This window comes from Sphingomonas sp. BL-S-05 (assembly GCF_055521695.1).
The window spans coordinates 1,984,824-2,098,451 of the sequence record NZ_CM145499.1 but is presented as its reverse complement, the minus strand read 5'-3'; the positions used below and the strand labels follow the sequence as shown (position 1 = coordinate 2,098,451).

General features: G+C 66.4%; 99 protein-coding genes, 1 tRNA gene and 1 pseudogene (2 of these 101 running past the window's edge). 43 read left to right on the top strand and 58 right to left on the bottom strand.

The genetic code is table 11. The features are described from left to right. Window positions 1-427: the end of a hypothetical protein gene (locus tag ACZ1JS_RS09780; protein WP_465165911.1), read on the top strand. The gene continues 572 nt to the left of window position 1, outside the view; 427 of the gene's 999 nt are visible here — the last part of the coding sequence; the start codon falls outside the window, past its left edge; the stop codon is at window positions 425-427. Between the two features lie 3 nt (window positions 428-430). On the opposite strand, the gene ACZ1JS_RS09775 is transcribed toward ACZ1JS_RS09780, so the two are convergent. Then, a complete protein-coding gene (locus tag ACZ1JS_RS09775) occupies window positions 431-886 on the bottom strand; it encodes a hypothetical protein (RefSeq protein WP_465165910.1) in 456 nt (151 codons plus the stop codon). A gap of 77 nt (window positions 887-963) precedes the next feature. Beyond that, window positions 964-1,119, bottom strand: coding sequence for a hypothetical protein (locus ACZ1JS_RS09770; RefSeq protein WP_465165909.1), 156 nt, complete (start codon window positions 1,117-1,119; stop codon window positions 964-966). 181 nt (window positions 1,120-1,300) lie between these two features. Between ACZ1JS_RS09770 and ACZ1JS_RS09765 the strand changes: the two genes are divergently transcribed. Then, a complete protein-coding gene (locus tag ACZ1JS_RS09765) occupies window positions 1,301-4,156 on the top strand; it encodes a M16 family metallopeptidase (RefSeq protein ID WP_465165908.1) in 2,856 nt (951 codons plus the stop codon). An 11-nt stretch (window positions 4,157-4,167) separates the two neighbouring features. Then, on the top strand, window positions 4,168-4,470 hold the full coding sequence (locus ACZ1JS_RS09760; RefSeq protein ID WP_465165907.1) for a hypothetical protein: 303 nt from the start codon (window positions 4,168-4,170) through the stop codon (window positions 4,468-4,470). Window positions 4,471-4,752: 282 nt separating this feature from the next. On the opposite strand, the gene ACZ1JS_RS09755 is transcribed toward ACZ1JS_RS09760, so the two are convergent. Continuing rightward, on the bottom strand, window positions 4,753-6,063 hold the full coding sequence (locus ACZ1JS_RS09755; RefSeq protein WP_465165906.1) for an NAD(P)/FAD-dependent oxidoreductase: 1,311 nt from the start codon (window positions 6,061-6,063) through the stop codon (window positions 4,753-4,755). A gap of 317 nt (window positions 6,064-6,380) precedes the next feature. Between ACZ1JS_RS09755 and ACZ1JS_RS09750 the strand changes: the two genes are divergently transcribed. Continuing rightward, window positions 6,381-7,013, top strand: coding sequence for an outer membrane protein (locus ACZ1JS_RS09750; RefSeq protein WP_465165905.1), 633 nt, complete (start codon window positions 6,381-6,383; stop codon window positions 7,011-7,013). A 196-nt stretch (window positions 7,014-7,209) separates the two neighbouring features. Here the strand turns inward: ACZ1JS_RS09750 and ACZ1JS_RS09745 are convergent, their stop codons facing one another. Next, window positions 7,210-7,518: a hypothetical protein gene (locus ACZ1JS_RS09745; RefSeq protein ID WP_465165904.1), complete on the bottom strand. Its 309-nt coding sequence runs from the start codon at window positions 7,516-7,518 to the stop codon at window positions 7,210-7,212. 169 nt (window positions 7,519-7,687) lie between these two features. Between ACZ1JS_RS09745 and ACZ1JS_RS09740 the strand changes: the two genes are divergently transcribed. Continuing rightward, window positions 7,688-8,023, top strand: a complete 336-nt coding sequence (locus tag ACZ1JS_RS09740) for an HNH endonuclease family protein (RefSeq protein ID WP_465165903.1) — start codon at window positions 7,688-7,690, stop codon at window positions 8,021-8,023. Window positions 8,024-8,302: 279 nt separating this feature from the next. On the opposite strand, the gene ACZ1JS_RS09735 is transcribed toward ACZ1JS_RS09740, so the two are convergent. Genes ACZ1JS_RS09735 through ACZ1JS_RS09725 form a run of 3 tightly spaced genes read right to left on the bottom strand, consistent with a single transcriptional unit; the run spans window position 8,303 to window position 9,835 of the window. Beyond that, window positions 8,303-9,352, bottom strand: a complete 1,050-nt coding sequence (locus ACZ1JS_RS09735) for a ribonucleotide-diphosphate reductase subunit beta (protein ID WP_440488088.1) — start codon at window positions 9,350-9,352, stop codon at window positions 8,303-8,305. Between the two features lie 19 nt (window positions 9,353-9,371). Next, a complete protein-coding gene (locus ACZ1JS_RS09730; protein ID WP_465165902.1) occupies window positions 9,372-9,638 on the bottom strand; it encodes a hypothetical protein in 267 nt (88 codons plus the stop codon). Continuing rightward, on the bottom strand, window positions 9,635-9,835 hold the full coding sequence (locus ACZ1JS_RS09725; RefSeq protein ID WP_465165901.1) for a hypothetical protein: 201 nt from the start codon (window positions 9,833-9,835) through the stop codon (window positions 9,635-9,637). The genes ACZ1JS_RS09730 and ACZ1JS_RS09725 overlap by 4 nt, the downstream gene beginning before the upstream one ends. A gap of 53 nt (window positions 9,836-9,888) precedes the next feature. Here ACZ1JS_RS09725 and ACZ1JS_RS09720 point away from each other — a divergent pair, with 53 nt between their 5' ends. Beyond that, window positions 9,889-10,167 carry a DUF2171 domain-containing protein gene (locus tag ACZ1JS_RS09720; protein ID WP_465165900.1) on the top strand — a complete coding sequence of 93 codons (279 nt, stop codon included), beginning with the start codon at window positions 9,889-9,891 and terminating at the stop codon, window positions 10,165-10,167. 148 nt (window positions 10,168-10,315) lie between these two features. Here ACZ1JS_RS09720 and ACZ1JS_RS09715 read toward each other — a convergent pair whose 3' ends face one another. The 3 genes from ACZ1JS_RS09715 to ACZ1JS_RS09705 form a co-directional block, all read right to left on the bottom strand. Beyond that, the gene (locus ACZ1JS_RS09715; RefSeq protein WP_465165899.1) at window positions 10,316-12,214 is read right to left on the bottom strand and encodes a ribonucleoside-diphosphate reductase subunit alpha; all 1,899 of its coding nucleotides are present in this window, start codon (window positions 12,212-12,214) and stop codon (window positions 10,316-10,318) included. A gap of 339 nt (window positions 12,215-12,553) precedes the next feature. After that, entirely contained in the window at window positions 12,554-12,961 is a 408-nt protein-coding gene (locus tag ACZ1JS_RS09710; RefSeq protein ID WP_465165898.1) for a DUF4345 domain-containing protein, read from the bottom strand. Beyond that, the gene (locus ACZ1JS_RS09705; RefSeq protein WP_242116737.1) at window positions 12,958-13,419 is read right to left on the bottom strand and encodes a DUF2721 domain-containing protein; all 462 of its coding nucleotides are present in this window, start codon (window positions 13,417-13,419) and stop codon (window positions 12,958-12,960) included. Before ACZ1JS_RS09705 ends, ACZ1JS_RS09710 begins: the two co-directional genes overlap by 4 nt. Before the next feature lie 90 nt (window positions 13,420-13,509). Between ACZ1JS_RS09705 and ACZ1JS_RS09700 the strand changes: the two genes are divergently transcribed. Further along, the gene (locus ACZ1JS_RS09700) at window positions 13,510-14,613 is read left to right on the top strand and encodes a GNAT family N-acetyltransferase (RefSeq protein ID WP_465165897.1); all 1,104 of its coding nucleotides are present in this window, start codon (window positions 13,510-13,512) and stop codon (window positions 14,611-14,613) included. Window positions 14,614-14,691: 78 nt separating this feature from the next. After that, window positions 14,692-17,934 carry an ATP-binding protein gene (locus tag ACZ1JS_RS09695; RefSeq protein WP_465165896.1) on the top strand — a complete coding sequence of 1,081 codons (3,243 nt, stop codon included), beginning with the start codon at window positions 14,692-14,694 and terminating at the stop codon, window positions 17,932-17,934. Between the two features lie 38 nt (window positions 17,935-17,972). Here the strand turns inward: ACZ1JS_RS09695 and ACZ1JS_RS09690 are convergent, their stop codons facing one another. After that, the gene (locus ACZ1JS_RS09690; protein WP_465165895.1) at window positions 17,973-18,596 is read right to left on the bottom strand and encodes a response regulator transcription factor; all 624 of its coding nucleotides are present in this window, start codon (window positions 18,594-18,596) and stop codon (window positions 17,973-17,975) included. Between the two features lie 108 nt (window positions 18,597-18,704). Further along, window positions 18,705-19,289, bottom strand: a complete 585-nt coding sequence (locus ACZ1JS_RS09685; protein ID WP_465165894.1) for a cysteine hydrolase family protein — start codon at window positions 19,287-19,289, stop codon at window positions 18,705-18,707. Between the two features lie 201 nt (window positions 19,290-19,490). Here ACZ1JS_RS09685 and pncB point away from each other — a divergent pair, with 201 nt between their 5' ends. Continuing rightward, window positions 19,491-20,795, top strand: coding sequence for a nicotinate phosphoribosyltransferase (pncB, locus tag ACZ1JS_RS09680; protein WP_465165893.1), 1,305 nt, complete (start codon window positions 19,491-19,493; stop codon window positions 20,793-20,795). Here pncB and trmB read toward each other — a convergent pair. Next, window positions 20,792-21,472: a tRNA (guanosine(46)-N7)-methyltransferase TrmB gene (gene trmB, locus ACZ1JS_RS09675; RefSeq protein ID WP_465165892.1), complete on the bottom strand. Its 681-nt coding sequence runs from the start codon at window positions 21,470-21,472 to the stop codon at window positions 20,792-20,794. The genes pncB and trmB overlap by 4 nt on opposite strands. Before the next feature lie 72 nt (window positions 21,473-21,544). Here trmB and ACZ1JS_RS09670 point away from each other — a divergent pair, with 72 nt between their 5' ends. After that, entirely contained in the window at window positions 21,545-22,132 is a 588-nt protein-coding gene (locus tag ACZ1JS_RS09670; protein WP_465165891.1) for a phosphatase PAP2 family protein, read from the top strand. 294 nt (window positions 22,133-22,426) lie between these two features. Here the strand turns inward: ACZ1JS_RS09670 and ACZ1JS_RS09665 are convergent, their stop codons facing one another. From ACZ1JS_RS09665 to lnt, 3 genes are all read right to left on the bottom strand, one after another. Then, window positions 22,427-23,533 (bottom strand): hypothetical protein, encoded by a 1,107-nt coding sequence (locus ACZ1JS_RS09665; RefSeq protein ID WP_465165890.1) that lies wholly within the window; start codon window positions 23,531-23,533, stop codon window positions 22,427-22,429. Between the two features lie 98 nt (window positions 23,534-23,631). Continuing rightward, window positions 23,632-24,843: a methionine adenosyltransferase gene (gene metK / locus ACZ1JS_RS09660; RefSeq protein WP_345878077.1), complete on the bottom strand. Its 1,212-nt coding sequence runs from the start codon at window positions 24,841-24,843 to the stop codon at window positions 23,632-23,634. Window positions 24,844-24,917: 74 nt separating this feature from the next. Beyond that, the gene (gene lnt, locus ACZ1JS_RS09655; protein WP_465165889.1) at window positions 24,918-26,441 is read right to left on the bottom strand and encodes an apolipoprotein N-acyltransferase; all 1,524 of its coding nucleotides are present in this window, start codon (window positions 26,439-26,441) and stop codon (window positions 24,918-24,920) included. Between the two features lie 382 nt (window positions 26,442-26,823). Between lnt and ACZ1JS_RS09650 the strand changes: the two genes are divergently transcribed. Both ACZ1JS_RS09650 and ACZ1JS_RS09645 read left to right on the top strand, forming a co-directional pair. After that, window positions 26,824-27,156: an SMR family transporter gene (locus ACZ1JS_RS09650; protein WP_465165888.1), complete on the top strand. Its 333-nt coding sequence runs from the start codon at window positions 26,824-26,826 to the stop codon at window positions 27,154-27,156. 23 nt (window positions 27,157-27,179) lie between these two features. Then, window positions 27,180-27,482 carry a polyhydroxyalkanoic acid system family protein gene (locus ACZ1JS_RS09645; RefSeq protein WP_465165887.1) on the top strand — a complete coding sequence of 101 codons (303 nt, stop codon included), beginning with the start codon at window positions 27,180-27,182 and terminating at the stop codon, window positions 27,480-27,482. 124 nt (window positions 27,483-27,606) lie between these two features. On the opposite strand, the gene ACZ1JS_RS09640 is transcribed toward ACZ1JS_RS09645, so the two are convergent. The 15 genes from ACZ1JS_RS09640 to ACZ1JS_RS09570 form a co-directional block, all read right to left on the bottom strand. After that, a complete protein-coding gene (locus ACZ1JS_RS09640; RefSeq protein ID WP_465165886.1) occupies window positions 27,607-28,947 on the bottom strand; it encodes a PQQ-dependent sugar dehydrogenase in 1,341 nt (446 codons plus the stop codon). Window positions 28,948-29,229: 282 nt separating this feature from the next. Continuing rightward, entirely contained in the window at window positions 29,230-30,138 is a 909-nt protein-coding gene (locus tag ACZ1JS_RS09635) for a hemolysin family protein (RefSeq protein ID WP_345878085.1), read from the bottom strand. A gap of 10 nt (window positions 30,139-30,148) precedes the next feature. After that, complete coding sequence (ybeY, locus tag ACZ1JS_RS09630; protein WP_465165885.1) at window positions 30,149-30,661, bottom strand: rRNA maturation RNase YbeY; 513 nt, start codon at window positions 30,659-30,661, stop codon at window positions 30,149-30,151. Further along, on the bottom strand, window positions 30,658-31,053 hold the full coding sequence (locus ACZ1JS_RS09625; RefSeq protein ID WP_465165884.1) for a type II toxin-antitoxin system VapC family toxin: 396 nt from the start codon (window positions 31,051-31,053) through the stop codon (window positions 30,658-30,660). Before ACZ1JS_RS09625 ends, ybeY begins: the two co-directional genes overlap by 4 nt. Next, complete coding sequence (locus ACZ1JS_RS09620) at window positions 31,050-31,292, bottom strand: type II toxin-antitoxin system VapB family antitoxin (RefSeq protein WP_465165883.1); 243 nt, start codon at window positions 31,290-31,292, stop codon at window positions 31,050-31,052. Before ACZ1JS_RS09620 ends, ACZ1JS_RS09625 begins: the two co-directional genes overlap by 4 nt. Window positions 31,293-31,343: 51 nt before the next feature. Further along, the gene (locus ACZ1JS_RS09615) at window positions 31,344-32,345 is read right to left on the bottom strand and encodes a PhoH family protein (protein WP_110151408.1); all 1,002 of its coding nucleotides are present in this window, start codon (window positions 32,343-32,345) and stop codon (window positions 31,344-31,346) included. 343 nt (window positions 32,346-32,688) lie between these two features. Beyond that, a complete protein-coding gene (locus ACZ1JS_RS09610; protein ID WP_465165882.1) occupies window positions 32,689-33,747 on the bottom strand; it encodes an NAD(P)-dependent alcohol dehydrogenase in 1,059 nt (352 codons plus the stop codon). Between the two features lie 88 nt (window positions 33,748-33,835). Next, window positions 33,836-34,399, bottom strand: coding sequence for a hemerythrin domain-containing protein (locus ACZ1JS_RS09605; protein ID WP_465165881.1), 564 nt, complete (start codon window positions 34,397-34,399; stop codon window positions 33,836-33,838). After that, entirely contained in the window at window positions 34,396-35,703 is a 1,308-nt protein-coding gene (gene miaB / locus ACZ1JS_RS09600; protein WP_465165880.1) for a tRNA (N6-isopentenyl adenosine(37)-C2)-methylthiotransferase MiaB, read from the bottom strand. The genes ACZ1JS_RS09605 and miaB overlap by 4 nt, the downstream gene beginning before the upstream one ends. Before the next feature lie 264 nt (window positions 35,704-35,967). Then, window positions 35,968-37,662 (bottom strand): long-chain-fatty-acid--CoA ligase, encoded by a 1,695-nt coding sequence (locus ACZ1JS_RS09595; RefSeq protein ID WP_465165879.1) that lies wholly within the window; start codon window positions 37,660-37,662, stop codon window positions 35,968-35,970. Window positions 37,663-37,735: 73 nt separating this feature from the next. Continuing rightward, entirely contained in the window at window positions 37,736-39,400 is a 1,665-nt protein-coding gene (locus tag ACZ1JS_RS09590) for a sensor domain-containing diguanylate cyclase (protein ID WP_465165878.1), read from the bottom strand. Between the two features lie 91 nt (window positions 39,401-39,491). Beyond that, window positions 39,492-39,788, bottom strand: a complete 297-nt coding sequence (locus tag ACZ1JS_RS09585; RefSeq protein WP_465165877.1) for a hypothetical protein — start codon at window positions 39,786-39,788, stop codon at window positions 39,492-39,494. A gap of 94 nt (window positions 39,789-39,882) precedes the next feature. Then, a complete protein-coding gene (locus ACZ1JS_RS09580) occupies window positions 39,883-40,725 on the bottom strand; it encodes a S1/P1 nuclease (protein WP_465165876.1) in 843 nt (280 codons plus the stop codon). A gap of 43 nt (window positions 40,726-40,768) precedes the next feature. Beyond that, window positions 40,769-41,707 (bottom strand): isoaspartyl peptidase/L-asparaginase family protein, encoded by a 939-nt coding sequence (locus ACZ1JS_RS09575; protein ID WP_465165875.1) that lies wholly within the window; start codon window positions 41,705-41,707, stop codon window positions 40,769-40,771. Window positions 41,708-41,741: 34 nt separating this feature from the next. After that, complete coding sequence (locus tag ACZ1JS_RS09570; protein WP_465165874.1) at window positions 41,742-42,908, bottom strand: acyltransferase family protein; 1,167 nt, start codon at window positions 42,906-42,908, stop codon at window positions 41,742-41,744. 102 nt (window positions 42,909-43,010) lie between these two features. On the opposite strand from ACZ1JS_RS09570, the gene ispG reads away from it, so the two are divergent. Continuing rightward, window positions 43,011-44,135, top strand: a complete 1,125-nt coding sequence (gene ispG, locus ACZ1JS_RS09565) for a flavodoxin-dependent (E)-4-hydroxy-3-methylbut-2-enyl-diphosphate synthase (RefSeq protein WP_465165873.1) — start codon at window positions 43,011-43,013, stop codon at window positions 44,133-44,135. Between the two features lie 28 nt (window positions 44,136-44,163). Here the strand turns inward: ispG and ACZ1JS_RS09560 are convergent, their stop codons facing one another. Beyond that, complete coding sequence (locus tag ACZ1JS_RS09560) at window positions 44,164-44,802, bottom strand: DUF1345 domain-containing protein (protein WP_465165872.1); 639 nt, start codon at window positions 44,800-44,802, stop codon at window positions 44,164-44,166. A gap of 121 nt (window positions 44,803-44,923) precedes the next feature. Here ACZ1JS_RS09560 and ACZ1JS_RS09555 point away from each other — a divergent pair. Next, window positions 44,924-45,807, top strand: a pseudogene (locus tag ACZ1JS_RS09555) (DMT family transporter). A 63-nt stretch (window positions 45,808-45,870) separates the two neighbouring features. Here the strand turns inward: ACZ1JS_RS09555 and ACZ1JS_RS09550 are convergent. The 3 genes from ACZ1JS_RS09550 to ACZ1JS_RS09540 all read right to left on the bottom strand — a co-directional run bounded on the left by ACZ1JS_RS09550 (window position 45,871) and on the right by ACZ1JS_RS09540 (window position 49,236). Continuing rightward, complete coding sequence (locus ACZ1JS_RS09550) at window positions 45,871-46,563, bottom strand: TIGR02466 family protein (RefSeq protein ID WP_465165871.1); 693 nt, start codon at window positions 46,561-46,563, stop codon at window positions 45,871-45,873. A 27-nt stretch (window positions 46,564-46,590) separates the two neighbouring features. Then, entirely contained in the window at window positions 46,591-47,166 is a 576-nt protein-coding gene (gene ppa, locus ACZ1JS_RS09545) for an inorganic diphosphatase (RefSeq protein WP_242116706.1), read from the bottom strand. 138 nt (window positions 47,167-47,304) lie between these two features. Next, complete coding sequence (locus ACZ1JS_RS09540; protein ID WP_465165870.1) at window positions 47,305-49,236, bottom strand: M61 family metallopeptidase; 1,932 nt, start codon at window positions 49,234-49,236, stop codon at window positions 47,305-47,307. A gap of 48 nt (window positions 49,237-49,284) precedes the next feature. On the opposite strand from ACZ1JS_RS09540, the gene ACZ1JS_RS09535 reads away from it, so the two are divergent. Next, entirely contained in the window at window positions 49,285-50,601 is a 1,317-nt protein-coding gene (locus tag ACZ1JS_RS09535; protein WP_465165869.1) for a methyltransferase family protein, read from the top strand. Between the two features lie 18 nt (window positions 50,602-50,619). Here the strand turns inward: ACZ1JS_RS09535 and ACZ1JS_RS09530 are convergent, their stop codons facing one another. The 5 genes from ACZ1JS_RS09530 to ACZ1JS_RS09510 form a co-directional block, all read right to left on the bottom strand. Continuing rightward, window positions 50,620-53,022 (bottom strand): TonB-dependent receptor, encoded by a 2,403-nt coding sequence (locus ACZ1JS_RS09530; RefSeq protein WP_465165868.1) that lies wholly within the window; start codon window positions 53,020-53,022, stop codon window positions 50,620-50,622. Between the two features lie 123 nt (window positions 53,023-53,145). Continuing rightward, window positions 53,146-54,519: a glutamate--cysteine ligase gene (locus ACZ1JS_RS09525; protein WP_465165867.1), complete on the bottom strand. Its 1,374-nt coding sequence runs from the start codon at window positions 54,517-54,519 to the stop codon at window positions 53,146-53,148. A 67-nt stretch (window positions 54,520-54,586) separates the two neighbouring features. After that, window positions 54,587-55,330 (bottom strand): 16S rRNA (uracil(1498)-N(3))-methyltransferase, encoded by a 744-nt coding sequence (locus ACZ1JS_RS09520; protein ID WP_465165866.1) that lies wholly within the window; start codon window positions 55,328-55,330, stop codon window positions 54,587-54,589. 10 nt (window positions 55,331-55,340) lie between these two features. Further along, window positions 55,341-55,655, bottom strand: a complete 315-nt coding sequence (locus tag ACZ1JS_RS09515) for a DMT family transporter (RefSeq protein WP_465165865.1) — start codon at window positions 55,653-55,655, stop codon at window positions 55,341-55,343. Further along, complete coding sequence (locus ACZ1JS_RS09510; RefSeq protein WP_465165864.1) at window positions 55,655-55,930, bottom strand: hypothetical protein; 276 nt, start codon at window positions 55,928-55,930, stop codon at window positions 55,655-55,657. Before ACZ1JS_RS09510 ends, ACZ1JS_RS09515 begins: the two co-directional genes overlap by 1 nt. Window positions 55,931-56,064: 134 nt before the next feature. Between ACZ1JS_RS09510 and ACZ1JS_RS09505 the strand changes: the two genes are divergently transcribed. Next, a complete protein-coding gene (locus ACZ1JS_RS09505; protein WP_465165863.1) occupies window positions 56,065-56,262 on the top strand; it encodes a hypothetical protein in 198 nt (65 codons plus the stop codon). Window positions 56,263-56,309: 47 nt separating this feature from the next. Here the strand turns inward: ACZ1JS_RS09505 and ACZ1JS_RS09500 are convergent, their stop codons facing one another. Next, window positions 56,310-57,164 (bottom strand): manganese catalase family protein, encoded by an 855-nt coding sequence (locus tag ACZ1JS_RS09500; protein WP_345878125.1) that lies wholly within the window; start codon window positions 57,162-57,164, stop codon window positions 56,310-56,312. Between the two features lie 180 nt (window positions 57,165-57,344). Between ACZ1JS_RS09500 and ubiA the strand changes: the two genes are divergently transcribed. From ubiA to ACZ1JS_RS09470, 6 genes are all read left to right on the top strand, one after another. Beyond that, window positions 57,345-58,274 carry a 4-hydroxybenzoate octaprenyltransferase gene (ubiA, locus tag ACZ1JS_RS09495; RefSeq protein ID WP_465165862.1) on the top strand — a complete coding sequence of 310 codons (930 nt, stop codon included), beginning with the start codon at window positions 57,345-57,347 and terminating at the stop codon, window positions 58,272-58,274. Between the two features lie 38 nt (window positions 58,275-58,312). Further along, on the top strand, window positions 58,313-59,659 hold the full coding sequence (locus ACZ1JS_RS09490; RefSeq protein WP_465168668.1) for a TldD/PmbA family protein: 1,347 nt from the start codon (window positions 58,313-58,315) through the stop codon (window positions 59,657-59,659). Then, window positions 59,652-60,437 carry a 3'(2'),5'-bisphosphate nucleotidase CysQ gene (locus ACZ1JS_RS09485; RefSeq protein ID WP_465165861.1) on the top strand — a complete coding sequence of 262 codons (786 nt, stop codon included), beginning with the start codon at window positions 59,652-59,654 and terminating at the stop codon, window positions 60,435-60,437. The genes ACZ1JS_RS09490 and ACZ1JS_RS09485 overlap by 8 nt, the downstream gene beginning before the upstream one ends. After that, window positions 60,438-60,977 (top strand): SMI1/KNR4 family protein, encoded by a 540-nt coding sequence (locus ACZ1JS_RS09480; RefSeq protein WP_465165860.1) that lies wholly within the window; start codon window positions 60,438-60,440, stop codon window positions 60,975-60,977. Window positions 60,978-61,023: 46 nt separating this feature from the next. Beyond that, the gene (locus tag ACZ1JS_RS09475) at window positions 61,024-61,758 is read left to right on the top strand and encodes an energy transducer TonB (RefSeq protein WP_465165859.1); all 735 of its coding nucleotides are present in this window, start codon (window positions 61,024-61,026) and stop codon (window positions 61,756-61,758) included. Window positions 61,759-62,342: 584 nt separating this feature from the next. Next, window positions 62,343-62,654, top strand: coding sequence for a hypothetical protein (locus tag ACZ1JS_RS09470; protein ID WP_465165858.1), 312 nt, complete (start codon window positions 62,343-62,345; stop codon window positions 62,652-62,654). A 14-nt stretch (window positions 62,655-62,668) separates the two neighbouring features. Here the strand turns inward: ACZ1JS_RS09470 and ACZ1JS_RS09465 are convergent, their stop codons facing one another. Together ACZ1JS_RS09465 and ACZ1JS_RS09460 are read right to left on the bottom strand one after the other, a co-directional pair. Then, complete coding sequence (locus ACZ1JS_RS09465) at window positions 62,669-63,367, bottom strand: hypothetical protein (protein WP_465165857.1); 699 nt, start codon at window positions 63,365-63,367, stop codon at window positions 62,669-62,671. A gap of 4 nt (window positions 63,368-63,371) precedes the next feature. Beyond that, window positions 63,372-64,568 carry a toxic anion resistance protein gene (locus ACZ1JS_RS09460; RefSeq protein WP_465165856.1) on the bottom strand — a complete coding sequence of 399 codons (1,197 nt, stop codon included), beginning with the start codon at window positions 64,566-64,568 and terminating at the stop codon, window positions 63,372-63,374. A gap of 385 nt (window positions 64,569-64,953) precedes the next feature. Between ACZ1JS_RS09460 and typA the strand changes: the two genes are divergently transcribed. Beyond that, window positions 64,954-66,795 (top strand): translational GTPase TypA, encoded by a 1,842-nt coding sequence (typA, locus tag ACZ1JS_RS09455; RefSeq protein ID WP_465165855.1) that lies wholly within the window; start codon window positions 64,954-64,956, stop codon window positions 66,793-66,795. Between the two features lie 125 nt (window positions 66,796-66,920). Here typA and ACZ1JS_RS09450 read toward each other — a convergent pair whose 3' ends face one another. From ACZ1JS_RS09450 to ACZ1JS_RS09440, 3 genes are all read right to left on the bottom strand, one after another. After that, on the bottom strand, window positions 66,921-67,613 hold the full coding sequence (locus ACZ1JS_RS09450) for a hypothetical protein (RefSeq protein ID WP_465165854.1): 693 nt from the start codon (window positions 67,611-67,613) through the stop codon (window positions 66,921-66,923). Window positions 67,614-67,893: 280 nt separating this feature from the next. Then, window positions 67,894-69,075, bottom strand: a complete 1,182-nt coding sequence (gene chrA, locus ACZ1JS_RS09445; protein ID WP_465165853.1) for a chromate efflux transporter — start codon at window positions 69,073-69,075, stop codon at window positions 67,894-67,896. 126 nt (window positions 69,076-69,201) lie between these two features. Then, window positions 69,202-70,431, bottom strand: coding sequence for an endo-1,4-beta-xylanase (locus ACZ1JS_RS09440; protein WP_465165852.1), 1,230 nt, complete (start codon window positions 70,429-70,431; stop codon window positions 69,202-69,204). A 145-nt stretch (window positions 70,432-70,576) separates the two neighbouring features. On the opposite strand from ACZ1JS_RS09440, the gene polA reads away from it, so the two are divergent. The 3 genes from polA to ACZ1JS_RS09425 all read left to right on the top strand — a co-directional run bounded on the left by polA (window position 70,577) and on the right by ACZ1JS_RS09425 (window position 75,636). Next, the gene (gene polA / locus ACZ1JS_RS09435; protein WP_465165851.1) at window positions 70,577-73,336 is read left to right on the top strand and encodes a DNA polymerase I; all 2,760 of its coding nucleotides are present in this window, start codon (window positions 70,577-70,579) and stop codon (window positions 73,334-73,336) included. Between the two features lie 290 nt (window positions 73,337-73,626). Next, a complete protein-coding gene (locus tag ACZ1JS_RS09430) occupies window positions 73,627-73,986 on the top strand; it encodes a hypothetical protein (protein ID WP_465165850.1) in 360 nt (119 codons plus the stop codon). A 123-nt stretch (window positions 73,987-74,109) separates the two neighbouring features. Beyond that, window positions 74,110-75,636: a lipopolysaccharide biosynthesis protein gene (locus ACZ1JS_RS09425; protein WP_465165849.1), complete on the top strand. Its 1,527-nt coding sequence runs from the start codon at window positions 74,110-74,112 to the stop codon at window positions 75,634-75,636. Between the two features lie 222 nt (window positions 75,637-75,858). Here the strand turns inward: ACZ1JS_RS09425 and ACZ1JS_RS09420 are convergent, their stop codons facing one another. From ACZ1JS_RS09420 to ACZ1JS_RS09410, 3 genes are all read right to left on the bottom strand, one after another. Then, a complete protein-coding gene (locus ACZ1JS_RS09420) occupies window positions 75,859-77,310 on the bottom strand; it encodes an AMP nucleosidase (protein ID WP_465165848.1) in 1,452 nt (483 codons plus the stop codon). Window positions 77,311-77,382: 72 nt separating this feature from the next. Beyond that, window positions 77,383-77,739 (bottom strand): hypothetical protein, encoded by a 357-nt coding sequence (locus ACZ1JS_RS09415; protein ID WP_465165847.1) that lies wholly within the window; start codon window positions 77,737-77,739, stop codon window positions 77,383-77,385. 100 nt (window positions 77,740-77,839) lie between these two features. Then, window positions 77,840-78,322, bottom strand: a complete 483-nt coding sequence (locus tag ACZ1JS_RS09410) for a redoxin family protein (RefSeq protein WP_465168667.1) — start codon at window positions 78,320-78,322, stop codon at window positions 77,840-77,842. 117 nt (window positions 78,323-78,439) lie between these two features. Between ACZ1JS_RS09410 and ACZ1JS_RS09405 the strand changes: the two genes are divergently transcribed. The 12 genes from ACZ1JS_RS09405 (at window position 78,440) to ACZ1JS_RS09350 (ending at window position 96,447) form a co-directional block, all read left to right on the top strand. Then, complete coding sequence (locus tag ACZ1JS_RS09405) at window positions 78,440-79,000, top strand: YqgE/AlgH family protein (RefSeq protein ID WP_465165846.1); 561 nt, start codon at window positions 78,440-78,442, stop codon at window positions 78,998-79,000. A gap of 39 nt (window positions 79,001-79,039) precedes the next feature. Next, window positions 79,040-79,867: a sterol desaturase family protein gene (locus ACZ1JS_RS09400; RefSeq protein ID WP_465165845.1), complete on the top strand. Its 828-nt coding sequence runs from the start codon at window positions 79,040-79,042 to the stop codon at window positions 79,865-79,867. Between the two features lie 99 nt (window positions 79,868-79,966). Then, a complete protein-coding gene (gene ahcY / locus ACZ1JS_RS09395; protein WP_465165844.1) occupies window positions 79,967-81,376 on the top strand; it encodes an adenosylhomocysteinase in 1,410 nt (469 codons plus the stop codon). Window positions 81,377-81,583: 207 nt separating this feature from the next. Then, a complete protein-coding gene (locus ACZ1JS_RS09390; RefSeq protein WP_465165843.1) occupies window positions 81,584-84,583 on the top strand; it encodes a TonB-dependent receptor domain-containing protein in 3,000 nt (999 codons plus the stop codon). A 156-nt stretch (window positions 84,584-84,739) separates the two neighbouring features. Then, window positions 84,740-87,073: a sensor histidine kinase gene (locus tag ACZ1JS_RS09385; RefSeq protein ID WP_465165842.1), complete on the top strand. Its 2,334-nt coding sequence runs from the start codon at window positions 84,740-84,742 to the stop codon at window positions 87,071-87,073. Beyond that, on the top strand, window positions 87,073-87,516 hold the full coding sequence (tsaE, locus tag ACZ1JS_RS09380) for a tRNA (adenosine(37)-N6)-threonylcarbamoyltransferase complex ATPase subunit type 1 TsaE (protein WP_465165841.1): 444 nt from the start codon (window positions 87,073-87,075) through the stop codon (window positions 87,514-87,516). The genes ACZ1JS_RS09385 and tsaE overlap by 1 nt, the downstream gene beginning before the upstream one ends. Then, entirely contained in the window at window positions 87,501-88,472 is a 972-nt protein-coding gene (locus ACZ1JS_RS09375; protein WP_465165840.1) for an aminoglycoside phosphotransferase family protein, read from the top strand. The genes tsaE and ACZ1JS_RS09375 overlap by 16 nt, the downstream gene beginning before the upstream one ends. Beyond that, window positions 88,469-89,224, top strand: a complete 756-nt coding sequence (locus ACZ1JS_RS09370) for a nucleotidyltransferase family protein (protein WP_465165839.1) — start codon at window positions 88,469-88,471, stop codon at window positions 89,222-89,224. Before ACZ1JS_RS09375 ends, ACZ1JS_RS09370 begins: the two co-directional genes overlap by 4 nt. Continuing rightward, window positions 89,217-92,186: a double-strand break repair protein AddB gene (gene addB / locus ACZ1JS_RS09365; RefSeq protein WP_465165838.1), complete on the top strand. Its 2,970-nt coding sequence runs from the start codon at window positions 89,217-89,219 to the stop codon at window positions 92,184-92,186. Before ACZ1JS_RS09370 ends, addB begins: the two co-directional genes overlap by 8 nt. Then, window positions 92,173-95,598, top strand: coding sequence for a double-strand break repair helicase AddA (addA, locus tag ACZ1JS_RS09360; RefSeq protein WP_465165837.1), 3,426 nt, complete (start codon window positions 92,173-92,175; stop codon window positions 95,596-95,598). The genes addB and addA overlap by 14 nt, the downstream gene beginning before the upstream one ends. A 46-nt stretch (window positions 95,599-95,644) precedes the next feature. After that, window positions 95,645-95,968 (top strand): thioredoxin, encoded by a 324-nt coding sequence (gene trxA / locus ACZ1JS_RS09355; RefSeq protein WP_055760313.1) that lies wholly within the window; start codon window positions 95,645-95,647, stop codon window positions 95,966-95,968. Then, a complete protein-coding gene (locus tag ACZ1JS_RS09350; RefSeq protein ID WP_465165836.1) occupies window positions 95,968-96,447 on the top strand; it encodes a hypothetical protein in 480 nt (159 codons plus the stop codon). Before trxA ends, ACZ1JS_RS09350 begins: the two co-directional genes overlap by 1 nt. Before the next feature lie 22 nt (window positions 96,448-96,469). Here the strand turns inward: ACZ1JS_RS09350 and argJ are convergent, their stop codons facing one another. Then, window positions 96,470-97,696 (bottom strand): bifunctional glutamate N-acetyltransferase/amino-acid acetyltransferase ArgJ, encoded by a 1,227-nt coding sequence (argJ, locus tag ACZ1JS_RS09345; protein ID WP_465165835.1) that lies wholly within the window; start codon window positions 97,694-97,696, stop codon window positions 96,470-96,472. 209 nt (window positions 97,697-97,905) lie between these two features. Between argJ and ACZ1JS_RS09340 the strand changes: the two genes are divergently transcribed. Further along, entirely contained in the window at window positions 97,906-98,160 is a 255-nt protein-coding gene (locus tag ACZ1JS_RS09340; RefSeq protein ID WP_465165834.1) for a hypothetical protein, read from the top strand. A gap of 85 nt (window positions 98,161-98,245) precedes the next feature. Next, a complete protein-coding gene (gene secA, locus ACZ1JS_RS09335; RefSeq protein WP_465165833.1) occupies window positions 98,246-100,993 on the top strand; it encodes a preprotein translocase subunit SecA in 2,748 nt (915 codons plus the stop codon). 168 nt (window positions 100,994-101,161) lie between these two features. Here secA and ACZ1JS_RS09330 read toward each other — a convergent pair whose 3' ends face one another. The 4 genes from ACZ1JS_RS09330 to moaA all read right to left on the bottom strand — a co-directional run bounded on the left by ACZ1JS_RS09330 (window position 101,162) and on the right by moaA (window position 104,251). Then, a complete protein-coding gene (locus ACZ1JS_RS09330; protein WP_465165832.1) occupies window positions 101,162-101,827 on the bottom strand; it encodes a CC0125/CC1285 family lipoprotein in 666 nt (221 codons plus the stop codon). Between the two features lie 221 nt (window positions 101,828-102,048). Further along, window positions 102,049-102,123 (bottom strand) — tRNA-Asn (locus tag ACZ1JS_RS09325). Between the two features lie 365 nt (window positions 102,124-102,488). Continuing rightward, the gene (locus tag ACZ1JS_RS09320; protein ID WP_345878175.1) at window positions 102,489-103,256 is read right to left on the bottom strand and encodes an NAD kinase; all 768 of its coding nucleotides are present in this window, start codon (window positions 103,254-103,256) and stop codon (window positions 102,489-102,491) included. Continuing rightward, window positions 103,253-104,251 carry a GTP 3',8-cyclase MoaA gene (moaA, locus tag ACZ1JS_RS09315; protein ID WP_465165831.1) on the bottom strand — a complete coding sequence of 333 codons (999 nt, stop codon included), beginning with the start codon at window positions 104,249-104,251 and terminating at the stop codon, window positions 103,253-103,255. The genes ACZ1JS_RS09320 and moaA overlap by 4 nt, the downstream gene beginning before the upstream one ends. Before the next feature lie 294 nt (window positions 104,252-104,545). On the opposite strand from moaA, the gene ACZ1JS_RS09310 reads away from it, so the two are divergent. After that, window positions 104,546-106,528: an EAL domain-containing protein gene (locus tag ACZ1JS_RS09310; RefSeq protein WP_465165830.1), complete on the top strand. Its 1,983-nt coding sequence runs from the start codon at window positions 104,546-104,548 to the stop codon at window positions 106,526-106,528. Between the two features lie 130 nt (window positions 106,529-106,658). Here ACZ1JS_RS09310 and ACZ1JS_RS09305 read toward each other — a convergent pair whose 3' ends face one another. Both ACZ1JS_RS09305 and alr read right to left on the bottom strand, forming a co-directional pair. Continuing rightward, window positions 106,659-107,909 (bottom strand): D-amino acid dehydrogenase, encoded by a 1,251-nt coding sequence (locus tag ACZ1JS_RS09305; RefSeq protein WP_465165829.1) that lies wholly within the window; start codon window positions 107,907-107,909, stop codon window positions 106,659-106,661. After that, window positions 107,897-109,006: an alanine racemase gene (gene alr, locus ACZ1JS_RS09300; protein WP_465165828.1), complete on the bottom strand. Its 1,110-nt coding sequence runs from the start codon at window positions 109,004-109,006 to the stop codon at window positions 107,897-107,899. The genes ACZ1JS_RS09305 and alr overlap by 13 nt, the downstream gene beginning before the upstream one ends. 122 nt (window positions 109,007-109,128) lie before the next feature. Here alr and ACZ1JS_RS09295 point away from each other — a divergent pair, with 122 nt between their 5' ends. After that, the gene (locus ACZ1JS_RS09295) at window positions 109,129-109,584 is read left to right on the top strand and encodes an Lrp/AsnC family transcriptional regulator (RefSeq protein ID WP_242116662.1); all 456 of its coding nucleotides are present in this window, start codon (window positions 109,129-109,131) and stop codon (window positions 109,582-109,584) included. An 808-nt stretch (window positions 109,585-110,392) separates the two neighbouring features. Here the strand turns inward: ACZ1JS_RS09295 and ACZ1JS_RS09290 are convergent. Together ACZ1JS_RS09290 and ACZ1JS_RS09285 are read right to left on the bottom strand one after the other, a co-directional pair. Continuing rightward, a complete protein-coding gene (locus tag ACZ1JS_RS09290; protein WP_465165827.1) occupies window positions 110,393-110,923 on the bottom strand; it encodes an alpha/beta hydrolase in 531 nt (176 codons plus the stop codon). Between the two features lie 139 nt (window positions 110,924-111,062). Continuing rightward, window positions 111,063-111,515, bottom strand: a complete 453-nt coding sequence (locus ACZ1JS_RS09285; protein ID WP_465165826.1) for an Lrp/AsnC ligand binding domain-containing protein — start codon at window positions 111,513-111,515, stop codon at window positions 111,063-111,065. A 353-nt stretch (window positions 111,516-111,868) separates the two neighbouring features. On the opposite strand from ACZ1JS_RS09285, the gene putA reads away from it, so the two are divergent. Next, window positions 111,869-113,628, top strand: partial view of a bifunctional proline dehydrogenase/L-glutamate gamma-semialdehyde dehydrogenase PutA gene (putA, locus tag ACZ1JS_RS09280; protein ID WP_465165825.1) — the 5' portion only. The gene runs 1,336 nt beyond the window's last position; only the first 1,760 of its 3,096 coding nucleotides appear in the window; it begins with the start codon at window positions 111,869-111,871; its stop codon lies off the right edge, out of view.

Here is a 113,628-nt window from a genome sequence, read left to right as displayed (position 1 = left end):
GCGCAACCAGATCCTGTCGGTACCGTGGCGCGTCGCCGCCACCGTGCTGGCAATTCACGTCGCCCGCATCCTGGTCGTCGTCCTGCTACAGGCGACGCAATGGGCGGTGGTGCTGCCGGGGCAGGCATGGACGGTGTGGGTCACGTTCCTGACCGTGCAAATGGTCATCAGCCGCCTGCCGATCGTGCCCAATCGCGACCTGCTGTTCCTGTCGGCCGCGCTGGAGATGAGTCATATCATCGATGGCCCGCGCGCGGCGATGGCGGGACTGCTGCTGGCGGGCGGAGCGCTGACCCAGGGCAGCAACCTGCTGTTCTTCCTGCTCACCAGCTTCGAACGCCGGCGCGGTGCCTTGCCCGAGGCAGTTCCCGATCCGGCGTTCGAGGCGGAAGTCGCCACGCCGGCGGTGCCGCCGGCGGGCGAATAGCGGTTACGCTTCCGCGCGCTGGCAGATGAACCGCGACAGTTCCTGCCGCAGCGGCAGGCCCGCGGTCGACCGGAGCGGCCCGTCATGCGCGACATTGGTTTCGACATGCGCGCGGGTGTCGGCGACCCCGACGACATGGAACAGGTCGCGTTCGCAATCGAGTTCGGTGCGGGCATAGACGAAGCGGTCGCCACGTTGCTGGCGCAGGATCGCGATCGTCGTGCCAGCAGCGGTCTTGCGCTGGCGGAGCAATTCGTAACGCGACTGATCATCCGAAGGCGTCGGAATTACCGTACCTTCCAATGGATAGCGTTCGATCCCGTTGCCGGCCACGTCGGTTTCGACCAGATGACGCAGGTCGACGCGCTCCGCCGCATTCCCGGCCGGCACGGTATTGGCCGACGTTCCGCACGCAGCCAACATCGCTCCGGCCAACAGGGCCGACATCGATCGGATCATGAAACTCTTACCTTTCTTCCGGGACCAACACATGTCCGGGGAAATGTTGCGACACGGCAATAATTGCCGTGCGGGGGTCAGCGCGAACGCAGTGCCCCGATCGCCGTCAGGAAGACGATGCCTCCCACGGCCAGGACGACCCCGCCAATATCCTCCCACCCGATCGCCAGAAGGCGGTCGAACTGTTCGGCCATCGGCAGCATCGTGCGAAGCGTTTCGAATGGAATAGTCATGGCGCGTCGCAACATAATCACCGTTTGCGCGATGAAAACCGCCTAAACGGCCGTTCGCTCCGAAGACATTATAAGTTACATACGCGTAAGAATGGGGAGGGCGATCGGCAACGTCATCGTGCTTGCGTGTTACAATGCCAGCCCATACACCGTCATTCCGTTTATCGATAATGGGGGTTCCATGTTTCGTACCGTCGCGTCCGTCCTGCTCGCGTCCACGGCACTCGTCGGGGCCGGTGCGTCCGCCCAGTCCACGGCGACTGCGCCCGCGCCGATCAAGGCCGCGCCGCTGTCGGCGCTGGTCGCGCCGGTGAACATCCCGTACGAGAAATTCACCCTGCCCAACGGCCTGACCGTCATCACCCACACCGATCGCAAGGCGCCGATTGTTGCTGTGTCCGTATGGTACGATGTCGGGTCGAAGCATGAGCCCGAGGGGAAGACGGGGTTCGCGCATCTGTTCGAGCATCTGATGTTCAACGGGTCGGAGAATGCGCCGGGCGATTTCTTCGATCCGCTGCGCTCGATCGGCGCGACCGACCTGAACGGCACCACCAGCTACGACCGCACCAATTATTTCGAGACGGTGCCGAAGGCGGCGCTGGACCGCGCGCTGTTCCTCGAATCCGATCGCATGGGCTATCTGCTCGGCGCGGTGACGCAGGGCGTGCTCGATGAACAACGCGGCGTCGTGCAGAACGAGAAGCGGCAGGGCGACAACCAGCCCTATGGCCTCGTCCGCTACAAGATGACCGAGGGCGTCTTTCCCGTCGGCCACCCCTATCGCCATTCGGTGATCGGTTCGATGGCCGATCTCGACGCCGCCAGCCTCGAGGACGTCAAGAACTGGTTCCGCAGCCATTATGGCCCGAACAATGCGGTGCTGGTGCTGGCCGGTGACATCGACGCCAAGGAAGCGCGTCCGCTGGTCGAGAAATATTTCGGCAAGATCGCCAAGGGGCCGGAATCGGTCCTGCCCAAGATCGCGGTGCCGACCCTTGCCGCCCCGGTGCGCGAGGTGATGAAGGACAACGTCGCCGCGACGATGATCATGAAGGTCTGGCCGGTGCCGGGTCTGAACGATCCCGACGCGCCGGCACTGGACGTCGCGATGAGCGCGTTCGGCGGGCTTGCCTCGTCACGGCTCGACAATGAACTGGTCAAGAAGGACAAGCTCGCCGTGCAGGTATCGGCCGGCGTCCAGTCGCTGGCGCAGGCCGGCATGCTGATCGTCCGCGCGATCGTGCGGCCGGGCGTCGATGAAAAGCTCGTCGAGGCGAAGCTGGACCAGATGATCGCCGATTATCTCCGCACCGGTCCCACCGCCGACGAAGTCGCGCGCGTCGCCACGACGCAGGTTTCGAGCACCATCGGCGGGCTGGAGTCGGTCGGCGGCTTCGGCGGCAAGGCGGTGACGCTGGCGTCGGGCGAGCTGTATTCGAACGATCCGGGCTTCTACAAGAAGGAGCTGAACGCGCTGGCGACGATGACGCCCGAGCGTGCCCGTGCCGCCGCGCAGAAGTGGATGTCGCGCCCCGCCTATACGCTGATCGTCGAGAAGGGCGAGCGCGAGGGCTATGAGGAGGCCAAGGCGGTCGCCGCCACCCCGGCCGCGCCCGCCGCCCCCGAAACCGCGTTCAAGGGAACGCGCGGCGCGATGCCGGGCGTCGCCGACTCGGGCGGTACGTTGCAATTCCCGAAGGTCGTGCGCAGTCGCCTGTCGAACGGCATGGAACTGGTCTATGCCCAGCGTACCGCCGTGCCGGTGACGCAGGTCGACATGGTGTTCGATGCGGGCACCGCCGCCGATGTGGCGGGCAAGCTCGGCACCGCCGGCATGACGCTGTCGCTGATCGACGAAGGCACCACCACCCGCAATTCGATCGCATTGGCCGAGGCCAAGGAAAAGCTCGGCATGCAGATGGGCGGCGGCAATGCCGCCGATCAGACGACGATCGGTTTCGTCGCGCCCAGCGCCAATCTGAACAGCGCGACGATGCTGTTCGCCGACGTGCTGCGCAACCCGGCGTTCGACGCGAACGAACTGGAGCGCGTGCGCGGGCAGGTGATGGCGCAGATCGGGCAGCAGCGCACCAACCCGCAGGGGCTGGCCGACATGACGCTGCCGCCGCTCCTCTATGGCGCCGACAGCCCCTATGCCAAGCTGGCGGCGGGGGTCGGCGATCCGGTGGCGGTCGCGTCGCTGAAGCGCGACGACCTGATCGCGTGGCGAAATGCCTGGCTGCGCCCGGACAAGGCGAAGGTCTTCGTCGTGTCCGACCGTCCGCTGGCAGAGGTGCAGGCGGCGCTCAACGCCTCGCTCGGCAACTGGCAGGCGACCGGTGCGGCGGGCACCAAGAGCTTCCCGGCACAGCGCGCGACCACCACGCCGAAGATCGTGCTGGTCGACCGGCCGAATTCGCCGCAGTCGCTGATCGTTGCCGGACAGATGACGCCGGTGCAGGCGAAGTCGGACACGCTGGCCGCGACCACCGCCAACACCGTGCTCGGCTCGGGCTTCCTCAGCCGGATCAACATGGACCTGCGGGAGGCCAAGCACTGGTCGTACGGCGCGGGTGGCGGTTACCGCCTGATGCAGAATGCGGTGCCCTACGTCATCAACGCACCGGTGCAGGCGGACAAGACCGGCCCGGCCATCGCGTCGCTGCGCGAACAGATTAACGGCTTCCTCGGGACCAACGGGGTGACCCCGGTCGAATTCCGCCGGTCGATCGATGGCGAGACGCGGCAGCTGGCCGGGACCTACGAAACGTCGGGTGCGGTGTTGAGCGCGATGCGGTCCAACGACTTCCTCGGCCGCCCGGACGACTATCAGGCGACGCTGCCGCAAAAATATCGTGCGCTGACTCCGGCCCAGCTTGACGCTGCGGCACGCGCGGCGCTCGACCCCAATCGCTTCGTCTATGTGGTGGTCGGCGATGCCAAGGTCGTTCGCCCACAGCTTGACGCGCTGGGCCTGCCGGTGGAGGTGGTGTCGGCAACGCCGCCGTCCGCCCCGGCCGCCGCGGCGAAGTAAGGAGAGCGAAGATGGCGAATGTCGATGGCAGCTGGAACACGATCACCAAGTCGCCGATGGGCGACCAGCAGGCGACGTTGAACGTCAAGAGCGACGGCAGCACCTTCACCGGCACCTATACCGGCGCGATGGGATCGACCGAGATCACCGACGGCAAGGTCGATGGCGACAAGCTGTCGTGGAAGGTCGCGATCGTCGTGCCGATGCCGATGACGCTCGACTGCGAAGCGACCGTCGATGGTGACACCATCTCCGGCACGGTCGGCGCGGGTGCGTTCGGCAGCTTCCCGATGGCGGGCAACCGCGTCGGCTGAACGGTCCCGACGTAAGAGAAACGGCCCGTCCGCAGGCAATGCGGGCGGGCCGTTTGCGTTTGGTGGTGCTGTTGCCGCAAACCTTATCTTCGCAGGTAAGATGTCTACGACAACCAGCCGAACCGTGTCCCCGCGGAGGCGGGGACCCAAGGCCGAAAGCGCAAACCTTTGTTTTACTTGGCTCTGGACCCCCGCCTCCGCGGGGGTACGGCAGATTCGGGGAGCGGTAGAGGACCGTCGCGAAGCTCTTGCCTTCGCAAGAGGAGAAACGGTTCCGAGCCGCTACTCCGCCGCCCGCACTTCCGCCTCGATCTCCGGCAACACCGCCGCGCGCGGCGTCTCTCCCGGATCGGGCGCATAGCCGGTCAGCAACCGCGCGCCCCGGCCATAGGTGAACCACGACCACGCCCAATGGACATAGACCGACATGCGGCTGCGGAAATCGACCAGCAGCATCAGATGGACCAGCGACCATGCCAGCCATGCGATGAAGCCCTTGAGCTTCAAGCCCGCAATCTCCGCCACCGCACGCGACCGGCCAATGACCGCCATCGTTCCGTAATCGCGATAGTGGAACCGGTCGTCGGGGTTACGCCCGGCCACCTTCGCCGCGAGCAGCCTGCCGACGAAATGCCCCTGTTGCTTGGCGACCGGGGCCAGGCCGGGCAGGGGGCCGTCGTCTGCGTCGAAACTGGCAACGTCGCCGATCGCGAAGATATTGGGGTGCCCCGGCACCGAACAGTCGGGGCGTACCTTCACCGCGCCATTTTTTGCGGCATCGGCCGACAGCCACGCCGCTGCCGGTCGCGCTTCGGTTCCCGCTGCCCATAGCACTGCCGCCGCGTCGATCCGCTGATCGCCGACCGTCAGTCCGCGTTCGTCGATCGCCTGTACCTTTTCGCCGGTCCGCACCTCTACGCCCAGCGACTCCAGCATCTCCCGCGCCGCCTGCGACAGCTTCGGGTCGAACGCGTTGAGGATATGGTCGCCCATCTCGCACAATACGACCCGCGTCGCGCGCGGATCGACCCGGCTGAAATCGCGCGCCAGCGTCGTGCGCGCCAGTTCGGCGATGGTACCGGCCAGTTCGACACCGGTCGGCCCGCCGCCGACCACGGCGAAGGTCAGCAACCGTCGCAACTCGGCCGGATCGTCGCATTGCTCCGCCCGTTCGAACGCACCGAGCAGCGCCGCGCGGATCGCCAGCGCGTCGTCGATCGATTTCAGCACGAACGCATGGTCGCGCCAGCCATCATTGCCGAAGAAGCTATATCCGGCGCCGGTCGCCACGATCAGGTAATCGAAGCGCAACCGCCGCCCATCGGCGAGGCACAGTTCGTTCGCAGCCGCGTCGATCCCGCTCGCCTCCGCCATCAATATGCGCGTGTTTTTATTGCGACGCAGCAGGGCGCGATTGGCGGTCGCAATGTCCGCGGGCGACAGGGCGGCACCGGCCACTTGGTAGAGTAGTGGCTGGAACAGATGGTGGTTGGTCCGGTCGATCAGCGTCACATCGGCATCGGCTTTCCGTAGCGCCTGCGCCGCGGCGATCCCGCCAAAGCCGGCACCGAGGATGATGATATGGGGTCGCATATGGCCTCCATCCCTCCTTTTCGCGGGTCCGGCCGCATGGTGCGACCGGATCACCAACAATTCGGCGCGTCCTTCGTTGCGCCGCGTTGCCGCCATGCCGCACCACCGCTGCCTTATTACCACCTTGTTCCGGGCAGCTTCGCCACGGTTCGTTCATCCGGCTGCAAGATACCGTTGCCGTTATAACACAGTATCCGGTTTCGTGACGTTCCTGTTGCGATGCAATGCAACCGCCGCCGCGGTTCGGGGTTCAGAGGGGCCACGGACAAACCGGCGCAGCTTCGACGCCGGGACCGTAAACGCTGATGAGGTTTTGTATGCGTAAGCTTTTCACTGTCGCTGCCGCTGCCGCCGCTTTCGTCGCCGCTCCCGCCTTTGCGCAGGACATGTCGACCACGACGCAGGACACGACGACCACCACCGAACCGGCCCCTGCCGTGACCGCACCCGACGGCACCAGCGGCATCGGTTTCGAACCGTATATCGCGGTCATGGGCGGTTGGGAGCAGTTCGACTCCGAAGCCACCAAGGCCGGCATTCCGCAGGTCGCCCGTAACGACAAACTCAACGGCGCGCTGGTCGAAGGGATTGTCGGCTTCAACGTTCCGCTGGGTCCGGTGTTCGTCGGTGCCGAGGGCAGCGTCTCGAAGGGCGTGTCGGGCGATATCGATTGGGATTACGGCGCGGCCGGCCGTTTCGGCTTCCGTGCGGGTGATTCGGGCCTGATCTACGGCAAGGTCGGCTATCGCTGGGTCAATTTCGACCGGTTCGGCACCGCCAGCCGCGACTATCACGAAATGACCTACGGCGCCGGTTTCGAAGTCGGTCCGAAGGACATCGGTCTGGGCGGCATCACCGGCAACTCGGGCGTCCGCCTGCGCGGTGAAGTGTCGACCTTCGGTTCGGCGCACAGCTTCCGTCCGATGCTGGGTCTGACCACCCACTTCTAAGCATCGGCCCGGTTCGGGCGGGTCCGGCGTATCGGGATCCGCCCCGGTAACTGCGTAGAGACAGAGGCTCCGGGCATCGGCTCGGGGCCTTTTTCTTTTTCGCACGACCCGCTCGGGCGGGGCGCTATATCGTTCGCAAAGAAAAAGCCGCCGGGCGCGAACCCGGCGGCTGATTCCCGTAGGACGACGGGAAGGCTTATTCTTCGACGGTCACCCGACCGCGGCGGACGATCATGCCGCGCTCGGCCATTTCCTTGCGGAAATCATGTTCGGCATCGGCGACTTCGCGGCGATATTCGTGCCACGCATCCTCGCGCGACGACGCATCCTTGGCGCGTCGCAAATCCTTGCGCAGCTCGCGCTTCGCTTCGGAGATGTCGGTCTTATAATCGAGATAATAGGGGTTATAGTCCGAATAGACCGGGACCGACCGGTCCTTGGCCAGCGACGGCGTCGCGATGCAGGCAGTTGCAGCTGCGGCGATCAGTAATGGAAGGCGGTTCATGCGGGTTCTCCCTGGATCAGAACTTGCCGGGGAAGAACCCATATGGCTTGATCGCGGTTCCTTCATCTGCCGTTCATCTATCTACGGACGAATGGTGACTTGCCATATTCGACGGTCTTGCCGGATCGATCGTGCATGCCGATCTTGGGCCAATGAACGGGAGCAGGCAATGGCCGGACGCGTGAAGCGCAAGGCAGGACTGGCGGCGGCCGAAGCGCTCGCCGCACGCGTGGTCGAGCCGCTGACCTGCGCGCTCTGCCGCCGCCCGATCGGCGTCCAGGTCGAATGGCATCACCGCGTGCCCAAGAGCGAGGGCGGCCGCGAGACCGTTCCCGTCCACCCGATCTGCCACCGCACCATCCATGCCAGCGCGACCAACGCCGACCTTGCCGGTCCGCTTGCCGACCTCGACACACTGCGCGAGGTTCCGGCGGTTGCGAAGTTCGTCAAATGGGTCGCCGACAAGCCTGCCGACTTCCGGGTGCCGGTGCGGCGGGGGCGTTGAGCGCATTCGCTGCCGCCCCTCGCGTCGTTCCCGCGCAGGCAGAGCGACATTCGCACTGTCCTACACGATGGACGGTCGCCATCATGCTGCCGGGTCGTCGCGACCCTCGCTCTTTGACAAGTCGGAACGCAGTGCGCGCAAACCGCGTGCAAGTGTGAACTTCGTGAACTTTGGGCGGCCGGCGCGGGCAAAGCCCCTGCCGTCGATCGGCGCTTGGGGCGCCGCCGGCCGATCGCGTCTCGAGGCTCGCGGCAGCTTACGCTGCCGCTTGCCCGGCGCTCATTCCGCCGCCACGCCGCCGAACATGTCGCCCATCCCGCTGGCTTCCTCGTTCGCCGGTGCCACGACCTTCGCCTTCTGGCGTTTGTCGAAGCCTTCCCAGACCTCGTTCCAATTGCCGCGCGTTGCCGCCTTCGAATATTCGGTCGCACGCTGTTCGAAGAAGTTCGCATGCTCGACGCCGTTCAGCAGCGGCGCCAGCCACGGCAGCGGATGCTCGTCGATCAGGTAGATCGGCTTCATGCCCAGCTGCCCCAGCCGCCAATCGGCGATGTAGCGGATATATTTTTTGATTTCCTTGGCGGTCATGCCGTGGACCGGCCCCATTTCGAACGCCAGGTCGATGAAATTGTCCTCCAGCCGCACCGTCGTCTGGCACATGTCGGCAATGTCGTCGCGTACCGAGCGGGTCAGGCAGTCGCGTTCCTTGCAGAAGGCGTGGAACAGCTTGATGATGCCTTCGCAGTGCAGGCTCTCGTCGCGGACCGACCACGACACGATCTGCCCCATGCCCTTCATCTTGTTGAAGCGCGGGAAGTTCATCAGCATCGCGAACGACGCGAACAGCTGCAGCCCTTCGGTGAAGCCGCCGAACATCGCCAGCGTCTTGGCAATATCCTCGTCGGTGTCGACCCCGAAATTCTGCAGATAGTCGTGCTTGTCCTTCATCTCGCTATATTCGAGGAAGGCGCCATATTCGCTCTCGGGCATGCCGATCGTGTCGAGCAGGTGGCTGTACGCCGCGATATGCACCGTCTCCATGTTGGAGAAGGCGGCGAGCATCATCTTGATCTCGGTCGGCTTGAAGATGCGGCCGTACTTTTCGTGATAGCAGTCCTGCACCTCGACATCCGCCTGGGTGAAGAAGCGGAAGATCTGCGTCAGCAAATTGCGCTCATGCGGGGTCAGCTTCTGCGCCCAGTCGCGGCAATCCTCGCCCAGCGGCACCTCTTCGGGCATCCAGTGGATCTGTTGCTGACGCTTCCAGAAATCGAACGCCCAGGGGTATTCGAACGGCTTGTACTGCTTGCGGGCTTCGGTGAGCGACATGAGGTTACTCCGGGGAAACTTAGAATTGAATGGGATGAATGCCTTCAGCGGGTAGCATTCCGAAAGATAAAGCGGCTGCGAACAGCCAGAAAATCGGCGCAGCAATCATCTGCGCCAGACCAAACCGTTTGATCTGGACCATCGACCAATCGCTACCCGATATGGGTTGCCCGACGACGGTGCGATCAGCCCACGGGTTGTTTCGCATCCGCATGAACCGCAACCCGTTCAGAAATGAACCGATGCAGACGAAAGTGACCACCGTCAGAAATAGCGTACCGCTCATGTGCCACTACTCCACGACCATTGCGCGATCCCGAAGATCGCCAGGATGATCCCGAGCGCCAGCGCCATCATCCCGACCATGCCATGCGCATAGCGGCTCTGCTGCGTCGCCCGCGACCGCAGGCGCAGCAGCAGCCAAAGGCCGACCACGACCGCGATCAGCGCAACGGCCAACATGATGAGTACGTTCTGCGTCATGCGACCAACTGCCGGGACATGCGTTTGACCGCCGCCCCCAACGGAGAATGAACATGGCCGATCTCAGCAACATCCAGGAACATGCCGAAGTCATCGGCGCCGACGGCGTCCATGTCGGCACCGTCGACCGCGTCGAAGGCGACCGCATCAAGCTGACCAAGAAGGACAGCGGCGCGGAAGTCGAAGGTGCAGAAGGCGGTTCGCATGCAGGGCATCACCATTATATCGATGGCGGCCTCGTAGCCGAGGTCGAGGGCAATACCGTCCGCCTGTCCGCCAACGCCGACGTCGCGGTGACGTTCGAAACCGAAGAGGATGGCAGCGCCATCTGATCGATCGCTCGATTTGCGACGGGGAAGGGGGCTTTCGGCCCCCTTTTTCGTGACCTGTTCCGCCACGCCGTCAGAAGGGTTCGCTGCGCGACCCCGCTGCCCGCCGTGGCGAGTCATCGATTTGCTCACGCAAATCGATGCCGCCCGCTCACTGACAGGCCAAGCACTCATCATAGTCGGTGCTTTCGCCCAGATCGAACTTGGCCAGTTCGGACGTGTTGTCCGCCTCGACCCCGCCGGCGAACCCGGCGCGCTGCACCGACTTCGACCGCAGATAATAGAGCGATTTAATGCCCAGCTCCCATGCGCGATAATGGAGCATCAGCAGGTCCCACTTCTCGACATCGGCCGGGATGAACAGGTTCAGCGACTGCGCCTGGTCGATGAACGGCGCACGGTCCCCGGCCAGTTCGAGCAGCCAGCGCTGGTCGATCTCGAAGCTGGTCTTGAACGTGTCCTTCTCTTCCTGGCTGAGGAAATCGAGATGCTGGACCGATCCGCCGCGCTCGAGGATCGTGTTCCACACCGCATCGCTGTTTTTCGACTTCGCGATCAGCAGCTTTTCGAGATACGGGTTCTTGACCGACCACGATCCGCTCAGCGTCTTGTGGGTATAGATGTTCGCCGGGATCGGTTCGATGCAGGCGCTGGTGCCGCCGCAGATGATGCTGATCGACGCGGTCGGCGCGATCGCCATCTTGCAGCTGAACCGCTCCATCACGCCCATATCGGCCGCGTCGGGGCAGGGGCCGCGCTCGTTGGCGAGGTGCATCGACGCCTCGTTCACCTGCGCGTTGACGTGGCGGAAGATCTTCAGGTTCCACGCCTTCGCCATCGCCCCCTCGAACGGCAGGCTGCGCGCCTGCAGGAACGAGTGGAAGCCCATGACGCCAAGGCCGACCGACCGCTCGCGGCTCGCCGAATAGCGCGCGCGGGCCATCTCGTCGGGCGCACGCTCGATATAGTCGGTCAGCACATTGTCGAGGAAGCGCATCACGTCCTCGATGAAGCGCTTGTCGCCGTTCCATTCGTCCCAGGTTTCGAGGTTCAGCGACGACAGGCAGCACACGGCGGTGCGGTCGTTGCCGAGGTGATCCTTGCCGGTCGGCAACGTGATCTCGCTGCACAGGTTCGAGGTCGAAACCTTGAGGCCCAGATCGCGGTGATGCTTGGGCATCGTGTTGTTCACATGGTCGCTGAACACGATGTACGGCTCACCGGTGGCGAGACGGGTCTCGACCAGCTTCTGGAACAGCGACCGCGCATCGACCTTGCCGCGGACCGATCCGTCCTTGGGGCTCTTCAGCTCCCATTCGGCGCCGTCGCGCACCGCCTCCATGAAGGCGTCGGGGATCAGCACGCCGTGATGCAGGTTCAGCGCCTTGCGGTTGAAGTCGCCGCTGGGCTTGCGGATTTCGAGGAACTCCTCGATCTCCGGATGGCTGATGTCGAGATAGCAGGCGGCCGAACCGCGCCGCAGCGACCCCTGCGAAATGGCGAGGGTCAGCGAATCCATCACGCGGACGAACGGGATGATGCCGCTGGTCTTGCCGTTCAGCCCGACCGGCTCGCCGATGCCGCGCACGCTCCCCCAATAGGTGCCGATGCCGCCGCCGCGCGACGCCAGCCACACATTCTCGTTCCACGTCTCGACAATGCCCTCCAGGCTGTCGGGGACCGAGTTGAGATAGCAGCTGATCGGCAGGCCGCGTCCGGTGCCGCCGTTCGACAGGACCGGCGTGGCAGGCATGAACCACAGCTTCGAGATATAGTCGTACAGCCGCTGCGCATGGGCGGCGTCATCGGCATAGGCCGACGCCACGCGCACGAACAAATCCTGATATGATTCGCCGGGCAGGAGATAGCGATCCTTCAGCGTGTCCTTGCCGAAATCGGTCAGCAGCGCGTCGCGCGAATGATCGACCTCGACCGCGTGCAGCAGCGCGTCGACCGTGCGGCTGGTACGTTCCGGGGCCGGGGCGGCGGGGGCCGGATCGGCGAATTGCAACTCGTTCATCTGGGCATCCTGACTATCCTGGAAGGTCATCGTCCCGTTCCTTTTGTGTTCTAGCACGGGGCGCTAACCCCTGTCGATTTCTGCGGAACGTCCGCGCACGCCATCCCTGTTGACAAGCGTTGGCGGCACTGGAGGTTCCAGCGGGTTACACACTATCGGTAGCGCCTCCCCCGCGTTCGCCACCACTAATTGTAGGAAAGCGGGCGGTGCGCAAGACGGCAAATTTTTCATTCACGCCGGGCATTGGCGGCATTCGGGCGGGCGGAGATACGCGACGCACGGCGATCCGCCGGGTTCGTGAAATGCAAGCGAACTTTTCGTGAACGCAGAAAAATATGATCGCCTGGAATCGGGTTTCCGTGCGGAACTTTATGTGGCGGCGGCCAAGCGGTATCGCCGCGCGACGCGCATCTGCCACAGCAGCAGCAGCGGCACGACGATCAGCTCGATACACAGGCCCAGCAAATGTCCCGGCGATGGCACGCCGACGCCAGCGAGCGACACCAGCCGCGCCAGTCCACCACCCACGACCATCGCGCCAAGTAATCGAAACCGCGCGGTCTTCGATTCGATCGCGGGGATACAGGTAAGAAAGGCGAGGCCCATCACCAGAAAGATGCCGGAGAGATAGCGGAAGTGACTGTCGAGATCGGTCGCCGGGGCCGGTTGCAACCATGCCGCGCCGCGCACGATGCCGAGCGTGGAAACCATCAGCGGTACGGCGCAGACGATCGCGACCGCCGTCTGCAACAGCGTCCGTTCGCCGCGCGCGGTCACTTGCGTTCGCGTTCCAGCAATTCGGCACGCACCCGGATCGCGTGGACCGACATCCGCACCTCGAACAGGAACCAGACCAGCCCGCCGATCAACAGCACCATCGACAGGACGAAGGCGATCGCCACCGCCTTGCCCAGCCCGAGGTCGAGCAACTCGGCGATGAACAGCATCGCGACGACGGTACAGTTGGCGACCGCCGACAATACGACCAGGAACACGGCATTGTTGATGACCCGGATGCGCCGGTCGAGCAGCCGCAATTCGAATACGTGGCGTTCATGCTCCGGCCCGGTCGAGGACGGATGCAGCTTCTCGAGGTCACGAGCCCGGTCGACGATCCGCGCCAGCCGCCCGACCATGACGTTCAGGATCGCGCCGATCCCGGCCAGCAGGAAGACCGGCGCGATAGCGGTCTGGATCGTCTTGGCGACGGTCGACAGGACAGGTGCGAATTCCACGCGCCTGCTATGCCGTGGGCGGAAGGGGCGGGCAAGGTTGCGCAGGGATTGCGACGCCGGATCGCTACCCAATCGTAACGGGTTGTCGGCATGATGATGCCCATGTTGCTGCGTACTTCCCCACCGGTCGCCCGAACGACCGACGAATTGCCCGACGCGATCGACAAGGTCGCGGCATCGGCGGTCCAGACGCATCGTTTCCTGCGGCGCCAATGGTATGTGGCGGCGCTCGATACCTATGGCGGCACGGCGCGGACGTTGCTGGTCGAACGCGGTGGGCAGCCGATGCTGGCGTTGCCGTTGATCGGGCTCGGGCCGGCCCCGTTGGGCATGGCGCAACTGCCCGGCTGCTACTGGCCGTTCCGCAGCGGACCCGTCGCGCAGGACGCCGGCCCCGACGACTTCGCGGCGCTGCTGGGCGAGGCGGGGCGGCGGGTGCGCGGGTTCCGGCTGGGTCCGGTCTATGACGATGATCCGATGCTGCAGGGGCTGCTGGACGCCGCCTGGGCGAGCGGCTGGCGGGCCATGCCGCGCTTCATCGCCGACAGCTATCTGCTCGACATCACCGCGCGCCAGGCGGAGGGCGCCTGGCCGCGCCTGTCGACGCTGCGCAAGAATCGCTTCAACGAAAAGCATCTGGCGGCGCTCGGCGAACCCGACTGGTCGTTCGCCAGCGGTGCCGACTGGACGCCGGCGCTGTTCGACGACCTCGCCGCCGTCGAACGGGCAAGCTGGTTGAACAGTCGGACCGATGGCAGCGACGCCAAATTCACCCTGGAGGGGCATGGCCGGTTCTGGCGATCGGTCGTCGGCGATCCGGTGCTGGCCGACATGCTGTGGGTCGCGCTGCTGCGGATGGACGGCAAGCCCGCCGCCTTCTCGTTCGACATCAACGCCGGCACCCATAAATTCGCGATCGCCAACAGCTATGACGTCGCCTTCCGCCAGCGGTCGCCGGGAAAGCTGCTCTATTACCGCAATCTTGTCCGCGCCGTCGCCGACGGCATCACCCGGGTCGATTGGGGTGCGGGCGATAGCGGGTATAAGCGGCTGATCGGCGCTGAACCGGGGCCGGCGATCCGCGACTGGCTGTTCCTGCGGCCCGGCCTGCCCGCGCTGGCAGGGCGTCTGCTGGCGAAGCGCTGGGCGATGCAGGGTCAGGCATCGAACCCGCCCGTCGCGGATGGGGATTAGGCGAATCATCCCCGACGTTGCCGACCGGTCGCGTATCGGCCAAGATCGCCGCTTTACAGCCACCGGCGACGATCGAACATGACTGGCCCATCGCTATCCGCCCTGCGCGCGCACGTCCATCGTCAACGGGTTTCGCTTGCCAAGGCCGGCTGGTGGCAATCTCCGCTCGTGCGGCAATTTGCGGGCCTGGCTGGCTATGCGATCCTGTTGATCGCCGTATCCGTCGTTGCGATGTCGCTGTCGCCGTTACCGCAGGGACCGGTGCTTGTCTGGCCGGCCACGTCGGTCGCCGTAGCGAAATTGACCCGTACGCCGCTATCGCGATGGCCATTGATATCGGGCGTCACTGCGGCCAGCCTGTTCCTGTTCGGCATGCTGAACGATGTGCCGTTGTCGCTGGCCGTTTGTTACGTCCTGATCGATATCGTCGTCATGGTGCAGGTCGCCGGCTGCTTGTGCAGGATCGACCCCGATCCCCGCACGCTGCGCGGCTATGCCGGGGTCATCCTCATCTCGTTATTGGGGGCCGGGAGCAGTACGCTGCTGGCGGCGCCGGCCAACGCCCTGCTGGCCGGCAACGACGTGCTCTATTCGAGTGCAAACTGGTTCGCGTCGATCGCGATGGGATTGATCGTGCTGCTGCCGGCGCTCAAGGCGACGCGCCGCGCCCTGTCGGAGGAGTTGCGGCTATTCTCTCCGGTGCTGTTGCTGCCGGTAGCGGTATCGATGCTGGTCGCCTTGATCGTCTTCGGCACGGGCACCAATCCGTCACTCTTCTTCCTGCTGCCCTGCTCGGTGTTTGCGGCGCTACTCTATCGCTTCATTGGTGCAGCGGCATCGACGCTGACGATTGCCGGCATCGCGATCGTCTATACGATGACCGGCAGCGGGCCGATCGCCGATGCCTTTCCACTGATCGCGGATCGGGTGTTGTTCCTGCAGATCTTCATCGCCATCGTCACGCTGACCGCGTTCCCGGTCGCGGCGCTGCTGTACGAACAATCGCGCGCGCTCGACGAGATTTCCGACAAGGAACGCGAATTGCGATTGCTGACCGATCATTCGAGTGATCTGATCGTGCGGCTCGGCCTCGACGGGGTACGGCGCTATGCGTCGTCCGCCTCGGAACGGGTGCTCGGTTACCGGCCGGAGGAAATGATCGGCTCCAGTCCCTGCGGACAGGTGCATCCCGACGACCGCGATCGGGTCGAACGCATGATGACCGCGCTGGTCCCCGGCGGCGACAGCACCGTGTTCCATTATCGGATGTTGAACAAGTCCGGCCGATATGTGTGGCTGGAGGGCGCGTTCCGGCTGGTCGGCGACAGTCAAGGTAATGCCGAAGTCGTGGGATCGATCCGGGATATCGGGCAACGTCGCGAGGCAGAAAGCAAGGCCGTCGAAGCGGCAAGTCAGGTCGAGGAGCGCCAACGACTGCTGGCAATGGCGGAAAATGCGGCAAGGCTCGGGCATTGGCGGTTGAACATCCTCGACCGGCGCGTGATGTGGTCGCCCGAAATTTTCCGCATTCATGGCGTGCCGTTAGGCGAGGAGCTGGATCTGGACGCGGCGATCGACTTCTATCATCCCCAGGATCGGCCAAAGGTTCGCGAAGCGATCGATCGGGCCATCGCCACCGGTGGGTCCTTCGCCTTCGACGCGCGGTTGATCCAGCGCGACGGGACGATGCGCTGGGTCGCTTCGCGCGGGCAGGCGGAACGGGCGCTGGACAGGGTCGTCGGCGTGTTCGGTGTGATGCAAGACACGACCGAGCAGGTAAAGGCGATGGCCGAGTTGCGCGAGGCGCGCGAAGCGGCCGAGCGGGCCCTTGCTGCAAAGGCGACCTTTACCGCCACGATCAGCCACGAAATCCGCACGCCGCTGACCTCGATCCTCGCTGCCGTACAATTGCTGCGCGACACGCCCGATCGCGGCGAACGGATGCGGCATCTCGATGCGCTGGAGCACGCCGGTCGGACCCTGTCCGACATCGTCGACGACGTGCTGACCTTCTCGAAACTGGAAGGGGGGCATAACGATTCGGAAGCGATCGTGTTCGAACCGCGCGAATTGCTGGCGACGGTCACGGGCATGTTCGCGGCCCAGGCGAGACGCCATGACCTGTCGCTCGATTTCGAGGTGCCCGAGGGGCGGGTGGTCGGCGACCCGGCTCGCCTGCAACGTGTGCTGACCAATCTGGTCGGCAACGCCGTCAAATTCACCCGCGCCGGATCGATCCGCATCACCGCGACGCGCAACGGTGCCGATTACTGGCGGTTCGAGGTTGCCGATACCGGGGTCGGTATCCGCGAGGACCGGCTCGATGCGATCTTCGAACCGTTCGTTCAGGCCGATGCCTCCACGACCCGCAGCTATGGCGGCACCGGGCTTGGCCTGAGCATCAGCCGGATGCTGGTTGCATCGATGGGTGGCAGCATCGGCGTCGTCAGTCGCCAAGGGGCGGGATCGCGTTTCTGGTTCCATTTGCCGTTGCCGTTCGCCGGATGCACAGCCCTGTCTGGGATGGCATCCGCCCTCGGACCCGATACGATAGGATCGGGCGAACGCACGGGCGCGAGCAGTGTCCTGGTCGCCGAGGATAACGACACCAACCGCTATCTGATTGCCGAGATCGTGCGGCGGCTGGGGCATGAGGTCGTCACGGTGGAAAATGGCGCGCGAGCGGTCGAATATGTCACCGCGGCGGCCGGCAATCCGGTCGATCTGGTGCTGATGGACGTGCAGATGCCGGTGATGGACGGCATCGCCGCGACCCGCGCGATCCGGGCGTGGAGCGGCGCGGGGGCGGGCGTGCCCATCTATGCGTTGACCGCCGATCTGTCCGCCGAACGCCGCGCCGAAGTGATCGGGGCGGGAATGAACGGCATCCTGACCAAGCCGGTCGACGTACCGCAACTGCGCGCCGTACTCGACCAGACGGCGATGCCGGCCAGCCGTCCATCGGCACCCAGAACGGTGAGCGAGGCCATCGATCCCAACCGTGTCCAGTCGCTGACCGACGCGCTCGGTCCGGCGCAGCGCGATACGTTGCTCGCGCTGCTGATCGAGGATGCGGAGCGGATACCGCCCCGTCTGCGCACGCTGGTCGCCCATGACCGGCTTCATCTTGCCCGGCGCGAAGCCCATGCATTGCGGGGTGCTGCGGCCAGCATGGGCGCGATCGAACTGATCGCGGCATTGCAGGTGATCGAGGACGCGCCGGACGCGATGCCGATCGATCCGGCTGCGCTGGACGAGATCGATCGTTGCGCCACGGCGGTCATCGACGCGGCCCAACGGGCGATGGCCGAACCGGCGTGACCGGCAGCGATGGCGCTTAAGCGCCCGTGGACGCGTCGCTAAGCGTCGAACGCCTGTAACGCCAGTACCGCTTGCGTCCGGTTGTTGACGCCCAGTTTGCGGAAGATCGCCGACAGGTGCGATTTGACGGTCGGTTCGGCCAGTTGCAGGTCATAGGCGATCTGCTTGTTCTGATGTCCGTTGGCGATGGCCCGCAGGACGCGCAGTTGCGCGATCGACAGTGTCCCCATGCGTTCGGCCAGGTCGATGCGCGGATCGGCCTGCGGCACGTCTTCCGCGCCCGCCGGAACCCAGCAATTGCCCGCGAGCAGATTGCGGATCGCGTCTATCATCTCTTCGATCGACGACGATTTCGGGATGAAACCCTGTGCGCCCAGCGCCCGGGCCTGCGCGACCACCGCCGGTTCCTCGCGGCCCGACACGATCGCGATCGTCGTCGACGGCCGTACCGCGCGCAGCAGCGCCAGCCCCGCGAACCCCTGTACATCGGGAAGCATCAGGTCGAGCAGAACAAGGTCATATGCGTGTTGCCGAACAAGACTTTCGGCCTCGGCCAGCGTCGTCACACTGTCCTTGGTCACGGTCGGATCGACGGCGCGCGCCGCCATGCCGAGCGCAGTAGCGCACATCGGATGGTCGTCAGCGACAAGAATATGCGTCATCAATCAACCCTTGTTCCCACCGTCGTTCGATAGCGGAGCGCATTTGGTATATCATGCGGTATGGCCCGTTACCAAGTAGTTGAACATGCTCGACTTGGGATTGCGTAATTAAATTACTGCCGCTAGACCATGGAAATCGTCCGCGACGACCTGTTCGATCGAGCGCGTGATGCCGCGGGTCAGGGCCGCCGGTATGCCAACCGCGAAGCCGCGCGCGATCAGTCCCTCGACGGCCCAGCGCACGCAATAATCGGCGGCGACGCCGACCACGATCGCCCGCTCGACACCGCTTTCACGCAATTTGGCGAAGTACGTATCGCGATCGATCGGCGGTGCGACGCCATGGGGATCGTGCAGGACCAGTCCGTCTTCGGCCCACATGTCGAATACGCCTTTCTCCAATGTCCGGCACGGGATGGAGGGGGGCATCGCCAGGGGGTCGATCAGATTGTCCCAGCCGGCGGTTCCCTTGACACAATGGATCGGAAACAGTTCGGCCTCGGCGCTTGCCGGGTAGGTTTCGACGAAATGGGTGTCGAAGGTGAAGACGATCGCCGCCGTATCGTCGGCGGTGCGCGCGCGCAGCCACTCGGCCAGCGGTCCGACGATCTCCTCCGCACCCGCGACGGGCAGCGCACCGTCCGCCCGGATGAAATCCGCCTGCGTATCCACCACGACGATCACTTCGGCCATGTCGCACCTCCTGTTGCCGGCTGATTGCACATTCCGGACGGATATCGGTAGAGGATATCGAATGTGCGTTGCTCTCCTCCAGCCTGTGATGCGACCGGCCATGACGAGCCGCGCCGTCTACGTTTGCGGGGGCGCGGGCCGGCTGCTCGGCCGCCTGCCGAAGCGTCCGAACGCCATCCCCATATTCCGAAAGGCTGATCGATGGTGGTGACCGATATCGCGACCCGTGTGTGGAACCATGGCTGGCGACTGGATCCGGTGGTGCGCAGCCTGCTCGACACCGATTTCTACAAGCTGCTGATGGTGCAGATGATCCGCGCGGTGCATCCGGACGTCCGCGCGACCTTCGCCGTCATCAACCGCAGTAAATCGGTGCGGCTGGCGGAGGTCATCGACGAAGCCGAGTTGCGCGCCCAACTCGACCATGCGCGGACGGTCGGGTTCAGCAAGCAGGAACTGATCTGGCTGGCGGGCAACAGCTTCTATGGCGTGCAGCGCATGTTCTCGCCCGACTTCATCGACTGGCTCAGCCGGTTCCGCCTGCCCGACTACGACCTGTCGGTGCGCGATGGTCAGTATGTCCTGCATTTCGACGGACCATGGGCCGAAACCTCGCTGTGGGAAATTCCGGCGCTGACCATCGTCAACGAACTCCGGGCGCGCGCGGCGCTGCGCGATCACGGGCGGTTCGCGCTCGACGTGACCTATGCGCGGGCGAAGGCGCGGCTGTGGGACAAGGTCGAGCGGCTGCGGGCGCTGCCGGATCTTGTGCTGTCCGACTTCGGCACGCGGCGGCGGCATGGTTTCCTGTGGCAGCGCTGGTGCGTCGAGGCATTGCAGGAGGGGCTGGGCGATCGGTTCGTCGGGACGTCCAATGTGCTGCTGGCGATGCAGGCGGGGGTCGAGGCGATCGGCACCAACGCGCACGAGCTACCGATGGTCGAGGCGGCGCTGGCCGAGGACGATGCCGGGATCGCCGCCGCGCCATACCGCGTGCTGGAGGAGTGGCGACGGCATTATGGCGGCAACCTGCTGATCGCGTTGCCCGATGCCTATGGCACGACCGCGTTTCTGCGCAATGCTCCCGACTGGCTGGCGGACTGGACCGGCTTCCGTCCCGACAGCATGCCGCCGATCGAGGGTGGCGAGCAGATTTTGCGCTGGTGGCAGGAACGCGACGTCGATCCACGCTCGAAGCTGCTCATCTTCTCCGACGGGATGGACGTCGACAGCATCTTGGCGACCTACCGCCATTTCCATGGCCGGGTCCGCATGAGCTTTGGCTGGGGGACGAACCTGACCAACGATTTTCGCGGTTGCGACCCGCTGGGCGGCGCGGGGCTGGAGCCGATCTCGCTGGTGTGCAAGGTCGTCAGCGCCAATGGCCGCCCGGCGGTCAAGCTATCCGATAATCCGGCCAAGGCGACCGGCGACCCCGCCGATATCGCGCGCTATCTGCGCATCTTCGGCGAGAGCGGCCGGGTGGCTAGTCCGGTCGCGGTCTAGAGGCGGATGTAGCGGAAATACCAGACCTCATGGCCCTGTCGCCGGGCCTTGCGTTCGTAGCGGGTTTCGGGCCAGTCGGCGGGGCGGGTCAGGAAGTCGGTGGCGGTCCGTGCCTGCCATTCGAAATCGCGGCGCTGGTCCATGATCATCATCGCCCAGCGGCAATAGGTCGGGTCGTCGGTGCCGAGCCGGAACTCGCCGCCGGGACGCAGCTTCGCCGCGATCAGGTCCATCGGACCGTGGTTCATCATCCGCCGCTTGGCGTGGCGGGCTTTCGGCCAGGGATCGGGGTGGAGCAGATAGACGCGCTCGAGCGAAGCGTCGGGGAAGCGTTCGATCACTTCCAACGCGTCACCCATGTGCAGGCGGACATTGGACAGATCGTCGTCGCGGATATGGTTGAGCGCGCCGACGACGCCGTTGAGGAACGGTTCGCAGCCGATGAAGCCGTGGTGCGGACGGGCGTTCGCCTGCCCGGCCAGATGCTCGCCCGCGCCGAAGCCGATCTCGACCTCCACCGGACGGTCGTCGCCGAACAGGGCGTGTGAATCGAGCGGGCCGGTTTCGGGGACCGAGACGCGCGGCAGCAGTTCCTCGACCAGTGCGGCCTGCCCCTGGCGCAGCTTGTGGCCCTGTCGACGGCCATAGAGGCGGCGGATGGTAGTGGGATCGTTCATCGCCGCGCTCCCTACCCGGCGGGGCGGTGATCCGACAAGGGAGCTTCCGTCTTCGCCGGTGGTTCGGATGCCATGAGCAAGAAACGCAAGGCGAAAGAACAGGCGAAGCGGCTGGTCGATGCCGATATCGATGCCGGGCGGGGCGTCGCCAGCGAACTGCACGACCATCCGGTCGTCAAAGTCGCCGGGTGGTTGAGCGAGGTGGCGGACCAGCCACCGATGGTCGCGATCAACCTGACCACGATCGCCGCCGGGTTGTGGCGCGGTGATGCGCGACTGATGCGGACCGGGGTGCGGATGCTCGCCGCGCACGGGCTGGCGACGCTGGCAAAGTCGGTCATCAAGGCCAATGTCGACCGGGCGCGACCGCATCTGTTCAGCGACCGTGAGGATCATCGCCCAAAGCCCGGCGATACCGACGAAGGGCCGCAAAACTCGTTTCCGTCGGGCCATACCGCCGGCGCGCTGGCGGTGGCGCGGGCGGTGGCGCGCGAATATCCGGCGGCGGCAGGCCCGGCCTATGCCGGGGCGGCGGCGGTGGCGGCGATCCAGGTGCCGCGGGGGACGCATTTCCCGATCGACGTCGCGGTGGGCGCGGTCATCGGACTGGTAGCGGAGGCGGTTGTCGCAAAGGTGTTGCCGGTGCCGGACGGAAGTTGACGAAGGTTGTGCGAATCTTCGTTTGGTCGACGGTTTAGTACAAGTATTTGAGATGTTTAGGTGGGCCGAGGGTGCCGGAAGTTGACACTTGCGTGCCGGGAGGTTGTCCAGGGAAGGGCCGGTGGGGTTCGGGTCGGTAAAAAAGCCGGCTACCGCAGTAGGTTAGCAACCTGTTCGGCAAGCCGGGCGGTTGTCACCTTCGATCGGAACGCTGCACGGGGCGAAGCGCGGCCGTCCAGCGACGACAGCGGATGCGCTATCACGTAGCGCACCGTGTAGGAAAGCGACCGGCCCTCAGCGCTTCTCGCCCAGCGCGTTCGGATTGATCGTGATGCGGTTCGTGTCGTTCCCCCAGTTGGGGACGTGCGCCATCGCGGGGCGTCGCAGCGCGTCCATCACCTGCCGGGGGCGGGGCAGCGCCGTGAAGGGCGGATAGACCAGCACGTTACCGACATCGATCAGGTTCACCGACCAGCCGGGCAGATTGGTCTTGGCGATGCGGCCGGTGGCCGGGTCGGGCTGGACGAGCGCGGCACGACCCGAATCGCTGAACGCCAGCAGATAGGAGTCGGCCGACGCATCCTCGCGATAGACGCCGCCGGCCGGCCCGGTCGCGGGATCACGGCACCAGATAACCTGTTTTGCGGGGACGGCGGCAACACCCGGTTTCGGTTTGTCCTTGAGCGCGCGGCCTACCGCCAGCAATCCGCCGGTAAAGGCGGCGACCGACAGCATCTTCGGATCGCGCTGCACCTTCGCCGTGGTCGGGAATGCCAGCGGCGTCGGGCAATCGGCGACGGGTTTCGCCGGGACGGGGGCGGCGAATTCGGTCGGCCACGTAAGTGCCGCCAGTACCGCCGGCATCCGTGCCGCGATGCCCGCACCGTCGAGCGTCGTGCTACTATAGCGGACCTTCACCAGCCATTCGCCGAGCGGGATCATGGCGAGGACGGTGCCGCGATAGGGTGGACGCGAGACCGACCAGCCCGCCATCAAGCCGCTGGCAACGCCCTGTCCCGGCGGGGTGAACGCGGTCGGGGGAAGGATAGGCGTAATCGTGCCGTAGACGTCGCGACGGGATTCAAGAATGGCGCGAGCGCGATCGAACCAGACCGGTGCAGCACCGCTGGCCATCCGAAAGACATAGATAGTGACCGCTTCGGAACCGCGCTGGTAGTTGGCGAAGACGTCGAGTTCCGAACCGCCAATCTGTTCGATCGCCACGCGCCGCATGCCGTCGAGCGAGGCCGGGATGGTGAGGCCGCTATGCCGGAAGCGATAGGGCTGATCGGCGGGTGCCGCGATCACGCTCTTGGTGAACTGGGCGGCCGCGGGGAGCGCGGCGACCAGCGCCAGCGACGATAATCCCATCGCGAACAATCGTCCGGCAAGGTCGTGCATATATCCCCCGATAGGCGGACATGAAAACGGGAGGTCCGCCCCTTCGGCGAACCTCCCGCAATTTCAATGGCTTGTATAGACAATACACCCGTAATGGATCAGGCTGCCAGCGCGGCCTTCAGATCGTCGACCAGGTCGGTCTTTTCCCACGGGAACAGATCGCCCTCTGGCTTGCGGCCGAAATGGCCATAGGCGGCGGTCGGCTGGTAGATCGGCTTGTTGAGGCCGAGATGCGTGCGGATGCCGCGCGGGGTCAGGCCGCCGAGCTTGGCGATGCCGGCGATCGCATTCTCGATCGCATCGTCGCCGACGGTGCCGGTGCCGTGGGTGTCGACATAGAGCGACAGCGGCTTCGACACGCCGATCGCATAGGCGAGCTGGATCGTGCAGCGCTTGGCGAGGCCGGCGGCGACGATGTTCTTCGCCAGATAGCGGGTGATGTACGCCGCCGAGCGGTCGACCTTGGTCGGATCCTTGCCGCTGAACGCGCCGCCGCCGTGCGGGGCAGCACCGCCATAGGTGTCGACGATGATCTTGCGGCCGGTCAGGCCGGCGTCGCCGTCCGGGCCGCCGATTTCGAAGCTGCCGGTCGGGTTGATGTGATATTCGGTCGCGTCCGACAGCAGGTCGGCGGGCAGGATTTCGGCGACGACCGACTTCACATAATTGTGCAGCTCGGCTTCCTTGTCGCCATTGTCATAGCCCGGCGCATGCTGGGTCGAGACGACGATCGCGGTCGCGGCGACCGGCTTGCCGTTTTCGAAGCGCAGCGTGACCTGGCTCTTGGCATCGGGTTCGAGGAACGGCGCGGCGCCCGAATGGCGGTCGGCGGCCATCTTCGCGAGGATCTTGTGGCTATAGTCGAGCGTCGCCGGCATCAGGTCCGGCGTTTCGTCGCAGGCGAAGCCGAACATGATGCCCTGATCGCCGGCACCTTCGTCCTTGTTGCCCGACGCGTCGACGCCCTGCGCGATATGCGCCGACTGCGCATGCAGGTTGTTTTCGAAGCGGAAGCTTTCCCAGTGGAAGCCCGACTGTTCATAGCCGATCTTCTTCACGGTTTCGCGCACGGTACGCTCGATCTCGGCCTGTGCCCCTTCGGCCCATTCACCGTTTTCGAACACGCCCTTGCAGCGGATTTCACCGGCGAGGACGACCAGCTGGGTGGTGGTCAGCGTTTCGCAGGCGATGCGCGCTTCGGGGTCCTTCGACAGGAACAGGTCGACGATCGAATCGGAGATCTGGTCCGCGACCTTGTCGGGATGGCCTTCGGAAACCGATTCCGAGGTGAAGAGATAATTGGAACGCATGGACTTCCTCTGGTTAGAGGGAAAGCGCGCGGCCGTTGCCATGCCGCATATAAAGCTTTCCTTATATGACCGCCCTAGCGCGTGCGGCGGCGGATGGCAATCGCGAGGCCGAACAGCAAAACTATCGCCAGCAGCGCCATCCAGTTGCCGACCCGCGCGAACAGGGTGGGGGCGTTGGGCGCAGGGATCGGCACCTCGATCGCGCCGGCCTGATCCGGCGGGATCGATGCGACGAGGCCGCCGGTGGCGTCGATCACCGCCGAGATGCCGGTGGGGGTCGAACGCAGGATCGGCAGGCCCTCTTCGGCAGCGCGCAGCCGGGCTTGCGCAAGATGCTGCGGCGGGCCCCAGCGGCCGAACCATGCGTCGTTCGACGGGTTGAACAACAGCGCCGGACGGTGCGCGCGATCGACGACCTGACCCGAGAAGATGATCTCGTAACAAATCTGCATGCCGACCGGGCCGAAGCCGGGCAGCGCGAGCGTCGCCGGACCGGGGCCGGGGCGAAAGTCGATATCGCCCATCACGAGGCGCGACAGGCCGAGCGGTTGGAGGATCGAACGCATCGGCAGATATTCCCCGCCGGGGACCAGATGCGCCTTGTCATAGCGGCCGACGATGCGGGTGTCGGGGGTGATGGCGAAGACCGAATTGCCGGCGTCGCTGACCTGTCCGTCGGCGCCGAAGAACAGCGCGGTGCCGCCGACCAGTGCCGCATCGCCCGGCCCCAATGTGCTGGCGATGCGGGCGCGCAGCAGGGCGGGCGATTGCTGGTACCACTCGGCCGGATAGCCGTCCTCGAGGTAGAAATTGACGGTGCCTTCGGGCCAGACGATCAGACGCGGGGCGCGGCCGGGGGTGCCGGAGAGTTCGATCTGCTTGTCGAGCAGGCGCTGGTCATAGCCTTCGCTGCGGACGACTTCCTGCGGGAAATTGGGCTGGATGACGCGGACGCGGGGCGTGGTGTCGGTCGGGGGCGGCGTGGGGGCCGTCTGGCCGGGGACCAGCATCAGCAGCGCGAGCGCGACGATGACGCCGGCACGAATCTTCGGCCGGGGCAGGAGCAGCAGCGCGCTGGCGACGACGGTCAGGCCGGACAGCGCATAGGTGCCGGTATAGGCGGCGAGGGCACGCAAGGGAGTCGGCACCCAGATCACCGCGATCGGGTTCCACGCATAGCCGGTGAAGACGATCGCGCGGAGATATTCGGTACCGATCCACGCGGCACCGGCGACCAGGACGAAGCTCAAATCGGGGCGGTCGCTGTGTCGGCCGAGCTTCCACGCGATGGCGCCCGCGAGCATCGGATAGATGGCGAGGTAGAGCGCGAGGCCGACGACCGCGACATAGCCGAGCGCGGGCGGCATCCGGTCCTGAAAGTCGAAGGCGTGCTGGATCCAGTTGTTGCCGATGGTGAAATGGGCGACGCCGAACAGCCATGACCGCCACACCGCCGCCTTCAGCGTCGGGGCGCGGTGGACCAGCCACAGCCACAGCGCGAACGCGGCGAGCGTGACCGGCCACCATTGCAGCGGTGCGAAGCCGAGGGCCGAGGTCAGGCCGGCGAACAAGGCGAGAAGAGCGGGCACGGCGCGCATATCCGCTGTGCGCGGCGTGGGTGCAAGGGGGTGCGCTTCGCCTATGCGATGCGTTTGCGGGGGACAATGCGTCACCCCTGACTTAATCCGGGGCCATGTAGTCTTGGAGGTATCTGCGCGATCAACGGAAGAAGCGGGATCCTCGATCAAGTCGAGACCGCTGCGAACGTCCGCTTCACCGTATTCCCGCGAAGGCGGGGATCCAGAGCCGCGTTCGCAAAGCTCTGTTTTGCTTGGCCCTGGACCCCCGCCTGCGCGGGGGTACGGAAGAGTTTCAGGATAGGTGAAGGTGTTTCGCCGAGGTCTCGATCAAGTCCGGGGTGACGAGGTTGCAAAGGCGGCTACGCTTTCAAGTCAATTGTGGCGTCCCTATTTCCAACCCATGAACCCGTATGTCTGGCTCGCCATGGCGATCGTCGCTGAAGTGATCGCGACCTCGACGATGCGCGCGACGCAAGGGTTCACGCGGATCGGCCCGTCGCTGGTGACGGTCATGGGCTATGCGGTCGCCTTCTACTGCCTGTCGCGGACGCTGGAGCAGGTGCCAACGGGCATCGCCTATGCGATCTGGTCGGGGGTCGGGATCGTGCTGGTCGCGGGCATCGCCTGGGTCTGGCACGGACAGCGGCTGGATGTGCCGGCGATGGTCGGCATGGGCCTGATCATCGCGGGCGTGATCGTGATGAACCTGTTTTCGAACAGCGTCGCACACTAAGTCGCGGGCGAAGGAGTTTCCCAATGAACCAACCGGTGACCGTCGATATTCCCCATCAACTCGGCCGCGCGGGCGTGCGGCAGCGGATCGACAGCAGGATCGACAAGTTGGCGGGCATGATCCCCGGCGGCACGCTGCACGACAAACGCTGGGACGGCGACACGCTGCACTTCACGGTCAGCGGCATGGGGCAGACGGTGCAGGCGCGCTGCGAAATGCACGACGCGCATGTCCATGCGGTGCTCGACCTGCCGCCGATGCTCGCGATGTTCGCGAACAAGATCAAGGAGAAGCTGGGCCGCGACGGGCCGGCACTGTTGAAGTAGCGCCTTGGTTGAAGGCGGTTCCGGCCCGCTCCGCCACCCACATCGTACAATGCGTGGGTGGCGGGATGGGGGAGCGGGCCGGAACCCCGAAACGTGCCGGCGGCACGTTTCCAGACGGCGCGGCTCAGCGCGCCGCGAGCGGCTGGCTGACCCGCCAGATGGTGTTGCCGACATCGTCGGCGACCAGCATCGCGCCGGTGCGGTCGGCGATCACCGCGACCGGGCGGCCATGCACGTCCTTGCCATCGGCGGTCAGGAAGCCGGTGAGCAGGTCCACCGGCTTGGCATTGGCGACGGGGAAGCCATTGGCGGCGAAGGGGATGTAGACGACCTTGTAGCCCGAGGGCGGCACGCGGTTCCACGACCCGTGCAGGCCGATCACCGCGCCATTGTCGAACCGCTGGCCCAGCCGCATGTCGGCGGTGAAGGCGAGGCCGAGCGGCGCGACGTGGGCGCCGAGCGCATAGTCGGGGCGGGCGACATACTGGCGGAGATCGGGGCGCTGGGGCTGGACGCGGTCGTCGATATATCCGCCCCAATAATGCCATGGCCAGCCATAGTTGCCGCCGAATTCGACCTTGGTCAGATAGTCGGGCGGCATGTCCGACCCCAGCATGTCGCGTTCGTTGACGACGGTCCACAAATCCTTGCTGCGGGGTTCGAACGCCATGCCGTTGGCGTTGCGCAGGCCGGTGGCATAGATGCGGAACGTCTTCTTCGCCGGATCGACCTGCCAGATCGCCGCGCGGTTCTTTTCGATATCGAGGCCGTTCTCGGCGATGTTCGAGGCCGAGCCGACGCTGACATAGAGCGACTTGCCATCGGGATCGGCGACGACGTTGCGCGCCCAGTGATTGCCGCCGCCGGGCAGGTCGACGATCTTTTCGGGCTGGGCGGTGATGCGGGTCTGGCCGAGGCGGAAGGGATAGCGGAGCAGCGCGTCGGTGTTGGCGACGTAGAGCGAGTCGCCGACCACCACTATGCCCGATGGCGAGTTCAGCCCGGTCAGGAACACCGACCGCGCCTCCGCCACGCCATCGCCATTGGCGTCGCGCAGCAGGGTGATGCGGTTGGCGGAAGCGCCGCCGGCGCCGGCCTTGTCCATGAACAGCCGCATGAACCAGCCGGTGATGCCGCCGCCCTCGCGCGGGGGGCTGTTGCTTTCCGCCACCAGCACGTCGCCATTGGCGAGGCGGTAGAGCCAGCGCGGGTGGTCGAGGCCCTTGGCGAAGGGCTGCACCTGCAATCCGGCGGGGGCGGTCGGGGTCTGGCCATCCTGCCAGCCGATCGGGTCGGCGACGCGGACGGTCGGGAACCACTGGTCGCGGACCTGGGTCAATTGCGGGGTACGTCCCGCCACCGCATTCTCGCTCAACTGCGCCCGGTCGGGTCGGGAGAGGTAAAAGACCAGCCCGGCGATCAGGACCAGCAGGACAAGGCCGAAGCGGAGGACGTGTTTGCGCATGCCCCGTGAATAGGGCGGCGCGGGCGACGGGGGAAGGGGGTGCGGACCGAGCGCCAAAAGGGCCGCCGGTCACAAGGGAGAAAGCACCGGCGGCCCGTCGGACCGATTCGAAGGGGGCTTGCAAACCGGCCCGCGCCACTGTCGCTAATGGAGGCGAGTTGTTTTGTGAAACCGATTAAATCGTTGTCGGTGATCGGTTTTGGCTGTCGTCGCGCGGCGTTGGTGGCGATGCCCCTCCACCATGCCGCATATGGTCCCAGTCCCCCACATGCGGGGAGGGATTCATTCTTCGATTTGCGGGTGCGGGGGATGGAGACGCAGGCGCAGGACGCGGCGGGTATCGGCGGCGACGATCTCGATGCGCCAGCCCGAGGGATGGTCGAGGCACGCGCCCTGTTTCGGGACTTCGCCCGCCAGCACGAAGGCGAGGCCGCCCAGCGTTTCGACATCCTCCTCGACTTCGCCGAGGCGCGGATCGATCAGTTCGGCGGCATCCTCCAGCTCGGCGCGGGCATCGGCTTCCCACGCGCCGCCCTCCAGCGGCACGAACAGGTCGGTCGGCGCCTCGTCATGCTCGTCCTCGATCTCGCCGACGATCTCCTCGACCAGATCCTCGATAGTGATCAGGCCGTCGGTGCCCGAATATTCGTCGAGCACGATGGCGAGATGGGTGCGGCTCGCCTGCATTTGCGCAAGCAGGTCGAGCGTGCCCATCGATTGCGGGACGTAGAGCGGCTGGCGCAACAGGCCGATCGCGGTCGGGGGATGCTCCTCGCCCTTGGCAAGAATCGCGAACACGTCCTTCACATGGACCATGCCGACGATGGTATCGAGCTTCTCGCGATAGACGGGCAGGCGGCTATGGCCGGCTTCGGCGAACAGCTTCACCACATCGGCGAAGGGCGTATTCTCTTCCAGCGCGACGATGTCGGCGCGCGGCACGCCCATGTCGCCGGCATCGCGCTCGCCGAAATGCAGGATGTTCCGCAACATCTTGCGCTCGATCGGCGACAGGTCGCCGGCGACCGGTGCGTCGTTTTCGTCCTCATGCGCTGCGATCACTTCCTCGATCCGTTCGCGCAGCGTCTCGCTGGCGTCCTCCCCGAAGATCAGCGAGCGCAGCCCCCGCCATATGCCCCCTTCGGAGCTGCTACTGTCGCCGGGCGTGGTGCTGGTCGAAACGTCGGCCATGATGGTCGTGTCAGTCCTCTGTAACCGGATAGGGATCGTGCAGGCCGAGTTCGGCGAGCGTCGAACGCTCGATCGCCTCCATGGCTTCCGCCTCGGCATCATTTTGGTGGTCATGGCCTAGCAAATGCAGGCAGCCATGGACAATCAGGTGCGTGGCATGATCGGCGACCGAAATGCCGCGTTCCGCCGCCTCGATGGTACAGACGCCGTGGGCGAGGACGATGTCGCCGAGCAGGACTTCGCCATCGTCGCTGTTCTGGGTGACGGTATCGAGCAGGTCGGGCTGGATCATGGGGAAGGACAGGACGTTGGTCGGCTTGTCCTTTTGCCGATACTGGCGGTTGAGCGTCTGCACCTCGTCATCCGACGTCAGGCGTATGGCGATCTCGATCAGCGCCGGGTCGGTCAGCCACGCGCCCTGCGGCGTACGGCCGATCGCGGCGGTGGCGGCGCGGGTGGCGAGCGCCTCCCAATCCTGGTCGTGCGGCCAGTCGGCCTCTGCCTGTACGGCGATATCGATCATCCGAGGTCGGTCCTTGCGAAGTCGTCGCCCTTGTAGAGCAAAGTGGCGTTGTTGGTACGGGCGCAGGCATAGGCGAAGCAATCGCCCATGTTGAGTTTGGCTTCGTGGCGACCCTTGCCGTAGCGGCGATGCGCTTCCCCAGCGATATGCGCCTCAGCCTCGCCAATCGGCACCATGACGAAGCGATTCTCGCCGGCAAAGGCGTCGGCAATTTCAGCGGAGAAGGCGTCGCCATATTTCGTCGCGCGCGCGACCCCGCTGATCGTCTCCCACCGCGCGATCGGCGACCAAAGCGGCGTGTCGAACGACAGGAGGCGATCATTCTGTTCAAGATAGTCCGCTTCGCGGGCCAGTATCGCAACCAGCACCGATGCATCGACGAACGCGGTCACAGGTTACCCGACAGGTCGTCATAGAATGCCTTGTCTGCAGCAAGGCCGCTTGGTTCGGGAAGCGGGTAGCGCTTGTAGAAATTCTCCAGCCGTTCGCGAGGCGTCGCGACGCTGCGGTTGCGTTCGAGTTCGGCTTCGACCGCGCGACGGACTGCCTCGGTCTTGCTGGTACCGCGAAGGCGCGCCAGTTCCTCGACCAATGCGTTGGTTCGCTCGTCCTTGATATACAGCGAGGCCATTACCGGTCTCCAAAGGGATATCCCGCAAGGTAATGCGGGATATCCCGCTACTCAAGCGTCCTTGCCCTCATAGGCCTCGACGATGCGCCCGACGATCGGGTGGCGGACGACGTCGCCGGCACCGAAGCGGGCGAAGGCGATGCCCTCGATCCCCTCCAGCCGGCGGGTGGCGTCGGCGAGCCCCGATGCCTGCACGCCGCCTGGCAAGTCGGTCTGGTTCGGATCGCCGCACACCACCATGCGGCTGTTCTGGCCGAAACGGGTCAGGAACATCTTCATCTGCGCGGGCGTGGTGTTCTGCGCTTCGTCGAGGATGACGAAGGCGTCGGCCAGCGTCCGGCCGCGCATGAAGGCGATCGGCGCGATCTCGATCTCACCCGACAGGATGCGGCGTTCGACCTGTTCGGCCGGCAGGCAGTCGTTGAGCGCGTCGTAGAGCGGGCGGAGATAGGGATCGACCTTCTCCTTCATATCGCCGGGCAGGAAGCCGAGCTTTTCACCGGCCTCGACCGCGGGGCGCGACAGGATCAGGCGCTGGACGCTGCCGGTGATGAGTTGCGCCACCGCCTGCGCGACGGCGATATAGGTCTTGCCGGTACCTGCCGGCCCGAGGGCGAAGATGATGTCGTTGGACAGCAGCTGGTGCATGTAGCTGGCCTGGGCGACGGTGCGCGGGACGATCGTCTTCTTCCGCGTGCGGATCATGATGGACGGGGCGCCCTGACCGCTTTCGGCGCGGAAGATGCCGTCGAGCGCGGGTTGCGACGACATGGCGATGACCGCGTCGATCAGCCCCGGATCGACCTCCTCGCCGCGCAGGATGCGGCGGTGGAGTTCGGTCAGCACCTCGCGCGCATGGGCCACGGCCTCGGCCGATCCCTCGATCCCGACCCGGTCGCCGCGGGCGGTGATGTAGACGCCCAGCCGTTCCTCCAGCGCCAGCAGATTGGCGTCGAATTCGCCGAACAGGCGGGAGAGGAGTTGCGGCTTGTCGAAGCTGAGTTCGGCGCGGGCGCGCTGGCCGGCTACGGCGGGGACGGGCTTGCGGCTCATGCGATCCTTTCGGTCGGAGGGCGATGGCGCGCAGGTCCGGGTATCACCTTGAGTCGGACGGGGTGGCGCGGCAGCATCATAAGCGAGACTGGCAGATGGCTTTGCGGGGGGGAAGCGAAACTTGGTTCACGCTACGGCGCGGAGCGATTCAGGGTTCGCGCAAAGGCGCAAAGGACGCAAAGGCGGTGCCCATATGGTACCGACAGCTTGTCCGGCGAAGCCGGTACATGGGCCGCGCCGGGTTCGAAAAGTCGATGGCACGGATGACACGACCTCTTTGCGTCCTTTGCGCCTTTGCGCGAAACAACCCTTTTTCTCCGCGCCTTCGCGCGAACCAGAATCCTTACTTCAGCGTCGCCATGTCGATGACGAAGCGGTACTTCACGTCGCTTTTCTGCATCCGGTCATAGCCGGTCTCGATCTGGTCCATCGCGATCGTCTCGATATCGGCGGTCAGGCCGTGCTGGTGGCAGAAATCGAGCATTTCCTGCGTCTCGGCGATGCCGCCGATCAGCGAGCCGGCGAGCGAACGGCGGCCGAAGACGAGGGCGCCGACCGACGGCGAGGGGTGCGGCGTTTCGGGTACGCCGACCAGCGTCATCGTGCCGTCGCGCTTGAGCAGGCCGAGGAACTGGTCGAGGTCATGCGACGCCGCGACGGTGTTTAGGATGAAGTCGAAGCTGCCGGTGTGCCCGCCCATCGCATCGGCGTCCTTCGACACGATCAGGTCTTTTGCGCCCAGCCGGATGGCGTCGTCGCGCTTGTTGGGCGAGGTCGAGAAGACATAGACTTCCGCACCCATCGCCGCGGCGATCTTGACGCCCATATGGCCGAGGCCGCCGAGGCCGACGATGCCGACCTTCTGTCCTGGTCCGACCTTCCAATGCTTGAGCGGCGAGTAGGTGGTGATGCCGGCGCACAGCAGCGGCGCGACGGCGGCGAGATCGGCATCGTCATGCTTGATGGCGAGCACGAAGTCCTGATCGACGACGATATGGTCGGAATAGCCGCCAAAGGTGTGGCCGCCGAGCACGGGGTCGGGACCGTTATAGGTGCCGACGAAGCCGGTGCCGGTGCAATATTGCTCCTCGCCCTCATGACAGGACGGGCATTCGCCGCAGCTGTCGACCATACAGCCCACGCCGACCGTGTCGCCGACCTTGAACTTCGTCACGTCGCTGCCGACGGCGGTGACGGTGCCGACGATCTCGTGTCCGGGAACGCAGGGGTAGAGGGTGCCGGGCCATTCGCCGCGTGCGGTGTGCAGGTCGCTGTGGCAGACGCCGCAATAGCGGATGTCGATGGCGACGTCGTTCGCCTGCGGATCGCGGCGTTCGAACGAGAAGGGGGCGAGCTTGCTGTCGGCCGATTGTGCGGCATAGCCCTGAGCGGGGGTCGTCATGCTGGGGTTCCGTTGATGAAGGGGGTCGCCAGCATAATGCGACGCCGCCGCATTCGTTGCCGATACAAAGTATCAAGCGTTTGATTTTTCAGGTTACGCGGCGTTCGCCATGTTCGAGCATCGCCGGGATCACCAGATCCTCCTCATCGGCGAGATGGCGGTTCAGCATGGCCAGCAACGCCTGCGACCGCTGCGCATAGTCGGCGGCGGCGCGATCGACCGCGCCCGATCCGGCAAGTGCGGCGAGCAGGGTCCGCGCGCCTGCGACATTGTGCTCGAGCGCGTCGTGGATCGCGTGATGATCGGCGTCGAGCAGATCGAACCCACGGGCCATGCGCGGATCCAGCGCGCGGAATTTGGGGAAATAGGCATGGTCCTCGATCTGATGATGGCCGTTCAGATGCTGGAGGAAGCGGTTGAGATCGGGGACGAAGCGGCGCTGGAACGCCTGCGCGTCGAGACGGCCCGCGCGAAAGGCGGTCAGCGACGTTTCGACCGCCGCCGCCTCGGCGCGAAGCGCGGCGTGGATGTGCAGCCAGAAATCGGCGAGCTGGCCGAAATTGGCATGGGTGCGCCAGTCAGGCTGGGGATAGGCAGCGCGGAGATAGGCGAGGTCGTCGCCGATGCCGCCGCGCGTCGCGAGATCACTCACGCCGCCGCCCGCACCCGCTCCACGCCCGACAGCGAGACCGCACCGGTCGCGACGATCTCCACCTCGACCATGTCGCCGATCCTGGCATCGGTCAGGAAATGGACCGATTGCAGCCAGGGCGACTTCCCGAGCATCTGCCCGGGGTGACGGCCCTGCCGTTCGACCAGCACCTGACAGGTCCGGCCGATCGTCGCGTCGTTGAACGCCTTCTGATCGCGCAGCAGCGCCGCCTGCAGCCGTTGTAGTCGTTCGTCCATCACGGCAAGAGGGACTTCGCCGGTCATGTCGGCGGCGGGCGTGCCGGGGCGGGGCGAATATTTGAAGCTGAACGCCTGCGCATAGCCGACCGCGTCGACGAGGCGCAGCGTATCCTCGAACTCGGCATCGGTCTCGCCGGGAAAGCCGACGATGAAGTCGCCCGACAGCGCGATATCGGGGCGGGCGGCGCGGACGCGGTCGAGCAGGCGCAGATAGCTGTCGGCGGTATGGCTGCGGTTCATCGCCTTGAGCACGCGGTCGTTGCCGGCCTGTACCGGCAAATGCAGGAACGGCATCAGTTTCTCGACATCGCGGTGCGCGTCGATCAATCCCTGCGTCATGTCGTTCGGGTGGCTGGTGGTATAGCGGATGCGCTCCAGCGCCGGGATGCGATCGAGTTCGCGGATCAGCGCGTCGAGGCCGCGACCATCGCCGTCGACCCATGCGTTGACGTTCTGGCCGAGCAGCGTGATCTCGCGCGCGCCGCCATCGACCAGCGCCTTCGCCTCGTCGACGATGCGGGCGAAGGGGCGGCTGATCTCGGCACCGCGGGTATAGGGCACGACGCAATAGGTGCAGAATTTGTCGCATCCCTCCTGCACCGTCAGGAACGCGCTCGGGCCGCTGCGGCGGCGGGTGGGAAGGTGGCCGAACTTGGATTCAGGCGGCATGTCGGTGTCGAGCGCGGGCTTGCCCGCCGCCGCATCGGCGACCAGCTTTGGCAGGTTGTGATAGGCTTGCGGGCCGACCACGACGTCGACCTTCGCCCGGCGGACGATCTCTTCCCCCTCGGCCTGCGCGACGCAGCCGGCGATGGCGATCATGGGATCGGCGCCGTGTTTGCGCAGGCGGCCAATGTCCGAATAGACCTTTTCGGTTGCCTTTTCGCGGATATGGCAGGTGTTGAGCACGACCAGATCGGCGGCATTGGCATCGTCGGTCGCGGTCATGCCCTGCGCCGCCATCAGTTCGGCCATGCGCTCGCCGTCATAGACGTTCATCTGGCAGCCGAACGATTTGACGTGGAAGGTTTTCGGGGTGGTCATCGGCCGGCCCTTACCGGATTTCCGCCTTGGTAGGAAGGATTCGGGTTCACGTGGAGGCGGGGAGAGAAGAAGGGTTTCGTCTCGCGCGAAGGCGCGAAGGACGCAAAGGGGTTGCGGGACGGGTGGGCGAAGCCCTCTCCTCAAACGAGTATATCTTCGGAGCCGCCGTCGCGGCGGACGGTCGATCTTTGCGCCTTTGCGCCTTTGCGCATTTGCGCGAACCGACCTCTTCTTCGTGGCTTCGCGCCGTCGCGTGAACTTGATCTATGATTGCCTCTCCGCCATGACCTCGGCGATCAGGTCCTTGCGGCTCAGTTTGCCGATCATCGTCTTTGGCAGGGTCAGGCGGACGACGACCTCGTCGACGCGTTCGTGCTTGCCCAGTTGCGGGTTGAGCCACGCCTTCAGCGCATCGCCGTCGATATCGGCATCCTCGGCGAGCGTCACATAGGCGTGGGGGCTTTCGCCGCGATAGTCGTTGGGCAGGCCGACGACCAATGCCTCGCGAACGGCGGGGTGGTGGTAGAGGACGCGTTCGATCTCGCTGGGGAACACCTTGAACCCGCCGACCGCGATCATGTCCTTCAGCCGGTCGACGATGCGGATGAACCCGTCCTCGTCGATCGTGCCGACATCGCCGGTACGCAGCCAATGGGTGCCGTCGGTATCGACGCAGAAGGTCGTATCGGCAGTGTCGGGCCGTCGCCAATAGCCGCCCATGATCTGCGGCCCGGCGACGACGATCTCGCCCGGCTGGTCGAGCGGGGCGGGGAGGTTCGGATCCTCCTTGTCGACCAGCCGGACGCGGGTGCCGGCGATCGGCTGGCCGATGCTGCCGGCCTGTTGCGGACCGGCATAGGGGTTGCACGAGACGACACCCGAGCTTTCGGAGAGGCCATATCCCTCGACCAGCGTCGCGCCGGTCGCCGCCTCGAACCGTTCCTTCAGTTCGGGCGGCATCGGCGCACCGCCCGAGATGCAGTAGCGCAGCGACGAGAAGTTGGTCTGCTTCAGGCGCGGATGGTCGAGCAGCGCACGGTACATGGTCGGTACGCCGGGCAGTGCCGTCGCCTTGGTCCGGTCGAGTGCCGCCAGCACCTGCCCGGCATCGAACCGGGGCAGCAGCACGATTTCGCCGCCGGTCACCACCGTGCGGTTGAGGACGCAGGTATTGGCGAAGACATGGAACATCGGCAGCACGCCGAGGATGCGGTCGAGTTTGGTATTGCCATCCGGGTCGAGCCACGCGACCTGTCGGGCATTGGCCGAAAGATTGGCGTGACTGAGCATCGCGCCCTTGGGACTGCCGGTCGTGCCGCCGGTATATTGGATAAGCGCGAGATCGCGCGTCGGATCGATCTGCGGCGTCCCGCAGCCGCCGTCATTGGCGATGAGGGCGGAGAAGGCGGACACGCGCGGATCGTCGGGACGCGGCGTCACCTCCTGCGATCGGAACCAGCGGTAGAAGAGCGACTTGGCGGCGGGCAGGGCACCCGCCACCGACCCGACGACCAGCCGTTCGAGCGAACTGCGCTCCAGCACGTCCAGCGCGGTCGGCAGCAGCGCCGAGGCGGACAGGGTGAAGAGCAGCTTCGTCCCCGAATCCTCGACCTGCGCCGCCAGTTCCTGCGCGGTGTAGAGCGGCGAGAAATTGACGACCGTCGCGCCGAGTTTGAGGATGCCGTAATAGGCGGCGATGTAATGCGGCACGTTCGGCAGGAACAGGCCGATGCGGTCGCCGGGACCATAGCCCAGTTTCGCGAGGCCGCAGGCGACCCGGTCCGCGCCGTTCTTCGTTTCGGCATAGCTGTAATGCCGGCCAAGGAAATCGATCAGCGGGGCGGTGCCGCGCCGGGCGGCCGATTCCTCGAACAACGTCACCATCGACATCGGCGGTATCGGTTCGTCCCAGCGAACCGGATGGGCGTAGCGGTCGAGGATCGGTGCGGCGCTGCTCATTTACAAAGGTGTAAGCAAGCGTTGCGCTTCATGCAAGCCGGGTTGCGCCACCCGTAATCGCAGGCGGCAGGGGTCAGGCGGCGAGGGGGAGCGGCGGTGCCCGGCCGGCCCGGTCGCGGCCGGCGGCTTTCGCTTCGAACAGCGCCTTGTCAGCCAAGCGGTAGAGGCGTTTCCAGTCACTTTCGTCGGTGAGCGGTCCGTGGCAGATTCCGATGCTGCTGGTGACGCGCAGGTCGTAGGGCAGGCGTTGCGCACGGACGTTGGCGAGCAGCACGTCGGGATCGGGCATCGCCGCTTCCGGTCCCAGCAGCGCGAATTCCTCGCCGCCCATCCGCGCGACCAGCACGCCGGGCGGGGCATGGAAGCGCAGCGTGCGCGCGAACTGGCGCAACACCTCGTCGCCGCCGTCATGGCCGATCGTATCGTTGACCAGTTTGAAATGGTCGATGTCGAACAGCATCAGCGTACGCGGTCCTTGCGCGGCGATCGCCCGCGACAGGAAGGCGCGGCGGTTGAGGAGGCCGGTCAACGGATCGGTATCGGCGAGCTCACGCGAGATCGCCTCCTGCCGCACGGCTTCGTCGCGTTCGCGACTGAGCACACGGATGCGATAGGCGATGGCGATGCTGGCCATCAGTGTCTCTATGCTCATCGCCAACAGCGTCGAATTGTCGATCCAGAAACTCCAATCCAGCAGATTGAGGTTGTAGAGCGAACGGAAGACCAGCATCACCATCGGCGATGCCCAACTGAGCGCGAACAGCCACAGGAAGTCGCTGCGCCGTCGCCATGCGTGCCACACGACCAGCGCGACCGACACCGGCGCGACGAACATCGTCAGCGAGAAGATGCGGTCGAGCAGGGCGATAGCGAACGGACCGACCGCGATCATCAGTACGCCGAGCGTGCCGAAGACGGCGATCACGCCGTAGATGAGCTTCAGCGGCCAGCCATCGAGGATGCGGCGTTCGAAAAAGGTGGCGCAAAAGGCGAGTGCCGAGGCCATGCCCCACGATAGCACCACATAGCTGGTGAGGATGCGCCGGTTGTTGTCGAGGTCGGGAAGCAGCCATGCCACGAACCCGGACGAGGAGCCGGCGTAGATGATCAGGCAGGCGAGCACTCCGCAATAGGCGATCTGGAAATCGTGGTGCAGCACACGCCACAGCGCGAAGTTATAGAAAAGCAGCCCTGCGCACAGGCCGATGAACCCGGCATAGAGCGCGGCGAGCAACACGTTCGACCGCTGGCTCTGGGCATCGCTGGCGACCCGAGCCCCGACTAAAATGCCACGAAGATTGCTGGCGCCGCCGACCCGCCACAAAATCCGTTCGATCGGCGCGCCATTCGGCGTGAAGCGATGTTCGATCATCGCTCCCAGTTGGATATGCCGGGAAATGCCGACGCTGTCGCTGAGCGAACCGGTGATACGACCATTGGCGGCGATGGCATAGACGGCAAGCGAATCCTGCCACAAACTGACCTGCCGCACGCGAATTGGCGCGGCCGGATCGGCGGGGCGGGGCAGGCGACCCGACAGGACCCAGTAATCGCCTGGCCCGAAATCGGTCTGGCGAGAAGTGCAATCGAACCGGCCGGGCCGTGCCAGTACCGCACGGACCGTATCGCCGGGCTGGACGCGGCTGATGCAGGTCGTGATCGGTGTGCCGACGATCCCGGCCTGCGCACGTGCGGGCACGGCGCCGAGTGCACCGCACGCCAGGAACAGCGCGATCACCAGGGTTCGACAGGCCGATAGCATACGGCCGGCATGCCATCCGACGCGCCAAGATTCGGTTAACGCGGCGTTTGGTTTTTCGGGCCGGGTGTCAGTTGGCGGCGACGACCGCGGCGGTCAGGCCGGCCATCGTCGCCTGCTGCGCAAGCTGGCGCAGCGTGTCCGCACTGGTGCCGGCCGGGGTCATCACCCGCGCGCTCGACCGGCCGGGGCCGACCGATTGCGGAAAGGTCGTCGCGCGGCTCGGCTTATGCGCACCCTGTTGCCGGACGAAGGCGGCGACGGCCTCGCTCGGGCCGCTCACCACCAGTTCGGGACCGTCCTGTGCCGGGCTCAGGCCGCATCCGGCCAGCAGCGTCGCCGCCGCGATCGTCACGTAAATCCGCATCCTCACCCCTATCGCTCGCCGCTTGGTCGCGGTCGTTGGCTGGGGCCAAGCTGACATGCGCGGACGCGACGCGCAATGGGGTTGGATGGAGGGTTTAACCCAAGGCCTCATCGAGCAGGCGGGCGAGGCGCAAACCGCCTTTCTTTACCTGTCCCTGCGCCACCGGCACCAGCCGGGCGATGGTCGCGTCGTCGAGCTTGACCCGCCCGGCGGGCTTGGGGCCGCAGCCATCGCCGCCGAGCGCGGGGGCATAGGCATAGTCGCGGCTGATCTGCCAACTGTCGCGGCTCCAGTCCTCGACGCTGCCGGCCTGGATGGGGGCGCGTTCGGCGGGGGTGTAGGCGCGCAGGATTGAGGGTGGGGTGGTGATCGCGCGTTCGGCGAGCGGACCGTCCCAGATCGAATGCAGGTTGAAGCGATCGGGATGATAGATGCCGTAATCACCCTTCACGCGGTTGCCGCCCAGATCGCCGCGATCGCCGGCATGGAGCGGCATGTGCAGGTCGCCGACGAAATGGACGAGAAAGACGAGCGCCATTACCTTCTCGCGCATCGGGACCTTCGGGTCTTTCAGCAGCTTCACGTCGCGCTCGATCTGCGCGGAGACACAGTTGCCGTCCTTGCACGCGGCCTTCAGGTCGAACGGCTTGCACACGTCGACATTCTGGTAATGCCATGAATAGGCGTAGCTGAAGCGTTCGCCGAGCGGCTTGACGCAATCGGCCCACACGCTCGCTTCCTCGATGGTGCGCGCCGGGCAGGTGGGCGTTTCGAGCAGCGCCTGATGCCGCAGGATGCGGTCGATCGCGGCGCGGGTTTCGGGGCGGACGTTCAGCCGCGCGATGGTGGCGACGCTTTGATGCCCATATTCCCAATAGGCGTAAGCGGGGGAGGTCGCGAACAAACAGGCGACCGCAAGCAACAGGCGGCGAATCATAATGCCGGCTTTAATGCCTGTCGTACGGCATGGAAACCGGGCGCTATCCTTCGTCACCATAGATGGCGGTGCGGCGGGTGCCGTCGCTTCCGGCGCGACCACGATACATGCCCGGCGTGGTGAAGCTCCATGCGACGTCGCCGTTGGGGCCAGCGACGATGACTCCGCCGGTGCCGCCGAGCGCTCTGGTCTCGGCAAGGACATGGTCGGCGGCGGTCTGCAGATCCTCGCCGGTGAAGCGGATGCGCGCCGAAATCTCGTGCGCGACGCCGATGCGGATGAAGAATTCGCCCGCGCCGGTCGCCGAGACGGCGCAGGCGCGATCGTCGGCATGGGTGCCGGCACCGATCAGCGGCGAGTCGCCGACCCGGCCCCAGCGCTTGCCGGTCACCCCGCCCGTCGAAGTGGCGGCGGCGACATGGCCGGCGGCATCGACCGCGACCGCGCCGACCGTGCCATATTTCATGTCGACGTCGAACCAGCCATCGGGATTGGCCTTCATCGCATCGAGCTGCGCGCGGCGTTCTGGGGTGACGAACCAGTCGGGATCGACCTGTTCGACATTCTGTTCGGTGGCGAAGATGTCGGCCCCCTTGCCGGCGAGCAGGACGTGCGGGCTGTGGTCCATGACGGCGCGGGCGAGGCTGACCGGATGACGGGTCCGGGTGACGCCGGCGACGGCACCGGCCGCACGGGTGGCGCCGTCCATGATCGCGGCGTCGAGCTCGATCGCGCCGTCGAAGGTGAAGACCGCGCCACGCCCGGAATTGAAGGTCGGATCGTCCTCCAGCACCTGTACCGCCGCCTCGACCGCATCGAGCGCGCTGCCCCCGGACGCGAGGACAGTTTCGCCGGCGGCAAGCGCCGCGTCGAGACCGGCGCGGGCGGCGGCGTCGGTCTGTGCGCTGACGGTGTCGCGGGTCAGGATGCCGGCGCCGCCATGCACCAACAGGGTCCAGCGGGGGGCGGGGGCACTCGACATGGTTTCATCCTGCTACGGTTATGTGCCGGGCCTGCTAGCAGATCGCGGGGGCGGTGCCACCCCGTCGCACGGGGCGGGCGGCGACCCCGACCAGGATGCCGAACACAGGCACCAGCCGGGCGAGCGCGACGGTCGCGCCGCAGGCGGCGATCGTCGCGGTCAGGATCACCGCCGCCTGTATCCCCGGTGCCATTGCCAGCGGAAGGGTAGACCAGGTCGCCAGAACGATCGCGGGGTGGTGGACGATATAGGCGGGGAACACCGCCTGCCCGAGCGTCCGGCGCCAGCGATGGTCACGATTGGCATGGGCATCGGCCAGGTGGAACAGGGTGACGACCATTCCCCATGCCATGACCGACCGTCCCGCGCGGCTGGCGACCATCAGCGCGTGCGGCGGCACGGCGGTTCCCGGATAAGCGACCTCTACCCCGATCGCCACGCCGCCGCCCAGCAGCGCCAGCAGGGCGGCGGGGGGCCAGCAGCGATGCAGCGCTCGCCACAGCGGCGGATGGCGCGCGATCAGGAAACCGAGAAGGAACAGCGTCAGGAATTGCGAATGCCCGGCCCAGTCGCGCAACAACCCCTGCCGTTCAGGGACGAGGAACAGCAGCGCCAGCCGCAGCGCGACGATCGTCGCTATCGGCGCCCATAGCAGCCGTCTGCCGATCGCCAGCCACATCGCCGTCCGGTCGAGCGCGGCCAGCGCCCGACGCGACGCGGTTACCCCCGCGACGACCATGGTGTAGGTCCAGAGATAGACGAGGAACCAGAGATGTTCCCAACTGGGAAATTCGACGCCCCAATGCGTGCCGCTGGTCCAGGCGTCGAACAGCCAGAAATGCAGATAGTCGCTGGCATAGCCGGTCTCGCGCACCCGCACCCACATTTCGAGCGGGACGATCGCGACCATGCCGAACATCAGCGGGACCAGCAGCCGCCGCGACCGGTCGAAGGCGAAATCCGCCGCCCCCTGGGCACGACCGAACAACATTGCGCTGGCATAGCCCGATACTGCGAACAACAGCCCCAGCCGCCACGGCGTCAGCGCCGCCATCGGCGCAACCAGCGCCGGATAGACATGGCCCGACGACACGATCCAGTGCCACGGGCTGAACGCCAGCGCGACGTGATAGGGGATCAGCATGGCGAACGCGACGATGCGCAGCCAGTCCAGCCCGTAATGGCGGCCCGCCGATGTCATGCGCTCCCTGTCATTCCCCGCTGCACGGCCATGCGACTTTCGCCTGACGCAATGCCGCCCTATACTGGGCAGAGATAACCGAAGCGTTAGCGAGAATTTACCATGTCGATCCGCCCTTGGCGCGATATCCACCGCCGGCAGAGCCGCCAGATCATGGTCGGCAACGTCCCCGTCGGCGGCGACGCGCCGGTCACGGTGCAGACGATGACCAATACCGAAACCTCCGACGCGGTGGCGACGATCGACCAGATCCGCCGCTGCGAAGAGGCGGGGGCCGATATCATCCGCGTATCGTGCCCCGACGTGGCGAGCACCGCGGCGCTGCGGCAGATCACCCGCGCCGCGCGGGTGCCGATCGTCGCCGACATCCATTTCCACTACAAGCGCGCGCTCGAAGCTGCGGACGCAGGGGCGGCCTGCCTGCGGATCAATCCGGGCAATATCGGATCGAACGAGCGCGTTGCCGAGGTCGTCCGCGCGGCCAAGGCCAATGGCTGTGCGATCCGCATCGGCGTGAACGGCGGCTCCCTCGAAAAGCATCTGCTCGAAAAATATGGCGAGCCATGCCCCGACGCGCTGGTCGAGTCGGCGATGGACCATATCAAGCTGTTGCAGGACCACGACTTCCACGAGTTCAAGGTCGCGGTGAAGGCGTCCGACCTGTTCCTCGCGGTCGCGGCCTATCAGCAGCTGGCCGAGATGGTCGACTGCCCGCTGCATCTGGGCATCACCGAGGCGGGCGGGTTCGTCGGCGGGACGGTCAAGTCGTCGATCGGCATCGGATCGCTGCTGTGGTTCGGGATCGGCGACACGATCCGCGTGTCGCTGTCGGCCGAGCCGGAAGAGGAAGTGCGCGTCGGCTTCGAGATCCTGAAGGCGCTGGGCATCCGCAATCGCGGTGTGCGCGTCGTGTCGTGCCCGTCCTGCGCGCGGCAGGGTTTCGACGTGATCCGCACCGTGCAGGCGCTGGAGGAACGGTTGCAGCATATCCGCACGCCGATGTCACTGTCGGTGCTGGGCTGCGTAGTCAACGGCCCCGGCGAGGCGCGCGAGACCGATATCGGCATCACCGGCGGCGGCAATGGCCGGCACATGGTCTATCTGTCGGGGGTCACCGACCACCATGTCCAGGACGCCGACATGATCGACCATATCGTCAAGCTGGTCGAGGCCAAGGCGGCGGAGATCGAGGCGGCGAATGCGGGGATGCCGCAGGCGGCGGAGTGATCGATGGGTTCGGGCGTAGGCTTTCGGCTTACGACCCGCCCAGCACGTTCACGCTGAACGCGACCACCCCCAGATTGAACACGAACGCGATCAGGCAGTGGCCGGTCACGGTGCGGCGCATGGTGCGCGAGGTGATCGACACGTCCGACGTCTGGAACGTCATGCCCAGCGTGAAGGCGAAATAGACGAAGTCCCAGTAATCGGGTTCGTCGGTGCCGGGCATGTCGATGCCGCCGCTATCCCCGCCCGCGCCGTCGGCGGTGTAGAACAGATGCGCATAATGCAGCGCGTAGATGGTGTTGGCGAACGCCCAGGCGAGCAGCAGCGTCGCGACGACCAGCACCACCACCTGCGGTTCGGGGGTGCCGCGCTGCGCCAGTTCGATCGCGATCGCTGTCAGCAGCACCAAGGCGATCGCTGCCGACAGAATCAGCAGCAGCGGACGATTGGCGTCGTTGCGCCGCGCCGCCTGCCGCATCCGGTCGGCCGAGGCGCCGAGCAGCGGCACGCAGGACAGCAGGAACACGACCGCCGCGATGTCAAAGGCGAGCGGTACGCCGATCCGCCAGCCAAAGGCGGGCAGCGCCCAGCAACCTGCGGCGATGGCGACCGCGGCAAAGGCGACGAAACGTGCGGGCGCAAGGCGCTGGCCAAGGTTCAGGGGCATAGGTGCGGGTGTATCGTGGCAGTAACGACGGGACAATTCCTCCCCGTACCGGGGAGGAGCTTGCGTTGCGTTGCTTCACAGACGACAGCGGGGACACCGCTCTCCACCGAAGGATCCGCTCATGTCCGCAACCTTGCGCGCCTTCCTCGTCGCGGCGTCGGGGATCGCGGTCTATACGGTGATGGATGCGCTGATGAAGCAGCTGTCGATCGATAGCGGTGCGTATAACGCGGTGCTGTGGCGGTCGGTCGGTGGGGCGGCGTTGTGCGGTGTCCTGTTCGTCGCGCTCGGGCGGCGCTGGCCGGCGTGGCCGACGCTTAAGCTGCACCTCGGGCGGGGGCTCGCCGCCGGGTCGTCAGTTGTCCTGTTTTTCTGGGGACTTGCGCGGGTGCCGATGGCGCAGGGCGTGGCGTTGACCTTTCTGGCGCCGTTGATCGCGCTGTATCTGGCGGCATTGTTCCTCGGCGAGACGATCCGCCGCGCGGCGATCATCGGGTCGGTGATCGCATCGGCGGGCGTGCTGGTCATCGCGGCGGGGGAGGTGCAGGCCGATGCGTCGACGCAGGCGGTGCTCGGCAGCCTCGCCTGCGTCGCCGCGTCGGTGCTCTATGCCGGCAGCCTGATCCTGTTGCGGCGGCAGGCGCAAGTCGCCGATCCGGTCGAGGTCGCGTTGTTCGCCAATCTGGTGATTGGGGGAATGCTGCTGCCGGCGGCGCCATGGCTGGGCACGGTGCCCGCGCCGGCGCAGCTGGTCCGCTGCTGGGGGCGATCCTGCTCAACATCGCGTCGGTCATGGCGCTCGCCTGGGCCTATGCGCGGGCCGAGGCGCAGGTGCTGGCCCCGGTCGAATACAGCGCGTTCGTGTGGGCGGCGCTGGCGGGATGGGTGGCGTTCGGCGAGACGGTGTCGCTCTATACGCTGATCGGGGCGCTGCTGATCGTCGCGGGCTGCGTGGTGGCGGTGCGGCGGCGGGTGCCGACGGTGCAGAGCGAGGCGGGGGCATGATCGCGGACGCGCGCCTGCCGGGATGGGTCGCGTGACCTGGCGGCGGATGAAGGGCGGGGCGTCCTAACCCTTGACGTCGATGTTCATCGCGATCGAGATGCGGTCGCGGGTGCCGTTGTGCGGGCGGACACCATGCCGCAACCAGGACGGAAACAGCACAAGGTCGCCGGCGCGCGTGGGCAGGCGGCGTTCGTTCGACTGCGGCTGGCCATCGGTGCCGACCATGCGAAAGCCGGGCAGGCGCATCATGGTCACCGGAAAGCGGGGGTCCTCGAAATAGAGTTCGCCGCCGGCATCGCGGTCGGCCGGATCGGCACCCATGTCGACATAATAGACCGCGGCCCACAGGACGCCGGGGTGGGCGTGGCTTGTGTTCAGTGCACCGGGTGGGGAAATATTCGCCCACATCCGTACGCTCCATTCGACGAGGGCGGGATCGCGCCCTTCGAAGTGCGAGGCGCGACGCGCCATGCGGATGGCGAGGTCGGCGAGGCGTTCGGCGGCGTTGCCGCCCCAACGCAGCATTTCGGTGTCGCTGTGCCAGCCGCCGACGTTCGACCGGTTCAGTCCATCGGCATCGCCCGCGGCACGCGACAGGATCGCGCGGCGCAGATCGGCGTCGATCGCACCGGCATCCTGCACCTGTGCGTGCAGGATCGGCGTTTCGAACAGCCCGAGCTGGGCCGCGCGGACCCGCAGCGCATCGGGGGGCAGGCCGGTTGCGGTTGTGCCGCGATCCGACATCGGCTGCGCCATGTCCTGCCCCCGGGGTCCGTTATCGGATCAGCGACCCGGTACTTCGTAGTCGTGCGGCTCTTCGCCCTGCGCCTTGGCTTCGTTGTAGCGTTCGATCGCCTCGAGCGTGATGCGCTTGGCTTCCTCGGCGCCGCCCCACGTGCCGATGCGGACCCACTTCTTCTTTTCGAGGTCCTTATAGTGGGTGAAGAAATGTTCGATCTGTTCGAACACGATCTCGGGCAGGTCGGTCTTTTCGCCGACGTTGCTGTAGTAGGGGAAGGTCGAGTCGACCGGCACGCACACCAGCTTTTCGTCGCCGCCGGCTTCGTCCTCGAGGTTCAGCACCGCGATCGGCCGGGCGCGGACGACGCAGCCGGGGATGAAGGGCGAGCGCGACACGACCAGCGCGTCGAGCGGATCGCCGTCGGGCGACAGGGTGTGCGGCACGAAGCCGTAATTCGCCGGATAGCGCATCGGCGTGTGCAGGATGCGGTCGACGAACAGCGCGCCCGAAGCCTTGTCGAATTCATACTTTACCGGTTCGCCGCCGGTCGGAACTTCGATGATGACGTTCAGGCTGCTCGGCGGATTGTCGCCGACCGGCACCATGTCGATGCGCATTGATAGTCTCCCTTTTCTCGCACGGACGCGTGAGTATCGCGCCCTTTACCCGGAATTATCGGCCGTTGAAGCACGTTTTGTTTGGAATCGTCGCATGGTCAACCGGGTGGTCCCGCAACGGGACCGCCCGGTCGACGATCATTTCGCGGCAAGCAGCCGGTCGAGCCCGCCATCGCCCTGACCGACCTTTTCCAGACGGGGATAGCGATGCCCGTCATGATAGGGGACCGCGATCTCGCGCACCGCTTCGTTCATGTTGACGGTCAGCAGGATCGGCTCCTTCGTACCCTTCGCCGCGCCCACCGCATCGCGCAGCCGGTCGGGGGTGTAGGCGCTGCCGTTGACCGCGACGATGGTCGTGCCGATCTCGAACCCGGCCTTGAACGCGGGGCTGCCCCAGATCACGCTGGTCACCTTGCCATCCTTGTTCGCGCCGAGACCCAGCGAATAGGGTAGCGACACGCCGCCCGTGCTCTTCTCGCGTCCCTTCAGATAGGAGGTCGGGGTGTCGGTGTAGATCAGGCGATAGCCATTGGCGGCGAAGCCGTCGATCGGCGCGCGATCGGTGCGGGCGTTCAGCCGCTTGTCGAGGAAGCCGGCCCAGTCATAGGGCTGGATGCCGTTCAGCGTCTTGACCACATCGCCCAGCGTATAGGGCAACACGCCCCAGTCGCCGTCGCGCACCCCGAAAAAGGCGCGGGCGAAATCGTCCATCGACCGGGTGCCGCCCGACTGTTTGCGGAGCATCGAGTCGACCTCCATCCACACCAGCAGCCCTTCGTTGTAATAATCCTCCGACCGCTGCCAGCTGACCCAGCCCTTGGGGCGGCGGGCGGTGATGACCGGATCGTTGGTGGTGTCGATCAGCGGGCGCCACTGCCGCCCCTCGCGCGCGTCCAGTGCGGCGGCGATATCGGCATAGGCGTCGAGCGTATCCTGCTTCGACACCAGCCCCGAGCGCGCCTGCAGCACATAGCCCCAGAATTGCGTCTGCCCTTCATAGACCCAGAGCAGCGAGTTGCGCATCGGGGTGCGGAAGTCGGGGGTGAACAGGTCGGCGCCGCGACGGTATTTCCCGTCCCAGCTATGGGTGAATTCGTGCGGCAGGAGGTTGCGTTCGCCCGGTCCCGAATTCCAGTCGGTGAAATAGCCGGGATCGACGCCGTTCTCCGAGCTGCGATGATGTTCGAGCCCGATCGAGCCCATCTTGTCGGTGATCGACAGCAGGAATTCATACTTGTCGTAATGCTGCGCGCCGAACAGCTTCACCGCCTGTTCGACCAGCCGGGTATGTGCCGCGATCTGATCGGGGGTGGCCGCCAGTTCGGACGGCTTGTCGGCGACGACGTTCAACCCGACGCGGTCGGTCAGCGGGAAGCGCTTGAAATATTTGCCCGCGAACACCGGCGAGTCGATCAGCGTTTCGTAGCTGGTGCGATCGTACTTATAGACACCGCCCTGCAGCTTCGACGGCAGGCCCGATGCGGCGGTCCAGCCGGCCGGATAGCGCACCGACGCCTCGATCGGGATACGACGGGTGTAATAGCCCGCCGGGTACAGGCTGACCGCTTCGAATTGCAGGTTCAGCATTTCGGGGGTGACGACGATGCGCCCCTGATCGCCCTGCTGCGCCGACAGGAACTGGAACTGCACGTCGAGATTCCGCGCACCGGCGGGTACGTCGATATGGAAGGAATACATGTCGAGGACGTCGCGGGTCCAGGGCAGCTCGCGGCCATTGGCGCGGACGACGAGGCCGGCCAGCTTCTCGATCTCGCCGCGCGGACCATGTTTGCCGGGCAGCCATTTCGGCATCATCAGCACCATGTGGCCGCTGCGGGCCACCGGGATCGTTTCCTTCACGCGGAAAATGCCCTGCACGGTATCGGTCGCATCGACGTCGAGCTTGATCGTGCCGGGATAGTCGATGTCGCGCGCCACCGGCACGGTGTCGACGATCGGGGTCGGTTGCGGCAGGGTGTTGCCCGGCGGGTTGATCTGGGCCGTGGCGGGCAGGGCGGTGGTCAGCAGCAATGCGGTCAGCGGGATACGCAGCGAATGGGTACGCAAGGGCAGGGACTTCCTTCGGACGCGGATATGCTTCACCGGATGCTTACCATGTCGGTGATAGCGGATGGCACCATGTATCACGCCAAGTCGTTGGCTACGCAAGCCGAACCCGAATCCCGGCCCGCATCGGCGGTATCGACCGGCGTGGGGCTGGCCGGGCTGGCGGGGCTGTGCTGCTGGATCGCGGTTGCGTGGCATTACGGGATGGACGGACCCTATGCGGCGCTGGTCAATGTCGCCGCCTGTGCCGTTCCGATGGTGCTGTGGTCGCTGCTGATCGACAGGGTGCATCGCAACCCGTCGACGGGCATCGACTGGAGCAACGTCCGGCCGTGGCGCGAAACGGTCGAGATCAGCCTGACCAAGCTTGCCGGGCTATGGCTGACCTGGGGCGCGATCGCGGGCGTCTATGCGACCGGGCGGTTTTACTGGGAGGGCGGGTTCGCCTTTTCGATGTGGGCGTTCGAATGGGCGGCGGTGCCGCTGTTCCTGTTGTCGATCCCGTACATGCTGTGGATCGACCGGCGGCTGGTCGATCCGAAGGACGGGTGCTGGGCGCTGGGGGCATGGGCGATGCACCTGCCCGAGCCGATCGACCGGGAAGCAATCTATAACCATCTGCGCGGCTGGGCGGTGAAGGCGTTCTTCCTCGCCTTCATGATCGCCATCGTACCGCCGGGGTTCGGCGAGTTCATCCGCACCCAGCGCGCCGACATCCTGACCGGGCCGGTGCCGCTGGCGAACTGGCTCATCACCTTCATGTTCGTGGTCGACGTGGCGTTCGCGACCGCCGGCTATATCCTCGCGATGCGGCCGCTCGACAGCCATATCCGCACCGCCACGCCCTATGCCGCCGGCTGGGCGGCGGCGCTGATCTGCTATCCGCCGTTCATCCTGATGGCCGATGGCGGGCCGCTCGATTACCATCCGGGGACGGCGGACTGGACGCACTGGTTCGCCAATCAGCCGGTGTTGCTGTGGATCACCGGCGCGGTGCTGGTGGGGCTGACCGCCATCTATGCGTGGGCGACGATGGCGTTCGGCCTGCGCTTTTCGAACCTGACGCATCGCGGCATCCTGACCCACGGACCCTATGCGTTCAGCCGGCATCCGGCCTATCTGTCGAAGAACCTGTTCTGGTGGATTTCGACGGTTCCCGTGCTGACGACGGCGGACAGCTGGACCGAGGCGGCGCGCAACACCGCGATCATGGCGGCGGTCAGCGGCGTCTATTACTGGCGGGCGAAGACCGAGGAACGGCATCTGGGTGCCGACCCGGTCTATCGCGCCTATAGCGGCTGGATGACGCGCCATGGCGCCATCCCGCGCGCCCTTGCCCGACTTGGGATCGGGCGGGGGGCGTGACGCCCCCGCCCGACCCGATCAGAACCCGCCCGACAGGGTGAAGAACGCCATGCGCGGCGGCTGCGCATAGGTGTTGAAGGTCCGCGCGGCGGCACCCACGATGATTTCGTAGACGCCCTTGCGATCGGTCAGGTTGGTGATGTTGACCGACAGGCGCGGGTTGCGCAGGCCCAGCCCGAGGGTTTCGGGCAACGTGTAGCTGGCCTGCAGGCTGACGAGATAGCGGCCCGGTACCGACTGGTCGTTGGTATAGGTCGCGAAGCGGCGGCCGACGAAATCGCCGATCGCCTGGACCTCGAACGGACCCGAGGCGGCGGTGACGACGGTCTTGTTCAGCCAGCGGGCGACGTTCGGCACGTCCTTGCCCGCCGTCGCGATGGTGGTCGTGCCGCTGACATAGTCGTCGTCATACCGCGACCGGTTGTACGACAGCGCATTGTAGATCGAGAAGCCGGGGCCGAAGCGCAACGTCGCCGCGGCATCGATGCCGTTGGTCGTGACGCCGCCGACATTCTGCAGGATCGACACGCCGCCGATGACCGAGGCGATGACCGGCGTCGCGCTGATCTGCAGCAGGCGGTTGCTGAAATCGACGTGATAGGCGCTCAACTGACCCTCGATCGCGGTGATCGGGCCGAGATCGACATTGTGGCGCGAGCGGATGCCGGCTTCGTAGGTCCATGACGATTCGGGCTGGGTGTTCGCCTTGATCTGGTCGAACGCCTGCTGGCTGCCGACGGCGAAGGGCGACAGGCCGGCGGCGACCGACGCCTGGAACTGGCGCACATTCTTCTGGATGTGGCCGAACAGCTGGTCGTTGGGCGTCACGTCCCACACCGCGCCGATCGCGGGCAGGAACCATTTGCGGGTGTCGAGCTGTCCCTCCGGGAAACCGGTCGACGATCCGGGCAGCGCGCCCGGCAGCGGCTGGACCGGAATGCGGCCTTCGGCGAATTGCAGGCTGGATTTGAAGCCGCCCTCGATCGCGAGGGCCGGGGTCACCTGCCACCGGTCCTGCACGTGCAGCTGGACCAGATCATATTCGGTGACGCTGGCATATTGGGTCAGCCGGCGTAGCGCCGGGTCGGCATATTCATAGGGCGAGGGCGGGCTGCCGACCGGGACCGCATACCAGCGGCGGAAGATGGTATTGCGATTATGTTCGTACCAGCCGCCAATGTCGAAGACATGGTCGCCGCTGGTGACGGTCACCGCCGCCATCGAACCGACGCGGCTGATGCCATATTCGGTGGTGCGCAGCGCATAGCCCGAATTGCCGAAGACCTGCTTCAGATTCTGACCCGGATAATAGATGCGGAACAGCCCCGGCAGGCCCGCGACCGAGATCGGGCCGACGATCTGCCCCTGACCATCGTCATGATGGTAATAGGGCTGGAGCTTGAAGACGATGCCGTCGCCAAGCTTCTGTTCGAGCTTCAGATAGGCGAGATAGTCGGTACGCTGCGCGTCGCCATAATAGTTGGTGTAGTTGGCCGGGTTATTCGACGGCGGGGCACCGTTCGCATCCAGATAGGCGAGCGCCCGCTGCCAGTCGGGATAGAGGACGGTGCGGTAATAGGGTTCGAAGCTGCCGGTGTTGCGCGCGACCGAATCCTGGTTCGGTTCGTCCTTCTGGCTGTACGCGAAATAGCCGGTCAGCGTGGTGGTCGGCGTCGTGTGGACGAACTTGGCGTTGGCCTGCCACCCCTTTTGCCGGGCGTCGAATTCCCAGGCGCGGGCGTTCTGGCGGACGCCCGAGATGTAGAGCGCGTTGCTGCCGCCCAGCGCGTCGAAACGGCCGGTGTCGAGGCGCAGATAGCTGCGGCTGGCGTCGTAGCTGCCGAAGGTCTGGCCGAAACGGCCACCCATTTCCGCTGCCGGATCGCCGGTATAGGTTTCCAGACCGCCGCCGAGATTGCTGGCCGATGCGGTGGCGAGGTCGGCGGCACCGGCGGTCAGGCGGACGCGCGCGACATTTTCGCTGATGACCGCGCGCTGCGGCGACAGGCTGTTGAAATTGCCGTAGGACTGGTCGCCGAGCGGCACGCCGTCGAGGGTGAAGCCCAGCTGGTTCTGGTTGAAGCCGTGGACGAACAGCGCGATATTCTGTTCGTTGTTACCCCATGGATCGGCGGTTTCGAACTGTACGCCGGGCAGCGTCTGGATCGCCTTGACCGGATTGACGCCGGGCAGGACCTTCTGGATCTCCGCAGCTTCGAGGACGACGGCCGAGCGCGTCGTGCGCTTGCCGGTCACGACGACGGTGCCGTCGGCCTGATCGTCCGTCCCGGTCGAAGCGTCGGCGGCAGGCTGCGGCGCGATCTGCTGCGCCGCCGCAGGGGCGACGAGGATCAGCGACGCAAGCGAAGAGGCAAGCGACAGGCGCGCGCGGCGGCGCGCCTGCAAGGTTACGGACAACATCAAATTCCCTCCCGGAACCGCGGAAACGCGGGCCGGGGTCGCCTATGCGTCGTCGGTGACAGTTACGCGTGAAACCGATTGCAGTTCGATGAATAAGGAAAATCGTTATCCGGAAGCCGGATATCAGAAGCTGTATTCGTCGTAGACGTTCGTCAGGTCGCCGGCCCATTCGCCGGCGAACCTGTCGAGCAGCACCTGTGCCGGGACCTTGCCCGACCGGACGACTTCGCGCAGCGGTTCGAGGAAGCCGCTTTCGTCCTCGCCCGAGGGACCGAGGCGCCGACGGGCGGAAAGGCCGCGTCCGGCGATGTCGAGCACCTCGCCAGCGACATCGCGCAGGCGACCGCCGCCGGGCAGCGGCGCGTCGAGACCGAGCGCCGGGACCGCGTCGCGCAGCGCCTGCCGGTCGTCGATCGACCAGCCCTTGACCAGATCCCATGCCGCGTCGAGCGCGCCCTGGTCGTAGAGCAGCCCCACCCAGAAGGCGGGCAGCGCGCAGATGCGCCCCCATGGACCGCCATCGGCACCGCGCATTTCGAGGAAGGTCTTCAGCCGCACTTCGGGGAAAGCGGTCGAGAGATGGTCGGCCCAGTCGTCCATCGTCGGCTTCTCGCCCGGCAGGACCGCCAGTTCGCCCTTCAGAAAGTCGCGGAACGACAGGCCGGCGGCGTCGATATAGCGGCCGTCGCGATAGACGAAGTACATCGGCACATCGAGCGCATAGTCGGCATAGCGTTCATAGCCGAAGCCGTCCTCGAACACGAAGGGCAGCATGCCGGTGCGCGCCGGATCGGTGTCGGACCAGATGTGCGAGCGATAGGAAAGCTGGCCGTTGGGCAGCCCTTCGGTAAAGGGCGAATTGGCGAACAGCGCGGTCGCGAGCGGCTGTAGCGCGAGGCCGACGCGGAATTTCCGCACCATGTCCGCCTCGCTTGAATAGTCGAGGTTCACCTGGATGGTGCAGGTACGCAGCATCATGTCGAGGCCCATGGTGCCGACGCGCGGCATATGGTTCAGCATGATGCCATAGCGGCCCTTGGGCATGATCGGCAGTTCGTCGCGGCGCTTGTCGGGCCACATGCCGAGACCGAGGAAGCCGAGGCCGAGTTCGTCGCCGACCGCCTTCACCTGATCGAGATGCCGGCCGGTTTCGGCACAGGTCTGGTGCAGGTTTTCGAGCGGTGCGCCCGACAGTTCGAACTGCCCGGCAGGTTCGAGGCTGACCGATCCGTCCTTGCCGGTCAGCGCGATGACCTTGCCGCCCTCTTCGACCGGACGCCAGCCGAAGCGTTCGAGGCCGGCGAGCAGGTCGCGGATTCCGCCCGGTTCGTCATAGGACGGCGCAGCATGATCGCGAGTGCGGTAGACGAATTTCTCGTGCTCGGTACCGATCCGCCAGCGTTCCGCCGGCTTCTCGCCCCCCGCGAAATAGGCGATCAGTTGCGAGCGGTCCTCGATGGCCGCTGCGTTGCTGTCCGAAACGGTCTTCGTGCTCATGGTCGCGCCCATAAACGGGGTGGAGGGGCGACGCTAGGGGGCTGTCGTTGATATCGGTATAGCCCGGCTACCAGTCGCCTGCCGCCGCCATCCACAAGGCGGTCGCCGCCGCCGCCGCCGTCTCCGCGCGCAGGATGCGAGGGCCGAGCGCGATGCCGACCGCCTGGGGCAAAGCGCGGACCGCGTCGCGTTCCTCGGGATCGAAGCCGCCTTCGGGGCCGATCAGGATCGCGCCGGGGCCGGGGTGGCCCCGCATCGCTTCGACCGCGGGCACGCCGCCGGTTTCGTCGGCGAAGAACAGCGTGCGGGTCTCGGGCCAGTCGCGCAGCAGCGCCGTCAGCTTGACCGGTTCGGCAAGTGCGGGAAGCGCGGTGCGGCCGCACTGCTCGGCCGCCTCGACCGCGTGCGCGCGCAGGCGGTCGAGGTTCAGGCGATCGACGACGGTACGGCGGGTCAGCACCGGTAGAATGCGGTCGACACCCAGCTCGCACGCCTTTTCGATCACCCAGTCGATGCGGCCCTTCTTGGTCGGGGCGATGCACAGCCAGAGGTCGGGTACGATCTCGCGGTCGCGCAGCTGGTCGGTCACGTCGAGGATCAGGTCGCGCTTGCGGACCTGTGTCGCGACACCGCGCCATTCGCCGGTCCGGTCGTCGAACAGGCGGACGGTGTCGCCGTCCTTCACGCGCATCACCGACAGCAGATAATGCGCCTGCGCGCCGTCGAGGCGGATTTGCGCGCCCTGGCCGAGCGGCTGATCGACGAACAGGCGGGGCGACGAATCGGGCGGCCAGGCGGGGGTAGCGGGCATGGGCGCGGGGTTAGGACGCCAGCTTCATCAGCACCAGCCCGCCGAGCAGCATCGCCGCCGCGGTCAGGCGCAGTGGCGTCACCGCTTCGCCGAGCAGGACGATGCCGACCACGAACGCGCCGAGCGCGCCGATACCGGTCCATACCATGTAGCTGGTGCCGAGCGGCAATTGCTTCATCGCGAGCGAGAGCAGCCCGAAGCTCATGAACATCGTGACGAAGGTGGCGATGGTCGGCAGCGGTTTTGAAAAGCCGTCGGACAGCTTCATATAATAGGCCCAGACGACCTCCAGCAGCCCGGCGACGGTCAGCATCACCCATGGCATCACGGCGTCTCCGCGTCGCGTTCGATCCGGTAGGCGGCATCGAGATAGCGCTCCGCCGCCGCGCGCAGCGCCGGTTGCTTCTCGAACGCTTCGGCGGGAGGCGGGGCGAAGCCCAGCGCGTCCATCAGCGTCCACAGCGCGAAGCGGCGCGACGGATCGCGTTCGACACCGAAGTCGATGCCCATGCGTTCGCGGGCGGCGGCGATCGTCGCCGGATCGGCAGTGTCGGGGTCGGTCGATCCGAAATAATGGCTGAGCAACTGGTCGAGGTCCATGCGCCGTCTGTAGCCGTGATCGGCCACGCGCGCGACCGGTTCGTGACCGCGGCATGACGAAGGTTTAACGCAACAAATCCGCCGTTTCGGGCACTGTATCCGGCATCGGAGATGGTGTCCGAAGGAGGTTCGACATGCGTGGCTTTTCGCTGATCGTCCTGCCGCTGGCGATGCTGGCGGCGCAACCGGCATTCGCCAAGGGCTGCGTACGCGGTGCCGCCGCGGGCGCGGTCGCCGGCCATTTCGTCGGCAAGGGGCATGGGCTGCTGGGCGCGGCGGCCGGCTGCGTCGCCATGCACCATCATTATGCGAAGCAGGCCAAGGCGCGCTGACAAGCGCGACCCGCCGCCCCGCGGGACGGGACGGCGGGATTGCCGGTTTAGCCGATCTGCTTGTCCTGCGCACCGCTGTCGGGGCGGGCCGGACCGAGGACGGGTTCCTCGCCCAGCGGCTTGTTCTGGAACACGGTGAACTCGCCGCGTCCGTCGACGCTGGGGCCATCGGTCCAGCGACCCTCGGGGAAGGTGCCGTCGACCGACGTTGCGTAGAAATTATAGTTGTTGGCCTGATCCTCCAGCTCCTGCGGGAAGCTGTTGGGGATCGGCAGGTTGGCGGCGGCACCACCCAGTTCCTCGACCACCGCCAGCCACTGCTGCTGGTGCATGGTGTCGCGGGCGATCATGTAATGCAGCATCCGCTTCATGCCGTCGTCGCGGGCGGCGTTGAACAGCCGTACCGCCAGCACGCGTCCGGTGCTCTCCGCCGCGACGTTGCAATACATGTCGGCCGCGACGTTGCCGCTGGCATAGATGTGGCTCATGTTGAACGGCACGCCGTCGGAATCGATCGGCATTGCCGCAAGTCCCCCCGACAGCAGGTTCTTGTGGATCAGCCCCTCGATCGACGCCTTTGCGCTATGGCCGCCCATCACCGCGCCGACGATGCCGTCGCTGGCGCCTTCTTCCTGTAGCGAGGCGGGGGCGGTTTCGAGGTTGAGCGCGACGGCGGTCGCCAGCATCTCGATATGGCCGATCTCCTCGGTCGCGGTGTGCAGCAGCATGTCGCGATATTTGGTGGTCGGCGCGCGATTGCCCCATGCCTGGAAGAAATACTGCATGCAGACGCGGATCTCGCCTTCGACACCGCCGATCGCCTGTTGCAGCATCCGCGCGAACGCCGGATCGGGCCGTTCGACGGTGACGGGGTACTGAAGCCGTTTGTCGTGATAGTACATCGGGGACACTCCGCTGGATACCAGTCCGGTTGCAACGGGTCGCCGGCGGAGAAGGTCGCGGAGAAATCGGCTTTATTTCCGTAACTTGTGTCAGTTTCCGGTGATCGTCGTGGCGGGCGGGCGGTTCGTCGCGGCGCATTCCCCCTGTCGCTTCGCGCGCAGCCGTGGCAGCAGGGTTGCATGCCGTCCCCGACCCATGCCGCCGCGTCCGAACAGGTTGCCGATACCGAACATCGCGGGCTGATCGCCGTCCTGCCACGGGCGGCGCGGCCGTTCGCGCTGCTGGCACGGTTCGACCGGCCGATCGGGTGGTGGCTGCTCTATTGGCCGGGGGCCTGGGCGATGGCGCTGTCGGGACGCGCGATCGAGCGGTGGGACATGCTGCTGTGGTTCCTGATCGGCAGCATCGCGATGCGCGGCGCGGGCTGCGTCTATAACGACATCGTCGACCGCGATCTCGACCGACAGGTGGCGCGGACCGCCAATCGGCCGCTGGCGAGCGGCGCGGTGTCGGTGAAGGCGGCATGGGCGTGGCTGGTGTTCCTCAGCCTGATCGGGCTGGTCGTGCTGCTGCAACTGAACTTCACCGCCGCGATCGTGGCGCTGGCGAGCCTCGCGCTGGTCGCCGCCTATCCGTTCATGAAGCGCATCACCTGGTGGCCGCAGGCGTGGCTGGGCATGGTGTTTTCCTGGGCGGCACCGGTCGCTTGGGCGCAGATGGGGAGCGACGACTGGCTGCCATTGGCGTTGCTCTATGCCGGGTCGATCGCGTGGGTGATCGGCTATGACACCATCTATGCCTGTCAGGATATCGAGGACGACGCGATGGTCGGGGTGCGATCCTCGGCACGGGCGATGGGCGGTAAGGTGCGGCCGGGCGTGACGTTGCTCTATGCCGTCGCCATCGCCTGTTGGGCAGGGGCGGTGTGGCGCGTGTTCCCGACGCCGCTGGCGCTGGCCGCGCTGCTGCCCGGCGCGCTGCATCTGCTGTGGCAGGTCGCGACGCTGAAGCCCGCAGAGGGTGCGAACACGCTGCGGCGGTTCCGGTCGAACCGCGATGCCGGGTTGCTGATCTTCCTCGGCCTGCTGGTGGTGGGGCAGGCGGCATGAGCGTTGCCGTCGCCGCTTCGGCTTCCCATGTGCCGACCATGCTAAGCCCGTCCCAAGCCGTCGATCGTGCCCATGCCGCCATGGACCTTGCCAAGCGGCACGGCGCGGATGCCGCCGATGCGATCCTCGTCGCCGATACCGCCTTGTCGGTGTCGGTGCGGCTGGGACAGCGGGAGGATGTCGGCCGGTCGGAGGGCAGCGAACTGGGCCTGCGGGTGTTCGTGGGCAAGCGATCGGCGAGCGTGTCGACGTCCGACCTGTCCGATGCCGGGCTGGATGCGCTGGCCGAGCGGGTGGTAGCGATGGCGCGCGCTGCGCCCGAAGATCGCTGGGCGGGCCTCGCCCCGGCCGAGCGGCTGCTGCACGGCGCGCCGCCATTGCTCGACCTCGACGACGGCGGCGACGTTCCCCCGCAGTTGCTGCGCGAGGCGGCGCTCGCGGTCGAGGATGCGGCGCGGGCGGTGCCGGGCGTCAGCAATTCGGAAGGAGGATCGGCCGGTTACAACCGCGCCGTCGTCGCCTTCGCCACCAGCCATGGCTTTGCGCAGGGCTATGCGGTGACCAGCCACGGCATCTCGGCCAGCGTGCTGGCGGGCGAGGGGGCGGGGATGCAGCGCGATCATGCGCATCATTCGGCGCGGCACCGCGCGATGCTGGAGGATCCGGAAAGCGTCGGTCGGCGCGCGGGCGAGCGCGTCGTCGCGCGGCTGAACCCGGTGGGACTGGCGGGCGGAGCGATGCCGGTGGTATTCGACCCGCGCGTCGGCGGCAGCCTGATCGGACATATCCTCGGCGCGATCTCCGGCCCGTCGATCGCGCGTGGGACCAGCTTCCTGCGCGACTGTCTGGGCCATGCGATCCTGCCGACCAACCTGTCGATCATCGACGATCCCCACCGCCCGCACGGGTTGCGCGCGCGCCCGTTCGATGGCGAGGGGTTGGCGGTATCGCCGATGGCGCTGGTCGATCATGGCGTGCTGGAGACGTGGCTGCTCGACAGCGCATCGGCGCGGCAACTGGGGCTGGAGCCGACCGGCCATGCCTCGCGGGGTCTGAGCGGACCGCCGGGGGTGACGACCGGCAACGTCCATCTGGCGGGCGGGACGGGCACGCGCGCGGCGCTGATCGCCGATATCGAACGCGGCGTGCTGATCACCGAACTGATCGGGCAGGGCGTGAATGGGGTGACCGGCGATTACAGCCGGGGCGCGTCGGGCTTCCTGATCGAACGCGGCGAGGTGACGCGGGCGGTGTCGGGCATCACCATCGCCGGCAATCTGCGCTCGATGCTGGCGTCGCTGACCGCGGCGGGCGATCTGGAGCATCGGCAGGGCGTCAACGTGCCGACGCTCAGGGTCGATGGCATGACGGTGGCGGGTGGCTGACGCCGCGCTGCTCGAACAGGTAACAGCGATCACCGCCGAGGCGGCGGCGCTGGCGCATGCGCGCTGGCATGGCGATTTCGCGACATGGGAGAAGGCGCCCGGCAATCCGGTGTGCGAGGTCGACCTGACCGTCGACCGGCTGCTGCGCGAGCGATTGAGCGCGCTGTTGCCGGAAGCGGGGTGGCTGTCCGAGGAGACGGCGGACGACGCGGTGCGGCTGGCGAAGCGGCAGGTGTGGATCGTCGACCCGATCGACGGGACGCGCGACTATATCCGCCGGCGCGACGGCTGGGCAGTGTCGGTGGCGCTGGTCGAGGATTGCCAGCCGGTGCTGGGGGTGCTCGACGCGCCGGTGCGGCAGCAGCGCTGGACGGCTTCGGCCGGTGGTGGTGCGTGGCTGAACGGGCAGCGGCTGGCGGTCAGCGACCGGATCGACTTTGCCGGCAGCCGGACGCCGGTCGATGCGCTGCCCAAGGCGGATCGCGACCTGCTGATGGTCGCCAAGCCCAATTCGATCGCGCTGCGCATGGCGATGGTCGCGGCGGGCGAGGCGGATTTCCTCGCCACGATCCGCTGGGGCAATGAGTGGGACGTGGCGGCGAGCATCCTGCTGGCGCGTGAGGCGGGGGCGACGGTGACCGACGCGATCGGCCGCAAGCTGCGCTTCAACCAGCCGCGCCCGCAGTTCTTCGGGGTGATGGCGGCGGCGCCGGGGATCCACGCGGCGGCGGTGGAACGGCTGCGCGACCGGGCGATCGTGGCGCTGGGGAAGCGGTAGATGTTTCGGCGGCTGCGCGAGATGTTCGACCGGGCTGTTGCACCTATACCGAAACCTGACCTGTCGGCTCTGGCCGGCGTGGGTAAAGGCCCCGATCGGGCTTGGCAGTTATTGAACCTGTGGTGGCAGGCGACCGGTAGCGAGGTATCGACCGGTGCTCATTCCCCAGCGGGAGTTGCTGCGCTGGCGGCGCGCTACGACGTGACATTGCCCGCCGACTTTCAAGCTTACCTGTCGCAGGGCTGCCCCGTCGCGGAAGGCGGGATGGATCGTGAGATGGGGACGTGGTGGCCGCTGGAACGTATCCGCAACCTGCCGGACGAAGAAGGCTGCGGACGCGATCCCGAACTTCCAAGCGAAGGGGCAAGATATCTGCTGTTCGCCGACTTTTTAATTTGGTCCAGTGCGTGGGCAATCTGCTGCGAACCCGGCTCATGCTACGGTCGGGTCGTGCGGGTGAGCGATACGATTAGGGTAGTGGCGGATAGCTTCACCGATTTTGTCGAACGCTATACCGACGACTGGAAGTCGATCGGCTGACCCCGGATCAGCCGTCATTCATCGGCGTTGTGCCAGCACCATGGCGATGCAGGCGGCAATCCCTGAACGGACGCGGATCGGTGCGATGGGGGTAACCATCGTGCTGCATGTGCTGCTCGGCTGGGCGTTGATCGTCGGGCTGGGCGTCGATGTGCCGCGGGCGGCGCAAAGCGCGCTGGCGACGTTCGACATCCTGCCGACCCCGCCGGATCCGCCACCTCCGCCGCCGGTGCCGCAGGTGGTGCGGCAGGGACGGCCCGAGGGGCGGGCGGCTCCGCCCAATATCCGATCGAAGGCGACCGAGATCGTCGCGACGCCGCCGGTCGTGCCGCTGCAGGTGCCGCCGCCGGTGGTGACTGCGCCGGTCGCGGGGCCGGGGAGCGATGCTTCGTCGGGCGCGACCGATCGGGTCGGACCGGGGACCGGCGCGGGCGGGGTCGGCAATGGCCTTGGCAGTGGCGGCGCGGGGGATGGCGATGGCGGCGGCGGTGGGGACACGCCGCCCGAGCAGATCGGCGGTTCGTTGCAGGGCGCACGCCTGCCGGCCGAACTGGCGGAGGACGGGTTCGTCGGGACGGTCGAGGTCGACTATGTCGTCGAACCCAATGGCCGCGCGACCGATTGCCGCATCCGCCGGTCGAGCGGCAACCGCGCGATCGACATCGCGACCTGCCGTCAGATCGAGCGGGCGTTCCGGTTCCGGCCGTCGCGGGATGCACAGGGACGGGCGGTGCCGTCGGTCATGGTGCAGCGGCATGATTGGGATGTGGAGCGCTATTGAAATTACACGGCTTTTCCGCCAAAGTTCACTAAGTTCACACTTGTGGCGTGTTCGTGCGCGTGTTGCTCGTTTGCGTTGCTGAACCGTGATTGCCGACAGTAGGAAAGAGCCGGACCGAGCATAGCGGCGATACCAGCTTGTAGGACAGCCGAAACGAGCGGCCCCATCGATCGAAGGGATACTAAGGACGGCGATGGGGCGCGATCGGACTGGCCGTGTGTCACCTCGACTCTGACCGGAGGTGGCGGTCATTACCCGTCGAAGTAGAAGCGGGACCCCGGATCAAGTCCAAACCTCTGCGAAAGTCCCGATCGCTGACCTGCTTGCGTACCCCCGCGCAGGCGGGGGTCCAGGGACCCCAGTCGCAGGCGTCTGCTCTCCTTGGCTCTGGACCCCCGCCTGCGCGGGGGGACGGCGAGTGTGCGGAGGACCGCGCAAAGTTTCGCGTAGGTCTTGATCAAGTTCGGGGCGACACTAGGATGATTCGTCCACACCATATCCCCCATCTAGTGTCGGGGATCCGCTGACAAGAGTTCTGATATTATCAGTGATTCGGTCGCGTTGCCATTGAACAGCGAGGGCTGATGAACATTCCCGATTTTATAAAGACCGCGACTCCCGATATCGCAGCCGCTGTCCGCCTGTATTCACCTGAAGAAGGAGGGCGGTCGGAACCGATCTTACCTGGCTTTCGATGCCTTTGCATGGCCTCGCAATTCCGACCCTTAGTGGGTTACGACGTCTATCCCCTGCTCATGCAGCCGTTGGCGCCAGGCGAAACCCGGCAAATAGGCTTTTCGCTGCTTTCGCCGGACGATGCGATACCGGCGTTCACTGCTGCGGGTCGTTTCTATTTGTGGGACGGCCGGTTCATTGGCGAGGCGCTGCTGCGATAGCGCTCCACCCGACCCTATTCCTCACACTGATATTTGATCTGCAGATACCGCTCCCGCGTCGCGAGACTGTCGAGGTCCCCCTGCGCCAGATGCTGGGTCATCGCCGCGATCTCCGTGTCGATGATCTTCAAGCCGTCAACCAGTTGCTGGTCGGGCGTGCGGCCGTTGCGTTCGACGCGGCGTAGCGGTTCGGGGACGCGGTTGTAGCCGCGGATGAGTTCGGGGAGTTGTTCGCCGAGCAGCTTGCGGACTTCGGACGCGGCCGGTTCGTCGTCGGGAAGGGTGGCGAGTTGCGCCGAGAGCGTGTCGAGCTTGATGCCGATGGCGTCCGCCAAGCTGACGGCAGGGGCGGGCAAAGCGGGGCGCTGCGTCGCCAGCCAGCGTTCGGTCTGCGACGGCAGCGACTTGATCGGGGCCTGTACCAGTTGTTCGATTGCGACCGGGCGGGTGACCGGCAAGGCGGCGAAGAACAGTGTCGCGGCGATCAGCAGCGTCACGACCAGCAGCGCGCCAGCGACGCCGAGCGGGACGAACCAGCCCAGCACCAGCGCCGCGATGAGGATCGCGCCATCGGCCAGCGCAATGCGGCCGAGACGCCGCAGGACCTCCGCCTCGCGCCGGCGCCGGGCGCGCGGCGCGACCTGCCCATGGCGCTCGCGCGCGCGTTCCAGCGTCAGGCTGGCGCGTTCCAGTACCTCGTCGCTGCGCGACATGGGCCTACATCGCCTCCAGCTTGAAGGTTTCGCCCTGACCCGAGGCATTTTGCGACGCGCCCTCGGCGCGGGCGATGTAACCCTTCGACTTCTCGACCTCGTTGCCGAGCGTGTTGATGGTGGTCTTCATCGAATCGAGCGCCTTGAGCTTGAACGTGTCGATCGCGTCCATCGTGTCATAGACGTTCTGGAACGCGCGTTGCAGCACTTCGACGGGGATGGTCGAGGCGGCGGCCTGTTCGTGGATCGTCGCGGTCTGCGAGCGGAGCAGCTTGCCCGTCGATTCGATGATGTTGGCGGTGGTCGTGTTGAGCGCGGTGATCTGTTCGAGGACCAGCTTCTGGTTGGTCAGCGCCTGTGCGACCGTCACCGCGGTGCGCAGCGCGCCGACGGTGGTGGTGCTGGCGCGGTCGACGCCCTTCACCAGTTCGACATTGTTCTTCTTGACCAGATCGAGCGCGAGATAGCCCTGTACCGTCACCGCCATCTGCGTCAGCAGGTCCTGGCTGCGCTGACGGACATAGAAGAGCGCGGTTTCGCGGATCGCCTTGGCCTTGGCCGGATCGGAGTGATCCAGTTCGTTGGCCTTGTCCTCCAGCTTCGCGTCCATCTCGCGCGAGAGATAGATCATCTGTTCGAGCCGGCCCATCGCGGTCCACAGGTTCGCGCGTTCGGTATCGATGGCGGCATTGTCCATCAACAACTCGTCCTTGCCCGATTGCAGGCGCTTCAGGATCGAGGCGATATGGCTCTGCGCGGATTTATAGCCGTCGAAATAGTCGCGGACCTTGCTGCCGAACGGGATCATGCCGAACAGTTTCTTGGGTTCGAGCAGATTGCCCTGCCGGCCGGGATCAAGATCCTCGATCGTGCGGCGCAGTTGGGCGAGGTCGGCACCGACGCCCGATTCCTGATCCATCGCCCGGACCGGGCGGTCGAGGAAGCGGTTCGACTGGCCGGCGGCTTCGCGGATTTCGCGGGCGCCGAGGTTGCTGATCGCATCGACGCGCTTGCCGAATTCGGGCGAGTTCACGTCCTGCGCGACCAGTTGCTCGATGAAGTCGTCGACGCGGGTCTGGAGTTCGGTCTTCTTGACGTCGTCGACCGGGACCAGCCCGGCCGCCTTTGCCGCCGGTACGGTCGGCACCGGATCGGGCGGGGTCAGCACCAGCGCGGGTTCGTCGGTCGTCTGCGTCGCCATAATTCCTCCACGTCGTCCGCCGGTTGATGCCATGCGGAGGCGGTATCGTTCAACTGTGCTATTTATGTAATACACGTTGGGGGTGCAAGTGTGGGCGTCGCGAGTAGATGAAGGTGGTTCGCGCAGAGGCGCAGAGGCGCAGAGAGGGTGTACGAGAGGCGATGGCGCGCGATCGGGAGACGTTCAGATCGGCGAAACGGGAATCAGGCCGCTGGCGCGGGTGACGTTCGCGCCGGTCGCAACGCTCCGCGCCTCTGCGCCTCTGCGCGAAAATTCCCTTTCTTCCGTCCATATGCCGCGACGCAACAAAGGGGGGACTTCCGGTTTGGCGCGAAATACGCTAAGCGCGCGGCCAATTGCACTCCCGCAGTATCCAGGAAACACCATGAGCCTTCGCAACGTGGCGATCATCGCCCACGTCGATCACGGCAAAACCACGCTCGTCGATCAGTTGTTCCGTCAGTCCGGCACGTTCCGCGACAATCAGCGCGTCGAAGAACGCGCGATGGACTCGAACGACCTCGAAAAGGAACGCGGGATCACGATTCTCGCCAAGCCGACCTCGGTCGAATGGGTGCCGCCGGCGGGTGGCGAACCGGTGCGGATCAACATCGTCGACACGCCCGGCCACGCCGATTTCGGCGGCGAGGTGGAACGCATCCTGTCGATGGTCGACGGCGTCGTGCTGCTGGTCGATTCGTCGGAAGGCGCGATGCCGCAGACGAAGTTCGTGACCGGCAAGGCGCTGGCGCTGGGCCTGAAGCCGATCGTCGTGGTCAACAAGGTCGACCGCAGCGACGCGCGTATTCAGGAAGTGCTGGACGAAGTGTTCGACCTGTTCGTGTCGCTGGACGCGAACGACGAACAGCTCGATTTCCCGGTGCTCTATGCGTCGGGCCGCAACGGCTATGCCTCGACCGACATGGACGCGCGCGAAGGCACGCTGCAGCCGATGTTCGAGACGATCGTTTCGCACGTCCCGCCGCCCGCGCTCGACGTCGATGCGCCGTTCACCTTCCTGGTGACGCTGCTCGACCGCGACAACTTCCTCGGCCGCATCCTGACCGGGCGCGTCAATTCGGGCACGGTGAAGCTGAACCAGCCGATCCACGCGCTCGACAATGACGGCAATGTGATCGAAACCGGCCGCGCGTCGAAGATCATGGCGTTCCGCGGCCTCGACCGCGTGCCGGTCGACGAAGCCAAGGCGGGCGACATCATCAGCCTTGCCGGCCTGACCGTCGCCACCGTCGCCAACACCATCGCCGACACCTCGGTCAGCGTGCCGCTCAAGGCGCAGCCGATCGATCCGCCGACGCTGTCGATGCGCTTTGCCGTGAACGATTCGCCGATGGCGGGGCGTGAGGGGACCAAGGTCACCAGCCGCATGATCCGTGACCGCCTGATGCGCGAAGCGGAGTCGAACGTGGCGGTGAAGGTCACCGAAGCCGATGACCGCGACAGCTTCGAAGTCGCGGGCCGCGGCGAATTGCAGCTGGGCGTGCTGATCGAAACGATGCGCCGCGAGGGGTTCGAGCTGGGCATTTCGCGTCCGCGCGTGCTGTTCGGCACCGACGAGCAGGGCAACAAGACCGAGCCGTATGAAACCGTCGTGATCGACGTGGACGAGGAATTCTCGGGCACGGTCGTCGACAAGATGAACCAGCGCAAGGCCGAGATGACCGACATGCGTCCGTCGGGCGGTGGCAAGACGCGCATCACCTTCTCGGCACCGTCGCGCGGCCTGATCGGCTATCACGGTGAATTCCTGTCGGACACGCGCGGCACCGGCATCATGAACCGGCTGTTCGAGAAATACGGTCCGCACAAGGGCCAGATCGAAGGCCGCAAGAACGGCGTGCTGATCTCGAACGGCGCCGGCGAAGCGCAGGGCTATGCGCTGGGTCCGCTCGAAGAGCGCGGCATCCTGTTCGTCGGCCATGGCGAAGCGCTGTATGAAGGCATGATCATCGGCGAGAACGCCAAGACGGACGACCTTGAGGTCAATCCGATGAAGGCGAAGCAGCTGACCAACTTCCGCGCATCGGGCGGCAAGGACGATGCGATCCGCCTGACCCCGCCGAAGAAGATGACGCTGGAACAGGCAATCGCCTACATCGACGATGACGAGATGGTCGAGGTGACGCCGAAGAACATCCGTCTGCGCAAGCGCCATCTGGACCCGCACGAGCGGAAGAAGGCGAGCCGGGCGAAGGCTGCGGCTTAAGCCGCGCCGGGCCGACCAAGGCTCGCCCGGCCGGCCTTGCCCGAGGCAAGGACCGACGACGTGGCTTCGCCACGTCGGGCCACCAAGGATGAAAACGGCCCCGGAAGCGATTCCGGGGCCGTTCGCTATCGCGGAAAGAACGCCGCCATCGGCCGCGCTGCACCGGGCGTGCCGGCAATGACGGCATCGGTCAGCGCCAAACCCCAACTGCTATAGGCGAACAATTCGGCCAGCAGGAACATGGCGGCGAAGAACCCCCATCCCCAGAACCACGCGGGATGGACGTGGCCGATCCGCCGGCGGTCGGCGATCATGCCGATGACCGGAAAGATCGACGGCGCGACCAGCGCGGCGATCCACCACGCCCAGGGGATCAGGAACGGCATCGGCAGCAGGCGCCCGAAGCCCGGCCCGGTGATCGCCGCCATTGCGCAGAACATCAGCCGGCGGTGCCAGTCGGTGCGTCGGCGCAGTGTAATGCCCATGCCGGCCAGCGCGGCGAAGGTCAGGACCCCGACGATATTGCCGATCAGGAAGGCGTTCACGTCGAACACCGGCGGCCCGCCATGGTCGCGCGCGGACGTGACGGTGACCGTGATCGCCAGCGCGACCATGACCGGCAGCCAGACCAGCGCCAGCCAGCCGAACCGGCGGTGCCAGCGTAGCGCCTGTCCGGCGACCAGTGCGTTCTGCGTGATGTACAGGGCGATCCAGCCCATGAAAATGACCGCATGGACATGGTAGATGGCCGGCAGCCCGAACGAGGAACGTCCGGCGAGGAGGCTGGTGGAGAAACCGGCAATCAGCACGAATGCCATTGCCAGCGCCGACAACAGAAAGAAACGATGTTCGTCTGTTCTTGTCCGCGATGCGCGCGCTACAGTCGCCATGAGTCATCCCCCCGATGAACTAAGCGGAGCGATCTTAGCACGGACTTTTCCGGGGAGCGAGGTGACTTGCGGGATCGCCGGCCTGCGACCGATTGGCATTCGGCGAACGTGTCCGGCGTTGGTCGAAACCATCTTCGTCTTGTCACCCCGGATCGGGTCCGGGGTGACGATCGGTGTGACCAACCGTGGAAGGTCGATTACCCCGTAATCAGAAGAACAGAGTGCCGACCATCGCGCCGAGGACGACGATCGCAGGCGTCACCCAGCCGCCCTTGCACCGCCACGCCATGAACAGGGCAACGGCGAAGAGGCCCGACCCGATCGCGACCGCGCCGACACGTCCTGCCGTCGCCAGCGCCAGTTGCACGAAGGTCGCGGCGATGATCCCGACCACCGCCGCCGCGATTCCGGTCAGCGCGTGACGCAGCGACGGTGCATCGACGATCCCCTCCAGCCGTTCGAAAAAGAGGAGCGAGAAGGCGAAGGCAGGCAGGAACATGCCGAGCGTGATCGCCAGTGCGCCGGCCAGCCCCCCGGCGACGAAGCCGACAAAGGTCGCGAAGATCACCAGCGGCGCGGGGAGAACATTGGCGAAGGCGACCCCGTCGAGGAACGCGGCGTCGCCGATCCAGCCGCGCCCGACGGTATCGGCCCGGACATAGGGGATGGCGGTATAGGCCCCGCCGAAGGTCAGCAGTCCGCCCTTCAACCCCGCTACGAACAACGCGAAAATCGTCAGTGGCTGCGCGACCGATCCGGCCGGGGCGGGGGCGGCGATGTGCAGCGCGCCGATCGCGCCGACGACGCCGGCCACCGCGATCGCCGCTGCCAGTACCGGCCGGGCCTTCGCCGCATAGACGCCGCCGCCGACCAGCAGCGGAATCCAGAACGGCACGCCGGCCAGCGTCGCGGCGGCGGCGGCGACCGCGATCAGCCCCAGCAACCGGTCCTCGACCACATGCTGCCCGATCCGCACCACCGCGCGCAGGATCACGGCGAGGATCGCGACCTGAACGCCGAGCAGCACGCTACCCAGCCCGGCGCTGCCCTGCACGACGCTCACATACAGCCACCCGACCAGCAGCATCAGGCAGAAGCCGGGCAGCATGAAGCCGAGCCCGGCAAGCAGCCCGCCGATCCGCCCGCGCGCCAGCACGCCGAAATGGACGCAGAGTTCGTGCGCCTCCGGTCCGGGCAGAACCTGCAACACCGCGAGCAGCCGGTTGAACCGCCGCTTGTCGATCCAGCCTTCCTCCTCGACCAGTGTCTGCCGCAGCATCGCGATCTGCGCGACTGGCCCGCCGAATGCGAGGCAGCCGAAGCGCAGGAATTTGAGGAACAGTGCGATCAACCCGATGGCGGGCGGACGCGCCGACGCGGTGACTTCCATGAACGAACGCTCCCAAGACCGCGCGAACGCGGCCGGTGGAGCGGAACTTGGACGAACCGTCTGAACGGGCGTCCGCATTGGCCCGTCCCGCTATTCTTCACACCGCCGCAGACCTGTCAATCATGGTCAGGTCCGCCGCGTCGTCGCGGTGAACGCGTCGACGATCGCCTGCCGCATCGGCTTGGCGCGATAGTCGCTGGCATAGGGCAGCGGGCGCTTGGGCAGGCCGTCGCGGCGGGTGCCGAATTCGCTCGACTGCAGCCAGCTATATTTGTCGACCAGTCCCCAGGTCAGTACCTCGTTCATCTGCGGATAGCTCATCAACAGGTCGAGATAGGCGCGGACCAGCAGCGCGGAATCGGCGTCGCGCTGATCGATCGATCCTTCGCGCTGGGTGTCGTTGACGTCGAGTTCGGTGACTTTCAACTTATAGCCCATCGCCACGACCTGATCGAGGAAAGGCTTCATGTTGTTGACGTTATAGTCGGCGATCGAACGCGCGCTGTCGGGCGAATAGAAGCCGAGATGCGACTGTATGCCGAGCGTATCGACCGGCACGCCGCGATCCTTGAACCCTTTCAACAGGTTCAGCACGCCCTGCCGGTGGTTGGGCATGCCGGCGTCCATATAGTCGTTATAGACCAGTTCGGCGGTCGGCAGTTCCTGCCGCGCGGTAATGAAGGCAAGGTCGAGCAACGTGGTGTCGTTGCCGACCGCAGTGGCGAGCGCGTTGGTGCGCAACGCGCCGGTGCCGGGCACGATCGCTTCGTTGACGACGTCCCAGCTCTGGATACGGCCGGCGAAGCGGCGGGTAACGGTCTGGATATGCTCGCGGACCAGGCGGCTTGCCTCCGCCTTGGGATCGCTACCGAAGTCGTAGTTGCGCAGCCAGCCGGGGAAGCGCTCTTGCAGATACCAGAGCAGCGTGTGGCCACGGACCGGGATGCCCGCGCTTTGCGCGGAGGCGAGCATCGCGTCGATGCGGGTGAAGTCGTAGGTCGTCGAACTGGGCCGGATCGCTTCCCACTTCAACTCGTTTTCGGGAACGAGGATGTTGCAATCCTGTCGAAGCAACGTCGCATAGTCCGGATTGGTGAAGGATGCCGCGTCGGTCCCGGTGCTGAAGGCGAAGGCGGAGCCGAACCGCATGTTGCGGGAGGCGGCAACCGTGGCGATGCCGGTGGTCGGGCTGGGCGAAGGGGTCGGCGTAGGCGTAGGCGTGGGTGTCGGAGTGGGAGTCGGTGTCGGTGTCGGCGCGGGGGTCACGGACCCGCCGGAACCGCTCGATCCGCCACAGGCCGAAACCGCTGCGCCAAGGGCAAGCACCATCGCGCCACGCCGGGTGGTCGTCGCCATCATCATCCTCCCAAAACTGCCGGTTTTCTCCGGTCTGCAGCGATGGTAGCGCAAACATGCCGATTTGCAACCGGATGCTTTGGTGGCCAAATTTCGGGCGGCGCACCCCCTCGCACCGGGGCACGGGCGCTGCTATCTCCGCCCCATGCCTCATCTCTATCTCGTCGACGGCTCCGGCTATATCTTTCGCGCCTATCACCGGCTGCCGCCGCTGACGAACCAGCATGGGGAGCCGGTCGGGGCGGTCTATGGCTATACGACGATGTTGTGGCGGCTGGCCGACGCGCTGCATAAGGCCGACGGGCCGACGCATATGGCGGTGATCCTCGACAAATCGTCGAAGACGTTCCGCAACGACCTGTACGACCAGTATAAGGCGCATCGGCCGCCGCCGCCCGAGGATCTGGTCCCGCAGTTCCCGATGATCCGCGATGCGACGCGCGCCTTCTCGATCCCGTGCATCGAGGAAGAGGGGCTGGAGGCCGACGACATCATCGCCTGTTATACGCAGGCGGCGCTGGCGCAGGGCTGGGCGGTGACGATCGTCAGTTCCGACAAGGACCTGATGCAGCTGATGACCGATCCGTCGGTCGACATGCTCGACACGATGAACAACCGCACGCTCGGCCCCGATCATGTGCGCGAGAAGTTCGGCGTCGGGCCCGAGCAGCTGGGCGACGTGCTGGCGCTGATGGGCGACAGCGTCGACAATGTGCCGGGCGTGCCGGGGGTAGGACCGAAGACCGCCGCGAAGCTGATCGCCGAACATGGCGACCTCGAAGCCGTGCTCGCCGCCGCGCCGGACATGAAAAAGGGCAAGCTGCGCGACAATCTGATCGAACATGCCGAGAATGCGCGGCTGTCGAAGGTGCTGGTGACGCTGAAATGCGATGGCGGGCTGCCCGAACCGCTCGATGCGCTGGCGATGCAGGGGATACCGGAGGCGCCGCTGCGCGCGTTCCTCGAACATCATGGCTTCCGCACGCTGCTGACCAAGCTGTCGAGCGTTGCCGACGAACCGGTCGCGCCAGCGGCGGCGCCGGTCGCCGAAGAGGACGAGCCGTCGTGCGACCATGATTCGTACGAAACGGTGGTGACGCAGGAGGCGCTCGACCGCTGGGTACAGGTGGCGCGGCATCAGGGCTGGGTCGCGATCGATACCGAGACGACGGGACTGGACGCGACGCGCGCCGAACTGGTCGGGATCAGCATGGCGCTGCACCCGAACCTCGCCTGCTATGTGCCGATCGGCCATGGCGGGACCGACATGTTTGCCGAGCGCCCCGAGCAATTGACGCGCGAGGCGGTGCTGGCGACGTTGAAGCCGCTGTTCGAGGACCCGAGCGTCCTGAAGATCGGGCATAATCTGAAGTACGACATGATCGTCCTGTCGCGCGCGGGCGTCGATGTCGCGCCCTATGACGACACGATCGTGATGAGCTTCGACCTCGACGCGGGGCTGCACGGGCACGGCATGGACGAGCTGGCGGCGACGCACCTCCAGCATAGCTGCATCGCGTACAAGGATGTGGTGGGGACGGGGAAGAAGCAGGTCGGCTTCGGCGAGATCGATCTGAAGACCGCGACCCGCTATGCCGCCGAGGATGCCGATGTGACGCTGCGGCTGTGGCGGCGGTTCAAGCCGCGCCTGCCGTACGAACAGGCGACCAAGGTGTACGAAATGGTCGACCGGCCGCTGGTCCGCGTCATCGCCGATATGGAGATTGCGGGGATCAAGGTCGACGCGCAGGTGCTGGCGCGGCTGTCCGACGATTTCTCGACCCGGATCGCCGCGCTCGAAGGCGAAATCCATGAACTGGCCGGGGTGAAGTTCACCATCGGCAGCCCGAAACAGCTGGGCGACGTGCTGTTCGTGACGCTGGGCATCAAGGGCGGGCGCAAGGGCAAGTCGGGCGTCTATTCGACCGACGTCAACGAACTGGAGCGGATCGCCGCCGACAAGGATTCGCCGGGCGCGACGATCGCGGCGAAGGTGCTCGACTGGCGCCAGCTCACCAAGCTCAAGAACACCTATACCGATGCGTTGCAGGCGCAGATCAACCCGGCGACCGGGCGGGTGCATACGTCGTACAGCCTGACCGGCGCGCAGACCGGGCGGCTGTCGTCGACCGATCCCAATCTGCAGAACATCCCGATCCGCACCGAAGTCGGGCGGCAGATCCGCGATGCGTTCGTGGCGGAGCCGGGCAATGTCATCCTGGCGGCCGATTATTCGCAGATCGAATTGCGGCTGGCGGCGCATATCGCCGACGTGCCGCAGTTGCGCGACGCGTTCGAGCGCGGCGACGACATTCACAGCATCACCGCGCAGGAGCTGTTCGGCGAGGTCAACCGCGACACGCGCGGGCGGGCCAAGACGATCAACTTCGCGATCCTCTACGGCATCAGTCGCTGGGGGCTGGCCGGGCGGCTGGACGTGAGCGCGGAGGAAGCGCAGGCGATGATCGATCGCTATTTCGACCGCTTCCCCGGCATCAACCGCTATATCGCCGAGACGACGCAGAGTGTCAGGACGACGGGCTTCACCACGACGCTGTTCGGGCGCAAGACGCATTTCCCGCGCATCAAGTCGAAGGTGCAGCACGAACGCCAGGGCGCGGAGCGCGCCGCGATCAACGCCCCGATCCAGGGGACGAGCGCCGACATCATCAAGCGCGCGATGGCGCGGATGGGGCCGGCGCTGGCCGAGGCGGGCCTGCACGAGGTGCGGATGCTGTTGCAGGTGCATGACGAATTGGTGTTCGAACTGCCCGAGGGGCTGGTCGAGGCGGCGACGCCGGTGATCCGGCGGGTGATGGAGACGGCGGCCGAACCGGTGGTGCAGCTGACGGTGCCGCTGGGGGTGGAGATCGGGACCGGGCCGAGCTGGGGCGCGGCGCATTGATGCTGGCGCTGGCATTGGTCCTGCAAACGGCGCCGACGGTAGCGGCGGTCGATCAAATGGCGCCAGCGGAAGCGGGGGCGGCGGTCTTGGCCGGCAAGACACACGAACCGATCGCGGCCGTCGTCAAGGTTGAACCGGGGCATATAGCACCACCGGGATTTGTCGACCGCGACCTGATCGAACAACCGGTGCGGAACGGTAGCGGTTGCGCCCGGCATCGGTGGCGGGCCAGTTTTCGTTCGCCGACGCTCGAGCGGCGAGGGCCGTTCGTCCTTAATACCGTCTACGCCATGACGGAGGTCGCGCTGACCGCGACGTCGGCATGCCCGACGACGGACTATGTTCATCTGAACCCCGGCATAGACCAGATGACGGGGTTGGCGGCACTGGCTCAATTCGAACGGGTCCGAACCGGCCGCGTCCGGGTGGCGTTCGATTGCCGGGACGATACCGGCGATGCAGGGTTCTGTCGGTCGCGGGCGACCATCCTCCGGGAACTTGCCGGTCGCAGGGCATGGATCATGTCGCGAACGGGCGATGGGTTCGCCGTTTCGCTGCAAGGCCAGACGCCAGCCATCGTCATATTACAGGTCCATCCGCGGACGCCGGGTCGCGCCAGCGTGTCGAAAGCATTTCCGCCGCCGTTCTGACACGAAGCAACCGGTCCAACCGTTGCCCGCAAGCCGCACCCCGCGCCCAAAGCGCAACAGGGGGCTATGGGGAGCCGCCGCCCTCGCGTATGACGCCGCGATGACCCAACACCCGCGCGTCGCGTGACCGACGCGCCGACCCAGCCCGCCGACGATATCGCCGCACTCGCCAAGGGCGGGCGGACGAACGTGTTCGGGTTCGTCCTGCGGCTGGTTGCGCGGTTGCCGTTCCTGTTCATCGCCGGCCGCATCTATGGTCCCGAGATCGTGGGGCGGTTCGCGCTGGCGGTGCTGGTGGTCGAACTGGCGGCGCTGGTCGCGACCTTGGGGCTGAAGCGGGGCCTTGCGCAGGCGCTGTCGTCGACCGACCGGCCGCATGCCCATGTCGTGTGGGACGCGCTGGCAGTGGCGTTCATCCTGTCGGTCGCGGCGAGCGCCGTGCTGTTCGTGTTTCCGCAGATCATGTATCCGAACAGTCGGGTGATCGGGTTCGAGCGGCTGCTGCCGCTGATCGTGTTCGCCATCGCATGGTCCGACGTCAGTCTGGCGGCGCTCGCCTATCGGCTGAACGTCAAGGCAGCGGTGACAGCACGGGCGGTGATCGAACCGTGGACGATCTCGATCGCGGCATGGGCGCTCAGCTATTATTCGACGCGCGACGGACTGATCATGAGCTATGTGCTGTCGATGGCGGCGGCGCTGGTCGCATCGATCGTGCCGTTCATCCGCAGCTATGGCCTGCCCTATGGCTGGTCGCCGCATCTGCGGCCGATGCTGGCGCTGGTGAAGCGCAACATGCCGCTGGCCGGCGCCGACGCGATCGAATGGGGCACGCGCAACGTCGACCGCTTCATCCTGGGGCTGTTGTTCGGGCCGGCGATCGTCGGCATCTACTACATGGCGCAACAGGTCGCGTCGCTGCCGCAGAAGCTGAAGACCAGCTTCGATCCGGTGCTGGGGCCGGTCATCACCCAAAGCCTGGCCGCCGGGGACAAGCCGGCGGTCGCGCGACAGGTGCGGCAGGTCGGCTTCTGGATCATCACCGCGCAGGCGGCGCTGGCACTGGCCGGCAGCATCCCGGCCTCGGGCGTGATGGGCGTGGTCGGGCGCGAGTTCGTCAGCGGGGCGGGGGCGCTGTCGTTCCTGCTGGTCGCCGAGGTGCTGGCGGCGAAGGGTGCGGTGTCGGAAGCGGCGCTGGTCTATATCGCGCGGCACCGCAATCTCATGATCTCGCTGGGGCTGCTGACGTTTCAGGTACTGCTCAGTTTCGCGCTGGTCGCGTTGATGCGCGCGCTGGGGCTGCCCCAAAACTATGCGGCGGTCGGGCCGGCGATGGCGCTGGCGACGACGGTCGGGTTGGGGTCGATCATCAAGTCGGGGCTTTTGTCGAAGCTGCTGGGCGTCAGCGTCCGCGATTTCCGGCCGGCGTTCATATGGGCAGTGATGGCGGCGGCGGTGGCCGGGTCGCTGATCATGCGCCTGCCCAAACGCTACGAATGGGCGGAATTGCTGTTCGGGATTCCGATCATGCTCGGCATCTATTTCGCGGTGCTGTGGCGCTGGGCGTTCCGGCCCGAGGACAAGGCGCTGTTCCACAAGAGCGCGGCGGCGAGCGAAGCGCAGATCCCGACCGATCGGTACAAGGTTTAAAGAGTATCTCGCTGCGACCGTCCGTCACTCCGGACGTGATCGAGACCTAAGCGACCGTCCATTGTCTGCGTCCCTGCGTGTTCGTACCCCACGGAGGCCGGGGTCCAAAGCCAAGCAAAACAACGGACTGCGCATCTGACCCTGGGTCCCCGCCTTCGCGGGGACACGGTGCAGCGGGCGTCCGCACAGACCCGGATTCGATCCCGGTGGACGGAGGGGGCCTTACCGGAACGGCGGTTCGTTGAACGCGCGCAGCTTGCGGCTGTGCAGGCCGGCGCCTTCGATCCGCAACTGCTCGCACGCTTCGATGCCGATGCGCATATGTTCGTTGATCGCGCGTTCGTAGAAGCGGTTGGCCTGTCCGGGCAGCTTCAGTTCGCCATGGAGCGGCTTGTCCGACACGCACAGCAAGGTGCCATAGGGCACGCGGAACCGATAGCCCTGCGCGGCGATCGTCGCCGATTCCATGTCGATCCCGACTGCCCGGCTGAGCGAGAAGCGCAGTGCCGAACGGCTGAAGCGCAATTCCCAGTTACGGTCGTCGGTGGTGACGATGGTGCCGGTGCGCAGGCGCTTCTTCAGTTCGTCGCCCGACTGGCCCGACACGATCTCCGCCGCGCGGGCCATCGCGACCTGGACTTCGGCGATCGCCGGTACCGGAATTTCGGGCGGCAGCACGTCGTCCAGCACATGGTCGTCGCGTAGATAGGCATGCGCCAGCACATAGTCGCCGATCCGCTGGCTGGGGCGCAGGCCGCCGCAATGGCCGATCATCAGCCACGCCTCGGGCCGCATGACGGCGAGGTGGTCGCAGATCGTCTTGGCGTTGGATGGGCCGACACCGATATTGACGAGGGTGATGCCGGTGCCGTCCGCCGCGACAAGGTGATAGGCGGGCATCTGGTGCCGCCGCCACGCGCTGTCGCTGACCATGCGTTCGGCATCGTCATCGGCAGTGGCCAGCACGCCGCCGGCGCCGGACAGCGCGGTATAGCGGCTGGGCGTGCCGTCGGCGGCGGGCTTCAACTGCTCGCCGGCCCAGCGGACGAATTCATCGACATAGCGGTGATAGTTGGTGAACAGCACATAGCGCTGAATATGTTCGGGCGGGGTGCCGGTATAATGCCGCAGCCGGGCGAGCGAGAAGTCGGTGCGCAAGCCGTCGAACAGGGCCAGCGGGCGGCTGTCGTCCTGCGCGTTCCACAGGCCGTCGGCGATCTCGTCGCCGATATGCGCCAGTTCGGTCGCCGGGAAGAAACGCGCCAGTTCGGATGCCGACACCGCGTCGAGGCTGAGCGCATGACCGGCGTCGAGGACATAGGGGAAGGGGATTTCCTGCCGCCCGGCCACCGCTTCGACCGTGACGTCATGGTTGGCGATCAGCAGGTCGAGCTGTTCGGTCAGATAGGCGGCGAACATCGCCGGCTTGGTAACGCTGATCCGGTATTCGCCCGGCGTGGTCAGCCGGCCATAGGCGCGCGAGGGCATCGGTCGATCGCTGCCGCCGCGATAGGTCAGGCGGATTTCGGGATAGGCGAAGGAGCCGTCGACCCGTGCCGAGGACGACGGGCGGGTGCCGTCGGTCAGGTAACGGTCGAGCGCCGCGCGCAGCCGTGCCACGGAAGCGGTATAGAGCCGATCGAGTTCGGCGACGATATCGGAAGCCTGCGTCATCGACCATGGCTAGGGCGATCGGGCGCGGCAGGTCAAGACCCGGCACGCCGCAGGCGCACCGGGTCGGGGCGATCAGGTCGCCGAGGGCGTGACCTTCGGCGCGTCGCCCTTGGCATCCGCCTCGCGCTTCTTTTCGATCAGCTTCGATGCACCGAAGGCGGCACCGGCGATGGCAGCGGCGGCACCGGCGACGATCGCGGCGGTGGCGGCCGGATGGGCCTTCACCGTCTCGGCAGTCGACTTGGCGGTTTCGGCCACCGCCTCGCGCGTCTTGCCGGCCGCGTCGACCACCGCGTCGCGCGATTTGGCGGCGGCGTCACTCACGCTTTCCTTGGCCGACGCATAGGTGGCCGACGCTTTCTCGGCGAAGCTGCCCGAGGTGTCGGCGACGTCGTTGACGGCTTGCTTGGTGGTCGTCGTGGTGGTCATGACGGTGCCCTTTCGCGTTCGATATGGCTGCGTAACCACTGGTCAACCCGGCAGGGCGCGGCCGGTTCCGACGTGGACGTATCGAAACCGGCCGATCGCGTCAGATCGAGGCGAGCAGGTTTTCGGCCGAGCTGACCTTGAATTCGCCCGGTGCCTCGACGTGCAGCGCCTCGACCACGCCGTCATTGACCAGCATCGCATAGCGCTTCGACCGGATGCCCATGCCATAGGCGGAGCTGTCCATGTCGAGTCCGGTCGCCTTGGCGAAGTCGGCATTGCCGTCGGCCAGCATCGTCACCTTGCCGCCCGCGTCGCCGGCCTTGGCCCAGGCGTCGAGCACGAACGCGTCGTTGACCGCGGTGCAGGCGATTTCGTCGACGCCCTTGTCACGGAATGCCTGTGCCTGTTCGACGAAACCCGGCAGATGCTTGGCCGAGCAGGTCGGCGTGAAGGCGCCGGGTACCGAGAACAGCGCGACGCGGCGGCCGGCGAAGAAGTCGCCGGTCGACACCTGATCGGGGCCGTCGGGCGTGACCTTGACCAGCTTGGCATCGGGCAGGCGGTCACCGATCTTGATCGTCATCATCTTCTCCGGGAAAAATTTCGGCACGCAACGCTGCGTACCGGCGGAGCGTGGGAGCGGTCTCGACCGTTTTCAAGCATGGCGTCCGGATCATCGGGCGATTAGCGTCGGACGACCATGGACCAGACCCGATTCCTGACCGGACAGATATTGCTGGCGATGCCCGGTATCGGCGACCGCCGATTCGACCATGCGGTCATCGCGATGTGCAGCCATGACGCCGATGGCGCGATGGGCGTCGGCATCGGCGACACGATCGAGGGACTATCGCTGCACGCGCTGCTGGCGCAGCTCGAGATCGAGCCGGGGGCGGCGCCCGACGTGCCGATCCATCAGGGCGGTCCGGTCGAGACGCGGCGCGGTTTCGTGCTGCACGATGCCGGATGGGGCGGGCAGGACACGATCGACGTCGCGGGCAAATGGGCGCTGTCGGGATCGGTCGACGTGCTGCGCGCGATCGCGGGCGGGACCGGGCCCGAACGATTCCTGGTCGCGCTCGGCTATGCCGGTTGGGAGGGCGGGCAACTCGATGCCGAGATGTCGCGCCATGGCTGGATGAACGTCGACGGCGATGCCGGACTGTTGTTCGACGTGCCGACCGCGCAGCGCTGGCGCAGCGGGTACGACCGGGCGGGCATCGACACGCGGTTGTTGTCGCCGGGCGCCGGCACCGCCTGACAAGGCTTTGTTAGGGGGCGGGCGGTTAGATTCCCGGCCATGTCGATATCGTCCGCCCTGTGGGAAGCCGTGAAGCCGACGCTGTGCGTGACCGGCTTCGGCTTTTCGATGATGACGGCGGTCGAATTGCTGACGCCGCGCGAACGCCATTCGCTGCGCGGGCGGCTGCCGGGCCTGTTGTTCTGGGCGATCTGGCTGGTGATCAGCGGCATCGCCTATGCCGGGTTCCGCGTCCTGTGGAGCACGATCGGCATTCCGCCACTGTTGACGCTGCCGACCGGGGCGGGGTGGGGCGGGCCGGTTTCCTACGTCGTGGCGCCGGTCGTCGGGGCGGCGATTTACGACTTCTTCTTCTATTGGTGTCACCGGGCGCAGCATCGCTGGCTGTGGCGCTATCACGCCGTGCATCATTCGATCCGCGAATTGTCGGTGGTCAACGCCTATCACCATCCGATCGAACCCTTTGTTCAGATCCTGCTGATCGCGATCCCGACCAGCCTGATCGCGTCCGAAGCGGGGCCAGTGGTGCCGACGATGCTGGTGCTGCTGCATCTGCAGGGCGCGTTCCTCCATTCGCCGAGCCACTGGCATCTGGGGCCATTGTCGCGCGTCGTCGTCGACAATCGCTTCCACCGCATCCATCATTCGGTCGAACCCAAACATTTCGACCGCAATTTCGGGGCGTTCACGACCATCTGGGACCGGATGTTCGGCACGGCATGGTGGCCCGAGCGTGACGAATGGCCGGCGACCGGCATCGCCGAGGTCGATCAGCCGCGCACGCTGCACCAGTGGATCACCCTGCCGGTGGCCTATGACCGTGCCGTCGCCGAGCCACCGCCTGCCACCGTCACGAAAGAGATATAAAGAAATCTTTATATTCGCATTTGCGTTTCGCCCGACGGGTGGGTAGAGGCGCAGTCATCCGCCATGGGCGCGCCCATGGCCCAAGCTCCAGGAGTATCCATGGCCACCGCCATCGCCGACAAGCAGACCGATTACGTCATTCGCGACATCGCCCTTGCCGATTTCGGTCGGAAGGAAATCGAGATCGCCGAAACCGAAATGCCGGGCCTGATGGCGCTGCGCGAAGAGTTCGGTGCGTCGCAGCCGCTGAAGGGCGCGCGGATCACCGGGTCGCTGCACATGACGATCCAGACCGCGGTGCTGATCGAGACGCTGGTGGCACTCGGCGCCGACGTCCGCTGGGCGACCTGCAACATCTTCTCGACGCAGGACCATGCCGCCGCCGCGATCGCGGCCAAGGGCATTCCGGTGTTTGCGATCAAGGGCGAGAGCCTTGCCGACTATTGGGACTATGTCGGCGACATCTTCAACTGGGGCGACCAGACCGCCAACATCATCCTCGACGATGGCGGCGACGCCACGATGTTCGCGCTGTGGGGCGCGAAGCTTGAAGCCGGCGCGACGCTGGGCGAGCCGGAGAATGAAGAGGAAGTCGAGTTCCAGCGCGCGCTGAAGGCGTTCGTCGCCAAGCGTCCGGGCTATCTGACCGAGACGGTCAAGAACCTGAAGGGCGTGTCGGAAGAGACGACCACCGGCGTCCACCGCCTGTACGAGATCGCGAAGAAGGGCGAGCTGCCTTTCCCGGCGATCAACGTCAACGACTCGGTCACCAAGTCGAAGTTCGACAATCTCTACGGCTGCAAGGAATCGCTGGTCGACGCGATCCGTCGCGCCACCGACGTAATGCTGGCCGGCAAGGTCGCCTGCGTCGCGGGCTTCGGTGACGTCGGCAAGGGCAGCGCCCAGTCGCTCCGCAACGGCGGCGCGCGCGTCATGGTCACCGAAATCGACCCGATCTGCGCGCTGCAGGCGGCGATGGAAGGGTTCGAGGTCGTCACGATGGACGAAGCCGTCGAACGCGCCGACATCTTCTGCACCGCGACCGGCAATGCCGACGTCATCACCGCCGAGCATATGGCGAAGATGAAGCCGATGAGCATCGTCTGCAACATCGGCCACTTCGACAGCGAGATCCAGATTTCGGCACTGTCGAACTATGAGTGGGACGAAGTGAAGCCGGGCACCGACCTGGTGAAGTTCCCCGACGGCAAGCAGATCATCGTGCTCGCCAAGGGCCGCTTGGTGAACCTCGGCTGCGCCACCGGCCACCCGTCGTTCGTGATGTCGTCGTCCTTCACCAACCAGGTGCTGGCGCAGATCGAACTGTGGACCAAGGGCGAGAACTACAAGAACGAAGTCTATGTCTTGCCCAAGCACCTCGACGAAAAGGTCGCGGCGCTGCACCTCGAAAAGCTGGGCGTGAAGCTCAGCAAGCTGACCGAGAAGCAGGCCAGCTATATCGGCGTGCCGGTCGAAGGGCCGTTCAAGCCGGATCACTATCGCTACTGATCCTACGCGATCTTCGATAGGAAAGGGCGGGCATCCGGCTGGATGTCCGCCCTTTTTGTTGCTGGTACGTGGCGGCGTGTTGCTATCCTACAACACGCAGGCGCAAACATGCGCGGCGTGGAGCCTGAAGCGCGCCAAATAGTTGATGCGGACAGGGAAAGCGTATCGAGAAAGAATACGCATGAACTGGCAAAAGGGGTCCGAACCATGATTCAACCGATATCGCGCTGGCGGCTTGGGGCTGCGCGCGGCGTGTTCGCCATTACTGCCTTGCTCGCCGCCGCGTCGGCTTCGGCGCAGGACGTGGCCCCGGTCGCTAGCGACGAGCAGAGTACGGTCGATACCAGCGACGAAATCGTCGTCACCGGCTCGCGTATCGCCCGCCCCGAACTGGAGGTCGCCAACCCGATCGTCTCGGTCAACGCTGCCGCGATCGAAGCGACCGGCCTGAACAACATCACCGACGTACTGATCCGCAATCCGGCACTGACCGGTTCGGTCGGCGGTGCGAGATCGGGTGGGGCCAGCCCGACGCCACTGAACGGCACGGGCGCCAATTTCCTGAACCTGCGGAATTTGGGCACGGATCGCACGCTCGTCCTAGTCAACGGTCGTCGTCACGTTGCCGGCGTACCCAACACTGCGGCGGTCGATACCAACTCGATTCCGCAGGACCTGATCGAAAAGGTCGACGTGCTCACCGGTGGCGCTTCCGCGATTTATGGTGCCGACGGCGTGTCCGGCGTCGTGAACTTCGTATTGCGCCGCGATTTCGAAGGGGTTTCGGCGCGCCTGCAGGGCGGCATTTCCGACGACGGCGACGCGGGCAACCAACTCGCGTCGATCGTCGCGGGCAAGAATTTCGCCAATGGGCGCGGCAACGTCACCGCCGCCTATGAATACAGCAATACCGAACGGTTGAGCAGCTTCTCCCGGCCATTTTCGGGCGACCCCAGCCGCTATCGCGAATTGTGGCAGAACATCAACGACTTCCGGCGCGGCGCCGATGGTAATCCGTTCGATGACCCCAATATTCCCGACCGGATCGTCTATACCAACCTCGGCTGGGCTGACAGCGCACCCGATGGCGCGGTCGACCTGAACCTTGATGGCGTTCCCGACTTTACCGGCAGCGGCCTCGTCTATGACGGCGGCACCTTCCTGCCGGGATCGAGCGGTCGTGCGCAGGGTGGATCGTCCAATACCCCAACGGCGGGCTATTTCGGTGATCTGTATCCCGCGATCGAACGCCACTCGGCCAATCTGCTCACCAGCTTCGAGTTTTCGGACAAGGTGCGCTTCTTTGCCGAGGGCAAGTTCGTTCGGACACGCGCCTATTCGGTGGGGCAGCCGAGCTTCGACTTCTTTACCTACCTCAACGGCGACAACGCCTTCCTGGCCGATCGCTTCGGTACCGGTGCGGCACCGGACGGGGCATATATTTCTCGCGACAATTTCGACTTCGGCATTCGCGGCGAAAGGGTACGGCGCGACACGTGGCGCGGCGTGGTCGGGTTCGATGGCGAGATCGCTGAAAACACCCGCTACGAAATCTCCTACGTCTATGGCCGTACGAATGCCCGCTCGACCCAGACGGCGAACCTGATCGGGGATCGCTATGCCGCTGCGATCGACGCAGTCCGCGCGCCGGACGGTTCGATCGTCTGCCGTTCGACGCTCGACGCGACCGCGCTCGATCAGCCGGCAACGACCTTCACGCCGGGGGCCGGCAGTGCGTGCCGTCCGCTCAACCTGCTCGGCAACGGGGTTGCGTCGCAGGCGGCACTCGATTTCGTACTCGCCAACAACGTCAACCGGGCGGCGGTCGACCAGCATGTCGTTTCGGGATCGATCTCCGGCGATAGCCGCGCGATCTTCGAACTGCCGGGCGGACCGATCGGGTTCGCCTTCGGTGGCGAATATCGGCGCGAAGGCAGCCGGTCGGATCCCGATGCGCTGATCGTGAATGGCGAATTGCGCGACTTCGCGGCACTCCCGCCCAGCGCCGGCAGCTTCGACGTCAAGGAAGTGTTCGGCGAATTCAACGTGCCGCTGCTGGCCGATATGCCGTTCGCGGAATTGCTGTCGTTCAGCGCCGCCGCGCGCCTCTCCGATTATTCGACGGTCGGGGCGACCCGAACGTGGAAGTTCGACGGTATCTACGCGCCGATCCCGGACATCCGGTTCCGCGGTTCCTATTCGCAGGCAGTCCGGGCGCCGAACATCGGCGAATTGTTCCTGCCGACGACGGGCACGTTCGGGTTCGTCACCGATCCGTGCGACATCGCCAACCGGAACCAGGGGACGCAGTTCCGTGCGGCGAATTGCCAGACGCTATTGAGCGGACTTGGTCTCAGCGCTGCTCAGATCGCCAGCTTCAGCCCGTCGCAGGTGCCCTCGGCCACGACGTCGCGGCGCGGAACGGAAGGGGGCAATCGCAACCTGACCGAGGAAACGGCAACCACCTGGACGGCGGGCGTGGTGCTGCGGCCGCGCTTCATCCCCGGCCTGACGATCACCGCCGACTGGTATGACATCCGCATTCGCGATGCCATCAACACGCCGACGCCGACCGAACTGGCACAACTTTGCGTCGATCAGCCGACGATCGACAACCAGTTCTGCGCCAACGTCTTCCGGTCGACGACCACCGGCTATGTCCTTGGCGACGGCGATGATCCGCAGCGGCGGATCGGCTTCAACGTCGGCCCGGCCAATGTCGCCGCGTTCCGCACGTCGGGCGCCGATTTCGGGGTCAACTACACCTTCCAGCCGGGCAGCCTCGGCCGCTTCGATATCAGCGTGAATGCGGGGTATCTCGACAATATCTCGTTCGTGCCGACCGTGGGGGCAGACGTCGATATCGACACGCTCGAAACCTATAATCCGCGCTGGCGCGGTTCGAGCAATGTCACCTGGACCATCGATGCCCTGTCGTTGAACTACGGTCTCGTCTATTTCAGCAAGACGCGACGGTTCACGACCGAGGAACTGGCGAACAACCCGGACCTTTCCGACCCGCGCTATTTCTTCTTCCCCGAACTGTTCCAGCACGACATTCGTGCCGAGGTCCGCGTCAACGACAGCTTCCGCTTCTATGGCGGTGTCAACAATCTGTTCGAACAGACGCCGAGCCTGGGTTCGCTGAATTATCCGATTTCGGGGGTCGGCCGCTTCATCTACGCCGGCGCCAGCTTCCGTATGTGATTGCACGCCGCCGACGTTTCGTTTCGGCGATTATGGGCGGCACCATGTGGTGTCGCCCCTTTTTTATGCGGCTGCGAAGGACTAGGCAGGGGCGGTGTTCACGCTTGCCTGTCTGCCGCCGCCCGTTGGAGATCGCCCGTGATTACCGTCACGACCATGACCGCCCTGCTGTGCGGCGCGGTGCTGGCGGTGCTGGTCGTCGGCAGTGTCTGGGCGTTGTATGTCGGGGTGTCGGCGCGGCGGGGGGCGATGGCGGATCGGGCGCTGTTCGATTCGCTGCGCGCGACGCTGGCGGCGTCGCCGGCGCTGGCGATGGTGGTGCGTGCCGATGGACGGTTGTCGATCGATCGCCCGCTCGCCGATCGACTCGGCCAGATCGAACTGCCGGCCAGCGCCGCCGATCTGGGCAATCCCGACAATGGCCTCGAACCCGGCAGCGCCGAACGGCTGCTCGATGCGATCAACGCTGCGCTGCGGGGCGGAAAGCCGTTCCGCACCGTCATCCGCGCGACCGGATCGGCGCGCTCGCTGTTCGCGATCGGCGATCGCGCGCCGCCCGCGCTGAACACGCCGGGCGGAGTGCTGGTCTGGTTCTTCGACGCGACCGAATTTCATGACGAGATCGCGACGCTGGGTGCCGAGGCGGAGGAATATCGCGCGGCGTTCGATGCGCTGTCGAGCCTGATCGAGGCTGCGCCGATGCCGATGTGGTATCGCGACGATTCGCTGCGGCTGGCGATGGTCAACACCGCCTATGTCCGCGCGGTCGACGCGCTGGATGCGGGCGAGGTGATCGCGCGACAGGTCGAACTGGTCGAGGGCGTCGGCATGGGCGGGCCGCTGGCCAGCGCCTCGATCGCGCGCGACACCGGCCAGCCGCAGCAGGCGGCGATGCCCGCGACGATCAATGGCGAACGGCGGATGCTGCGCGTCCACGACATGCCGCTGCGCGACGGCGGGACGGGCGGCTTCGCGATCGACGTGCATGAGATCGAGGAAGCGCGCGGCAAGCTGAAGCGCAGTCGCGACGCGCAGCGGGCGATGCTTGATCGGCTGTCGGCCGGGGTCGCGCAGTTCGCGCCCGACCGGACGCTGGTATTCTACAATCAGCCGTTCATCCGCGCCTTTGCGATGAAGCCCGAATGGCTGGCCGATCGCCCCGAATTCGACCGGGTGCTCGACCGGATGCGCGAGGCCAAGCGCCTGCCCGAAGTCCGCGACTTTCCGGGGTGGAAGGCGGAGCGGCGCGACTGGTTCCGCGCGGCGGAAGGCGCGATCGAGGAGCAATGGCATGTGCCGGGCGGCACGCATCTGCGCGTCGTCGCCCAGCCGCTGCCCGAAGGCGGATTGCTGCTGATCTTCGAGGATCGGACCGAGGAAGTGCAACTGGCCAGCGCGCGCGACACGCTGCTGCGCGTGCGCACCGCGACCTTCGACAATCTGTTCGAGGCGCTGGGCGTGTTCGCGGCCGATGGCCGGTTGCAGATATGGAACGCGAAATTCCGGCAGGTCTGGGGACTGGACGATGCGTTCCTCGACGGGCATCCGCGTGTCGATGCGCTGGCCGAGCGGGTCGCCGACAGCCTCGCCAATCCCGGCCGCGCCGCGTTGATTCCGGAACTGGTCCGCTTTGCCACGCAACAGCGCATGCAGCGGTCGGGGCGTTTCGCCATGGCCGATGGGCGGCATTACGAGTTCGGCGCGGTACCGCTGCCCGATGGCAATGCGTTGCTGACGATGCTCGACATTTCCGACAGCCGCCGCATGGAACAGGCGCTGCGCGACCGTAACGAGGCGCTGGAGGCGGCCGATCGCGTCAAGAACGCGTTCGTCGCGTCGATGAGCTACGAATTGCGCACGCCGCTGACCTCGATCAAGGGCTTCGCCGAGATGTTGCAGGCGGGCTATGCCGGCAAGCTGACCGAGGATGGCGGGCGCTATACCGACGCGATCCTCGAATCGGTCGAGCGGTTGAGCGGGCTGATCGACGACACGCTCGACCTGACCGCCAACGAGACGCTGCCGGTCGCACGGGCGACGGTCGCGCTGAAGATGATCGCAAGCGAAGCGGCGGAGGCGGCGCGCGCCACCGCGACCGCGCGCGGGGTCGATCTGGCGGTCGACATCGCACCGACCGCCGGGGTGATGCTGGGTGACGCGCGGCGGTTGCGACAGGCGATCGGCCATCTGCTCGACCATGCGATCGTGGGGCTTCGGCAGGGGGGGCGTGTGCTGTTGCATGTCGATGGCGATGCGCAGCGCGCGCGGATCGTGGTATCCGACGACGGTGCGGGCATGTCGAAGGAAGCGGTCGCCCGCGCCTTTGATCGCTTTGCCCAGGCGGGCGCGGCGCGGGTCGGCGAACGCGCGCTCAGCCTCGACCTGCCGCTCGCGCGGCAGGCGGTCGAGGCGCATGGCGGCACGATCGAGCTGGTGTCCGAAAAAGGGGTTGGGACGCTGGTGACGATCGACCTGCCGCGCGAGCCGTGATGCATCTGCGCGATGCGGCCGCAGCGCACGCCCTTGGCGTAGCGTTGGCGAAGGTCTTGCGGCCGGGCGATGTAGTCGCGCTGTCGGGGCCGTTGGGCGCGGGCAAGACCAGCATCGCGCGGGGGGTGCTGGCGTCGCTCGGCCTGGAAGGGGAGGCACCGTCGCCCAGCTTCGCGATCGTGCAGCCTTATGACCCACCCGAAGTGCGCATCAGCGTGCTGCATGTCGATCTCTACCGGATCGAGGACCCCGACGAAGCGCTCGAACTGGGGCTGGACGAGGCGCTGGACGATGCCGCGCTGCTGGTCGAATGGCCCGAACGGTTGGGCGACGATCCATGGCCCGATGCGCTGTGGCTGACCCTCGCCTTTGATGAGGGGGGCGGGCGGCGCTTGACAGCGCGGGTGCCGGGCGCTTGGGAAAGTCGATGGCCGCTGACCTGAACCCGCGCGATGCGGCACCTGCTTTCCTGACCCGGGCCGGATGGGGCGACGCACAGATCCTGCCGCTGGCGGTCGATGCTTCGTTCCGCCGCTATTACCGGGTGATCGGCACCGGGCGGACCGCCGTGCTGATGGACGCGCCCCCGCCCGAGGATACGCGCAAGTTCGCGCATATGGCGGCATGGCTCGGCGAACGGGGCTTTGCCGCCCCTGCAATTTTGGCTGACGATGCCGCCGACGGCTTCATGCTGCTGGAGGATTTCGGCGACATGCGCATGCGCGAGACGGTCGACGCCGCGCCGGAAAGCGAGGCGCGGCTATATGCGGCGGCGGTCGACCAGCTGTTGCGACTGCAACGCCATGAAGTGGCGCCGGTCCCGCCCTATGACCGCGCCTTCATCCTGCGCGAAGCGCATCTGCTGATCGAATGGTATTGCGACGCGCTGGGCCTCACCGTCGATACCGATGGCTATACGGCGGCATGGAATGCGGCGTTCGATGCGCTGCCCGACATGCCGGTGGTTACGGTGCTGCGCGACTATCATGCCGAAAACCTGATGCTGCTCGACGATACGCGGCTCGGGCTGCTCGATTTCCAGGACGCGCTGGCCGGTCATCCTGCCTATGATCTCGTGTCGCTGCTGCAGGATGCGCGGCGCGACGTGCCGGCAGTGGTCGAGGCGTCGATGCTCGCCCGCTACCGCGAATCGACCGGGGTGGGCGAGGGGTTCGACGCCGCCTATCATCTGTTCGGAGCGCAGCGGAACGCGAAGATCCTCGGCATCTTCACCCGCCTGTGGCGGCGCGACGGCAAGCCGCGCTATGGCGCGCTGTGCCCGCGCGTGTGGCGCTATCTGGAACGCGATCTCGCCCATCCGGCGCTGGCCGGGGTCGCGCGCTGGTTCGATCTCAACATCCCGCCGCATCGTCGCGGCGATCCGCAGGAACTCGCATGACCACGCTCCGTTCGATCCGCCCCCATCCGCAGGCGCAGGTGCCCGAAACCGCGATGGTGCTGGCGGCGGGATTGGGCAAGCGGATGCGCCCGTTGACCGCAATGCGGCCCAAGCCGCTGGTCGAGGTCGCGGGCAAGCCGTTGATCGACCATGTCTTCGACCGGTTGCGCGGGGCGGGGGTCAAGCGCGCTGTGGTCAATGTCCACTATCTGGCCGATGCGATGGAAGCGCATCTGAAGCACCGGGTTAAGGGCATCGAGGTCGCCGTGTCCGACGAACGGGCCAAGCTTCTGGAGACCGGCGGCGGGCTGGTGCAGGCGCGCGAACTGATTGGCGATCAGCCGTTCGTCTGCGTCAATTCGGACAATCTTTGGGTCGACGGTCCGGTCGATTCAATCAAGTTGCTCAGTGCCCTGTGGGACGATGCGAAGATGGATGCGCTGCTGCTGCTGGTGCCGCAGGCACTGGCGCATGGCCATCGCGGGCAGGGCGATTTCCATATCGACGCGCTGGGCCGCATCACCGGCCGTCGCAAGCCCGGCCGGCTGGCGCCGTTCGTGTTCACCGGTGTCCAGATATTGTCGCCGCGCGTCATCGCCGACTGGCCGGAAGGTGCCTTCTCCACCAACCTGTTCTGGAACCGCGCGATCGAGGCGGGGCGGGCGTACGGCGTCGTTCATCAGGGGCTGTGGTTCGACGTCGGTACGCCTAGCGCGATTCCGATGACCGAAGCGTTCCTCGCCGATGGCTGAGGCGAAGCGCCTCGGCCTCTACACCATCCCGATCCACCGCGCGTTTGCCGACGCGCTGGCGGTTGGCTTGATCCGCCGCTTCGGTGGCGACCCGATTGCACTGGCGCAGGGCATGGTGCTGGTTCCCACCAACCGCGCCAAGCGCACGGTGCAGGAGGCGTTCGTGCGCGCCAGCGGCGGCGGGTTGCTGTTGCCCCGGCTGGTCGCGATCGGCGATCCCGAACTCGATGAAGGCGCGGGCAGCTTTGCCGATCCCGCCGATGCCGCGCCGATCCCACCCGCGATCGATCCGCTCGCCCGGCGAATGATCCTCGCTCGGCTGGTCGCGGAAGAGCGCCAGCGCGCCGGTCGCCCGGTCGACGGCGCGGAAGCGGTGCGGCTGGCGGGAGACCTTGCCGCCACGCTCGACCAGTTGCTGGTCGAGGAAGTCGATCCGGCGGCCTTGCGCGAGCTGAACCTTGATGAGACGCTGTCGGCGCATTGGGAACGCTCGCTCGAACTGTTTCGCATCGTCCTCGATCGCTGGCCGGGTGAATTGGCGGCTTTGGGGCGGATCGACCTTGCCGACCGGCGCACGCGTCTGCTCAAGCGGCTATGCGCGCGCTGGACCACCCAGCCGCCCAAGGGGTTCGTCTGCGCGGCGGGCATCGCCACCAACGCGCCGGCCATTGCCCGCATCCAGAAATGCGTGGCGGGACTGCCGAAGGGGATGGTGGTCCTGCCCGGCCTCGACCTCGCGATGGACGAGGAGGAATGGGCGTCGCTTGGGCCGCACGATCCCGATCCGGTGACCGGGCGGCGCAAGCGGTCGATCGAGACCCATCCGCAATATCATCTGAAGCTGCTACTCGACCGGATGGGGGTCAACCGCCGCGAATTCGTCCGCTGGCAGGCGGCGAGCGAGCATGACGCAACCCCGACGCGCAGCCGCGCCATCGCCACCGCGCTCAGCCCCGCCGACCGCACCCATCACTGGATCGACGTGCCCGCTCCCGACCGTCGCCTGTCGGGCGTGCGGATGGTCGAGCTGGCGACCCCGGCCGAAGAGGCGCAGGCGATCGCCATCGCGTTGCGCGAAGCATTGGAGACACCCGGCCGCACCGCTGCGCTGGTCACCCCCGACCGCGCACTGGCCCGGCGGGTCGCGGCGCATATGGCGCGCTGGGGCGTGACGGTCGACGATTCCGCGGGGCAGCCGCTGTCGCTGCTGGCGCCGGGCACGCTGCTGCTGGCGCTGGTCGAAGCGGCGGCACAGGGTTTTGCGCCGGTCGCCTTGCTGTCGCTGCTCAAACACCCGCTGGTCAAGAGTGGCGACGCCGAGCAGCGCGTCGTCTGGCTCGACGGGGTGCGGCGGCTCGACCGTGCACTGCGCGGACCGCGCCCGGCACCGGGGCTGGCCGGGATCGATCGGCATCTGCGCGAGGGCGAACCGCGCGACGCGGCGATCCGGTCGGCGGCACAATCCTTCTGGGAAGTCGCCTGTCCGCTGCTGACCCCGCTGGCCAACGCCTTTGCCGCCGGACCGCAGCCCATGGCCGCGCTGCTGGCGCTGCTGCGCGAGACCGCCACCGAACTGGCGGGCGATGCCGCATGGAGCCGGCCCGAGGGGCGCGCCGCCGCCGAACTGATCGCCGCGCTGGAGGAACAGGCGCCGATCGGGCCGCCGACGCTCGACCCGCGCGCGCTGCCGGCATTGTTGCGGACGTTGCTCGACGAGGTCGCGGTGCGTCCGCCACAGGGGGCGCATTTCCGCCTCGCCATTCTCGGCCTGCTCGAAGCGCGATTGCAGACCGCCGACCTGATGGTCCTGGGCGGGTTGAACGAGGGCGTCTGGCCGCAATTGCCGTCGCCCGATCCGTGGCTCGCGCCGCGTATTCGTGCCGACCTCGGCCTGCCCGGTCTCGAACGCCGCATCGGCCTCGCCGCGCACGACTTTGCCGGAGCGCTGGGTGCGCGCGACGTCATCCTGACCCGTGCCGCCCGCGATGCGACCGCGCCGACCATCGCGTCGCGGCTGTGGCTGCGGTTGCAGGCGCTCGACGACGGGCTGGAGCGCGCCGGGCACCTGCGCGACTGGGCCCGCGCCATCGACACGCCCGATCGCTATGTCGCCGCGTCGCGGCCGGCGCCGCGTCCGCCCGTCGCATCGCGCCCGCGTCGCATTTCGGTGACCGAGGTCGACCGGCTGAAGGCCGACCCATACGCCTTCTACGCTCGGCGGATGCTGCGCCTGTTGCCGCTCGACGCGGTCGATGCCGATCCGACCGCCGCATGGCGGGGCACGGCGGTGCATGGCGTGCTCGAACGCTGGGCGCGCGAGGATGGGCTGGACCCCGTGAAGCTGCATCGCCGGTTGCAGGCGCTGTCCGACGATCCGCGGACCCATCCGCTGTTGCGTGCGCTATGGGTGCCGCGGCTGCGCGAGGCGATCGACTGGGTCGCCGCCTTCACCCACGAAAAGCTGGCGGAAGGGCGCATCGTCGCGGGGGTCGAATGCGACGGCCGGCTGGAGATCGCCGGCGTCGAACTGTCGGGCAAGGCCGACCGCATTGACCGCGCAAGCGACGGCAGCCTCGCCATCATCGACTATAAGACCGGCAAGGCGCCGAGCGCCAAGGCGGTCGCCGCCGGCTACAGCCTGCAACTCGGGCTGCTGGGGTTGATGGCCGAACGCGGCTGTTTCGGCGGGGTGCGCGGGACCGCCACCGCGTTCGAATATTGGTCGCTGACCAAGGACGGCGACCGCTTCGGCAAGATGACCTCGCCGGTCAATGCCGATGGATCGAAGGGGCGGGTGGTCGCCGACGACTTCGTCGCCATCGCGAAGGGGCATTTCGAAAACGCCGTCGCCCGCTTCCTGACCGGCGATGAGGCGTTCGTCGCCAAGCTCGTGCCCGAATATGCCCCCTATGCCGAATATGATCAGCTGATGCGCCGCGACGAATGGTATGGCCGTGAGTGAAGTCCGCGCGCTCCAGCGACTGAAGAACGATCAGGCGGCGGCCAGCGACCCGCATCGCCATGTCTGGCTGTCGGCGTCGGCGGGCACCGGCAAGACCCATGTGCTGTCGGCGCGTGTGTTCCGCCTGTTGCTGCGCGGGGTCGATCCGGCGGCGATCCTGTGCCTGACCTTTACCAAGGCCGGGGCGGCGGAAATGGCCGAGCGCGTCGCCAGCCGCCTCGCGCGCTGGGTGCGGTTGCCGACCCCCGATCTGAAGGCCGATCTGTTCGCGCTGGGCGAGGATGTGAACGATGCGGCGTTGCTGGCGCGCGCGCGTACGTTGTTCGCGCGGGTGCTCGACGCGCCGGGCGGTGGGGTCCGCATCCAGACGATCCACGGCTTCTGCCAGAGCCTGCTCGCCGGTTTCCCGGTCGAGGCGGGGCTGGTCCCCGGCTTCCGCCCGCTGGAAGCGCGCGAGGAAGCCGGCATGGCGCGCGAGGCATTGGCCGAACTGCTGGTCGAGGAACAGCGGTCCGGCTCGACCCGGATCGGCGACGCGATCGCCGCCATGTCGCTGCGCATGGGGGAGGGCGCGGCGGAGAATTTCCTGCGCGAATGTGCCCGCAATCCGCAGGCGATGGCCGAGTTGCCGAGCGGTATTCAGCCCTTCCTCCGCCGCGCTTTCCACCTCCCGTCGGACGACGTCGACAAGGTGATCGCGCAGGCGTGCGGCGACGACGAATTCGACTGCGACGCCCTCGAACGACTTGCCGAGGCCAATCGCGCGTGGGGCACGGCGACCGGGTTGAAGCTGCACGGCGCGATCCTGGACTGGCTGGCGCAACCGCCGACCGAACGTGCGCTGCGGCTGGGCGATGTGCGGGGCATGTTCTTCACCCAGAAGGATACGCTCAAGAAAGCATCGGCCAAGCTGATCGCTGCCGACCCCGATTATGACGAACTGGCCGAGGCGATCGGCACCCGCGCCGCCGAATTGCTGTCGATCCGCGCGCAGGCCGGTTATGCCGACGCACTGGCCGGTGCGCTTGAGGCGGGCCGTGCCTATGCCGACGCCTATGTCCGCGCCAAGCGGCGGGCCGGCGCGGTCGATTTCGACGATCTGATCCGCGAGACGCTGAACCTCTTGGCACAGCCCGGCATCGGCGACTGGGTGCGCTTCAAGCTCGACCAGACCACCGAGCATGTCCTGATCGACGAGGCGCAGGATACCAATCCGCAGCAATGGGCGATCGTCCGCTCGCTGGTCGAGGAATATTTCAGTGGCGACGCGGTGCGCGCGGCGGGGATGCGGACGCTGTTCGTGGTCGGCGACTATAAACAGGCGATTTTCGGCTTTCAGGGTACCGACCCGATCTATTTCCGCGCGGCACATCGCGACTTCAGCCGCCGCGCCGAATTGCCCGCCGACTATCGCGGCGATGCGCGCGAACTGGACACGCTGTCGCTGACCCACAGCTTCCGTACCACCCGGCCGGTCCTCGAGTTCGTCGACGCGGCGATCGCCGCCTTGCCCGACCCCGGCATGGGGATCGACACCCCCGAAACCCATGACAGCGAAGTGCCCGGACCCGGTACCGTGACCTTATGGGCGCCGACCGTGGTCGAGGCGGCGGGCGATGACGAGGAAGGCTGGATCGACGATTCGACCCGCGTCATCGCTCGACAGATCGCCCGCGCGATCAAGGGCTGGATCGGCACGCTGCCGCTCGAATCCAAAGGGCGGACGCTGCAGGCCGGAGACATCATGGTGCTGGTCAAGCGGCGAGGCGACCTCGCCTCGCTGATCGTCGCGCGGCTATATGCCGAGGGGGTGCCGGTCGCGGGCGTCGACCGGCTGCGCCTCGACGCACCGCTGGCCGTACAGGATCTGCTCGCCGCGATCCGTTTTGCGCTCCAGCCCGAGGACGATCTCAGCCTTGCCAACCTGTTGGTCTCGCCGTTGATCGGCTGGACGCAGGAACAGTTGCTGGCCGGGGCGCTGCGCGAAGGCGGAAGCCTGTGGCGGCACCTGCGCCAGACGAACAGCGACGTGGTCGAACCGCTGTCGCGCATCCTGCGCCGTGCCGACTTCGCTACCCCCTATCGCTTCCTCGAGGAACTGCTGTCGGGCGAACTCGACGGTCGCCGCAAGCTGATCGCCCGGTTGGGCGAGGAGGCGCGCGACCCGATCGACGAATTGTTGAACGCCGCGCTGTCGTTCGAAAGCGTTGCCACGTCCTCGCTGCAACGCTTCGTCGAATGGTTCGACCGGGGCGAGGTGGAGATCAAGCGCGACGCGGGGGCGTCGGGCGGCGCGGTGCGGGTGATGACCGCCCATGGGTCGAAGGGGTTGCAGGCGCCGTTGGTCCTGCTCGCCGACGCCGCGATCGATCCCGCCAACAGCCGCCGCGATATCGTCGCGTGGGTACCCGATGGTCATGACGGCGCGGCTTTCCCGGTGTTTCGCCCCCGCAGCGGCGAACGCGGGACGCCGGTCGACGACGCCGTCGCGGCGATCGACAAGCGCGAACTCGAGGAACATTGGCGGCTATTCTACGTCGCCGCGACCCGCGCCGAGGAACGGCTGGTGATCGCTGGCGCTCCCTCCGCCCGCTGTCAGGGCGTGCCGCCCGCGCTTAGTTGGTACAGCGCCGCCGCCGCTGCGTTCGATGCGCTCGGCGTGGCCGAGGGGGAGGGGGAACGTGTCTTCTGCGGCGTGAACCCGCAAAGCCCAGTCGCCGTTCGCGCGCGTCGCGATACTTCCGCGCCGCCGCAGACCGCCGCCCCGGACTGGCTTCGCGCGCCAGCCCCCGCCGAAGCGCGCCCGCCACGCCCGCTTGCCCCTTCCGCGCTTGGCGAGGACGAAGTGTCCGACCCGCCGCCGACGGCGACGATGCGCGCCGCGGCCGAGCGCGGTCGGCTGCTCCACCAGTTGTTCGAGCGCCTACCCGACCTGCCACGCGACCAGCGCGCCGATGCTGCCGAGCGCTGGCTGGCGGGCGCGGCGGGGGTCGAGGACGCGAAGCTGCGACATCGCGTCACGCGCGACGCGATGGCGATCCTCGACGATCCGGCCTTTACCGACCTATTCGGTCCCGACGCACTCGCCGAAGCACCGATCGCCGCCGTCGTCGGTACGCAGGTCGTGGCGGGCACGGTCGATCGGCTGTGCATCGGCGACCGGCTGGTCCGCGTCGTCGACTTCAAGACCGGCCGCCGCGTACCTGGCAGCATAGACGAGATTCCGGTCTATCATCTCAAGCAGATGGCCGCCTATGCCGCCGCGCTCGCCGTCATCTTCCCCGATCACGCGATCGAGGCGGCATTGCTCTACACCGCGGGGCCGACAATGTTCGTCCTGCCTGCCGACCTGCTCCGCGCCTACAAGCCCGGCTATGGGGCCGGGGAACAAAGCTTGCTCGGTGAAGCTTGAGGTGCCGCCCCCGCGACCATAGATATCGGTCCAGAAGGAGATACCCATGCCGACCAAGACCGTAACCGACGCCAGCTTTTCCGCCGATGTCCTGCAATCCGACAAGCCGGTGCTGGTCGATTTCTGGGCGGACTGGTGCGGCCCGTGCAAGATGATCGCCCCGGCGCTCGAGGAAATCGCCGACGAACTGGGCGACAAGGTGACGATCGCGAAGGTCGACATCATGGCCAACCCCGACACTGCCGGTTCGATGGGCGTCCAGTCGATTCCGCTGCTGAAGCTGTTCAAGAACGGCCAGCCGGTCGCCGACCTGCTCGGCGCGCGGCCGAAGAGCCAGTTGAAGGCTTGGCTCGAGGGTGAACTGGGCTGATGCTGCTGGTGGCGCTGCTGTTTCAAGCGGCAGCGCCGCCGCCACCACCGCCTTGTCATCGGCAGGAGAAACGCGGTGACCTTACCGTGTGGCAGTATCTTGGCGACCGAACCTGCGTAAAGTTCGAACCGCCGAGGGTCATGGAAGGGACATGGCTGGTCGATTTCGAAGCCTCGACATTCTATGATCGTTCGGCCGCCCGGGACGGAGCGCATGCCGATAGGGGCGTGTCATGGTTCAATCCGAACGAGCCGTTGACGCCTTTCGTCAGTCCGGTGAGCAATGTGATTGGCAATGGCCGCCGCATGTACCGGGTACGCTTTGTTGGCCGAAAGTCCGCTCCGCTAGACCCTCGTATCTTTCAAGGTTTCGGCCATCTGGGCGGCGCCCGGAGTCTTGTCCTACTTGATGAGATGTTGTCGATCGAGGACATGGGGCCACTTCACACCAACTACCCAGAACCGTTACGTCGCCCTTAATCGGTAGATAAGCTACCGCCGTTCAACTCCGATAATCGGCGTTGATCGAAATATAGCCATGTGTCAGGTCGCAGGTCCACACCGTCGCGCGGCCTTCGCCCAGGTGCAGGTCCACCCCGATCTCGACCTCCTGCCCCTTCAGATGCGCCGCGACCGGCGCTTCGTCATAGCCCGCGACCGCCAGCCCGCCTTCGGCGACCTGCGTGGTGCCGAAGCGGATCGACAGCTTGTCGCGCTCGGCCGGCTCGCCCGCCTTGCCGACCGCCATCACCACCCGGCCCCAATTGGCGTCTTCCCCCGCGATCGCGGTCTTGACCAGTGGCGAGTTGGCGATGCTCATCGCGATCCGGTGTGCGCTGCCATCGCTTTCCGCACCCTCGACGGTCACGGCGATGAACTTCGACGCGCCTTCGCCATCGCGCACCACCAGATGCGCCAACTGCCGACACAGGTCATGGAGCGCCGCGACGAATGCATCTGCCCCGTCATCATCGAACGATGCGATCGGATCGCCGCCCGCCGCGCCGGTCGCGAACGCCAGCACCGTGTCGCTGGTCGAGGTGTCGCCGTCAACCGTGATGCAGGAAAAGGTCTGGCGGTTGGCCGCCTCCAGCGCGGCTTGCAGGAACGCCGGATCGACCGCCGCATCGGTGAAGATGAACCCCAGCATCGTCGCCATGTCCGGCGCGATCATGCCCGATCCCTTGATGATCCCGGCCAGCTTGACCGTCCGGTCGCCGACCTTCGCGGTCGTGAACGCGCCCTTGGTGAAGGTGTCGGTCGTGCCGATCGTCTCCGCCGCCGCTTCCCAGCCACAGGGTTCGGCGACGAACGCCGCGTCCAGCCCGGCCTCGGCCTTGTCGATCGGCAGGGGCACGCCGATCACCCCGGTCGAGGCGACGAACACGTCGGACGGCTGGCAGCCGATCGCCTGCGCAGTGCGCGCCGCGATCGCCTCGACCGCCGCGCGGCCGCGGTCGCCGGTAAAGGCGTTGCTGTTCCCGGCATTCACCACCAACGCCCGTGCCCGGCCGAGCACCAGCGCGCGACGGCACCATTCGACCTCGGGCGACGGACATTTGCTGTTGGTCAGCACCCCTGCCACCGCCGTTCCCTCGGCCAGCGTGGCGAAGGTCAGGTCGCACCGGTCCCACGCCTTGTACCGCGCCCGCGCCACGCGCAGCGTCACGCCCCCGATCGGCGGCAGCGCGGGGAAGGGCGTGGCGAGCGGCGATACGGCAGTCGACATGGGCGCGGTGTCCGGTCTGGCCTGCACCGATCACGGGGCAGGGGGTGATGATGCGACGGTTCCTACGCATGGGCGCGGGCGTTGCAACGCTTTGTTGCGTGTGGTCACAATGACGCGCATCGGCTGGACGCCGGCCCAGCCATTCCCTATGTCTCGTCGATATGCGACCGGGCGACCCGTCGCAAAACCAAACCGTCTGGACGTATCGCTTGCGTTTGCTGCTGTTCCTTTCCGCGCTGCTGACGGGCCTGACCGGCCTGCTCCCCGGCGTGGGAGTCGCGAATGCGCGCCAAGTGGCGGAGGCACAGGCCGTTGCGGGGCAGATCGCGGTCGCGATCGTCGCAGCGCCGGCGGCCGCGATCGTTCGACCCGAACAGCCGCTTGCCGGTGAACCGCGCCCGCTGTTCCTGACGCCCGCGCCCTATGTCGCGGTTCGCGCGCGCACGCTGCGCACCCACGAATAGCGCCCACCCGCGCTTTTCCGACCTTTCCTGTCGCGCAGCCGCCGGACCGCATGCGGCGCGCGTCCCGTATCTTCAAGGAACTCCCATGTTCGGTGGCCTCGCCAAATCTTTGTTCGGGTCGTCCAACGACCGCTACGTCAAGTCGCTCGGTTCGATCGTCAGCAAGATCAACGGCTTCGAGCCGACCCTTACCGCCATGTCCGACGAGGAACTGGCGGCGCAAACCCCGAAATTCCGTGAGCAGCTGGCGAATGGCGCCAAGCTCGACTCGCTGTTGCCCGAAGCCTTTGCCACCGTCCGCGAAGCCGCGCGCCGCGTGCTCGGCATGCGCCATTTCGACGTGCAGATGGTCGGCGGCATCGTCCTGCACCGGGGCGAAATCGCCGAAATGCGCACCGGCGAGGGCAAGACGCTGGTCGCGACGCTGGCCTGCTATCTGAACGCGCTGCCGGGCGAGGGCGTCCATGTCGTCACCGTCAACGACTATCTGGCGCGGCGCGACGCCGCGCAGATGGGGCAGGTCTATGGTTTCCTTGGCCTGACCACCGGGGTGATCGTGCCGAACATCCCTGATCACCAGCGCCGCGAAGCCTATGCCGCCGACATCACCTACGGCACCAACAACGAATTCGGCTTCGATTACCTGCGCGACAATATGAAGTTCGACCGGGCGTCGATGACGCAGCGGCCGTTCAACTTCGCGATCGTCGACGAGGTCGATTCGATCCTGATCGACGAAGCGCGCACCCCGCTTATCATTTCGGGTCCGACCGACGACAAGTCCGACCTGTACCGCTCGGTCGACGAGATCGTGAAGCGGTTGTCGCCGGACGATTACGAGAAGGACGAGAAGCAGAAGTCGGTGGTGCTGACCGAGGACGGCACCGAAAAGGTCGAGCGGATGCTGGAAGAGGCCGGGCTGCTGTTCGGCGCGAACCTCTACGACTTCGAAAACACGCAGGTCGTGCATCATGTGAACCAGGCGCTGCGCGCGAACATGATGTTCAAGCGCGACACCGATTACATCGTGAAGGACGGGAAGGTCGTCATCATCGACGAATTCACCGGCCGCATGATGGACGGTCGCCGCTGGTCGGACGGTCTGCACCAGGCCGCCGAGGCTAAGGAAGGCGTGAATATCGAGCCGGAGAACCAGACGCTCGCTTCGATCACCTTCCAGAATTATTTCCGCATGTACCCGAAGCTGTCGGGCATGACCGGCACGGCGGCGACAGAAGCGCCCGAATTCTTCGACATCTACAAGATGAACGTCGTGTCGATTCCGACCAACGTGCCGGTGCGCCGCGTCGACGAGGAAGACGAATTCTACAAGACGTTGGAAGACAAGTTCCGCGCGATCGCCCGGAAGATTCGCGAACATGCGTCGAAGGGGCAGCCGGTGCTGGTCGGCACCGTCTCGATCGAAAAGTCCGAACTGCTCTCCGACTTCCTCACGCAGGAAGGCGTCGAGCATAAGGTGCTGAACGCGCGTTATCATGAATCCGAAGCGCATATCGTGGCGCAGGCGGGCCGGCTGGGTGCGGTGACGATCGCGACCAACATGGCCGGGCGCGGCACCGATATTCAGCTCGGCGGCAACCTCGAATTCCGGATGCTCGACGAACATCCCGATCTGGTCGAGGGCACCAGCGAATATGATGCCGCCGCCGCGCGCATCCGCGCCGAGATCATCGAGGAAAAGGCGAAGGTGCTGGAGGCCGGCGGCCTGTTCGTGCTCGGCACCGAACGCCATGAAAGCCGCCGCATCGACAACCAGCTGCGCGGCCGGTCGGGGCGTCAGGGCGACCCGGGCCTGTCGCGCTTCTACCTCTGCCTCGACGACGATCTGCTGCGCATCTTCGGGCCGGACACGCTGTTCGCGAAGATGATGCGCAACAATATCGAGGATGGCGAGGCGATCGGCAGCAAGTGGCTGAGCCGCGCGATCGAAACTGCGCAGAAGAAGGTCGAGGCGCGCAACTACGACGTGCGCAAGCAGGTCGTCGAATATGACGACGTGATGAACGACCAGCGCAAGGTCATCTACGAACAGCGCGCCGACATCATGGATGCCGAAACGGTCGGCGACGTCGTGATCGACATGCGCCATGCGGTCGTCAACACCGTCGTCGGCGATGCCGTGCCGCCCGACAGCTATCCCGAACAGTGGAATGTCGAGGGTCTGCGCGAGCGTGCGCAGGAACTGCTGGGCGTCGACGCGCCGGTCGCCGACTGGATCGCGAACGAGGACGGCCTCGACGCCGAAACCCTCGAAGAGCGTATTCGCAAGGACGCCGACGCGCTGGTCGAGGCGAAGTCGGCCGAACTCGATGCCGATAGCTGGACCCAGATCGAAAAGTCGATCCTGCTCCAGACGCTCGACCATCACTGGAAGGAGCATCTGGCGATGCTCGACGCGCTCCGGGCGGTCATCCACCTACGCGCCTATGCCCAGAAGACGCCGATCAACGAATATAAGCAGGAAGCGTTCGCGCTGTTCGAACGGATGCTCGCCAGCATCCGCGAAGACGTGACCCGGACGATGGCGCACGCCAATTTCAACTTCCAGGCGCCGCCCGAGCTTCCCGAACTGCCCGATTTCCTGACGATGCATATCGACCCGCTGACCGGCGAGGACGATAGCTGGGGCGGGGAGGGCGCGCAGGGCCTGATCACCACCCGCGTGCCGATGCTGCAGATGGCGGCGCCGGTACCCGACGAGGAACTCGGCGACGATCCGGCCAGCTGGGAAGGCCGCGTCAGCCGCAACGCGCCGTGCCCGTGCGGGTCGGGGCGCAAGTACAAGCACTGCCACGGCGCGCTGGTGGCGTAATGCCGCCGGCCGCCTTGATCCTGCCGTACCCCCGCGCAGGCGGGGATCCCGGGCCATAGGCGCTGCGCTTCGTAACTCTGTATCCCCGCCTCCGCGGGGATACGCATATGGAAAAGGCCGCCGTTCCCATGGGAACGGCGGCCTTTCCGTGTCCACCCGATCGCAGCGTTACCGCCGCGGTTCGGGCTCCATCACGCTCGGTCCGAGGCTCTGCAACACCGCGCGCGCGTCGAACGCACGGACGTTGTTGGCGGGCTTGGGACCCTTGCCCAGCACGATCTCCGCCATCGCCTCATATTTGTCGACGGTGCGGATATCCATCGTGTTGCCGAAGAACGGATCGCCCCAGAACGGGTCCCATGCGCGCCAGCCGAATGCGGGGCTGCGATAGCGCCATGCCGGACCCCAGCCGCCCCAGCCGAACCCGGCGCCCCAGCCGCCGAACCCGCCGACGCCCGGCGTCGAATAGGTGCGGCTGCGCAAATTGGTGTCGCGATCGGCCATCAGGAAATAGTCGTAGCCGCGCTCCAGTGTCAGCTGCGCCGCGCGGTACAGGAGATAGCGCTCCACCGTCTCGCGCGAGGTCAGGCTGTTGCCCGAGAACGCCACCTGATAGCGGTTCGGCTCGATCTGCTGGTCGCTATAGCCGTTGCGATAGAAGCCGGAGCCGGATGCCGGCTGATAGGGGGTCGGCGTCGCACAGGCGGCAAGGGCCAGCGCTCCGACAAGGGTCGTGCCGATCGCGCGAAGGCGGGCACGCGGGGTAGGGTGCAGCAACATCAGTTTCTCCAATGCCGCCATGGCTACCGACTCATGGCGATCGTCCATTGCCATAAAGAACGATCCGCCGCGGGTTCGGGTCCAAGGACGCAGCACGACGGAACGTGGCGTACATCAGATTACCCGATGCTGAACGTCGGTTCAGCAATTGTGTGACGAAGCATTTCCGGCATCGTCCATCGGGTGGAGCCGGACGCGGAAAACAACCGACGCCTTGCCGCAACAATGCGGTGCCCCGACCGGGGAAAAGTCCAGATTTTCCGGGGGGGTGTCGCTGGCTCCCTGAGTAGGATTCGAACCTACGGCCGCTCGATTAACAGTCGAGAGCTCTACCGCTGAGCTATCAGGGAACAACTGCGAGGCCGCGTCTCTACCAGCGGATTCGGGCTTTGCAAGCGGTTATTTTCGGATTTTTGGAAGAAAGTCTGGCGAAGGCGGATTTCCGCGCTTTTCCGGGTGGAAGGGGGGTGGTTCACGCAAAGGCGCGATGGGCGCGAAGCGACAGAAAGTGAATTTCGCGCAGAGGCGCGGAGGCGCAGAGAGATCGCCCTGCGCGAACGTCCCGCGAACGGGACACGCGGTTTTGCGCGGCCAAGAAGAATGAAGCCGCTGGCGCGGATGAACTCGCGACAGGCGCAACCCCTCTGCGCCTCCGCGCCTCTGCGCGAAATCTACCTTCTTCTTCGCGCCTTCGCGTGAACCTAATTACCGGAGCCTAGCCGGCGAACTGCTCCATCGTGATCCGGTCGTCCAGCGCATGTTCGGGGTCGAACAACAGCGTCAGGTCGCGTACCCGGTCGATCGCCACGTCGACCTGTGCCACGTCGCGCACTTCGCGCTGGTCGGCGACCGCCGATACCGGGCGCTTTTCCGGCTCCAGCACCTTCAGCGTGATCCGCGCCTTGTCGGGCAGGATCGCGCCGCGCCAGCGCCGGGGGCGGAACGGGCTGATTGGGGTCAGCGCCAGCATTGCCGACCCCATGGGCAGGATCGGGCCGTTCGCCGACAGATTATATGCCGTCGATCCGGCGGGCGTCGCGGCGAGGATGCCGTCGCACACCAGTTCGGGCATCACCACCCGGTCGTTGACCGACACTTCGAGCTTCGCGGTCTGCCGCGTCTCGCGCAGCAGCGAGACTTCGTTGATCGCCGGCAGAACGCGGACCTCGCCGTCCATCGTCGTCGCGGTCATGGTCAGCGGCGATACGCGGAACGGCTTGGCACGGCCCAATCGCCGCTCCAGCTCGTCCATCCGCCATTCGTTCATCAGGAACCCGACCGTGCCGAGGTTCATGCCGAACACCGGCACCGTCCGCCGCCGCTCCAGCAGCATGTGTAGCACCTGCAGCAGGAACCCGTCCCCGCCCAGCGCCACGATCAGGTCGGCATCCTCGACCCCGCGAAAGTCGTAACGGGCGCGCAGCGTCTCCTCGGCGGCACGCGCCTGCGCCGTCGGCGATGCGAGCAGGGCGAGCCGCGTCATCCGCCGGTGACGCTCATGTGACGGGCAACGGCCGGCGCCGCACCCGCCTCGATACGGAAGTCATGCGCCGCCGGCTTGCGCGGCAGCGCGGCGTCGAGCGCCGCATCGACCGCCGCCAACCCGCCGGTGCGCAGCGCATCCTTCAGATCGACATGGTCGTCATGGCCGAGGCACAGATAGAGCTTGCCCTCGGTCGTCAGCCGGATGCGGTTGCAGCCGGCACAGAAATTGGCGGTAAGCGGCGAGATCAGCCCCAGCCGGTTGCCATGTTCGCCGACCCTCCAGTATCGCGCCGGCCCGCCGGTGCGGTGCGTGTCGCGGGTCAGGGTAAAACGCTGCGACAGCGTGTCGAACACCCGCGTCAGCGGCACGAAACGATCGGTGCGATCCTCGTCGATTGCGCCCAGCGGCATCGTCTCGATCAGCGACAGGTCATGCCCCTCGCGCCCGCACCAGTCGAGCATATCGCCGACCTGATCCTCGTTCAGCTCCTTCAGCACCACCATGTTGATCTTGACCGCGATCCCCGCCTCGCGCGCGGCGGCGATGCCGTCGATCACCTGCGCGACATCGCCATGGCGCGTCACATAGCGGAAGGTATCGGGGTCGAGGCTGTCGAGGCTGACATTGATCCGACGGATTCCGGCATCGGCCAGCGCCGGCGCATGCTCGCGCAGCCGCGTCGCGTTGGTGGTCACGGTCAGTTCGTCGAGGCCGTTTCCGACCATCCGTCCCAGCCGCTGGCACAATTCGGTGACGCCGCGCCGTACCAGTGGCTCGCCGCCCGACAGGCGGATCTTGTCGATCCCGCGCGCCACGAAGCGTTCGGCGATCAGGGCGATTTCCTCGAGGCTCAGCACCTTGGCGCGGGGCAGGAAGGTCATCGCCTCCGCCATGCAGTACCGGCAGCGCAGGTCGCAGCGATCGGTGACGGAGATCCGCAGGTAGCGAATGGTGCGGCCATGCGCGTCGATCAGGTTGGGGGCGCAGGACATTGTCGCCCAAGTTAGGAGCGGATGCGGAGGAGGACAAGGCGCGGTCGCTCGTTCGGTCGCCGATGCGCCCATGTCGGTGCGAATGTCGCGGGGCCGGCGCTTTCGGTTACCCCCGCGCCTGGTCGAGACCCCATGAAACCCGCTTCCGCTACCTCGACCTTCGCTGGGGGTACGACGGAGTCCCCGAATCGAATGCGGGGCGGCGATAACGCTCTTTTCAACCGCACAACGTCCGCCACCGAACCATACAAGCTGTCCATTGCCGCCGTTCCCGCCCGGACCTACAGTCGGGCCATGACGGGGGGCATGACCGGTTGGCACGGCGAGGATGCGGCAAGACAGCGCGCGCTGTTCCTGTTGTCGTTCAGGCAGCGCGACGAACTGGCGGCGATCCTGTCGCGCGGCGGCTGGCATGTCGTCGCTGCGCGTCGGGCGGAAGGATTGCGGCAGCGGGTTGTCGCCAGTGGCGCCGCGATCACCATCATCGACGCGCGCGGCGCGGTGGAGGAAGGGATCGCCGCCACCGCCGAACTAGCACAGGTCGCGGGACATGGCGATGCGCTGCTGGTGCTGCTGTCGCGCAACGACAGCGCCCGGCTGGGCGAATTGCACGATGCCGGCGCTACCCATTTCCTCGTCAGCCCGATCGCGGCGGACGTGCTGTTGCAGGCGGTGCGCTCGGCCGAACGCCATGTCGTGCGCATGGGCGGTGGCTGGCACGATCCGCATGTCGGCGGCGGGGCCGCGCTTGGCTGGCGGCATGACGGCGAACGCGGCACGCTGCAACTGACCCCGGCATTGGCCGAGGCGACCGGCCTGCCCGAACTCGGCTCGTCGCGCGCGGCGCTGCGGACGATCGGGCAGGCGGGGCGGCGTACGGCGCTGACCGCGATCCGGCGGCTGCGCGATACGCTGCCCGCCACCGCCTTCGCCCACGACCTGCCGGGGGTCGGGCGCGTGGTGCAGCATGTCGCGCGCGATCCGCACACCCACCGGCTGCATGCGCTGGTCGAACCGCTGGCACGGATCGGCGATATCGGTGCGGCGGTGCGCGAGGCGTTGGGATCGGTGCGCGACATGACTGGCGCGCGGGCATGGCTCGACCGCCGCATCCTTGCCGGCGAACGGCCGGGCGTACGGATGCTTACCGTTGCCGGGATCGATGCGGTCAACCGGCAACAGGGGCGCGGCGCGGGCGATACGCTGCTGCGCGCGGTCGAGCGGCGGATCGAGCGTGCCGTGCGCGATGCCGGGGTGGCGCGGGCGGCGCTGGCGCGGCTGGGCGGCGCCGACTTCGCGGTGCTGTTGCCGCACGGGGCCGATGCCGGGCTCGACACCGCGCTGGCGCAGGCGCTGGCGCGTCCGTTCGTCGCCGGCAGCGTGATGGTGACGCTGTCCCTGCAACAGGCATTCGGCGTCGCGCGGGTGGGGGAGGATGGCGGCGCGTTGCTGCACCGGGTCGGCAGCGGCCTGCCCGGCAGTACGGCCGGCGCGGCGCAGGCCCGCCGTCCCCTTGACGACGCCGAGACGCTGGCGACCGAAATCCACCGCGCGATCGATCGTGGCGAGATCGCGATCCGCTTCCAGCCGCAGGTCCATCTGCTGTCCGGCGCGATCGTCGGGGTCGAGGCGCTGGCGCGCTGGGACCATCCCGATCGCGGCGAACTGGGCGCAGAACTGCTCTTCGCCGCCGCCGCCCGGGCCGGGTTGGTGGAGGCGCTGTCCGGGCATGTCCAGCAGCGCGCGCTGCGGATCGCCGCCGACTGGTCTGCGCCGCTGTCCCACCTGCGGCTGTCGATCAACGTCACCGCGGAGGATATCGCCCATGGCGATTTCGCCGACACGCTGCTGGCGCGGGCCGATGCCGGCGGCTTCCCGCGCGACCGGCTGACGGTCGAGATCACCGAAAGCGGGCTGATCGCCGATCTAGGCGAGGCGGCGGGGCTGCTGGCGACGCTGCGCGCGGCGGGATGCCGCGTCGCGATCGACGATTTCGGCACCGGCTATTCCAGCCTCGCCTATCTCAAGGCGCTGCCGCTCGATTATCTGAAGCTCGATCGGCGGATGACACAGGATATCGTGGGTACGCACCGCGACCGGGTGGTGGTGCGCGGCGTGATCGACATGGCGCGTTCGCTCGACCTGACGATCATCGCCGAGGGGGTGGAGACGGTGGAACAGCGCGACGCGCTCGCGACCGAAGGCTGCCAGCTCTATCAGGGGTTCCTGTGCGCCGGTCCGCTGACCGTCCCGGCACTGGAGAAACTGCTGTCTTAGTATCTGATCCGGCAAAGCCGGATCAGGGCGGTGCCCGCCCACTCCCCCACCCGACCACCCAGTCAGGATATGCTGTGGGTGGTCGGGTGGGGGAGCGGGCCGGCACCGCTTCGACGCAAGTGGTCAGGCCCTAGTAACGCGCGATCGACAGGTCGGCCGTCTCGATCGCGGCGCGCCTGCCCGACATCAGGTCGGCGATCACCGCCGCCGACCCGCACGCCATCGTCCACCCGAGCGTCCCGTGGCCGGTGTTGAGGAACAGGTTGCCATATCTGGTCGGCCCGACCACCGGCGTGCTGTCAGGCGTCATCGGTCTGAGGCCGCTCCAGAAACTCGCCCGCGACGTATCGCCCGCCCCGGGGAACAGGCTGCCCAGCGAATATTCGAGCGTCGCCCGCCGCGCTTCGGGCAGGTCGTTGTTGAACCCCGAAATCTCCGCCATCCCGCCCACGCGGATGCGGTCGCCCAGCCGGGTGATCGCGACCTTGTAGCTTTCGTCGAGCAGCGTCGACACCGGCGCACGGGCTTCGTCGACGATCGGCACGGTGATCGAATAGCCCTTCACCGGATAGACCGGGACCCGCAGCCCCAATGGCGCCACCAGTTGCGGCGAAAAGCTGCCCATCGCCACCAGATAGGCGTCGCCCGTTACCGGCCCGGCATCGGTTTCGACCCCGGTGATCCGGTCGCCCTGCCGTACGAGCCGCCGGATCGTCGTCCCCATGCGGAACTCGACCCCGGCATCCGCCGCCATCTGCGCCAGCGCGTTGGTGAATTTGAAGCAGTCGCCCGTCTCGTCCCCCGGCAGGCGCAGCCCCCCGGCGAGCGGCTGGTTGCTGCCGGCCAGCCCCGGTTCGGCGGCGATACATCCGGCGCGGTCGAGCACTTCATAGGCGACACCGTCCGCCTTGAGCACCGCGATATCCTTGTCGATGCCCGCCAGCTGCTTTTCCTCGCGGAACAGTTGCAGCGTCCCCTGCGACCGCTCGTCATAGGCGATGCCGGTGGCGCCACGCAGCTCGATCAGCTTGTCGCGGCTATATTCCGCCAGCCGCACCATCCGCGCCTTGTTCACCGCATAGTCGCGCGCGTTGCAGTTGCCGAGCATCGCCACCAGCCAGCGCAGCATCGCCAGGTCAAATTGCGGGCGCAGGATCAGCGGCGCATGCTCCATGAACAGCCACTTCACCGCCTTCGCCGGAATACCCGGCGCCGCCCAGGGCGAGGCATAGCCCGGCGAAATCTCCCCGGCATTGGCGAAGCTGGTTTCGAGCGCCGGCCCCGCCTGCCGGTCGATCACCACGACCTCATGGCCCGCCTGTGCCAGATACCATGCCGAAGTGACCCCGATCACCCCCGCGCCGAGAATTACGACCCGCATGGCGGCACCCCCTCTTGCCCTACCCCGATGATCCGGCGCGCATGGCGATGGCGCAGCCCGGTCAATAGTTCATAGGCGATCGTGCCGGCGTCCTCGGCGACTTGGTCGATCGTCTGGTGCGGTCCGATCAACTCGGCATGGCCCGCCGCCGCCAGCACGTCGCCCGGTACGTCGGTCACGTCGATGCAGATGCTGTCCATCGACACCCGCCCGGCGATCGGCGCGCGGTGGCCGCCGACATAGGCCGCACCCCGGTTGCTCAGCGACCGCGGCCAGCCATCGGCATAGCCATAGGACAGCGTCGCGATCCGCCGGTCCTGCGCCGCGACCGAGGTCAGCCCATAGCCGACGCCCGTCCCGGCCGGCACGTCGCGCCATTGCACGATGCGCGCGTCGAGCGACACCACCGGCCGCATCGGATTGTCGCGGCCCATTTGCGGCGCGGCGCCGTACAGCGCGATCCCCGGCCGCACCAGATCGCCGTGAAACGCGCCCGAAAGGAACGCGCCGCCCGAATTGGCGAGCGACCGGGGGGCGGGTGGCAACATCGCCGCCAGTTGCTCGAACCGTGCCCGCTGCGCCGCGTTCGCCGCCGCATCGGGTTCGTCCCCGCATGCCAGATGGCTCATCACCAGCACGATCTCGAGATCGGCAAGCGGCGCACCGTCCGCCGCCAGCGCCGCGACCTCGCCCGGCGAAAGCCCCAGCCGCGACATGCCGCTATCGACCTGCACCGCCGCCGGAAGCCGTCGCCCGACGATCCGCGCCGCCGCCGCCCAGCGCGCGATATCCGCCGGGCAGTTGAGCACCGGCACCGCCTCCGCCGCGATCAGCGCCGCTTCGTCGCCGGGGGCGATGCCGTTCAGCACGAACAGCCGCGTATCGACCGGCAGCGACGGGCGCAGCGCGCTCGCCTCGCCGGTCAGCGCGACGAAGAAATCGCGGCAGCCGACGCCATAGAGCGCACCTGCGACCAGCGCCGCGCCCAGCCCATAGCCATCGGCCTTCACCACCCCCGCGACGCGTGCCGGCGCGACGGTCCGCGCGACGGTGCGGTAATTGGTGGCCAGCGCATGCAGGTCGATGGTCAGCGTCATGGGCGATATCGTCTCCGGTGCCGATCCTAGCGTCGAATCACGTGCAGTTTATGCGTTTGTGTTGCAGGATCGTTGATAATCGTCCGTGTGCGCAACATCGTGCGGCATGAAAGCAACATTGCATGAATCTCGATGCGATCGACCGCAAATTGCTCAACCTGCTCCGGCTCGACGCGCGCCGCACCAACAATGCGCTGGCGGCGGAGGTCGGTTTGTCGCCCTCGGCCTGCCTGCGCCGCATCCGCCTGCTCGAGGATGCCGGCGTCATTCGCGGCTACACCGTCGTCACTCGCGCCGACCCGCACGATCATGGGGCGACCGTCATCGTACAGGTGACGCTGGAGCGCCAGACCGAGGAATATCTGTCCCGTTTCGAAGCCGCGGTGCGCCGCCACGCCGAAATTCAGGAATGCTGGCTGATGACCGGCCAGTCCGATTACTGGCTGCGCGTCGCGGTGGAGTCGGCGGCGGCGTACGAGGCGCTGCACACCGATATCCTGTCGCGCCTGCCGGGGGTGACGCGGATCAATTCGAGCTTCGCGATGCGCAATGCGCTGATGCCAAGGCGGCGGGGGTAGGCGTTGGGCTAACCCCGCCCGTGCGCGCGGACCGTTCGTGCACGCCCCGTTCGTGCGCGTGTTGCGTTCGTCCTGAGTGGCCATTGAGCTTGTCGAAATGGCGTATCGAAGGACCGTCGAAGGCATGTGCGTCGATACGTGTCTTAGGCTTCGCTCAGCCCGTAAAGCCAATCGACGGTCAGCGACGATCGTGAATTTTCGTCATTCCCGCGCAGGCGGGAATCCATGGCCGCCGACGTTTCGGCTGGCTTCGCTACGCTGGCGCATAGGGACTCCCGCCTTCGCGGGAGTGACGACAGTAGCTGGAACAATCGTCCCGCGTACAGGGAACGGAATGTCGATCGGCCCCTACTCCGCACGGACGGGGAAGAAGGCATAACCAACCCAATCCGCCCCCCTCCCGTTCGGTTCGAGCAGCTTCGAGCTTGTCGAGAAGCGTCTGTCGAGAACGGCCTGCTTGGGGCAACCCCTTCTCGACCTCAGTTCTAGGGCGGATCGACATTCAAGGGTCGCCACCTTTCCCTCTCCCCTGGGCAGGGGAGAGGGTTAGCGGAGCTTGCCAGCGTGCTGGCTAGCGCAGCTTGGGAGAGGGGTCGAGCGAGCCGAAGGCTCGCGCGCTCGCTTGCGCGAGCGCTTCACCCCTCACCCAGCTCCGACTAAGTCTTTGCTACGCAAAGACCAAGTCTGCGCAACCCTCTCCCCTCTACGAGGGGCGAGGGGAGGAAGGGCTTATCTGAATGTCGATCCGGCCTAGACAGGCTCGAACCTGCGCTCGAAGCAAACGGGAGGAGGATGAGATAAGAAACCCCTACTGCAACCGCGCCAGTTTCTCCGCCGTCCGCACGTCATGCGCAACCACCGCGCCGCTCAACCGCTCGATCAGGCCGAGCAGACCGCCACCGCGCACCGCGGTCTCGGGTGCCAGCAACTCGCTGCCCCATTCGCGCGCCAGCGCCTCGATCTCGCTCGACCGGTCGACCGTCACCGACCGGAACGGCAGCAACGTCGCCGGCGACGCAAACCGATCCGCGCCGACGTCGGCCGTCGGGGCGACCAGGATCGCGCCCGCCACACGCTGTACATAATGGGATGGCGACAGCCGCGCCCACCATGCCGCCGCACGGCAGCCGGCGCCATGCGCCAGCAGGATCACCTGCCGATCCGCCTCGCCGACGAAACGGTCGATCCGAGCACCCAGCAGATTGCGGTCGGCATCGGTCTGTCGTCCGAGCGGCAGCAGCGTCGCCCGCAACCGGTTGATCGCCTCGCCCAGCGCGGGCGGCGGCGGTCCGTCGGAAAGGGCAAGGACCGAACAGCGGGCAGCGGCGATGGCGACCATGGTTTCGACTCCCGTTCAGGATCTCGACAGGAAAGCTAACACAGCGCCGAACCGGTGCAACAACGCAAAGTTGGAAGGACGACGAAGCGACGCTTCGCCGCCGCGAACCGCCTTGCCACCGCCCGCCAAGACCGGTCGATCACAATGGCAGCGCCGTCGTCGACTTCACCTCCTCGAGCACGGCATAGGTCCGGGTCTCGCGCACCCCGGGCACGGTCGTCAGCGTCCGGCCCAAAAAGGCGCGATACGCGTCCATATCGGCCATGCGGACTTTCAACAGATAATCGAAACCCCCCGCAACCATGTGACATTCCAGCACTTCCGGCAAATCGCGGACATGGTGGGCGAATGCGGTGAATACGTCGTCGGTGGTGCGGTCGAGCAGTACTTCGATAAAGACCAGCAGCGACCGGTCGAGCTTTGCCGGGTCGAGCAGCGCCGCATAGCCGCGAATGACCCCGCCCTCCCGCAACCGCCGGACCCGTTCGAAACAGGCTGCGGGCGAGATGCCGCACTGGCTGGCCAGCGCCTGATTGGTGATGCGCCCGTCCGCCTGCAGCACGCGGAGCAACTTGCGATCGGTCTGGTCCATCCTGTCCCCCATTGTCGGGAGCCGCCTGCTCCCCACCCGTCACCCCGAATCAAGTCGGGACCGCTGCGAAAGTCCTCCGCCGATCCTGGAAACCTTCCTTACTTTCGAGCAGGCGGGGTCCAAAGCCAGGCAAAACGAAGCTTTGCGAGTGTGGCTCTGGATCCCCGCCTGCGCGGGCATACGGGGAAGCGGACGTTCGCAGCGGTCTCGATCAAGCCCGCGGAAACGAGCGTGTGAATATTATCCGGTCCCTTCTCGCATTCCAAGCCGGATCGTCGCCGTAATGGCCAATCATACGAAACACCTTCGCCGCAACTCGGGATATACCGAGGAACCGCCATACGGAGAGACGAATGCCCGCGATCGACTGGGACGCCCTGGACGCCGACAAGTTCACCGACGAAAGCGTCCTGCTGCCGCAATTGCTGGCACAGGTGCCGCTAACCCAATCCGACCGCAGCGAGATCGTCGACAAGGCCGCGAAGCTGGTCGAACGCACCCGCGCGGCCGCCGCCAAGCCCGGCGTAGTCGAAGGCTTCCTGCAGCAATTCTCGCTCGGCACGCAGGAGGGGCTGGCGCTGATGTGCCTTGCCGAAGCACTGCTGCGCACCCCCGATGCCGCGACCCGCGACCGGCTGATCGCCGAAAAGGTCGGCACCGCCGATTGGGCGGCGCATCTCGGCCAATCGTCCAGCCTGTTCGTCAACGCCTCGACCATCGGTCTGACCCTGACCGGCAAGCTGGTCGGCGACGAAGGCCCGGCGGGGATTGGCGAGACGATCCGGCGGCTGGCCGGGCGGCTCGGCGAACCGGTCATCCGCCGCGCGCTGGCCGCTGCCGTCGGCATCATGGGCGACCAGTTCGTGCTGGGTGCCACCATCGAAGCGGCGCTGAAGCGCGCTGCGAAGGAAGGCTATCTTTGCTCGTTCGACATGCTGGGGGAGGGGGCACGGACCCCTGCCGATGCCGATCGCTACGAACATATCTATGCCGCCGCGATCGATGCGGTCGGCAATGCCCGTGCGCCGGGCAGCACTCCCGAACAGGGGCATGGCGTCTCGGTCAAGCTGTCGGCGCTCTGCCCGCGCTACGAAGCGGTGCGCGAGGACGACGTGTTCGCCGACCTCTATCCGCGCATGAAGCGCCTCGCACTGATCGGCGCGCGCCATAATCTCAACCTCGCCATCGATGCCGAGGAGGCCGATCGGCTGGCCTTGTCGCTGAAGCTGATCGACCGGCTGGCGCGCGAGGCGGAACTGGGCGACTGGACCGGCCTCGGCGTCGTCGTGCAGGCCTATGGCAAGCGCGCGCGTGGCGTCATCGACGGGCTGGAGCGGCTGGCGCGCGATACCGGGCGGCGGATCATGGTCCGGCTGGTCAAGGGCGCCTATTGGGACAGCGAGGTCAAGCGTGCGCAGATCGCCGGGCATCCGGGCTATCCGGTGTTCACGTCGAAGGCCGCGACCGACCTGTCCTATCTGGTCTGTGCGCATAAGTTGATCGCCGCCGCGCCCGCCCTTTATCCGCAATTCGCGACGCATAACGCGCACAGCCTGATGGCGGTGCGCCACATGGCGGCGCGCGCCGGCGTCACGATCGAGCATCAGCGGCTGCACGGCATGGGCGAGGGGCTGTATCGCGCCGCGTCAGGAACCGGCGATAACAAGCTGATCCTGCGCGCCTATGCCCCGGTTGGCGGGCATGAGGAACTGCTCCCCTATCTGGTCCGCCGCCTGCTCGAAAACGGCGCGAACAGCAGCTTCGTCAACGCTCTGCTCGACGAGGAAGTGCCTGCCGCCCAACTGGTCGCCGACCCGGTGGCGGCGGTGGCGGCGACCCCGCGTCAACATCCGCGTCTTCCGTCCCCATCCGACATCTATCCCGGCCGTGCCAACGCCCTGGGCCGCGACTATTCGATCGCCTCCGTCCGCGCCCGGGCGGCATCGGTACGTGACACCTTCGCCAACATCCACGCCACCCCCCTGATCGGCGGAAAATCGACCCCCGGCGCCGGTGCGGCACCGATGGTCAGCCCGGTCGATCACAGCCGCACCATCGGCTCGGTAAGTCCCGCAACGCCCAGCGAAATCGACCAGGCGGCAGCACTTGCCCG

Coding starts and splice junctions, on each gene's coding strand:
- ACZ1JS_RS09530 (WP_465165868.1), bottom strand. CDS start 53,022: ATGTTGTCCGTAACCTTGCAGGCGCGCCGCCGCGCGCGCCTGTCGCTT.
- ACZ1JS_RS09405 (WP_465165846.1), top strand. CDS start 78,440: ATGGACCAGACCCGATTCCTGACCGGACAGATATTGCTGGCGATGCCC.
- ACZ1JS_RS09700 (WP_465165897.1), top strand. CDS start 13,510: ATGATGATGCCCATGTTGCTGCGTACTTCCCCACCGGTCGCCCGAACG.
- ACZ1JS_RS09570 (WP_465165874.1), bottom strand. CDS start 42,908: ATGACATCGGCGGGCCGCCATTACGGGCTGGACTGGCTGCGCATCGTC.
- ACZ1JS_RS09535 (WP_465165869.1), top strand. CDS start 49,285: ATGTCGGTGATAGCGGATGGCACCATGTATCACGCCAAGTCGTTGGCT.
- alr (WP_465165828.1), bottom strand. CDS start 109,006: ATGACGCTGACCATCGACCTGCATGCGCTGGCCACCAATTACCGCACC.
- ACZ1JS_RS09465 (WP_465165857.1), bottom strand. CDS start 63,367: ATGTCGCGCAGCGACGAGGTACTGGAACGCGCCAGCCTGACGCTGGAA.
- ACZ1JS_RS09615 (WP_110151408.1), bottom strand. CDS start 32,345: ATGAGCCGCAAGCCCGTCCCCGCCGTAGCCGGCCAGCGCGCCCGCGCC.
- pncB (WP_465165893.1), top strand. CDS start 19,491: ATGGTGGTGACCGATATCGCGACCCGTGTGTGGAACCATGGCTGGCGA.
- ACZ1JS_RS09645 (WP_465165887.1), top strand. CDS start 27,180: ATGAACCAACCGGTGACCGTCGATATTCCCCATCAACTCGGCCGCGCG.
- ACZ1JS_RS09755 (WP_465165906.1), bottom strand. CDS start 6,063: ATGCGACCCCATATCATCATCCTCGGTGCCGGCTTTGGCGGGATCGCC.
- ACZ1JS_RS09650 (WP_465165888.1), top strand. CDS start 26,824: ATGAACCCGTATGTCTGGCTCGCCATGGCGATCGTCGCTGAAGTGATC.
- ACZ1JS_RS09550 (WP_465165871.1), bottom strand. CDS start 46,563: ATGGCGCAGCCGATGTCGGATCGCGGCACAACCGCAACCGGCCTGCCC.
- ACZ1JS_RS09440 (WP_465165852.1), bottom strand. CDS start 70,431: ATGGCGACGACCACCCGGCGTGGCGCGATGGTGCTTGCCCTTGGCGCA.
- ACZ1JS_RS09725 (WP_465165901.1), bottom strand. CDS start 9,835: ATGACGCAGAACGTACTCATCATGTTGGCCGTTGCGCTGATCGCGGTC.
- ACZ1JS_RS09745 (WP_465165904.1), bottom strand. CDS start 7,518: ATGAACCGCCTTCCATTACTGATCGCCGCAGCTGCAACTGCCTGCATC.
- ppa (WP_242116706.1), bottom strand. CDS start 47,166: ATGCGCATCGACATGGTGCCGGTCGGCGACAATCCGCCGAGCAGCCTG.
- ACZ1JS_RS09420 (WP_465165848.1), bottom strand. CDS start 77,310: ATGACGCAGGCTTCCGATATCGTCGCCGAACTCGATCGGCTCTATACC.
- ACZ1JS_RS09635 (WP_345878085.1), bottom strand. CDS start 30,138: ATGGCCGACGTTTCGACCAGCACCACGCCCGGCGACAGTAGCAGCTCC.
- ACZ1JS_RS09620 (WP_465165883.1), bottom strand. CDS start 31,292: ATGGCCTCGCTGTATATCAAGGACGAGCGAACCAACGCATTGGTCGAG.
- ACZ1JS_RS09510 (WP_465165864.1), bottom strand. CDS start 55,930: ATGGACCTCGACCAGTTGCTCAGCCATTATTTCGGATCGACCGACCCC.
- ACZ1JS_RS09400 (WP_465165845.1), top strand. CDS start 79,040: ATGTCGATATCGTCCGCCCTGTGGGAAGCCGTGAAGCCGACGCTGTGC.
- ACZ1JS_RS09735 (WP_440488088.1), bottom strand. CDS start 9,352: ATGTCGCTCACCGAAGCCCGCAAGCAGTACAAGCCGTTCGAATACCCC.
- ACZ1JS_RS09470 (WP_465165858.1), top strand. CDS start 62,343: ATGAACATTCCCGATTTTATAAAGACCGCGACTCCCGATATCGCAGCC.
- ACZ1JS_RS09350 (WP_465165836.1), top strand. CDS start 95,968: ATGCTGCTGGTGGCGCTGCTGTTTCAAGCGGCAGCGCCGCCGCCACCA.
- ACZ1JS_RS09665 (WP_465165890.1), bottom strand. CDS start 23,533: ATGCACGACCTTGCCGGACGATTGTTCGCGATGGGATTATCGTCGCTG.
- ACZ1JS_RS09585 (WP_465165877.1), bottom strand. CDS start 39,788: ATGCGGATTTACGTGACGATCGCGGCGGCGACGCTGCTGGCCGGATGC.
- ispG (WP_465165873.1), top strand. CDS start 43,011: ATGTCGATCCGCCCTTGGCGCGATATCCACCGCCGGCAGAGCCGCCAG.
- ACZ1JS_RS09450 (WP_465165854.1), bottom strand. CDS start 67,613: ATGGCATTCGTGCTGATTGCCGGTTTCTCCACCAGCCTCCTCGCCGGA.
- ACZ1JS_RS09730 (WP_465165902.1), bottom strand. CDS start 9,638: ATGAGCGGTACGCTATTTCTGACGGTGGTCACTTTCGTCTGCATCGGT.
- ACZ1JS_RS09640 (WP_465165886.1), bottom strand. CDS start 28,947: ATGCGCAAACACGTCCTCCGCTTCGGCCTTGTCCTGCTGGTCCTGATC.
- chrA (WP_465165853.1), bottom strand. CDS start 69,075: ATGGAAGTCACCGCGTCGGCGCGTCCGCCCGCCATCGGGTTGATCGCA.
- ACZ1JS_RS09505 (WP_465165863.1), top strand. CDS start 56,065: ATGCGTGGCTTTTCGCTGATCGTCCTGCCGCTGGCGATGCTGGCGGCG.
- ACZ1JS_RS09305 (WP_465165829.1), bottom strand. CDS start 107,909: ATGCGGGTCGTAATTCTCGGCGCGGGGGTGATCGGGGTCACTTCGGCA.
- ACZ1JS_RS09520 (WP_465165866.1), bottom strand. CDS start 55,330: ATGCCCGCTACCCCCGCCTGGCCGCCCGATTCGTCGCCCCGCCTGTTC.
- ACZ1JS_RS09490 (WP_465168668.1), top strand. CDS start 58,313: ATGCTAAGCCCGTCCCAAGCCGTCGATCGTGCCCATGCCGCCATGGAC.
- ACZ1JS_RS09695 (WP_465165896.1), top strand. CDS start 14,692: ATGACTGGCCCATCGCTATCCGCCCTGCGCGCGCACGTCCATCGTCAA.
- ACZ1JS_RS09765 (WP_465165908.1), top strand. CDS start 1,301: ATGTTTCGTACCGTCGCGTCCGTCCTGCTCGCGTCCACGGCACTCGTC.
- ACZ1JS_RS09610 (WP_465165882.1), bottom strand. CDS start 33,747: ATGACGACCCCCGCTCAGGGCTATGCCGCACAATCGGCCGACAGCAAG.
- ACZ1JS_RS09375 (WP_465165840.1), top strand. CDS start 87,501: ATGGCCGCTGACCTGAACCCGCGCGATGCGGCACCTGCTTTCCTGACC.
- ahcY (WP_465165844.1), top strand. CDS start 79,967: ATGGCCACCGCCATCGCCGACAAGCAGACCGATTACGTCATTCGCGAC.
- trxA (WP_055760313.1), top strand. CDS start 95,645: ATGCCGACCAAGACCGTAACCGACGCCAGCTTTTCCGCCGATGTCCTG.
- ACZ1JS_RS09370 (WP_465165839.1), top strand. CDS start 88,469: ATGACCACGCTCCGTTCGATCCGCCCCCATCCGCAGGCGCAGGTGCCC.
- ACZ1JS_RS09295 (WP_242116662.1), top strand. CDS start 109,129: ATGAATCTCGATGCGATCGACCGCAAATTGCTCAACCTGCTCCGGCTC.
- ACZ1JS_RS09475 (WP_465165859.1), top strand. CDS start 61,024: ATGCAGGCGGCAATCCCTGAACGGACGCGGATCGGTGCGATGGGGGTA.
- ACZ1JS_RS09415 (WP_465165847.1), bottom strand. CDS start 77,739: ATGACCACCACGACGACCACCAAGCAAGCCGTCAACGACGTCGCCGAC.
- ACZ1JS_RS09715 (WP_465165899.1), bottom strand. CDS start 12,214: ATGACCTTCCAGGATAGTCAGGATGCCCAGATGAACGAGTTGCAATTC.
- ACZ1JS_RS09330 (WP_465165832.1), bottom strand. CDS start 101,827: ATGGCAATGGACGATCGCCATGAGTCGGTAGCCATGGCGGCATTGGAG.
- ACZ1JS_RS09515 (WP_465165865.1), bottom strand. CDS start 55,655: ATGCCATGGGTGATGCTGACCGTCGCCGGGCTGCTGGAGGTCGTCTGG.
- addB (WP_465165838.1), top strand. CDS start 89,217: ATGGCTGAGGCGAAGCGCCTCGGCCTCTACACCATCCCGATCCACCGC.
- ACZ1JS_RS09690 (WP_465165895.1), bottom strand. CDS start 18,596: ATGACGCATATTCTTGTCGCTGACGACCATCCGATGTGCGCTACTGCG.
- metK (WP_345878077.1), bottom strand. CDS start 24,843: ATGCGTTCCAATTATCTCTTCACCTCGGAATCGGTTTCCGAAGGCCAT.
- ACZ1JS_RS09670 (WP_465165891.1), top strand. CDS start 21,545: ATGAGCAAGAAACGCAAGGCGAAAGAACAGGCGAAGCGGCTGGTCGAT.
- lnt (WP_465165889.1), bottom strand. CDS start 26,441: ATGCGCGCCGTGCCCGCTCTTCTCGCCTTGTTCGCCGGCCTGACCTCG.
- ACZ1JS_RS09525 (WP_465165867.1), bottom strand. CDS start 54,519: ATGAGCACGAAGACCGTTTCGGACAGCAACGCAGCGGCCATCGAGGAC.
- ACZ1JS_RS09575 (WP_465165875.1), bottom strand. CDS start 41,707: ATGTCGAGTGCCCCCGCCCCCCGCTGGACCCTGTTGGTGCATGGCGGC.
- secA (WP_465165833.1), top strand. CDS start 98,246: ATGTTCGGTGGCCTCGCCAAATCTTTGTTCGGGTCGTCCAACGACCGC.
- moaA (WP_465165831.1), bottom strand. CDS start 104,251: ATGTCCTGCGCCCCCAACCTGATCGACGCGCATGGCCGCACCATTCGC.
- ACZ1JS_RS09480 (WP_465165860.1), top strand. CDS start 60,438: ATGTTTCGGCGGCTGCGCGAGATGTTCGACCGGGCTGTTGCACCTATA.
- ACZ1JS_RS09385 (WP_465165842.1), top strand. CDS start 84,740: ATGACCGCCCTGCTGTGCGGCGCGGTGCTGGCGGTGCTGGTCGTCGGC.
- ACZ1JS_RS09310 (WP_465165830.1), top strand. CDS start 104,546: ATGACGGGGGGCATGACCGGTTGGCACGGCGAGGATGCGGCAAGACAG.
- ACZ1JS_RS09740 (WP_465165903.1), top strand. CDS start 7,688: ATGGCCGGACGCGTGAAGCGCAAGGCAGGACTGGCGGCGGCCGAAGCG.
- tsaE (WP_465165841.1), top strand. CDS start 87,073: ATGCATCTGCGCGATGCGGCCGCAGCGCACGCCCTTGGCGTAGCGTTG.
- ubiA (WP_465165862.1), top strand. CDS start 57,345: ATGCCGTCCCCGACCCATGCCGCCGCGTCCGAACAGGTTGCCGATACC.
- ACZ1JS_RS09760 (WP_465165907.1), top strand. CDS start 4,168: ATGGCGAATGTCGATGGCAGCTGGAACACGATCACCAAGTCGCCGATG.
- ACZ1JS_RS09500 (WP_345878125.1), bottom strand. CDS start 57,164: ATGTACTATCACGACAAACGGCTTCAGTACCCCGTCACCGTCGAACGG.
- addA (WP_465165837.1), top strand. CDS start 92,173: ATGGCCGTGAGTGAAGTCCGCGCGCTCCAGCGACTGAAGAACGATCAG.
- ACZ1JS_RS09770 (WP_465165909.1), bottom strand. CDS start 1,119: ATGACTATTCCATTCGAAACGCTTCGCACGATGCTGCCGATGGCCGAA.
- miaB (WP_465165880.1), bottom strand. CDS start 35,703: ATGACCACCCCGAAAACCTTCCACGTCAAATCGTTCGGCTGCCAGATG.
- ACZ1JS_RS09290 (WP_465165827.1), bottom strand. CDS start 110,923: ATGGTCGCCATCGCCGCTGCCCGCTGTTCGGTCCTTGCCCTTTCCGAC.
- ACZ1JS_RS09580 (WP_465165876.1), bottom strand. CDS start 40,725: ATGATTCGCCGCCTGTTGCTTGCGGTCGCCTGTTTGTTCGCGACCTCC.
- typA (WP_465165855.1), top strand. CDS start 64,954: ATGAGCCTTCGCAACGTGGCGATCATCGCCCACGTCGATCACGGCAAA.
- ACZ1JS_RS09430 (WP_465165850.1), top strand. CDS start 73,627: ATGACGGAGGTCGCGCTGACCGCGACGTCGGCATGCCCGACGACGGAC.
- ACZ1JS_RS09595 (WP_465165879.1), bottom strand. CDS start 37,662: ATGAGCAGCGCCGCACCGATCCTCGACCGCTACGCCCATCCGGTTCGC.
- ACZ1JS_RS09410 (WP_465168667.1), bottom strand. CDS start 78,322: ATGACGATCAAGATCGGTGACCGCCTGCCCGATGCCAAGCTGGTCAAG.
- ACZ1JS_RS09720 (WP_465165900.1), top strand. CDS start 9,889: ATGGCCGATCTCAGCAACATCCAGGAACATGCCGAAGTCATCGGCGCC.
- ACZ1JS_RS09460 (WP_465165856.1), bottom strand. CDS start 64,568: ATGGCGACGCAGACGACCGACGAACCCGCGCTGGTGCTGACCCCGCCC.
- ACZ1JS_RS09775 (WP_465165910.1), bottom strand. CDS start 886: ATGATCCGATCGATGTCGGCCCTGTTGGCCGGAGCGATGTTGGCTGCG.
- argJ (WP_465165835.1), bottom strand. CDS start 97,696: ATGTCGACTGCCGTATCGCCGCTCGCCACGCCCTTCCCCGCGCTGCCG.
- ACZ1JS_RS09685 (WP_465165894.1), bottom strand. CDS start 19,289: ATGGCCGAAGTGATCGTCGTGGTGGATACGCAGGCGGATTTCATCCGG.
- ACZ1JS_RS09560 (WP_465165872.1), bottom strand. CDS start 44,802: ATGCCCCTGAACCTTGGCCAGCGCCTTGCGCCCGCACGTTTCGTCGCC.
- ACZ1JS_RS09390 (WP_465165843.1), top strand. CDS start 81,584: ATGATTCAACCGATATCGCGCTGGCGGCTTGGGGCTGCGCGCGGCGTG.
- ACZ1JS_RS09320 (WP_345878175.1), bottom strand. CDS start 103,256: ATGACGCGGCTCGCCCTGCTCGCATCGCCGACGGCGCAGGCGCGTGCC.
- trmB (WP_465165892.1), bottom strand. CDS start 21,472: ATGAACGATCCCACTACCATCCGCCGCCTCTATGGCCGTCGACAGGGC.
- ACZ1JS_RS09750 (WP_465165905.1), top strand. CDS start 6,381: ATGCGTAAGCTTTTCACTGTCGCTGCCGCTGCCGCCGCTTTCGTCGCC.
- ACZ1JS_RS09285 (WP_465165826.1), bottom strand. CDS start 111,515: ATGGACCAGACCGATCGCAAGTTGCTCCGCGTGCTGCAGGCGGACGGG.
- ybeY (WP_465165885.1), bottom strand. CDS start 30,661: ATGATCGATATCGCCGTACAGGCAGAGGCCGACTGGCCGCACGACCAG.
- polA (WP_465165851.1), top strand. CDS start 70,577: ATGCCTCATCTCTATCTCGTCGACGGCTCCGGCTATATCTTTCGCGCC.